General features: G+C 74.4%; 111 protein-coding genes, 1 tRNA gene, 2 pseudogenes and 1 riboswitch (2 of these 115 cut by a window edge). Of the genes and pseudogenes, 49 read left to right on the plus strand and 65 right to left on the minus strand.

Going from position 1 to position 111,974, the window contains the following annotated elements:
• From GA0070614_RS01040 to GA0070614_RS01050, 3 genes are all read left to right on the plus strand, one after another.
• Positions 1-906, plus strand: partial view of a M20/M25/M40 family metallo-hydrolase gene (locus GA0070614_RS01040; protein WP_088974217.1) — the 3' portion only. Its footprint begins 264 nt before the window's first position; 906 of the gene's 1,170 nt are visible here — the last part of the coding sequence; its start codon lies off the left edge, out of view; it ends in the stop codon at positions 904-906.
• Between the two features lie 90 nt (positions 907-996).
• A complete protein-coding gene (locus GA0070614_RS01045; RefSeq protein WP_088974218.1) occupies positions 997-2,124 on the plus strand; it encodes a carboxylate-amine ligase in 1,128 nt (375 codons plus the stop codon).
• A gap of 103 nt (positions 2,125-2,227) precedes the next feature.
• Entirely contained in the window at positions 2,228-2,842 is a 615-nt protein-coding gene (locus GA0070614_RS01050) for a nitroreductase family protein (protein ID WP_231933798.1), read from the plus strand.
• A gap of 9 nt (positions 2,843-2,851) precedes the next feature.
• Here the strand turns inward: GA0070614_RS01050 and GA0070614_RS01055 are convergent, their stop codons facing one another.
• Entirely contained in the window at positions 2,852-4,438 is a 1,587-nt protein-coding gene (locus GA0070614_RS01055; RefSeq protein ID WP_088974219.1) for an NAD(P)-binding domain-containing protein, read from the minus strand.
• Between the two features lie 121 nt (positions 4,439-4,559).
• Positions 4,560-5,339, minus strand: a complete 780-nt coding sequence (locus GA0070614_RS01060) for an endonuclease/exonuclease/phosphatase family protein (protein ID WP_088974220.1) — start codon at positions 5,337-5,339, stop codon at positions 4,560-4,562.
• A 201-nt stretch (positions 5,340-5,540) separates the two neighbouring features.
• Between GA0070614_RS01060 and GA0070614_RS01065 the strand changes: the two genes are divergently transcribed.
• On the plus strand, positions 5,541-6,311 hold the full coding sequence (locus tag GA0070614_RS01065) for a sulfite exporter TauE/SafE family protein (protein ID WP_408630792.1): 771 nt from the start codon (positions 5,541-5,543) through the stop codon (positions 6,309-6,311).
• Positions 6,312-6,357: 46 nt separating this feature from the next.
• Here GA0070614_RS01065 and GA0070614_RS01070 read toward each other — a convergent pair whose 3' ends face one another.
• Entirely contained in the window at positions 6,358-6,972 is a 615-nt protein-coding gene (locus GA0070614_RS01070; protein WP_088974221.1) for a malonic semialdehyde reductase, read from the minus strand.
• 102 nt (positions 6,973-7,074) lie between these two features.
• Between GA0070614_RS01070 and GA0070614_RS01075 the strand changes: the two genes are divergently transcribed.
• From GA0070614_RS01075 to GA0070614_RS01085, 3 genes are all read left to right on the plus strand, one after another.
• Complete coding sequence (locus GA0070614_RS01075) at positions 7,075-7,431, plus strand: winged helix-turn-helix transcriptional regulator (protein ID WP_088974222.1); 357 nt, start codon at positions 7,075-7,077, stop codon at positions 7,429-7,431.
• 5 nt (positions 7,432-7,436) lie between these two features.
• Entirely contained in the window at positions 7,437-8,216 is a 780-nt protein-coding gene (locus tag GA0070614_RS01080; RefSeq protein ID WP_088974223.1) for a GNAT family N-acetyltransferase, read from the plus strand.
• A 161-nt stretch (positions 8,217-8,377) separates the two neighbouring features.
• Positions 8,378-9,949, plus strand: coding sequence for a VWA domain-containing protein (locus tag GA0070614_RS01085; RefSeq protein ID WP_088974224.1), 1,572 nt, complete (start codon positions 8,378-8,380; stop codon positions 9,947-9,949).
• A gap of 49 nt (positions 9,950-9,998) precedes the next feature.
• Here the strand turns inward: GA0070614_RS01085 and def are convergent, their stop codons facing one another.
• Positions 9,999-10,508, minus strand: a complete 510-nt coding sequence (gene def / locus GA0070614_RS01090) for a peptide deformylase (RefSeq protein ID WP_088974225.1) — start codon at positions 10,506-10,508, stop codon at positions 9,999-10,001.
• A gap of 21 nt (positions 10,509-10,529) precedes the next feature.
• Positions 10,530-11,312, minus strand: coding sequence for a TetR/AcrR family transcriptional regulator (locus GA0070614_RS01095; RefSeq protein WP_088974226.1), 783 nt, complete (start codon positions 11,310-11,312; stop codon positions 10,530-10,532).
• A 72-nt stretch (positions 11,313-11,384) separates the two neighbouring features.
• On the opposite strand from GA0070614_RS01095, the gene GA0070614_RS01100 reads away from it, so the two are divergent.
• From GA0070614_RS01100 to GA0070614_RS01115, 4 genes are all read left to right on the plus strand, one after another.
• A complete protein-coding gene (locus tag GA0070614_RS01100; RefSeq protein WP_088974227.1) occupies positions 11,385-12,335 on the plus strand; it encodes an ATP-binding cassette domain-containing protein in 951 nt (316 codons plus the stop codon).
• On the plus strand, positions 12,332-13,138 hold the full coding sequence (locus tag GA0070614_RS01105; protein ID WP_088974228.1) for an ABC transporter permease: 807 nt from the start codon (positions 12,332-12,334) through the stop codon (positions 13,136-13,138). Before GA0070614_RS01100 ends, GA0070614_RS01105 begins: the two co-directional genes overlap by 4 nt.
• 92 nt (positions 13,139-13,230) lie before the next feature.
• Entirely contained in the window at positions 13,231-15,948 is a 2,718-nt protein-coding gene (locus GA0070614_RS01110) for a DEAD/DEAH box helicase (RefSeq protein WP_088974229.1), read from the plus strand.
• On the plus strand, positions 15,945-16,763 hold the full coding sequence (locus GA0070614_RS01115) for an SWIM zinc finger family protein (RefSeq protein WP_088974230.1): 819 nt from the start codon (positions 15,945-15,947) through the stop codon (positions 16,761-16,763). The genes GA0070614_RS01110 and GA0070614_RS01115 overlap by 4 nt, the downstream gene beginning before the upstream one ends.
• A gap of 129 nt (positions 16,764-16,892) precedes the next feature.
• On the opposite strand, the gene GA0070614_RS01120 is transcribed toward GA0070614_RS01115, so the two are convergent.
• Complete coding sequence (locus GA0070614_RS01120) at positions 16,893-18,092, minus strand: chorismate-binding protein (RefSeq protein WP_088974231.1); 1,200 nt, start codon at positions 18,090-18,092, stop codon at positions 16,893-16,895.
• A gap of 123 nt (positions 18,093-18,215) precedes the next feature.
• On the opposite strand from GA0070614_RS01120, the gene GA0070614_RS01125 reads away from it, so the two are divergent.
• Complete coding sequence (locus tag GA0070614_RS01125; protein WP_088974232.1) at positions 18,216-18,416, plus strand: DUF5999 family protein; 201 nt, start codon at positions 18,216-18,218, stop codon at positions 18,414-18,416.
• A gap of 128 nt (positions 18,417-18,544) precedes the next feature.
• Here the strand turns inward: GA0070614_RS01125 and gcvP are convergent, their stop codons facing one another.
• Together gcvP and GA0070614_RS01135 are read right to left on the minus strand one after the other, a co-directional pair.
• Positions 18,545-21,367, minus strand: a complete 2,823-nt coding sequence (gene gcvP / locus GA0070614_RS01130; RefSeq protein ID WP_088974233.1) for an aminomethyl-transferring glycine dehydrogenase — start codon at positions 21,365-21,367, stop codon at positions 18,545-18,547.
• A gap of 75 nt (positions 21,368-21,442) precedes the next feature.
• A riboswitch (glycine riboswitch) is annotated at positions 21,443-21,539 on the minus strand.
• A gap of 114 nt (positions 21,540-21,653) precedes the next feature.
• Positions 21,654-22,550 (minus strand): NAD-dependent protein deacetylase, encoded by an 897-nt coding sequence (locus GA0070614_RS01135; protein ID WP_088974234.1) that lies wholly within the window; start codon positions 22,548-22,550, stop codon positions 21,654-21,656.
• Between the two features lie 69 nt (positions 22,551-22,619).
• On the opposite strand from GA0070614_RS01135, the gene GA0070614_RS01140 reads away from it, so the two are divergent.
• Positions 22,620-23,291: an SDR family oxidoreductase gene (locus GA0070614_RS01140; protein WP_088974235.1), complete on the plus strand. Its 672-nt coding sequence runs from the start codon at positions 22,620-22,622 to the stop codon at positions 23,289-23,291.
• A gap of 27 nt (positions 23,292-23,318) precedes the next feature.
• Here GA0070614_RS01140 and GA0070614_RS01145 read toward each other — a convergent pair whose 3' ends face one another.
• The 15 genes from GA0070614_RS01145 to GA0070614_RS01215 all read right to left on the minus strand — a co-directional run bounded on the left by GA0070614_RS01145 (position 23,319) and on the right by GA0070614_RS01215 (position 35,752).
• Complete coding sequence (locus GA0070614_RS01145) at positions 23,319-23,978, minus strand: SPFH domain-containing protein (protein WP_088974236.1); 660 nt, start codon at positions 23,976-23,978, stop codon at positions 23,319-23,321.
• The gene (locus GA0070614_RS01150; RefSeq protein ID WP_088974237.1) at positions 23,975-25,192 is read right to left on the minus strand and encodes a globin domain-containing protein; all 1,218 of its coding nucleotides are present in this window, start codon (positions 25,190-25,192) and stop codon (positions 23,975-23,977) included. The genes GA0070614_RS01145 and GA0070614_RS01150 overlap by 4 nt, the downstream gene beginning before the upstream one ends.
• 3 nt (positions 25,193-25,195) lie before the next feature.
• Positions 25,196-26,383 (minus strand): nitric oxide synthase oxygenase, encoded by a 1,188-nt coding sequence (locus GA0070614_RS01155; RefSeq protein ID WP_088974238.1) that lies wholly within the window; start codon positions 26,381-26,383, stop codon positions 25,196-25,198.
• 357 nt (positions 26,384-26,740) lie between these two features.
• A complete protein-coding gene (locus GA0070614_RS01160; protein WP_088974239.1) occupies positions 26,741-27,322 on the minus strand; it encodes a MerR family transcriptional regulator in 582 nt (193 codons plus the stop codon).
• A gap of 200 nt (positions 27,323-27,522) precedes the next feature.
• A complete protein-coding gene (locus GA0070614_RS01165; RefSeq protein WP_088979125.1) occupies positions 27,523-27,987 on the minus strand; it encodes a bifunctional nuclease family protein in 465 nt (154 codons plus the stop codon).
• A gap of 181 nt (positions 27,988-28,168) precedes the next feature.
• Entirely contained in the window at positions 28,169-28,867 is a 699-nt protein-coding gene (ftsR, locus tag GA0070614_RS01170; protein WP_172892343.1) for a transcriptional regulator FtsR, read from the minus strand.
• 50 nt (positions 28,868-28,917) lie between these two features.
• Entirely contained in the window at positions 28,918-29,370 is a 453-nt protein-coding gene (gene odhI / locus GA0070614_RS01175; RefSeq protein ID WP_088962138.1) for an oxoglutarate dehydrogenase inhibitor Odhl, read from the minus strand.
• A 223-nt stretch (positions 29,371-29,593) separates the two neighbouring features.
• Complete coding sequence (gene gcvH, locus GA0070614_RS01180; RefSeq protein WP_088974241.1) at positions 29,594-29,974, minus strand: glycine cleavage system protein GcvH; 381 nt, start codon at positions 29,972-29,974, stop codon at positions 29,594-29,596.
• Positions 29,975-30,031: 57 nt separating this feature from the next.
• Positions 30,032-30,997: a DUF881 domain-containing protein gene (locus GA0070614_RS01185; protein ID WP_088979126.1), complete on the minus strand. Its 966-nt coding sequence runs from the start codon at positions 30,995-30,997 to the stop codon at positions 30,032-30,034.
• An 11-nt stretch (positions 30,998-31,008) separates the two neighbouring features.
• Positions 31,009-31,341, minus strand: a complete 333-nt coding sequence (locus tag GA0070614_RS01190) for a small basic family protein (protein ID WP_067311500.1) — start codon at positions 31,339-31,341, stop codon at positions 31,009-31,011.
• Positions 31,338-32,294 carry a DUF881 domain-containing protein gene (locus GA0070614_RS01195; RefSeq protein ID WP_088974242.1) on the minus strand — a complete coding sequence of 319 codons (957 nt, stop codon included), beginning with the start codon at positions 32,292-32,294 and terminating at the stop codon, positions 31,338-31,340. The genes GA0070614_RS01190 and GA0070614_RS01195 overlap by 4 nt, the downstream gene beginning before the upstream one ends.
• The gene (locus tag GA0070614_RS01200; protein ID WP_088974243.1) at positions 32,291-32,932 is read right to left on the minus strand and encodes a CDP-alcohol phosphatidyltransferase family protein; all 642 of its coding nucleotides are present in this window, start codon (positions 32,930-32,932) and stop codon (positions 32,291-32,293) included. Before GA0070614_RS01200 ends, GA0070614_RS01195 begins: the two co-directional genes overlap by 4 nt.
• Positions 32,933-33,247: 315 nt before the next feature.
• Positions 33,248-33,721, minus strand: coding sequence for a MarR family transcriptional regulator (locus GA0070614_RS01205; protein ID WP_088974244.1), 474 nt, complete (start codon positions 33,719-33,721; stop codon positions 33,248-33,250).
• Between the two features lie 42 nt (positions 33,722-33,763).
• Positions 33,764-34,942 (minus strand): PP2C family protein-serine/threonine phosphatase, encoded by a 1,179-nt coding sequence (locus tag GA0070614_RS01210; protein WP_088974245.1) that lies wholly within the window; start codon positions 34,940-34,942, stop codon positions 33,764-33,766.
• Between the two features lie 63 nt (positions 34,943-35,005).
• Entirely contained in the window at positions 35,006-35,752 is a 747-nt protein-coding gene (locus tag GA0070614_RS01215) for an SAM-dependent methyltransferase (protein WP_088974246.1), read from the minus strand.
• Between the two features lie 117 nt (positions 35,753-35,869).
• On the opposite strand from GA0070614_RS01215, the gene GA0070614_RS01220 reads away from it, so the two are divergent.
• The 3 genes from GA0070614_RS01220 (at position 35,870) to GA0070614_RS01230 (ending at position 37,506) form a co-directional block, all read left to right on the plus strand.
• Positions 35,870-36,751, plus strand: a complete 882-nt coding sequence (locus GA0070614_RS01220) for a universal stress protein (protein ID WP_088974247.1) — start codon at positions 35,870-35,872, stop codon at positions 36,749-36,751.
• Between the two features lie 72 nt (positions 36,752-36,823).
• Positions 36,824-37,033: a phosphatidylethanolamine-binding protein gene (locus GA0070614_RS01225; protein WP_088974248.1), complete on the plus strand. Its 210-nt coding sequence runs from the start codon at positions 36,824-36,826 to the stop codon at positions 37,031-37,033.
• Positions 37,030-37,506 carry a hypothetical protein gene (locus GA0070614_RS01230; protein ID WP_088974249.1) on the plus strand — a complete coding sequence of 159 codons (477 nt, stop codon included), beginning with the start codon at positions 37,030-37,032 and terminating at the stop codon, positions 37,504-37,506. The genes GA0070614_RS01225 and GA0070614_RS01230 overlap by 4 nt, the downstream gene beginning before the upstream one ends.
• On the opposite strand, the gene GA0070614_RS01235 is transcribed toward GA0070614_RS01230, so the two are convergent.
• The gene (locus GA0070614_RS01235; RefSeq protein ID WP_088974250.1) at positions 37,503-37,709 is read right to left on the minus strand and encodes a hypothetical protein; all 207 of its coding nucleotides are present in this window, start codon (positions 37,707-37,709) and stop codon (positions 37,503-37,505) included. The two genes, GA0070614_RS01230 and GA0070614_RS01235, sit on opposite strands and share 4 nt — an antisense overlap.
• Positions 37,710-37,841: 132 nt before the next feature.
• Here GA0070614_RS01235 and GA0070614_RS01240 point away from each other — a divergent pair, with 132 nt between their 5' ends.
• Positions 37,842-38,492: a hypothetical protein gene (locus GA0070614_RS01240; RefSeq protein WP_088974251.1), complete on the plus strand. Its 651-nt coding sequence runs from the start codon at positions 37,842-37,844 to the stop codon at positions 38,490-38,492.
• 3 nt (positions 38,493-38,495) lie between these two features.
• On the opposite strand, the gene GA0070614_RS01245 is transcribed toward GA0070614_RS01240, so the two are convergent.
• From GA0070614_RS01245 to GA0070614_RS01305, 12 genes are all read right to left on the minus strand, one after another.
• Complete coding sequence (locus tag GA0070614_RS01245) at positions 38,496-38,666, minus strand: hypothetical protein (RefSeq protein ID WP_172892344.1); 171 nt, start codon at positions 38,664-38,666, stop codon at positions 38,496-38,498.
• Positions 38,667-38,745: 79 nt separating this feature from the next.
• Entirely contained in the window at positions 38,746-38,886 is a 141-nt protein-coding gene (locus tag GA0070614_RS01250; RefSeq protein WP_231933466.1) for a hypothetical protein, read from the minus strand.
• Positions 38,868-39,056, minus strand: coding sequence for a hypothetical protein (locus GA0070614_RS01255; protein ID WP_088974252.1), 189 nt, complete (start codon positions 39,054-39,056; stop codon positions 38,868-38,870). The genes GA0070614_RS01250 and GA0070614_RS01255 overlap by 19 nt, the downstream gene beginning before the upstream one ends.
• A 43-nt stretch (positions 39,057-39,099) precedes the next feature.
• Entirely contained in the window at positions 39,100-39,297 is a 198-nt protein-coding gene (locus GA0070614_RS01260) for a hypothetical protein (protein ID WP_088974253.1), read from the minus strand.
• Positions 39,298-39,343: 46 nt separating this feature from the next.
• A complete protein-coding gene (locus GA0070614_RS01265) occupies positions 39,344-40,048 on the minus strand; it encodes a hypothetical protein (protein WP_157744851.1) in 705 nt (234 codons plus the stop codon).
• Between the two features lie 46 nt (positions 40,049-40,094).
• On the minus strand, positions 40,095-41,858 hold the full coding sequence (selB, locus tag GA0070614_RS01270) for a selenocysteine-specific translation elongation factor (RefSeq protein ID WP_088974255.1): 1,764 nt from the start codon (positions 41,856-41,858) through the stop codon (positions 40,095-40,097).
• Between the two features lies 1 nt (position 41,859).
• Positions 41,860-43,158 carry an L-seryl-tRNA(Sec) selenium transferase gene (gene selA, locus GA0070614_RS01275; RefSeq protein ID WP_088974256.1) on the minus strand — a complete coding sequence of 433 codons (1,299 nt, stop codon included), beginning with the start codon at positions 43,156-43,158 and terminating at the stop codon, positions 41,860-41,862.
• Between the two features lie 20 nt (positions 43,159-43,178).
• Positions 43,179-43,274: transfer RNA gene (locus GA0070614_RS01280), tRNA-Sec, on the minus strand.
• 44 nt (positions 43,275-43,318) lie between these two features.
• Entirely contained in the window at positions 43,319-44,479 is a 1,161-nt protein-coding gene (gene nrfD, locus GA0070614_RS01285) for an NrfD/PsrC family molybdoenzyme membrane anchor subunit (protein WP_231933467.1), read from the minus strand.
• On the minus strand, positions 44,476-45,576 hold the full coding sequence (locus tag GA0070614_RS01290) for a 4Fe-4S dicluster domain-containing protein (RefSeq protein ID WP_088974257.1): 1,101 nt from the start codon (positions 45,574-45,576) through the stop codon (positions 44,476-44,478). Before GA0070614_RS01290 ends, nrfD begins: the two co-directional genes overlap by 4 nt.
• Positions 45,569-48,862: a formate dehydrogenase gene (gene fdh, locus GA0070614_RS01295; RefSeq protein WP_172892345.1), complete on the minus strand. Its 3,294-nt coding sequence runs from the start codon at positions 48,860-48,862 to the stop codon at positions 45,569-45,571. Before fdh ends, GA0070614_RS01290 begins: the two co-directional genes overlap by 8 nt.
• A 729-nt stretch (positions 48,863-49,591) precedes the next feature.
• Positions 49,592-50,188, minus strand: a complete 597-nt coding sequence (locus tag GA0070614_RS01305; protein WP_088974259.1) for a hypothetical protein — start codon at positions 50,186-50,188, stop codon at positions 49,592-49,594.
• 865 nt (positions 50,189-51,053) lie between these two features.
• On the opposite strand from GA0070614_RS01305, the gene GA0070614_RS01310 reads away from it, so the two are divergent.
• Together GA0070614_RS01310 and GA0070614_RS01315 are read left to right on the plus strand one after the other, a co-directional pair.
• Entirely contained in the window at positions 51,054-51,383 is a 330-nt protein-coding gene (locus GA0070614_RS01310) for a hypothetical protein (protein ID WP_088974260.1), read from the plus strand.
• A complete protein-coding gene (locus tag GA0070614_RS01315) occupies positions 51,380-52,033 on the plus strand; it encodes a nucleotidyl transferase AbiEii/AbiGii toxin family protein (protein WP_088974261.1) in 654 nt (217 codons plus the stop codon). The genes GA0070614_RS01310 and GA0070614_RS01315 overlap by 4 nt, the downstream gene beginning before the upstream one ends.
• 55 nt (positions 52,034-52,088) lie before the next feature.
• On the opposite strand, the gene GA0070614_RS01320 is transcribed toward GA0070614_RS01315, so the two are convergent.
• Positions 52,089-52,991 (minus strand): SDR family oxidoreductase, encoded by a 903-nt coding sequence (locus GA0070614_RS01320; protein WP_088974262.1) that lies wholly within the window; start codon positions 52,989-52,991, stop codon positions 52,089-52,091.
• Between the two features lie 222 nt (positions 52,992-53,213).
• Here GA0070614_RS01320 and GA0070614_RS01325 point away from each other — a divergent pair, with 222 nt between their 5' ends.
• On the plus strand, positions 53,214-55,007 hold the full coding sequence (locus GA0070614_RS01325; RefSeq protein ID WP_088974263.1) for a bifunctional metallophosphatase/5'-nucleotidase: 1,794 nt from the start codon (positions 53,214-53,216) through the stop codon (positions 55,005-55,007).
• A gap of 61 nt (positions 55,008-55,068) precedes the next feature.
• Here GA0070614_RS01325 and GA0070614_RS01330 read toward each other — a convergent pair whose 3' ends face one another.
• A complete protein-coding gene (locus GA0070614_RS01330) occupies positions 55,069-55,266 on the minus strand; it encodes a hypothetical protein (RefSeq protein WP_088974264.1) in 198 nt (65 codons plus the stop codon).
• 92 nt (positions 55,267-55,358) lie between these two features.
• Between GA0070614_RS01330 and GA0070614_RS01335 the strand changes: the two genes are divergently transcribed.
• Entirely contained in the window at positions 55,359-56,393 is a 1,035-nt protein-coding gene (locus GA0070614_RS01335) for an NAD(P)-dependent alcohol dehydrogenase (RefSeq protein ID WP_088974265.1), read from the plus strand.
• A gap of 13 nt (positions 56,394-56,406) precedes the next feature.
• On the opposite strand, the gene GA0070614_RS01340 is transcribed toward GA0070614_RS01335, so the two are convergent.
• Positions 56,407-57,561 carry a geranylgeranyl reductase family protein gene (locus GA0070614_RS01340; RefSeq protein WP_088979130.1) on the minus strand — a complete coding sequence of 385 codons (1,155 nt, stop codon included), beginning with the start codon at positions 57,559-57,561 and terminating at the stop codon, positions 56,407-56,409.
• Between the two features lie 138 nt (positions 57,562-57,699).
• Between GA0070614_RS01340 and GA0070614_RS01345 the strand changes: the two genes are divergently transcribed.
• Together GA0070614_RS01345 and GA0070614_RS01350 are read left to right on the plus strand one after the other, a co-directional pair.
• Positions 57,700-57,936: a hypothetical protein gene (locus GA0070614_RS01345; RefSeq protein WP_088974266.1), complete on the plus strand. Its 237-nt coding sequence runs from the start codon at positions 57,700-57,702 to the stop codon at positions 57,934-57,936.
• A 109-nt stretch (positions 57,937-58,045) separates the two neighbouring features.
• Positions 58,046-59,383 (plus strand): annotated as a pseudogene (locus GA0070614_RS01350) (MFS transporter); the annotation flags it as partial.
• Positions 59,384-59,674: 291 nt separating this feature from the next.
• Here GA0070614_RS01350 and GA0070614_RS01355 read toward each other — a convergent pair.
• Positions 59,675-60,271 (minus strand): hypothetical protein, encoded by a 597-nt coding sequence (locus GA0070614_RS01355; RefSeq protein ID WP_088974267.1) that lies wholly within the window; start codon positions 60,269-60,271, stop codon positions 59,675-59,677.
• 857 nt (positions 60,272-61,128) lie between these two features.
• On the opposite strand from GA0070614_RS01355, the gene GA0070614_RS01360 reads away from it, so the two are divergent.
• A complete protein-coding gene (locus GA0070614_RS01360; RefSeq protein WP_088974268.1) occupies positions 61,129-62,757 on the plus strand; it encodes an alkaline phosphatase D family protein in 1,629 nt (542 codons plus the stop codon).
• A gap of 89 nt (positions 62,758-62,846) precedes the next feature.
• On the opposite strand, the gene GA0070614_RS01365 is transcribed toward GA0070614_RS01360, so the two are convergent.
• Together GA0070614_RS01365 and GA0070614_RS01370 are read right to left on the minus strand one after the other, a co-directional pair.
• Positions 62,847-63,539 carry a hypothetical protein gene (locus GA0070614_RS01365; RefSeq protein WP_088974269.1) on the minus strand — a complete coding sequence of 231 codons (693 nt, stop codon included), beginning with the start codon at positions 63,537-63,539 and terminating at the stop codon, positions 62,847-62,849.
• A gap of 294 nt (positions 63,540-63,833) precedes the next feature.
• Positions 63,834-64,937, minus strand: a complete 1,104-nt coding sequence (locus GA0070614_RS01370) for a DUF3626 domain-containing protein (protein WP_088974270.1) — start codon at positions 64,935-64,937, stop codon at positions 63,834-63,836.
• A gap of 210 nt (positions 64,938-65,147) precedes the next feature.
• On the opposite strand from GA0070614_RS01370, the gene GA0070614_RS01375 reads away from it, so the two are divergent.
• Genes GA0070614_RS01375 through tsaA form a run of 3 tightly spaced genes read left to right on the plus strand, consistent with a single transcriptional unit; the run spans position 65,148 to position 67,380 of the window.
• Complete coding sequence (locus GA0070614_RS01375; RefSeq protein WP_172892346.1) at positions 65,148-66,011, plus strand: MEDS domain-containing protein; 864 nt, start codon at positions 65,148-65,150, stop codon at positions 66,009-66,011.
• Positions 66,008-66,970 carry a sensor histidine kinase gene (locus GA0070614_RS01380; protein WP_088974272.1) on the plus strand — a complete coding sequence of 321 codons (963 nt, stop codon included), beginning with the start codon at positions 66,008-66,010 and terminating at the stop codon, positions 66,968-66,970. Before GA0070614_RS01375 ends, GA0070614_RS01380 begins: the two co-directional genes overlap by 4 nt.
• Positions 66,967-67,380, plus strand: coding sequence for a tRNA (N6-threonylcarbamoyladenosine(37)-N6)-methyltransferase TrmO (gene tsaA, locus GA0070614_RS01385; protein WP_197701391.1), 414 nt, complete (start codon positions 66,967-66,969; stop codon positions 67,378-67,380). The genes GA0070614_RS01380 and tsaA overlap by 4 nt, the downstream gene beginning before the upstream one ends.
• A 94-nt stretch (positions 67,381-67,474) precedes the next feature.
• Here tsaA and GA0070614_RS01390 read toward each other — a convergent pair whose 3' ends face one another.
• The 5 genes from GA0070614_RS01390 to GA0070614_RS01410 all read right to left on the minus strand — a co-directional run bounded on the left by GA0070614_RS01390 (position 67,475) and on the right by GA0070614_RS01410 (position 72,724).
• Positions 67,475-68,104 carry an MBL fold metallo-hydrolase gene (locus tag GA0070614_RS01390; protein WP_088974273.1) on the minus strand — a complete coding sequence of 210 codons (630 nt, stop codon included), beginning with the start codon at positions 68,102-68,104 and terminating at the stop codon, positions 67,475-67,477.
• Positions 68,101-69,189: an S-(hydroxymethyl)mycothiol dehydrogenase gene (locus GA0070614_RS01395; RefSeq protein WP_088979133.1), complete on the minus strand. Its 1,089-nt coding sequence runs from the start codon at positions 69,187-69,189 to the stop codon at positions 68,101-68,103. The genes GA0070614_RS01390 and GA0070614_RS01395 overlap by 4 nt, the downstream gene beginning before the upstream one ends.
• A gap of 380 nt (positions 69,190-69,569) precedes the next feature.
• The gene (locus GA0070614_RS01400; protein WP_088974274.1) at positions 69,570-70,874 is read right to left on the minus strand and encodes an MFS transporter; all 1,305 of its coding nucleotides are present in this window, start codon (positions 70,872-70,874) and stop codon (positions 69,570-69,572) included.
• The gene (locus GA0070614_RS01405) at positions 70,871-71,536 is read right to left on the minus strand and encodes a GntR family transcriptional regulator (protein WP_088974275.1); all 666 of its coding nucleotides are present in this window, start codon (positions 71,534-71,536) and stop codon (positions 70,871-70,873) included. Before GA0070614_RS01405 ends, GA0070614_RS01400 begins: the two co-directional genes overlap by 4 nt.
• 81 nt (positions 71,537-71,617) lie before the next feature.
• Positions 71,618-72,724 (minus strand): CapA family protein, encoded by a 1,107-nt coding sequence (locus tag GA0070614_RS01410; protein WP_088974276.1) that lies wholly within the window; start codon positions 72,722-72,724, stop codon positions 71,618-71,620.
• Between the two features lie 98 nt (positions 72,725-72,822).
• On the opposite strand from GA0070614_RS01410, the gene GA0070614_RS01415 reads away from it, so the two are divergent.
• Entirely contained in the window at positions 72,823-73,719 is an 897-nt protein-coding gene (locus GA0070614_RS01415; protein WP_088979134.1) for a glycosyltransferase family 2 protein, read from the plus strand.
• 109 nt (positions 73,720-73,828) lie between these two features.
• On the opposite strand, the gene GA0070614_RS01420 is transcribed toward GA0070614_RS01415, so the two are convergent.
• The 3 genes from GA0070614_RS01420 to GA0070614_RS01430 all read right to left on the minus strand — a co-directional run bounded on the left by GA0070614_RS01420 (position 73,829) and on the right by GA0070614_RS01430 (position 77,185).
• Positions 73,829-74,725 (minus strand): alpha/beta fold hydrolase, encoded by an 897-nt coding sequence (locus GA0070614_RS01420; protein WP_231933468.1) that lies wholly within the window; start codon positions 74,723-74,725, stop codon positions 73,829-73,831.
• Positions 74,722-75,618: an SDR family NAD(P)-dependent oxidoreductase gene (locus tag GA0070614_RS01425; RefSeq protein ID WP_088974277.1), complete on the minus strand. Its 897-nt coding sequence runs from the start codon at positions 75,616-75,618 to the stop codon at positions 74,722-74,724. The genes GA0070614_RS01420 and GA0070614_RS01425 overlap by 4 nt, the downstream gene beginning before the upstream one ends.
• Before the next feature lie 61 nt (positions 75,619-75,679).
• Positions 75,680-77,185, minus strand: coding sequence for a flavin-containing monooxygenase (locus GA0070614_RS01430; RefSeq protein ID WP_088974278.1), 1,506 nt, complete (start codon positions 77,183-77,185; stop codon positions 75,680-75,682).
• Between the two features lie 113 nt (positions 77,186-77,298).
• Here GA0070614_RS01430 and GA0070614_RS01435 point away from each other — a divergent pair, with 113 nt between their 5' ends.
• Positions 77,299-77,955: a TetR/AcrR family transcriptional regulator gene (locus GA0070614_RS01435; RefSeq protein WP_088974279.1), complete on the plus strand. Its 657-nt coding sequence runs from the start codon at positions 77,299-77,301 to the stop codon at positions 77,953-77,955.
• A gap of 10 nt (positions 77,956-77,965) precedes the next feature.
• Here the strand turns inward: GA0070614_RS01435 and pdxR are convergent, their stop codons facing one another.
• Positions 77,966-79,444, minus strand: coding sequence for a MocR-like pyridoxine biosynthesis transcription factor PdxR (gene pdxR / locus GA0070614_RS01440; protein ID WP_088974280.1), 1,479 nt, complete (start codon positions 79,442-79,444; stop codon positions 77,966-77,968).
• A gap of 29 nt (positions 79,445-79,473) precedes the next feature.
• On the opposite strand from pdxR, the gene GA0070614_RS01445 reads away from it, so the two are divergent.
• Together GA0070614_RS01445 and GA0070614_RS01450 are read left to right on the plus strand one after the other, a co-directional pair.
• Complete coding sequence (locus GA0070614_RS01445; protein WP_088974281.1) at positions 79,474-80,085, plus strand: LysE family translocator; 612 nt, start codon at positions 79,474-79,476, stop codon at positions 80,083-80,085.
• A 4-nt stretch (positions 80,086-80,089) separates the two neighbouring features.
• On the plus strand, positions 80,090-80,788 hold the full coding sequence (locus GA0070614_RS01450; protein ID WP_088974282.1) for a B3/B4 domain-containing protein: 699 nt from the start codon (positions 80,090-80,092) through the stop codon (positions 80,786-80,788).
• A gap of 117 nt (positions 80,789-80,905) precedes the next feature.
• On the opposite strand, the gene GA0070614_RS01455 is transcribed toward GA0070614_RS01450, so the two are convergent.
• Both GA0070614_RS01455 and GA0070614_RS01460 read right to left on the minus strand, forming a co-directional pair.
• Positions 80,906-81,508: an MBL fold metallo-hydrolase gene (locus GA0070614_RS01455; RefSeq protein WP_088974283.1), complete on the minus strand. Its 603-nt coding sequence runs from the start codon at positions 81,506-81,508 to the stop codon at positions 80,906-80,908.
• 138 nt (positions 81,509-81,646) lie between these two features.
• Positions 81,647-81,982, minus strand: coding sequence for a hypothetical protein (locus tag GA0070614_RS01460; RefSeq protein ID WP_088974284.1), 336 nt, complete (start codon positions 81,980-81,982; stop codon positions 81,647-81,649).
• A gap of 71 nt (positions 81,983-82,053) precedes the next feature.
• On the opposite strand from GA0070614_RS01460, the gene GA0070614_RS01465 reads away from it, so the two are divergent.
• The gene (locus GA0070614_RS01465) at positions 82,054-82,467 is read left to right on the plus strand and encodes an archease (RefSeq protein WP_088974285.1); all 414 of its coding nucleotides are present in this window, start codon (positions 82,054-82,056) and stop codon (positions 82,465-82,467) included.
• 20 nt (positions 82,468-82,487) lie between these two features.
• Here GA0070614_RS01465 and GA0070614_RS01470 read toward each other — a convergent pair whose 3' ends face one another.
• Positions 82,488-83,906 carry an RtcB family protein gene (locus tag GA0070614_RS01470; protein ID WP_088974286.1) on the minus strand — a complete coding sequence of 473 codons (1,419 nt, stop codon included), beginning with the start codon at positions 83,904-83,906 and terminating at the stop codon, positions 82,488-82,490.
• Between the two features lie 333 nt (positions 83,907-84,239).
• Here GA0070614_RS01470 and GA0070614_RS01475 point away from each other — a divergent pair, with 333 nt between their 5' ends.
• From GA0070614_RS01475 to GA0070614_RS01490, 4 genes are all read left to right on the plus strand, one after another.
• Positions 84,240-84,647, plus strand: coding sequence for an SSI family serine proteinase inhibitor (locus GA0070614_RS01475; RefSeq protein ID WP_088974287.1), 408 nt, complete (start codon positions 84,240-84,242; stop codon positions 84,645-84,647).
• A 142-nt stretch (positions 84,648-84,789) separates the two neighbouring features.
• Complete coding sequence (locus GA0070614_RS01480) at positions 84,790-85,665, plus strand: pentapeptide repeat-containing protein (RefSeq protein WP_157744852.1); 876 nt, start codon at positions 84,790-84,792, stop codon at positions 85,663-85,665.
• A gap of 111 nt (positions 85,666-85,776) precedes the next feature.
• On the plus strand, positions 85,777-86,031 hold the full coding sequence (locus tag GA0070614_RS01485) for a hypothetical protein (protein WP_088974289.1): 255 nt from the start codon (positions 85,777-85,779) through the stop codon (positions 86,029-86,031).
• Positions 86,032-86,131: 100 nt separating this feature from the next.
• Entirely contained in the window at positions 86,132-86,860 is a 729-nt protein-coding gene (locus GA0070614_RS01490) for a tyrosine-protein phosphatase (RefSeq protein WP_088979137.1), read from the plus strand.
• Here the strand turns inward: GA0070614_RS01490 and rnhA are convergent.
• A complete protein-coding gene (rnhA, locus tag GA0070614_RS01495; RefSeq protein WP_088979136.1) occupies positions 86,826-87,320 on the minus strand; it encodes a ribonuclease HI in 495 nt (164 codons plus the stop codon). The genes GA0070614_RS01490 and rnhA overlap by 35 nt on opposite strands.
• 41 nt (positions 87,321-87,361) lie before the next feature.
• Here rnhA and GA0070614_RS01500 point away from each other — a divergent pair.
• Positions 87,362-87,541, plus strand: a pseudogene (locus tag GA0070614_RS01500) (IS5/IS1182 family transposase); the annotation flags it as partial.
• Here the strand turns inward: GA0070614_RS01500 and GA0070614_RS01505 are convergent.
• Positions 87,525-88,070, minus strand: coding sequence for a DinB family protein (locus GA0070614_RS01505; RefSeq protein WP_088974290.1), 546 nt, complete (start codon positions 88,068-88,070; stop codon positions 87,525-87,527). The pseudogene GA0070614_RS01500 and the gene GA0070614_RS01505 sit on opposite strands and share 17 nt — an antisense overlap.
• A 56-nt stretch (positions 88,071-88,126) precedes the next feature.
• Positions 88,127-89,332 (minus strand): lycopene cyclase family protein, encoded by a 1,206-nt coding sequence (locus tag GA0070614_RS01510; RefSeq protein WP_088974291.1) that lies wholly within the window; start codon positions 89,330-89,332, stop codon positions 88,127-88,129.
• Between the two features lie 154 nt (positions 89,333-89,486).
• Here GA0070614_RS01510 and GA0070614_RS01515 point away from each other — a divergent pair, with 154 nt between their 5' ends.
• Positions 89,487-90,593 carry a serpin family protein gene (locus tag GA0070614_RS01515; RefSeq protein WP_088974292.1) on the plus strand — a complete coding sequence of 369 codons (1,107 nt, stop codon included), beginning with the start codon at positions 89,487-89,489 and terminating at the stop codon, positions 90,591-90,593.
• Between the two features lie 64 nt (positions 90,594-90,657).
• Positions 90,658-91,716: a Gfo/Idh/MocA family protein gene (locus GA0070614_RS01520; protein ID WP_088974293.1), complete on the plus strand. Its 1,059-nt coding sequence runs from the start codon at positions 90,658-90,660 to the stop codon at positions 91,714-91,716.
• On the opposite strand, the gene GA0070614_RS01525 is transcribed toward GA0070614_RS01520, so the two are convergent.
• The gene (locus GA0070614_RS01525; protein WP_088974294.1) at positions 91,706-92,956 is read right to left on the minus strand and encodes an MFS transporter; all 1,251 of its coding nucleotides are present in this window, start codon (positions 92,954-92,956) and stop codon (positions 91,706-91,708) included. The genes GA0070614_RS01520 and GA0070614_RS01525 overlap by 11 nt on opposite strands.
• A gap of 102 nt (positions 92,957-93,058) precedes the next feature.
• Here GA0070614_RS01525 and GA0070614_RS01530 point away from each other — a divergent pair, with 102 nt between their 5' ends.
• The 6 genes from GA0070614_RS01530 to GA0070614_RS01555 all read left to right on the plus strand — a co-directional run bounded on the left by GA0070614_RS01530 (position 93,059) and on the right by GA0070614_RS01555 (position 98,013).
• Complete coding sequence (locus GA0070614_RS01530; protein WP_088979138.1) at positions 93,059-93,883, plus strand: class I SAM-dependent methyltransferase; 825 nt, start codon at positions 93,059-93,061, stop codon at positions 93,881-93,883.
• Between the two features lie 42 nt (positions 93,884-93,925).
• Positions 93,926-94,657, plus strand: coding sequence for a class I SAM-dependent methyltransferase (locus GA0070614_RS01535; RefSeq protein ID WP_088974295.1), 732 nt, complete (start codon positions 93,926-93,928; stop codon positions 94,655-94,657).
• 30 nt (positions 94,658-94,687) lie between these two features.
• Positions 94,688-95,206, plus strand: a complete 519-nt coding sequence (locus tag GA0070614_RS01540) for a pyridoxamine 5'-phosphate oxidase family protein (protein WP_088974296.1) — start codon at positions 94,688-94,690, stop codon at positions 95,204-95,206.
• 418 nt (positions 95,207-95,624) lie between these two features.
• Positions 95,625-96,116 carry a hypothetical protein gene (locus tag GA0070614_RS01545; protein ID WP_088974297.1) on the plus strand — a complete coding sequence of 164 codons (492 nt, stop codon included), beginning with the start codon at positions 95,625-95,627 and terminating at the stop codon, positions 96,114-96,116.
• A 96-nt stretch (positions 96,117-96,212) separates the two neighbouring features.
• Positions 96,213-96,836, plus strand: coding sequence for a class F sortase (locus GA0070614_RS01550; RefSeq protein ID WP_088974298.1), 624 nt, complete (start codon positions 96,213-96,215; stop codon positions 96,834-96,836).
• A gap of 70 nt (positions 96,837-96,906) precedes the next feature.
• Entirely contained in the window at positions 96,907-98,013 is a 1,107-nt protein-coding gene (locus tag GA0070614_RS01555) for a magnesium and cobalt transport protein CorA (RefSeq protein WP_088974299.1), read from the plus strand.
• A gap of 7 nt (positions 98,014-98,020) precedes the next feature.
• Here GA0070614_RS01555 and GA0070614_RS01560 read toward each other — a convergent pair whose 3' ends face one another.
• On the minus strand, positions 98,021-99,025 hold the full coding sequence (locus GA0070614_RS01560) for a phosphotransferase family protein (RefSeq protein WP_088974300.1): 1,005 nt from the start codon (positions 99,023-99,025) through the stop codon (positions 98,021-98,023).
• A 104-nt stretch (positions 99,026-99,129) separates the two neighbouring features.
• Here GA0070614_RS01560 and GA0070614_RS01565 point away from each other — a divergent pair, with 104 nt between their 5' ends.
• Positions 99,130-99,897 carry an SGNH/GDSL hydrolase family protein gene (locus tag GA0070614_RS01565; RefSeq protein ID WP_088974301.1) on the plus strand — a complete coding sequence of 256 codons (768 nt, stop codon included), beginning with the start codon at positions 99,130-99,132 and terminating at the stop codon, positions 99,895-99,897.
• 100 nt (positions 99,898-99,997) lie between these two features.
• Positions 99,998-100,765, plus strand: a complete 768-nt coding sequence (locus tag GA0070614_RS01570; RefSeq protein WP_088974302.1) for a TIGR02452 family protein — start codon at positions 99,998-100,000, stop codon at positions 100,763-100,765.
• 5 nt (positions 100,766-100,770) lie between these two features.
• Here the strand turns inward: GA0070614_RS01570 and GA0070614_RS01575 are convergent, their stop codons facing one another.
• Complete coding sequence (locus GA0070614_RS01575; RefSeq protein WP_088974303.1) at positions 100,771-101,388, minus strand: mycothiol-dependent nitroreductase Rv2466c family protein; 618 nt, start codon at positions 101,386-101,388, stop codon at positions 100,771-100,773.
• 146 nt (positions 101,389-101,534) lie between these two features.
• On the minus strand, positions 101,535-106,340 hold the full coding sequence (locus tag GA0070614_RS01580; RefSeq protein ID WP_088974304.1) for a DUF7507 domain-containing protein: 4,806 nt from the start codon (positions 106,338-106,340) through the stop codon (positions 101,535-101,537).
• Positions 106,341-106,970: 630 nt separating this feature from the next.
• Between GA0070614_RS01580 and GA0070614_RS01585 the strand changes: the two genes are divergently transcribed.
• Together GA0070614_RS01585 and GA0070614_RS01590 are read left to right on the plus strand one after the other, a co-directional pair.
• Positions 106,971-107,609: a C39 family peptidase gene (locus GA0070614_RS01585; RefSeq protein WP_088974305.1), complete on the plus strand. Its 639-nt coding sequence runs from the start codon at positions 106,971-106,973 to the stop codon at positions 107,607-107,609.
• A 91-nt stretch (positions 107,610-107,700) separates the two neighbouring features.
• Complete coding sequence (locus tag GA0070614_RS01590) at positions 107,701-108,120, plus strand: YchJ family protein (RefSeq protein ID WP_088974306.1); 420 nt, start codon at positions 107,701-107,703, stop codon at positions 108,118-108,120.
• A gap of 40 nt (positions 108,121-108,160) precedes the next feature.
• Here GA0070614_RS01590 and GA0070614_RS01595 read toward each other — a convergent pair whose 3' ends face one another.
• The 4 genes from GA0070614_RS01595 to GA0070614_RS01610 all read right to left on the minus strand — a co-directional run.
• On the minus strand, positions 108,161-109,411 hold the full coding sequence (locus GA0070614_RS01595; RefSeq protein ID WP_088974307.1) for an MFS transporter: 1,251 nt from the start codon (positions 109,409-109,411) through the stop codon (positions 108,161-108,163).
• Between the two features lie 205 nt (positions 109,412-109,616).
• A complete protein-coding gene (locus tag GA0070614_RS01600) occupies positions 109,617-110,600 on the minus strand; it encodes a mechanosensitive ion channel family protein (protein WP_088974308.1) in 984 nt (327 codons plus the stop codon).
• A 69-nt stretch (positions 110,601-110,669) separates the two neighbouring features.
• Positions 110,670-111,770 (minus strand): DUF3060 domain-containing protein, encoded by a 1,101-nt coding sequence (locus tag GA0070614_RS30030; RefSeq protein ID WP_157744853.1) that lies wholly within the window; start codon positions 111,768-111,770, stop codon positions 110,670-110,672.
• Between the two features lie 43 nt (positions 111,771-111,813).
• Positions 111,814-111,974 carry the final stretch of a serine/threonine-protein kinase gene (locus GA0070614_RS01610; RefSeq protein WP_088974309.1) on the minus strand. 1,486 nt of this gene lie beyond the right edge of the window, so the window shows 161 of its 1,647 coding nt (coding positions 1,487-1,647); the start codon falls outside the window, past its right edge — the gene reads right to left on this strand; the stop codon is at positions 111,814-111,816.

The following is a 111,974-nucleotide window of genomic DNA, read 5'->3' on the forward strand; positions in this document are numbered from 1 at the left end:
GCGGGCACGATTCGGGAGTGGCCGTTCTCGGTGGACGGTGACGTGGCCACGGGGCCGGGTGTGTGTGACATGAAGGCCGGCATCGTGCAGATGTTGGCCGCGTTGGAGTTGCTGGCGGACGTCGATGAGGTGGGGTTGCTGCTCACCTGTGACGAGGAGAGTGGTTCTCCGGGGTCGCGGGCGTTGATCGAGGAGCAGGCGCGGCGCTCGGGTGTGGTGCTGGTGGGTGAGCCGGCGACGGAGGCCGGTGAGTTGAAGGTGGCGCGCAAGGGTGGCTCGGTGTACCGGGTGGAGGTGCAGGGTCGGGCGGCGCATGCGGGTGTGGAGCCGCACCGGGGGGTGAACGCCGGGGTGGAGTTGGCGTATCAGGTGTTGGCGGTGCAGGGGTTCGCGTCGGGGGCGACGAGTGTGACGCCGACGGTGTCGTCGGCGGGGACGATGACGAATGTGGTGCCGGAGTCGGCGGTGCTGGCGGTGGACGTGCGGGCGTGGACCCGGGAGGAGTTGCATCGGGTGGACGCGCGGATGCGGGCGTTGCGGCCGCGGTTGGCGCAGGCGCGGTTGCGGGTCAGTGGGGGGATCAACCGGTATCCGATGCCGGTGGAGGTGGCGGCGCCGTTGTTGCGGTTGGCGCAGCGGTCGGGGGTGGAGTTGGGGTTGTCGCCGGTGCGGGGGGTGCGGGCGCCGGGGGCGTCGGATGCGAACTTCACGGGTGCGTTGGGGGTGCCGACGTTGGACGGGCTCGGTGGTGTGGGTGGTCTGCCGCACGCGCGTGGCGAGTACGTGGAGGTGTCGCGGATGCCGGAGCGGGTGGCGTTGTTGGCGGCGGTGGTGTCCCGGGTGCTCGCCGGTGAGGGGCCGCAGGTGGATGCCGTGTCGGTGGGGGCGGGTCGGGGGCCGGCCTGACGGAGGGTGTTCCTGGCGTCACCGTCGCCGATACCCTGTCGGCGGGCCGCTGCGGGTCGGCCCGGCCGACTGGAGGGGCGGGAGCGCGGCATGGTGGGTGGGCAGGGTGGTCCCCGGTTCGGGGTGGAGGAGGAGTTCCTCGTCGTCGATCCGGTGAGCAGGTGTGTGACGCCGGCGGCGGCGGTGGTCGTGGAGGGGGCGGCGCGGCGGCTGGGTGGGCGGGTCGGGGGTGAGATCACCTCGTTGCACGTGGAGACGCGGACGTCGCCGGTGGGTTCGGGTGAGGAGTTGCTGGGTCAGCTCGTGGAGGCTCGTGAGGTGGTCGGCGAGGTCGCCCGGGAGCGGGGGGTGCGGGTGGTGGCGAGTGGCACGTCGGTGCTGGCGGGTGCCGCCGCTCCCCCGGTGACGCGGGGGGCGCGGCAGGAGCGGGGTACGCGGACGTTTCGTGGTCTGCACGACGAGTTGGCCATCTGCGCGTTGCACGTGCATGTGGAGTTCCCGGATCGGGAGCGGGCGTTGCTGGTGGGTAACCATCTGCGGGCGCATCTTCCGCTGTTGGTGGCGTTGTCGGCGAATTCGCCGTTCTGGGAGGGGCGCGATTCGGGGTACGCCAGTTGGCGGACGGTGGTGTGGGGGCGGTGGCCGGTGGCGGGTCCGCCGCCGCGGTTCACCTCGCTGGCGCATTACGAGCGGGTGGTGCGGATGTTGACGGCGGCGGGGGCCACGGTGGACGCGGGGACGTTGTTCTGGGACATCCGTCCGTCGGTGACGCATCCGACGCTGGAGGTGCGGGTGTCGGACGTGCCGGTGACGGCGCAGGAGTCGGCGTTGGTGGCGATGGTGGTGCGGGCGTTGGCGGTGGTGGCGTCGGAGGCGGTGGATCGGGGGGATCCGGGTCCGGAGATCGCGGGTGAGCTGTTGCGGGCGGCGTACTGGCGGGCGGCGCGTGACGGTCTGGAGGGTGAGCTGTTGGACGTGGGCAGTGGGGGGTTGCGTCCGGCGCGGGAGTTGGTGGCGGAGTTGGTGGCGTCGGTGGGGCCGGTGTTGGCGGATCTGGGGGACGCGGCGCTGGTGGATCGGTGTCTCGGGGAGCTGTTGGCGGTCGGTAGTGGTGCGGCGCGGCAGCGTGAGGCGGTGCGGCGGCGGGGGCGGTTGACCGACGCGGTGGATTTCCTGGTGGCGGGGACGGCCGGGTCGGTGAGTCGGGTATCGGCGTGAGGCAGGGCTTATCCGCGTAAGGGGTGCCCTGTCCGGTCGGGTGATGATGGGTCGGACGGGAGGAGTCGTCATGGGTCTGGTGGTGCGGGACGCGGCGTCGGTGATGACGGCGGGGCAGATGGTCGGGGCGGCGCGGGAGTTCGCCGACCGGATGGCGACGCGGCGTTCGATTCGCCATTTCTCGTCGGAGCCGGTGCCGATGGAGGTCATCGAGGAGGCGGTGCGGGCGGCGGGGACGGCGCCGAGTGGGGCGAACCTGCAGCCGTGGCGGTTCGTGGTGGTGACCGACGGGGAGCGTAAGCGGCGGCTGCGGGAGTTGGCGGAGGCCGAGGAGCGGGAGTTCTATGCGCGTCGGGCGTCGCCGCAGTGGTTGGAGGCGGTGGCGCCGATGCGTACGGACTGGCGTAAGCCGTTCCTGGAGGTGGCGCCGGTGGTCGTCGTCGTGTTCGAGGTGCATCAGGGTCCGCGTACGCCGAAGCCGTACTACGTGAAGGAGTCGGTGGGGATCGCGGTGGGGTTGTTGATCGCGGCGTTGCATCAGGCGGGCCTGGCGACGTTGACGCACACGCCCAGCCCGATGCGGTTCCTCAACGAGGTGTGTGAGCGGCCGGCGGAGGAGCGGCCGTACGTGGTGATGCCGGTGGGTTTCCCGGCGCCGGACGCGTGGGTGCCGGATCTGGAGCGTAAGCCGTTGTCGGAGGTGCTGGTGCGCCGGTGAGGGTGGTCCTCACCGGTCGGTGGTCAGTTCGCGGGCGAACCAGGTGCGCAGGGGTGTGACGTGCCGGTCGGGGCGTCGCCATTCGGCGAGCAGGTCTTCGAGCAGGTGCAGTTCGTCGACGAGGGTGTCGCCGTGCCAGCGGCGGACGACGGGGTGGATGAAGGCGCTCTCGCTGGCGCGGTCGGGTTGGGGGTGTCGGGCGATGGCGAAGACGTCGCCGTAGTCGTCGCGTCCCCAGCGGAGGCTGACGGTGTAGTAGTGGGTGCTGTCGCGGAAGCGGCGGCGGGCGTAGTCCTCGGGCAGGTCGGTGTAGTGGTGCAGTCGGCCGTCGTGCAGGACGAGGGCGTCGCAGAGGAATTCGAACTGGGTCCACAGGGCGGAGCTCCAGTTGACCCGGTCGAGCACCAGGGTGGTGAGGGTGTCGGGGTCGGCGGGGACGTCGGTGTGCGGTAGTGGGGTGTCGTCGTAGCGTTCGCGCAGCAGGGCGGTGAGGGTGCGCAGGTTGTACCGGAAGCCGTCGATGAAGGCGGACGAGGCGCGTTTGAAGTCGCGGTCCTGGGCGATGGTGCCGGCGAAGTAGAGCCCGTCGACGTTGACCGACTGCCAGTCGGGGTCGGTGGCGGGCATCCGGCCGTTGGGGGTCATCCGGGGTGCGCAGGTGGGGTCGAACATGGTGGTGTCCATGGCGAAGCCGGTGCAGCGCAGGACGGTGTCGTACTCCATGACGGCGGTTTCGCCGTCGGCGTGGGTGTAGGTGAGGTGGACCTGGTAGCGGTTGCCGGTGGGGCGGATGTCGTCGATGACGCAGTCGAGGACGGAGTGCAGGGTCTTGAACTGGTAGCTGTCGAGGACGGCGCCGTGGTGTCCGCGTACGTCGCCGGGGTGTTTGGTGTTCCAGGCCAGGCGTAGTGGTCGGGGGCTGGCCAGGTGGATCATGGCGGCGTGGCCGAGCATCGACGAGGCGGTCTCGAACGCGGAGTTGCCCTTGCCGAGGATCAGGACGCGTTGTCCGGCGTAGCTGGCGGGGTCGGTGTCCATCGCCTCGTAGCCGACGGCGTGTTCGATGCCGGGTACGTCGGGGATGTGGGGTCGGCCCCATCCGGTGGCGACGATGACGCATCGGGCGTGCAGTCGGCCCTGGCTGGTGTGGACGGCGAAGCTGCCGTCGTCGAGGCGTTCGATGCGGCGCACGTCGGTGTCGTAGCGCACGGCGAGTTGGTGGTAGCGCTGGAAGTCGGTGAGGTAGCGGACCATGTCGTCGGCGTGTGGGAAGTATTCGCTGCTGTACTTGGGGAACAGCAGGTCGGCGGGTTCGTGCAGCAGGCTGTTCCAGTCCCAGCGCAGCCGGATCTCGGGGTCGGTGCTGACGGCGTGGACCTTGTTGAGGGAGATCAGTCGCCGGTGGCGGGGGAAGCGGCGGAAGAACTCGGCGGGCGCGGGGGCGCGTTCGACGGTGACGTAGTCGCAGCCGGCCTGTTGCAGGTAGTAGCTGAGTTGGATGCCGGCGGGGCCGGCGCCGATGATGACGTACCGGTGGGCCTCGGTCCGGTCGGGGGTGTCGGCGGCCGGCGTCGGGTGCGCGGGAAGTGTGACCACGACAGTGACCTTCACCGATCGGTGGTGGTGTGTCAACGGTGGGTGAGCGGTGGGTCGGGTGGGTTCGCGGTGATGATCCGGCTTGTCGCCGCGAACGGACGGGGTGGCCTCGGCCGGACGGTCAGCCGAGGTCGACGACGAGGGGCCGGTGGTCGGAGATGGCCGAGCGGGGGGTGTGCACGGCGGTGACCGGGGGCAGCCGGTCCAGGCCCTGCCGGTCGGCGAGGACGTGGTCGAGTTGTACGCGGGGGTTGGCGGCCGGGTAGGTGGGGTGGCGGCCGAGGGGTTGCCAGCCGGTGAGCAGGCGGGCGGGGCCGGCGGGCAGGTTGAGGTCGCCGAGCAGGATGCGGGGTGCGGGCAGGGCGCGCAGGGCGCGTACGACCCGGCGGAGTTGGTGGGCGTTCCAGCCGGGGACGAAGGACAGGTGGGTGGCGGCGACGGTGAGGGGCCCGTGGGGGGTGTCCAGGACGGCGGCGAGCACGACGCGGGGTTCGTCACGCAGCAGGACGAGTCCGCCGCCGGGGCCGGGGATGTAGATCGGGGATCGTACGGGTGCGGGCTTGAGGCGGGTGACCTGCCAGGTGCGTACCGGGTGGCGGCTGATCAGGCCGACGCCGTAGCAGGGTTCGCCGTGGCCGTCGTCGTCGTGGCGCAGGGGGCGGAAGGTTTCGCCGGGGGTGCCGACGACGGCGGCGGCGAAGCGGTGTTCGGGGGCGCCGAGGGCGCGGGCGGCGATGGCGGTGAGGTCGAGGTTGCCGCTGCGGGACTGGTCGCGGTCGACCTCCTGCAGGGCGAGGATGTCGGCGTCGAGGGCCTTGACGGCGGTGGTGAGCCGGTCGGGGTCGACGAGGCCGTCGTGCAGGGAGCGGCCGTGCAGCAGGTTGAACGTCGCCAGGCGCACCCTTGCACCCTACGTCGGCGTGGCATGGTTGCCGGGTGGTCAAGGTGTTGCTGTGTTCGATGCTGGTGTTCGTCGCGGTGGCGGCGGCGGGGTTGTGGGTGCGTCGGCGGCGGGGTCGGTGAGGTGTCGGACCTGCGGTGAGGTGGCCCACAGGGTGGCGCGGCGGGTCGCGGTGGGTGGGCAGAATGGCCGGCCGTGGACCTGGACCCGTTGTCGTTGACCACCCTGCTCGCCGCGGCCGCGATGGCCGGGTGGGTCGACGCGGTGGTCGGTGGTGGTGGGTTGCTGTTGTTGCCGGCGTTGCTGGTGGCGGCGCCGGGGGTGCCGGTGGCCACGGCGTTGGGCACGAACAAGTTGGCGGCGATCGCGGGCACGTCGACGGCGGCGGTGACGTACGCGCGGCGCACGAAGCTGGACTGGGCGGTGGCGGGGCCGTCGGCGGCGGTGGCGGTGTGTTGTGCCGGGGTGGGGGCGGCGCTGGCCGGTGCGGTGCCGGCGCGGGCGTACCGGCCGGTGGTGCTGGTGGTGCTGGTGTCGGTGGCGTTGTTCGTGGTGTTGCGGCCCCGGTTGGGGGTGGTGGCGCAGCCGCAGCGGCGGACCCGGGTGCGGGTGGCCGCGGCGGTGGCGGTGGCCGGGGTGGGCATCGCGTTGTACGACGGGTTGATCGGGCCGGGTACGGGCACGTTCCTGGTGGTGGCGTTCACCGCGTTGGTGGGTGCGGACTTCGTGCAGGGTTCGGCGATGGCGAAGGTGGTCAACGCGGGCACGAACCTGGGGGCGTTGGTGGTGTTCGCGGCGACGGGGCACGTGTGGTGGCTGCTGGGCGCGGCGATGGCGGTGTGCAACGTGGCCGGGGCGATGCTGGGCGCGCGGATGGCGTTGCGCCGGGGTGCCGGGTTCGTGCGGGGGGTGCTGCTGGTGGTGGTGTTGGCGCTGGTGGTGAAGCTGGGCTGGGACCAGTGGGCGGGTTGAGCCGGGGCGCCGGCCACGGGTGAGCCGTGGCCGGCGGCGCGGGGGGTCAGGCGTGCCGGACGACGTCGTCGTGGTCCAGGCGGGGCAGGCGGTGCAGCCAGGCGTCGGGGCCGGGGTGGCCGATGTTGACCAGTAGCAGGGACTTCCAGCCGGTGCCGGCGAAGAACTCGGCGTCGACGCCGGCGGTGTCGAAGCCGGCCATCGGGCCGGCGGCCAGGCCGGCGGCGCGTACGCCGAGCAGGAAGTAGCCGATCTGCAGGGTGGCGTTGAACCGGGCGGTCCGCTCGCGGCCGGCGGGGTCGGCGGCGAAGTGTTCGCGCAGGCCGGGGCGGACGGGGAAGATCCGGTCGAGGTGTTCGTGGAAGTCGGTGTCGACGGCGAGGACGGCGACGACCGGGGCGGTGGCGGTCTTGGCGCGGTTGCCGTCGGCGACGTGGGGCAGCAGTCGTTCGCGGCCGGCGCCGGGGCGCAGGTAGAGGATCCGCAGCGGCTGGCTGTTCATCGCGGTCGGCGGGTACTTGGCCAGGTCGTAGACGGCTCGCAGCTGTTCGTCGGTGACGGGGGCGTCGGTGAAGGTGTTGGCGGTGCGGGCCTCGGTGAACAGTTGCGCCTGCGCGTCGGGGTGCAGGGTGATCAGGTGTTCGGGCAGGACGTCGGTCATCGATCTTCCTCTGTCGCTCGGCAGGGGGGGCACTGCTGCGAGGGTAGCAGCTAGCTTTTTAGTAGTGCCTCCGATGCGGTGAGGGCCACGTATGCTGGGCCCATGACGTCCACTCCTCCGGCCGACGGGGGCGCCCGCGCCTGCCCCGGGGGGCTCACCCGGGCGTTCGCGTTCCTGGGCAAGCGGTGGAACGGCATGATCCTGGGCACCCTCACCGAGGGGCCGGCCGGGTTCGCCGAGTTGGCCCGCGCGCTGCCGGGGATCAGCGAATCGGTGCTGTCGGACCGCCTCGGCGAGCTGGCCCGCGTCGGCCTGGTGCAGCGCACCGTCCGGGAGGGCCCACCGCTGGGGGTCAGCTACCAGCTCACCGACCGGGGCGCGGCCCTGCTGCCCGCCCTGCGGGCGTTGGCCCGCTGGGGCGACGAGAACCTGCCCGCCGAGGCGTCCGGGGGCCGCTGAGCCCGATGCCGGTCCGCGCCGAACACGACCGCGCCACCCTGGCGGCGCTGCTGCGCCGCGATCCGGTGCTGCACGCCTACCAGCTCGGCGACCTCGACGACTTCTTCTGGCCGTACACGTCGTGGTTCCGCCGCGACGACGAGGTGGCGCTGCTGTACCACGGGGTCGACGAGCCGGTGCTGATCGCCCTGGCCCCGCCGCAGCGACGCGACGCGCTCGCGGCGCTGCTCACCGACCTGGCGCCGGTCCTGCCGGCCCGCCTGTACGCGCACCTGTCCCCCGGCCTGGCGCAGGTGCTGCGCCGCTGGTACCGGATCCCGGACGGCGCCGCGCATCACCGGATGGCGTTGACCGACCCGGCGCGGCTGGCCGGTGTCGTCCCGGCCGGGGAGCCGCTCGGCGGCGCCGACCTGCCCGCGCTGCGCGCCCTGTACGCCGAGGCGTACCCGGGCAACTTCTTCGACGCGCGGATGCTCGACACCGGCCAGTACGTCGGGATCCGCCGCGACGGCACGCTGGTCGCCGTCGCCGGGGTGCACGTGTTCTCGCCCGCCTACCGGGTGGCGGCGCTGGGCAACGTCACCACCCACCCGGCCGTACGGGGCCAGGGGCTCGCCGCGGCGGCCGTCGCCGCGCTGTGCGCGCGGCTGCGCCCGCACGTCGGGCAGATCGTGCTCAACGTACGCGCCGACAACCAGCCCGCCGTGCGGCTGTACGAACGGCTGGGTTTCACCCGGGCCGCCGACTTCGGCGAGCACCGGTTGACCCGACTCGACCTGTCGTGACCCGCCTCGACCTGTCGTGACCGGCAGCATGTCCAGTCGACACGCACGGTCAGGTACCCGACGCCGGCCTGGACTCGTGTCGGACCGGCCGGCGTCCCACGGCCCCCTAGCGTCTCCCGGCAGAGGCCGCGTCATCACGCGGCGGAGCTGAAGGAGCACACATGGCAGTGACAACACGGGCGGGCAGACGGTGGGCGGTCCTCGCCGCCGCCGTGGCCGCCCTGGTGGGTGTCGCCGGCGCGCCGGCGTACGCGGCGCCGGGCGTGACCCCGGCGGTGGTGGCCACCTCCACCGATCCCGGCACCAGCATCGACGTCGACAAGGTCGTCTCCACCCCGCCGATCCCGCCGCGGCCCGACGTGGTGCTGCTGGTCGACACGACCGGCAGCATGGGCGGGGTCATCAGCGACGTGCAGGCCAACCTGCAGCAGGTGATCGACAACGTGCGCGCCGCGCAGCCGAGCGCGCAGTTCGCGGTCGCCTCGTACCGCGACGAGGGTGACGGCGCCGAGCTGTTCCGGGTGCGGCAGAACCTGACCGACGACGCCACCGCGCTGCAGACCGCGGTCAACGGGCTGGCCCCGGGCGGCGGCGGGGACGTCCCCGAGGCGTGGGTGAACGCGCTGTTCCAGGTCTCCGACGGGGCGATCGCCTACCGCGCCGGCAGCAGCCGGATCGTGGTGCTCGTCGGTGACGCCCCCAGCCACGACCCCAGCGCCGGGCACACCCTGGCGCAGGCCACCACCGCCCTGCAGGCCGACGAGGCCCGGGTGCTGGCGGTCAACGTCAGCGGTGGCGGCGGTGGCCTGGACGCCACCGGGCAGGCCAGCGCCGTCGTCGCCGCCACCGGCGGCCAGCTCGTCGGCAGCACCCCGGACACCGTCACCGAGGCCATCCTCGGCGGCCTGCGCGACCTCGACGTCACCGTCACCCCGACGGTGACCTCCTGCGACGCGGGGCTCGGCGTCACCTTCGACGCGCCCTCGCGGACCCAGCAGAGCGGCACCGACGTGCCGTTCGCCGAGACCATCACGGTCGCCGCCGGCGCGCCGCAGGGCGCCACCCTGCACTGCACGGTGGACTTCCTGCTCAACGGCCTGTCCGGTGGGGCGGCGTTCGTCCAGCGGATCAGCGTGACGGTCAACGACGTCACCCCGCCGGTCGTGGTCGTCGACGACCAGACCGTCGAGGCGACCAGCCCGGCCGGCGCGGTCATCGACTACCCGGCCACCGCCACCGACAACGTCGACGGTCCGCTCACCCCGACCTGCGTGCCCCCGCCGGGCAGCACGTTCGCCCTCGGCGACACCTCGGTGACCTGCACCGCCACCGACGCCGCCGGCAACGTCGGCAGCGACACCGCCACGATGCGGGTGGTGGACACCACCGCGCCGAGCACGCAGTGCGTGCCGACGAACAACCCCAGCGGGGACAACACCCCCGGCTCCTACAACCCGGACGGGTTCTACCAGCTCACCTCGACCGACATCGTCGACACGGCGGTGCAGGTCTTCATCGGTGACGCGGCCGACCCGAGCGTGAAGTTCGGTCCGTTCCCCGCCGGCACGAAGATCAAGCTGGTGCAGGCGCCGGGCGCGCAGTCCAAGGTCAAGGACGGCACCGGCGACATCGACTACAAGGTGACGCTGCGCGGCGACGCGATCATCACCGGTGTGGACGACTCCGGCAACACCTCCACCGCGACCTGCCTGGTGGCCCCGCCGCCGAAGTGATCCACGAGCGGCTGGGGGCGGCCGACCGGTCGCCCCCAGCCCGCGCCGGTCAGCGGCGACGGCTCGGCGAGTCGAAGCGGCCGGCGCGGATCTCGCGCAGCGCCCGGCGCCGGGTCTCCCCGCGCAGCGTGTCGACGTAGAGCCGCCCGTTCAGGTGGTCGGTCTCGTGCTGCAACGCCCGGGCCAGGAACCCGCTGCCGGAGATGGTCAGCGGCTCGCCGTGCCGGTCGACGCCACGCACCGTGGCGTGCATCGCCCGCCGGGTCGGGAAGTACAGCCCGGGGATCGACAGGCAGCCCTCGTCGTCGTCCTGCGACTCCTCCGACAGCTCGATGACCGGGTTGACCATGTGCCCGCGGTGCCCGTCGGCGTCGTAGACGAACACCTGAGCGCTCACCCCGATCTGCGGGGCGGCCACCCCGGCCCGCCCGGGCGCGCCGGTCAGGGTGTCCATCAGGTCGTCGACCAGGTGCTGCAACTCGGCGTCGAAGCTGGTCACCGGCTCGCAGGGGGTGCGCAGCACGGGATCGCCGATGATCCGGATCGGGCGTACGGTCATGGCGAAGAGGCTATCGGCCCGTCACGCCCCGGCAGGCCCCGCCCCGCCTCGGCGCTCACCGATCAGCACGGCCACTCCGTCGAGGATGCGGGCCAGCCCGAACTCGAAGGCCCGCCCCGGGTCGGAGGGACCCTGGTACTCCTGGCCGGCGGCGGTGCCGACCCGGGCGGCGGTGGGGAAACGCTGCGGGTCCATCACCTTCTCCAGGTAGGGCGCGTGCGCCCGCCACCACTGCTCATCGGTCATGCCGGTGCGCTGGGCGGCCTGGGCGGCCTCCACCGCGCCGCGTACGGCGCCGTGGACGTAGCCGTCGAGGAGGGTGATCACGGCGTCCATCTCCAGGTCGCTCAGGCCGACGCCCTCCACGGCGCGCAGTTCGTACTCGTACTTGGCGGTGACGTTGGGGCCCAGCGGCGGGCGGGTCGTGGCGACCTGCAACAGCCACGGGTGGCGCAGGTACAGCGCCCAGTTCTCCCGGGCGATCTGCTCCAGGCGACCGCGCCAGCCGCCGTCGACGTCCCGCGGGCGGGCGGTCTCGCCGTAGACGGTGTCGAGCATGACGTCGAGCAGCTCGCCCTTGCCGGGCACGTGGGTGTAGAGGGACATGGTGCCCACCCCGAGGCGCTCGGCGACGCGCCGCATGGACAGCGCGGCCAGCCCCTCGGCGTCGGCGACCTCGATGGCGGCGCGGACGATCCGCTCGACGCTCAGCTCGCCGCCCTTGCGGCTGGTCTTCTCCCGGGTCCGCCAGAGCAGCGCGAGGCTGCGCGCGGGGTCACCGGTGCCGCTGTACTCGACGCTCATGGCGCCACCCTACCGTCCCTCGTACCGTATGGTGTACGGTACAACGCACGGTCACGGGGAGAGGGGTCGTCCATGCCGGTCATCGAGGTGCACGGGCTACGCAAGCGCTACGGCGACACCGACGCCCTCACCGGCGTCGACCTGAGCGTGCAGGCCGGCACGCTCTGCGCGGTGCTCGGCCCCAACGGCGCCGGCAAGAGCACCCTGGTGCGCGTCCTCACCACCCTGCTGCGCGCCGACGCCGGCACCGCCCGGGTCGCCGGGCACGACGTGGCCCGCCATCCCGAACGGGTACGCGCCCACATCGGCCTGGTCGGTCAGCACACCGCCGTCGACGAGGTCCTCGGCGCCCGGCAGAACCTGGTGCTCTTCGGCCGGCTGCGTCACCTCTCCCCCGCCCGCGCCCGCAGCCGCGCCGAGGAGCTGCTGCAGCGCTTCCGGCTCACCCACGCCGCGCACCGGCCCGTCGGCACGTTCTCCGGCGGCATGCGCCGTCGCCTGGACCTGGCCGCCGCGCTGATCGGTGACCCGCCGGTGCTCTTCCTCGACGAGCCCACCACCGGGCTGGACCCCCGCTCCCGCGGCGAGCTGTCCGACGCCGTACGCGCGCTGGTCGCCGCCGGCAGCACCGTGCTGCTCACCACCCAGTACCTGCAGGAGGCCGACCAGCTCGCCGACACCGTGCGCATCGTCGACCACGGCCGCGTCGTCGCCGCCGGCAGCCCCGAGCAGCTCAAGGCCACCCTCGGCGGTGACCGCGTCGAGGTGCGGCTGCACCACGGCGACCACCTCGCCCCGGCCGCCGCGACGATCGGCGCGGCGATCGGCACGACGCCGCGCATCGAGGCCGACCGGCTGCGGGTCAGCGTCGAGGTCACCGACCGGGTCGCCGCCGTCGGCGCCGTGCTGCGCGCCCTCGAACACGCCGGGCTCACCGCCGCCGACGTGGCGCTGCGCCGCCCCACCCTCAACGAGGTCTTCCTGCGGCTGACCGCCGAGCGTCACCAGGAGGTGGTCGCGTGAGCGTCCTCGCCCCGCACCGGCTGCGCTGGGTCGCCGCCGACACCGCCACCCTCACCGGCCGCGCCCTGACCCACTGGGTGCGCCAACCCGTCCCGTTCGCCGTCGGGCTGCTCTTCCCCGTCCTGCTGGTGCTGATGTTCGCCTACCTGTTCGGCGGCGCGATGCGCGTGCCCGGCGGCGGCGACTACCGCGAGTTCCTGCTGCCCGGCATGTACGCCATGACGATGGCCTTCGGCGTCGAGACCACGTACACCGCCGTGGCCACCGACAGCGCCCGGGGCGTCACCGACCGGTTCCGGTCGCTGCCGATGGCGTCCTCGGCGGTGGTCACCGGCCGCGCCGTCGCCGACCTGCTGCACGCCACGGCCGCCCTGGCCGTGCTGCTGGCCTGCGGTGTCGCGCTCGGCTGGCGATGGCACCACGGCCCGCTGGCGGCGCTGGCCGCCGTCGGGCTGCTCCTGCTGCTGCGCTTCGCGCTGATCTGGGTCGGTGTCCACCTGGCCCTGCTGCTGCGCAGCCCCGAGGCGGTGGCGGCGCTGCAGATCGTCGTCTGGCCGGTCGGCTTCACCTCCAACGCCTTCGTCGCCCCCGAGACCATGCCCGGCTGGCTGGCCGCGCTCGCCGAGTGGAACCCGCTGTCGGCCACCGTCGCGGCCTGCCGGCAGCTGTTCGGCAACCCCGGCTGGGGTGGCGACTCCCTCGCCGCGCAGCACGCCGTCCTCCTCGCCGTGGCCTGGCCGCTGCTGCTGACCGCCGTGTTCCTGCCGCTGTCCGTGCGCCGCTGGCGGCGGCTGAGCCGGTGAGGAGGACCCGCGTGAGCACCCCCGTCCTGCCCCGGGCCGCCGCGACGGCCCCACCCGCACATGACCGGACCGGCGACCCCGCAGGAGCATCCGTGACGATCGGCCGTTACGCGGTCACCTTCAGCCCCGCCGACCCGCCCCGCGCCGGGACACTGCTGCTCTGGTCACCCGACGGTGACGCGCCACCGGCCGGGCCCGGCACGTCCGCGCAGGTGAGCCTGGCGACGCCGCCGTACGGCACGACGGCGGCCGTGCCGGCGCGTCGGGTCCCGCTGGCGCAGGGCGTGACGCTGCTGCTGGCCGTGGCCGACGCGGCCCACCCGTCGGCGGTGTTCTGGGCGGCGGCGGCCCGCGAGGCGCTGCACCTGGCCGCCCGGGGCCTGCTGCTGCCCGACGTCAGCCCCGCCGGGCACGACAGGTGGCGCATCGGTCCGCTCGACGACGCCGACACCGCCCGGCTGCGCGACCTGGCCGCCGCGATGCCCGCCACCGCCCGCGCCCGGCCGCTGCCCGGCCGATCGTCGGTCCGGCTGCCCGATGCGGCCCGGCTGCTGCGCGACTTCCTCGACGCGGTCGCCGACCTGCTGCCCCGCGACGACACGGGCGACGGCCCGTGGACGGCCAGCCGCGCCACACCCGTACCCCGGCTGCGCGACTGGGCCACCCGGGTCGCCGTGCACGCCGAGGCCGCCGTCCGGCTGTCCCTGCGGCTGGAACCGCTCGACGCGCCCGACGGGCCGTGGCGGGCGGTGGTGCAACTGCGCCGCCGTACCGCCGCCGGCCTGCTCACCGACGCCGCCGCGCTGTTCTCCGGCCCGGTGCCCGGGTTCCCGGCCGCCACCCGCGACACCACCCTGCTGGCGTTGCGCGACGCCGCCGCCTGCTGGCCGCCGCTGGCCGGGCTGCTCGCGCAGCCGGTCCCCGACGTGCTGGCGCTGGACGACGACGACCTGGCCGACCTGCTCGGCGCCGGCGGCCGACGACTGGCCGCCGCCGGCATCGAGGTGCACTGGCCCGCCGGGCTCAGCCGTGAGCTGACCGCCACCGCCCGGCTGCGCCCACCCGCCGGCGTCACCGGCCTGCTCGGTGACCTGGGCGGGCTGGCCCTGGACTGGCGGGTGGCGCTGCACGGCGTCACGCTGACCCCCGCCGAGCTGCGCGCCCTCACCGAGGCCCACCGGCCGGTGGTGCGGCTGCGGGAGCACTGGGTGCTCGTCGATGCGGACTTGGCCGCCCGCATCCGGCGGCCCGCGCCCACGCCGCTGGCGCCGGTCGCGGCGCTGCGGGCCGCGCTGACCGGCTCGCTCACCGTCGACGGTGCCGACGTCCCGCTCGCCGTCGAGGGTTGGGCCCGGCAGGTACGCGACCGGCTCGCCGCCCCGGCCGAGGTGCAGGCGCCGGCCGGCCTGGCCGCCACCCTGCGCGACTACCAGCGCCACGCGCTGCGCTGGCTGGCCGGGCTGACCGCGCTCGGCCTGGGCGGCTGCCTCGCCGACGACATGGGGCTGGGCAAGACGGTCACGCTGATCGCCCTGCACCTGCACCGGCAGGCCGACCCGGGCACCGCCGGCCCCACCCTGGTGGTGTGCCCGGCGTCCCTGCTCGGCAACTGGGAACGCGAGATCGCCCGGTTCGCCCCCGGCGTCGCGGTCCGCCGCCACCACGGCCCCGGCCGCACCCTCGACGGCCTCACCGGCGGGTTCGTCCTCACCACCTACGCCACCCTGGGCCGCGACGTCGACCTGCTCGCCGGGCGGCGCTGGCCGCTGCTGGTCGCCGACGAGGCCCAGCACGTCAAGAACCCGGCCGCCGCCGCGGCGCGGGCGTTGCGGGCCGTGCCCGCCGCCGCCCGGGTCGCGTTGACCGGCACCCCGGTGGAGAACAGCCTCACCGACCTGTGGGCGGTGCTCGACTGGAGCACCCCCGGCCTGCTCGGCACCCTGCCCGAGTTCCGCGCCCGGTGGGTCGGCCCCGCCGGCGCCCCGCCGCAGCGGCGCGCCGAACTGGCCCGGCTGGTCCGCCCGTTCCTGCTGCGCCGACGCAAGAGCGACCCCGGCATCGCCCCCGAGCTGCCCGCCAAGACCGAAACCGATCAGCCCGTCGCGTTGACCGCCGAACAGGCCGCCCTCTACCAGGGCGCCGTCACCGAACTGCTCGACACGATCGCCGGCACCGACGGGCCGCTGCGCCGCGCCCTGGTGGTCAAGCTGCTCACCGCCCTCAAGCAGATCTGCAACCATCCGGCGCAGTACCTGCGCGAGAGCGCGCCGCGGCTGGCCGGCCGCTCCGGCAAGCTGGACCTGCTCGACGACCTGCTCGAGACGATCCTGCCCGCCGGCTCGGCGGTGCTGGTCTTCACCCAGTACGTGGCGATGGCCCGGCTGCTGCACCGGCACCTGCACGAGCGGGGCGTCGAGTCGCTGCTGCTGCACGGCGGACTGCCGCCGACGCGCCGCGACGAGCTGGTGCGCCGCTTCGGCGACGGGCACGCGCCGGTGTTCCTGCTGTCGCTGCGCGCCGCCGGCACCGGGCTGAACCTGACCCGCGCCGACCACGTCGTGCACTTCGACCGGTGGTGGAACCCGGCCGTGGAGGACCAGGCCACCGACCGGGCGTACCGGATCGGGCAGACCAGGCCGGTGCAGGTGCACCGGCTCATCACCGAGGGCACCGTCGAGGACCGCATCGCCGCCCTGCTGGCCGGCAAACGGGAACTCGCCGAGGCGGTCCTCGACGCCGGGGCGGGCGGACTGGCCGACCTCGACGACGACGCCCTGGCCGAGCTGGTCACCCTGCGGGGGCCGGCGTGAACGCCCGGGGCTTCCCGGCGTTCCCGCCCGGGTCGGGGCGGCGCACCCGCTCCCGGTGGGCGGCCGGCTGGCTGGCGGCGCTGACCGCGTCCGCGCTGGACCCGCAGCCGCTGCGGCGGGGCCGCCGGCACGCCGTACGCGGACACGTCGGACCGATCACGATCAGCCCCGGCCGGGTCGCCGCCACGGTGCACGACGGCGACCCGGAGCAGCCGCACCACAGCGTGCTGCGCGTCGATGCGCTGCCGCAGGCCGACTGGGAGCGGCTGGCCGCCGCGCTCGCCGCCCGTTCCGGGCACCTGGCCGCCCTGCTGGCCGGGCACTTGCCCGCCGACCTGGTCGAGACCGCCGGGGTGCGGCTGTCGCCGGAGCCGGGGCAGCTGCTGTGCGAGTGCGACTGCCCCGACTGGGACCATCCGTGCCGGCACGCGGCGGCGGTGGGCCATCAGGTGGCGTGGCTGCTGGATGCCGAGCCGCTGTTGCTGCTGCTGATCCGTGGCCGTGACCCCCGGGCCCTGCTGGCCCCGCCGGCCACCGCGCCGACGATCCCGGACACGATCTCCACCACGACCGGGTCGACGCCGGACGGCACACCGGCGCGGGCCGAGGTGGCCGGCGACGGCATCCCGGCCGGGTCGGCCTACGCCACGACGCCCGGGCCGCTGCCCCGCCCGCCGGACGCGCCGGCGGCGGTCACGCTGCCGCCGTTGCCGCCCGGGCCGGAGGTGGACGTGGCGGTGCTGCGCGAGCGGATCCGGCTGGCCGCCGAGCGGGCCGCCGCACTGCTGGCCGACCCGCCGCTGCCTGCGGGTTGAGCGGACCCGCCGGCCGGCCGGCCGGGGCTCGGGCCGGTGCGGCCGGCGGCGAGCAGGGTCCGGCTGCGGCCGGCGGTGGGCAGGCTCGCACCGGATCGGCCGGGCTCGGGAGGGTGCGGACCCGGCGGGTCAGCCGGCGGCGAGCAGGGCCCGCACCGGGGCGACCTTGGCCGCCGCCTCGGCCACCTCGGCCGCCGGGTCGCTGTCGACGGTGATGCCCCCGCCCGCCCAGACGTGCAGCCGATCCGCGTCGGCGGCGGCGGTGCGGATGGTCAGCCCCAGGTCGACGTGGCCGGGCGCCACCCAGCCCAGGGCACCCATGCCGGCGCCCCGCCCGACCGGCTCCAGGGCCGCGATGTGCGCGAGGGCGGCCAGTTTCGGCGCGCCGGTGACCGATCCGCCGGGGCAGAGCGCGCGCAGCAGGCCGGCCAGGCCCAGCCCGTCGGCCGGCTGCGCGGACACGGTCGATTCGGCCTGCCACAGGTCGCACCAGCGACGGACGGCGAACAGCTCGTCGACGCGCACCGACCCGGTGCGGGCCACCCGGGCCAGGTCGTTGCGTTCCAGGTCGACGATCATGATGTGCTCGGCGCGTTCCTTGGCCGAGGCGAGCAGGTCGCGGCGGCCGGCGGCGGTGGCCGGGCGGGTGCCCTTGATCGGCCGGGTGAGCAGGCGCGCGTCGCGCAGCTCGATCAGGGTCTCCGGGGAGGCGCAGCCGACCGCCCAGCCGTCGCCGCGCAGGGTGCCGCCGTAGCGGGCGCCGGGCAGCGCGGCGAGGCGCGACAGCACCGGGCCGGCATCGCCGCGGTACGCGGCGGCGGCGTGCCCGACGACGTTGACCTGGTAGACGTCGCCGCGGCCGATGGCGGCGCGTACCGCCTGCACGGCGTCGGCGTGCTGGCGCGGCGTCCAGCTCTCCCGCCAGTCGCCGAGGCGCCAGGGCGCCGGCGGCGCCGGGGTGCGGGCGGCGGCGGCCAGGTGCGGGTCGTGCGCGTAGACGACCACGGCCACGTCGGGCAGCGCCGGCACCGGGGTGGGCGCGCCGATGGGGCCGCCGGCCATGACCGCGCCGGCGGCGGCGGAGACGAACACGGCGGCGCCGCACGCGCCGTACGGGTCGTGGCGGGCGGGTCGGGCCAGGTCGCGCAGGTCGATTCCGTGTCCGGCGAGGAACGTCTCGATCAGTTCCGCCGGGTCGCCACCGTCGGTGACCGTCCACTCGCACCGGTCCCGTTCGACCAGCACGTTGCGGCACGCAACCGGTACGCCGGGTATATCGACCGGCGGTCGTGGGAGCGCTTCCACGCCGTAAGGGCGGACTTGGCTCATCCGTTCAGCCGATTTCGAGTGAACAAGACGGATCGCTGCTCGATCCCGCGCGCTTGCGCTTGGTACTGTGCGTCACTGGTCATGTGAACCATGACACAGTGCCCCCACAGTCCGGAGAACCCGATGTGCCAGCACCAACCCACCTGCCCCTCCGCCGAAGCGACCGACCGGGAAGCCGCCCGGGTCATCGCCTGCTTCCCTGAGCAGGGCTGGAGCCTGCTCTGCAACGGTGTCATCGTCTTCGAGGACACCGGCGAACTGCTCCCCGACGGCAGCACCATCGCCCCGCACCGCGGCCCCGCCCGCCACGCACTCGTAGCCTGAGGCGACCACTCTCCGTACCGGAGCAGGTCACCTCGGCTCAGGCTAGTCCCCCGGTCAGGGACCGCCCTCCCCAGGTCGACCCAAGCCGGCCGGGGCGGCACGACGTCCGCCCCGGCGCAGCGCACGGCTCAGTCCTCGAACGCCTCCGGCGAGGGGCACGAGCAGACCAGGTTCCGGTCGCCGTACGCCCCGTCGATGCGCCGCACCGGCGGCCAGTACCGGCCCGCCGGCCGCACCCCCGCCGGGTACGCCCCCACCGACCGCGGATACGGGTGCGGCCACTCGTCGGCCGACACCATCGCCGCGGTGTGCGGCGCGTTGGACAGCGGATTGTCCCCGGCCGGCCACTCACCCGAGCCGACCTTGTCGATCTCCGCCCGGATGGCGATCATCGCGTCGCAGAACCGGTCCAGCTCGGCCAGGTCCTCGCTCTCGGTCGGCTCCACCATCAGCGTCCCCGCCACCGGGAACGACATCGTCGGCGCGTGGAAGCCGTAGTCGATCAGCCGCTTCGCCACGTCGTCCACGCTGACCCCGGTCGCCTTCGTCACCGGCCGCAGGTCCAGGATGCACTCGTGCGCCACCAGGCCCTTGTTGCCGGCGTACAGCACCGGGAAGTGCTCCCGCAGCCGCGCCGCCACGTAGTTCGCCGCCAGCACCGCCACCCCGGTCGCCCGGGTGAGCCCCGACGCGCCCATCATCCGCAGGTACGCCCACGGGATCGGCAGGATGCCCGCCGAGCCGTACTTCGCCGCCGAGATCGCCGGCCGGCCGTCGACGTGCGCCGCACCCGGGTCACCGGGCAGGAACGGCGCCAGGTGCGCCCGCACCGCCACCGGGCCCACCCCGGGCCCACCACCGCCGTGCGGGATGCAGAACGTCTTGTGCAGGTTCAGGTGCGACACGTCCGCGCCGAACCGGCCCGGCTTGGCGAACCCGACCAGCGCGTTGAGGTTCGCCCCGTCGACGTACACCTGCCCACCGGCGTCGTGGACCTTCGCGCACAGCGACGCGATACCGGTCTCGTACACGCCGTGCGTCGACGGGTACGTCACCATGATCGCCGCGAGGTCGTCCCGATGCTTGTCGATCTTCGCGTCCAGGTCGACGAGGTCGACGTTGCCGTCGGCGTCGCACCCGACCACCACCACCCGCATGCCGGCCATCACCGCCGACGCGGCGTTCGTGCCGTGCGCCGACGACGGGATCAGGCACACGTCCCGGTGCCCCGCCCCCCGCGAGGCGTGGTACGCCCGGATGGCCAGCAACCCGGCCAGCTCCCCCTGCGACCCGGCGTTGGGCTGCACGCTGACCGCGTCGTACCCGGTCACCTCCGCCAGCCACGCCTCCAGCTGCGCGATCATCTCCCGGTACCCGGCGGTCTGCGACTCGGGCGCGAACGGGTGGATGTGCGCGAACTCCGGCCAGGTCACCGGCTCCATCTCGGTGGTGGCGTTGAGCTTCATCGTGCACGACCCCAGCGGGATCATGCCCCGGTCCAGCGCGTAGTCGAAGTCGGCCAGCCGGCGCAGGTAGCGCAGCATCGCCGTCTCCGAGTGGTGGCTGCGGAACACCGGGTGGGTGAGGAAGTCCGACTCGCGGCGCAGCGCCGCCGGCAGCGCCACGTCGGCGTCACCGTCGAACACCGGCACCCCGAACGCCGCCCACACCGCCTGAAGGTGCGCGACGGTGGTCGTCTCGTCGCAGGAGATCCCGACCCGGTCGGCGTCCACCAGCCGCAGGTTGACGTTGCGCTGCGCCGCCGCCGCGACCACCTCGGCCGCCCGGCCCGGCACCGTCGCGGTGACGGTGTCGAAGAACGCCACGTCCGCGACGCTCACCCCACCGGCGCGCAGCCCGGCCGCGAGCCGCGCCGCCATCTCCCGGGTACGTCGCGCGATCGCCCGCAGCCCGTCCGGCCCGTGGTACACGGCGTACATGCCGGCCATCACCGCCAACAGCACCTGCGCGGTGCAGATGTTGCTGGTCGCCTTCTCCCGCCGGATGTGCTGCTCACGGGTCTGCAACGCCAGCCGGTACGCCGGATTGCCGTCGGCGTCGCGCGACACCCCCACCAGCCGGCCCGGCAGCATCCGCTCCAGCCCCGACCGCACCGCCAGGTACCCGGCGTGCGGGCCACCGAAGCCCATCGGCACCCCGAACCGCTGGGTGGTGCCGGCGGCGATGTCGACCCCGATCTCGCCGGGCGGACGCAGCAGCGTCAACGCCAGCAGATCCGCCGCCACGGTCACCAACGCGCCCACCGCGTGCGCCGCCTGTACCAGGCCACGGTGCTCGCGCACCGCCCCGGACGCCCCCGGGTACTGCAGGTGCAGGCCGAAGAACTCCGCCGGCAGCTCCTCGACGTCCAGGTCCAGCACCCGCACCTCGATGCCCAGCGGCTCCGCCCGGCTGCCGATCACCGCGATCGTCTGCGGCAGGGTGTCGGCGTCGACGACGTACACCGGGCTCTTGCTGCGCGACGCCCGCCGCGCCAGGGTCATCGCCTCCGCCGCCGCGGTGCCCTCGTCGAGCATCGACGCGTTCGCGGTGGCCAACCCGGTCAGGTCGGTCACCATCGTCTGGAAGTTCAGCAGCGCCTCCAGCCGGCCCTGGCTGATCTCCGGCTGGTACGGCGTGTACGCCGTGTACCAGGCCGGGTTCTCCAGCACGTTGCGACGGATCACCGCCGGGGTGTGCGTACCGTGGTAGCCCAGACCGATCATCGACACGGCGACGGTGTTGGCGCCGGCGAGGGCGCGCAGCTCGGCGAGGGCCTCCCGCTCACCGGCCGGCTCCGGCAGGTCCAGGGTGCCGTGCCAGCGGATCACCTCGGGGATGGCCGCGTCCATCAGCTCGTCGATCGAGTCGTAGCCGACGGCCTGCAGCATCCGGCGCTCGTCGTCCCGGTCGGGGCCGATGTGCCGGTCGGCGAACTGCTCTGCGGTCATGCGCTGCGCTCCTACGGGGGGCGAGGTCGACGGGTCGGCCTCCCCCTGAGTCGCACACGACGGCGCTCCACAGTGCCTGCCCACGCGGTCCTTTTGCCTGAGAGGTTCCGGGGAGGGATCTGCCCCTTCGGCGCCACCCCGGTCAAGGGGCGGTCTCTCCCGCGCGGGTGCTACGGCATGGTCAACGCTACCAGCGCCACGGTTTCCGGCAGAGGTCGTACCCCCGCCACCGGGTCAACGGGGCCGGCACAGGCGACGAACCGGCACGAACCTCCCCGGCAGCAGGCTAGCGGGCCGCCGGGGCCACCCCGACCGGCGCCACCCCCGCGCCGGTGTCCCCGCGCCACGGCGCGCCCACCGCCTCGGCCAGCGCGGGCAGCAGCCGCCCCAGCGGCGCGTCCACCCGCAGCGTCGCGTACCCGTCGCCCCGGGTCGGCCCCTGGTTGGCGATCAGGACCGGAACGCCCAGCTTCGCCGCCCGCAGCACGAACCGCCGCCCCGACATCACCGTCAACGACGAACCCAGCACCAGCAGCGCCCGGGCCGCGCCCACCATCGCGAAACAGCGCGACACCCGCTCCGTCGGAACCGTCTCACCGAAGAACACCACGTCCGGTTTCAGCACCCCCGTGCCGCAGAACGTGCAGTCCCCCGTCCGGAACCCGGCCACCTGCGCGTCGTCGAGCTCCACGTCCCCGTCCGGGTTCAGCACCCCCGCGGCGGCGTCGAACCCCGGGTTCGCCTCGCGCAACCGCCGGTCCAGTTCCTCCCGGGAGGTCCGGTTGCCGCAGTCCAGACACACCACCTCGTCGAGGCGGCCGTGCAGCTCCACCACCCCGGTGGCCCCCGCGGCGGTGTGCAACCCGTCGACGTTCTGCGTGACGATCCCGTCGACCAGGCCGGCGGCCTGCAACCCGGCCACCGCCCGGTGCCCGTCGTTCGGCACCGCCCGGGCGATCGTGCGCCACCCCAGGTGGCTGCGCGCCCAGTACCGCCGCCGCGCCACCGGATCGCCGGTGAACGTCTGATAGGTCATCGGGGTGTGCCGCCGCGCCGCGCCACTGGGCCCCCGGTAGTCCGGGATGCCCGACTCGGTGGACAACCCCGCCCCGCTGAGCACCACGACACCACCGGCGGCCACCAGCGCGGCAAGCTCGTCGAACGTCTCGGTCACCCCACCCATGCTGCCTCAGCGCAGCCGCACGGGCGGAGTGAGCGTCGTCGCCCGGCCCGCACCGCTAGGTTGGCCGGTATGCGCGTCGTCATCGCCGGAGGCCACGGCAAGATCGCCCAACTGCTCGAACGGGAACTCACCGGACGCGGCGACACCGCCGTCGGCCTGATCCGCAACCCCGACCACGCCGTCCCGCTGCGCGCCCTCGGCGCCCAACCGGTCGTCTGCGACCTGGAAACCGCCGCTGTCGACGAGGTCACCGCCCACCTCGACGGCGCCGACGCGGTCGTCTTCGCCGCCGGCGCCGGCCCCGGCAGCGGCGCCGCCCGCAAGGACACCGTCGACCGGGCCGCCGCCGTGCTGCTCGCCGACGCCGCCCAGGCCGCCGGAGTACGCCGCTACCTGCTCGTCTCCTCGATGGGCGTGGAGGACCCACCCGCGCCCGGCACCGACGAGGTGTGGGCGGCGTACCTGCGGGCCAAACGGGCCGCCGAGGACGACCTGACCGGCCGGGACCTGGACTGGACGGTGCTGCGTCCCGGCCGGCTCACCGACGACCCGCCCACCGGACGCATCCACCTCGACCGGCACGCCCCGCGCGGCGCGGTCACCCGCACCGACGTCGCCCGGGTCCTCGTGGCGCTGCTGCACCACCCGGGCACCATCGGCGCGACCCTCGAACTCGTCGGCGGGGACCTGCCGATCGCCGACGCGGTCGCCGCCGTCGAAACCACCGACCCGACCACCTGACCCCGCGCCCGCCCCTCGGCGCGTGGGTCAGCCGCCGAGCACCGCCCGCAGCTGCGCGCTGGCGCCCGCCGCCGCCTGCGCGTCGGCGCGCAACTGCTCCGACTGCGCCGACAGGTACGCCTGCCACCGGTTCAGCTGCTGCTGCGCCGCCGCCACCGCCGCCAACGCCGCCGCGTGCCGCTCCTCCAACTCCTGCAACCGGCGCTGCGTCTCCGGCGACGCACCCGCCGACCCGACCGGGGCGCCCGGCGCCGCCGCGCCCAACGCGCCCGCCCGGCGGTGCGCCTCGGCGAGGATCTCGTCGGCCTGCCGCCGCGCGTCGGCCAGGATCTCCGCACCCTCCGCGCTCGCCTCACCGATCGTGCGGTTCGCCTCGTCCTGCGCCCGCATCGCCAGCTCCACCGCCATCGGATCCGGCCCCTGCGGCGCCGTCGACGGCAACGTGCCGTGCCGCAGCATCTCCACCTGACTCAGCAGACCCTGGTTCTCCCGCCGGTGCCGGTCCAACTCGTTGACCAGCACCGCGATCCGGTCGTCGCCGGCGCGCACCAGATCGGCCACCTCGTCGGCGGACAGCCAGTGACTGCCCCGGAACCGCCGCGCCTCCAACATGGACAACTGACGGCCCAGCTCACCCTGCTCGGCCAGGCCCGGCACGGTGACACGATCGGTGTGGTCGATGCTCATCGGACACCCGTCCAGCTGAAGTCACGCGGGGCGGGCACGCCGGCCTCCGCGAGGGGCGGATAGAAGGAGTGATCGTAACTCTCGGTCAGGATCCGCTCCGGACGCACACCCGCCCGCGTCAGAACCGTGATCGTCTCCCGCGTCATCTGCGCACTCCCACAGACCAGGACCTCGGTCTCCTCCCACGGGCCCAGCCGCACCGCCGTCTGCACCGCCGTGCCCACCGCCCCCGGCCAACCCCAACCCACCTCCACCGTCGGCACGTACCGCAACCACGCCGCACCACCACCCGGCGCCGGCATCGACGACAACTGCGCCAACGCCTTGTCGTCGTACAGGTCGTCCGGGGTACGCCCACCCACCACCAGGGTGGTCCGCCGCCCCGAACCCTGCTGCACCGCCTCCACCACCGCCCGCAACGGCGCCAGCCCGGTGCCCCCCGCGATCAGCAGCAACGGCAACTGCGGCGCCCGGTCGTACGACGACAACGCCGTACCCGTCGGATGCCCCAACAGCAGCCGGTCACCGGTACGCAGCTTGCGCACCACGTGCGTGGAGAACCGGCCCGTCGCCCGGACATGGAACTCGATCGTGCCGTCCGCGCGCGGCGCGTTCGCCGGCGACAGGTACCGCCACAACCGCAACTGCGGCACCTGCACCGGCAACGACTGCCCCGGCAGGTAGTTGCACAGATAGTTCGGCCGCACCGTGAACACCGCGATGTCCGAGCGGCGCCGCTCCGCGCCCAGCACCTCCGCCTCCCAGTACGGCGGCGTCGTCCGCTCCGACTCCGCCGCGCCGGTGAGCATCAGCTTCGCCACCGCCTCGTACGCCGCCGCCCACTGCGCCTTCAACGCCGGCGTCCAGTACGGGCCCAGGAACCGCTCCAACGTCGCCAGCAGCGCCTGCCCCACCCAGATGTAGTGCCGCTCCCCCAGCACCACCGCGTTGCCCCGCTGGTCCTGGCCGTGGAACCGACGATGGTCGGCGCCCAGCCGATGCGCGAACGCCGTCAACGCCGTCGGATCGTCCAGGTTGATGATGATGTGCCCCAACGCCGCCAGGAGCTTGTCCTCCTGGTACTGCATGTTCGTCGGGAACATCGACCGGGCCTCCGGCGCCACCATGAACAGCGTCGCGTAGAAGTACTTCGCCGCCTCCGGACCCGCCGCCGAGAACTGCGTCCAACTCTGCCGCAGCGCCGCGTTGTCCATGCCTCAGCCCTCCTGCGCCCGGGCCGTCGCGTGCCGCTCCCGCAGCGTCGACTTCACCACACCCTCGGGGTCGTACACCCGCTCCGTCGGCCAGATGTTCGGATTCGGCACCCCCGGGTCGTAGTAGCGGTGATGCACCGCGTGCAACGCCGCCCACCCCACACTGCCGTTGAGCCACGACCAGTCACCGTGCACCGGCCGCCCCGCCCGCTCCTCCTGCGCGCAGAACTTCATGAACAGCTCCGACTCGGTGTGCGGATCCGACACCCGCACCCCGGCCAGCTTGAACGAATGCAACACCGCCTGGTTGATCACCAGCACCGCGTGCTCACGCCACAGGTTGTCCTCCCGCGAGGTGTCCAACCCCAACGCCTCGGCCACCACCCGCAGCTGGTCGTACCGCTCCCGGTCGCCCATGTTGCGGGTGCCGATCTCGTCACCCAGGTAGTGGCCGTTGAACGGGGCGCAGCTGTAGTCCACCCCACCCACCCGCAACCGCATGTTGCTGATCACGGGCAGCGCGTGCCAGCGCAACATCAGATCCGCGAACCACGGATGGTCCGGATGCGTCAACGCCACCTCCCGCACCAACTCCCGCGGCACGTCCACCACCGTCGGCTCCTCCTGCGCCGTCTCGATCACCCACGGCAGCAGGTCGAACCGCCCCGGCACCGGCGGCGTACGCCACCCCAACCGCCGCGCCGCCTCCGTCATCGGCACCTGCGCCGGATCACCCAGCACCGACCCGTCGTCCCGCCGGTGCCCGCAGTAGCGGATCAACTGGTCGTTCCAGATCCGCGCCCGCGGACCCACCCCCGGCCGGTCCGGCGCGAACACCGTCACCACCGACTGGATCCGCCCACCGTTGTCCCCGGCCGCCAGATGCGCCGCCAACTCCCGCGCGATCCCCGCCACCGTCGTCACGTGCCGCCGGTCGCGCACCTTCAACCCGGCCCACCGGATCCGTCCCACACACCGCACCGACTGCCGCCACGCGACCTTCGCCCCGTAGCCCAACTCGTCACGGGTGTGCCGGTACGACCCGGTCACCGCGATCTCGTCACGCACCTGCGCCAGCCGCTCCGCCAGCCCCGGCAACCGCCGCTCCCGGTGGTACAGCTCCAGGAACTCCACCGCCTCCTCGACGAGGTCACCCGGCGACGCCTCCCGCTGCGCCGACACCCCCGTCACCGGGCAGCCCGACTCCGAACGATCGACGACAGCGCCGCCGGCCCGTACACCGCGGAGGCCGACATGGTGGTCAGTGTGCACTTCGGCTTGTCTTCCCGTCCTCCGGCAGGCCCCGACGCACTCGCACGCCGCACCCACGCATCAGCTCGGCACCAACCCACCGACCATCACTCACAGTGACGATCTAGTGCCCTTGGTGATCACCCTGGACAGGGTGCCTGGGATGACCACAACTGTCAACAAGACGACTCCACCCGGGAGTGTGCACATCGGACACCACCGCGCCCGCACCACCGCCACCCGCGCACACGAAAACGCCGCGACCGGCGAACCCGGCCGCGGCGCCCCGACGAAAAATCAGCCGGCCCGACGACGCGCCCGACGCGCCGCCAACTCGTCGCCCACCACCTCCGACGCCGTCTCGGCGGACTCCCCGCCCCCCGGCGTCGCCGGCTCCGCCGGCAGATGCGACAACGAACCCTGGATCTCCTTGAACGCCCCACCGATCGCGATGCCGAACACACCCTGGCCACCCTGCAACAGGTCGACCACCTCCTCCGGCGACCGGCACTCGTACACCGTCGTGCCGTCCGAGATCAGCGTGATCCCCGCCAGATCCTCCACCCCACGCGACCGCAACGCCTCGATCGCCTTACGGATGTTCTGCAGGGACACCCCCGCGTCCAGCAACCGCTTCACGACCTTCAACACCACCAGGTCGCGGAACGAGTACAACCGCTGCGTACCCGACCCCGACGCGTCCCGCACACTCGGCACCACCAGCGACGTACGCGCCCAGTAGTCCAACTGGCGATAACTGATCCCCACCGCGTGGCAGGCCGTCACACCCCGGTAACCCACCGAACCGTCACCGTCAGTCGCCACCACACCCGGCTCGCCCCGCTCCGCAACCGGCTCAGGATCCCGCGGCTCGTGCATCCCGACCAACCTCCCCGTCAGTGCGGTGACACGTCGTTTCCGGGACGTGCACCCCTCGACACGGCAACCCTACAGACGCACCCCGGGGTTACCACGCAGGAACGGTCGCGACACGCCGCGCAGCGACACGACACACCCACCCACACCACGACACGTCACCCACCGTGACCGCCGTGACGGGAAACTCGCCGACGACACACTCAGCCGGCGAAATCCTCCGGACGCACCTGGTCCAGGAACTCGCGGAACTTCTCCACCTCGTCCTCCTGCTCGTCCGGGATCACGATCCCCGCCTCGCTGAGGACCTGCTCCGCACAACGAATCGGAGCACCCACCCGCAACGCCAACGCGATGGAGTCACTCGGCCGGGCCGACACCCGCACCCCGTCACCCAGCAGCAGATCCGCGTAGAAGACGTTCTCCTTCAACTCGGTGATCTCCACCGCCCGCAACGGCGCCTTCAACGCCGCCAGCACGTCCCGCAACAGATCATGCGTCAACGGCCGCGCCGGCTTGACCCCCTGCTGCTCGTAGGCGATCGCCGTAGCCTCCACCGCGCCGATCCAGATCGGCAGATAGCGGTCGCCCTCGACCTCCCTGAGCAGGACGATCGGCTGGTTGCTCGGCAGCTCCACCCGAACTCCGACCACGCTCAGCTCGCGCACCGCCGCCTCCGTGTCGTTGTCATCCAAGCCCGCACCGCGCCCTTCCCTGCACGGTACACGGACCGCGACACGGTCGTCCCATGCGCACCAGCCCACGCCCCGCGCCGGAAAAGGGTTACCCCGGCAAGCCTACGACACGCTTCCCGGGGCAGATCTTTCCGCACACACCACCACAGCCGGCTCACCGGCCCAACGTCGACCGCAACCCCACCCGCACCAACGCCGCGTGCAACTGCTGCGACAACGCCACCAACTCCCGCGCCGTCTCCGCCGCCCGCGCCCGCGCCGCCGGATCACTCTGCCGCGCCAACGGCGCCACCAACTGCGCGAACAAGCCGACCTCACGATCCGCCGCCGACCGGTACCCCCGCAGATGCCGCGGCTCCAACCCGTACGCCGCCAGACCCGCCACCGCCCGCGCGATGATCAACGCATCCGCGTCGTACCAACCCGGCGGATCCGACACCAGCACACCGAGGCGCTCCAACTCGCCCAACGTCGACTCGTCGATGCCGCTGCGCGCCACCAGATCGGCCCGCCCGAGCCGCACCTGCGACGACTCGGGCTCCTCCACCGCACGGCCCGGCACCTCGCCACCCGGACCGACCGCCACCAACGTCGGCCGCTGCCGACCCGGCGCCTCACCACCGGCATCCCACTCGGCCAACTGGTCACGAATCACCCGCAACGGCAGATACTGATCCCGCTGCGCGGTCAACACGAACCGCAGCCGGGCCACGTCGTCCCAGCTGTACTTCCGGTAACCCGCCGCCGTCCGCTGCGGCTCCACCAGCCCCTCGGCCTCCAGGAACCGCAACTTCGAGATCGTGACGTCCGGGAACTCCCCCCGCAACTGCCCCAGCACCTCACCGATACTCATCAGCGGATGCGACCGGGCCGCCCCGGGCGGCGAGGAAGCCGCAGGCTCGTTCACCCCCGGCCGGCCTCCTCCTCCGGGCGAGGACCGGCGATGAACACCACACGGAACTTACCGATCTGCACCTCGTCACCGTTGCTCAACGTCGCAGCCTCGACCCGCTCCCGGTTCACGTACGTACCGTTCAGGCTGCCCACGTCCCGCACCGTGAACGTCCCACCGTCACGGTGGAACTCCGCGTGCCGCCGCGACACCGTCACGTCGTCGAGGAAGATGTCACTGTCCGGGTGCCGGCCACTCGTCGTCACGTCATGGTCCAACAGGAACCGCGCACCGGCATTCGGCCCACGCCGAACCACCAGCAGCGCCATCCCGGGCGGCAACGAGCCGGACATGCGGCTCGGCACCACATCGGTGTCCGGCCCCTCCAGCACTTCGTCCAACGAACCGAGATTGAGCGTCGAAGTGACGTCGAGCGGGGGGAACTCGTCGCCTGGGCGCGTCATGGGACCACCTCACGGATCTGTTCGGTCAGCGTCGGGGTAATGGCGGGTCTGGCCGCCGGGCAGTCGCACACCCGGCGGCTGGCTCCCCGTGCCCGGGAAGGCAATTACACAACGCTCAACTATTGGGTTCTCGGTCGACTGGGCGAGCCTAGCCAGCGCCGAAATGCAGGGCAACCGGACGCGCGGGAACATCATCGTCCCCCACGCCCGGCACGGGCAACACTCAGCTCGCGGTGAGCTCGCGATACGCCGCAGCCGTCAACAGCCCGTCCACCGCCGACGGATCATCCGGAGTGATCTCCAACAACCAACCCGCACCGTACGGATCCGTGTTGATCACCTCAGGAGTGTCACCCAGCGCCTCGTTCCGCGCCGACACCGTACCGCTCACCGGCGAGTAGATCTCCGACACGCTCTTGGTCGACTCGATCTCACCCAACGGCTCACCGGCGGCCACCACCGCACCCTCGTCCGGCAACTGGACGAACACGATGTCGCCCAGCGCATCCTGCGCGAAGTGAGTGATGCCGACACGCAGCACGCCGCCGTCGGCGCCGACCACCCACTCGTGCTCAGCGGTGTAACGCAGATCCTCAGGAATCACCAGACGCGTCCTTCATCCATCGGTGCACCGGGGAAAGACCCGGCGCGGCCGCGCCGGTCAGGAGACCGGACGGGCGTGTTCCAGCTTCATCGGCCCGTGCAGCGCCGAAACCTCGGCAACCTCACGCTCCTCGACGATCACGTTACCGCCGTCACCGGCGACGGTCGCGGCCACCCCGCCGGGAATCTTCAACGCCGTCGACATCGTCGTCGGATCACCGATCACCGTGATCGTGTACGGACCCGACAACGACCGGCCGTCCACCACCAACGACCCGTTCTGCCCGTCCAGGAAGTACGTCGACGCGATGATCCGCACCGGCGACCCGCCCACACCGGAAATCTGCATCGCCTCGGCCCCCGCGCCCCGCAACTCCTGCACCGCGTCCAGGATCCGCTCCGCCGCGATCGGCTTCCCACCCGGCACGAACCGCACGGACAACCCCGGCCCCCGCGCCGGCAACGTCCCCGCGAGGATCCCCAACTGGTCCGCCCGCCGCCGCGCCTCCTCCAACGCCGCCTGCCGGCCCTGCTCACCCGACCGCAACTGCCGCTGACTCTCCTCGAGAGCCTCGATGTCCTGCTGCAGCCGCTTCTCCCGCGAATCCAGATCCGAGAAGATCCGGACCAGGTCCTCCTGCCGCGTCGCCGCCAACGTCGGATCCGTCGACGTCGTCTTCAACTGCACCACCAGGGTGAAACCCAGCAACGCCAACAGCACCGCGATCATCACGCCCGCCGAGCTCACCCGCCCGCCCCACGCGCCCCGACCACCCGCACCCGCCGGCGTCGGTTCCGGCTCCGGCTCCGGTGGGGCCACCGCCGCCTCCGCCAGGTCCACCGTCGCGTGGGCATCGTCCTCGACGCCCCCGACCCGCGGCTCCTCCGGCACGACCAACGGACTGATCTCGTCCGGATCCGGCGCGTCCGGCCGCGGATCCGGCTCACCCGCCGGCCCCGACGGACGATTCGGCCCCGTCGGCTCCGGCCACCCCGTCCCGGTGTCCCGCTGCTCGTCGCTCATCGCCACGAACCCTACGCCCGGAACAGGTGACGACGGATCGCCGCCACGTTGCCGAAGATCCGCACCCCGAGCACGACCACCACACCGGTGGAGAGCTGACCGCCCACCCCCAACTGGTCACCCAGGTACACGATCAGACCCGCCACCAGCACGTTAGAGATGAACGACACCACGAACTGCTTGTCGTCGAAGATCCGGTCCAGCTTCGCCCGTACCCCACCGAACACCGCGTCGAGCGCGGCCACCACCGCGATCGGCAGGTACGGCTGCAACGCGGCGGGAACGGTCGGATCCAGGTAGATCCCGAGCACCACACCGGCGAGCAACGCCAGCACCGCGATCATCGGACACCTCCGGAGGGGCGGGGAGACGTACCCGGACCGGTCGGCCCGGGACTGGTCGAACCAACGGCGCCGCCCGAACCCGACGGCGACGGGACCGGACTGACCGAAGGCTGCGCGTAGCGTAGCCGCGGCTCCGGCGCGGCCGGCAGGGTGAGGTCGTCGGCCTCGCGCACCTGGAACGACAGGCCGGTCTGCTTGGCCACCCGGCGCATCAGGTACGCCGACCGGCTCTCCTCGAACCTGTCCCGCATCGAGCCCGGCCCGATCGCCGTCACCTCGTACGGACTCGTCACCGGCCGGAAGTCCACCAGGATCGCCGCACCCGCCGAACGGATCGTCGACGTCGCCGTCAACCGCTGACCGTTGATCGCCACCGCCTCCGCCCCGGCGGCCCACAGATCGTTGGCCACCTTCTGCAGGTCGGAGTAGATCACCCGGCTCGGACCGGCCTCCGAGTCACCGGTCACCGCGTCGTCCTCCTTCGGCGCCGCGTCGACCATGCGCACCACCACGCCGTCGCCACGCACCCGACCCAGACCGGTGCCCGCCTCCAGGTTGCGCAACCGGGCCGCCTGCGAACCGCTCAACGCGGCGTCGCGCTGACGACCCACCTCCTCGCGCAACCGGTCCGCCCGGGCGGTCATCTGGTCGGTCTCCGCCTCCCGCTGCTTGATCTGCGCGATCAGCCCGGCCCGCGCCTGGCTGCGGCTCGGCTCCTCGGCCATGGTCTCCCGGTACGCCACCGCGAACAGGAACCCGACCACCACGAGCACCAGGACGCTGACCGTCCGCGCCGACGCGCCCCGCCACCCCGACGCCGACGACGGCGACTCCCGCCGCCGGGCCGCCGCGTCGGCGTACCCCGGGTCGAGCGGGTTGCGGAACAGTTCGGTGAGGAAGTCCGGGGTGAACACGCGCGCCGGGCGCCCACCGGAGTCCGGGCCGGTGCTCATGCCGCCGCTCCCCCGGACCGGGCCCGCACCGCGCGGACCAACCGGCCGGCCTGGACCACGTACATCGCGCCGGCCGCCCAGTAGAGCACCAGCCCCCACCAGGCCAGGCCCCAGCCGATCGCCGAGGCCGCGGTCGCCACCGCGCCCGCGGTCTGCGCCAGCAGCAGGATCGGGAAGGCCGCCAGCAGCAGGAAGGTGGCCGTCTTGCCCACGTAGTGCACCGGCGGCGGGCCGTAGCCGTGACGGCGCAGCACCGCCAGCGAGCCGAGCAGCAGCGCCTCGCGGGCCAGCAGCGCGGCGGTGAACTGCCACGGCACCACCTCGCGGGCGGTGAAGGCGAGCAGGGTGGCCAGGATGTAGAGCCGGTCGGCGAGCGGGTCCAGCAGCTCGCCGAGGCGGCTGACCTGGCCGAGCCGGCGGGCGATCCAGCCGTCGACCCAGTCGGTGGTGCCACCGAGGGCCAGCACCACGATCGCCGCCACGTCGGCCTCGGCCACGAGGAACAGGTAGAGGAACAACGGCACGCCCAGCAGCCGGACGGCGCTGATCAGGTTCGGCAGGGTCAGCACCTGGTCACCGGCGACGGTGACCCCGCCCGAGCCGTGCGGTTGCTCTGCCCGAGCCGGCCGACGCGACACCGAACCTCCCTCCGCAGCACGCACCGGGTGCCCGGGTGGGACACCTCGGTGGGACGTGCGCGCTGACGGGCCGGCAGCGCCGGCGCCTCGGCGATCCCGGGCTGGGACCTCCCCCTGGTGCCGGCTCCGGTGTCGTGACCGTGGGCCGGCGAGTTGCGCAGCCACTATATCGGGCTCACGTCTGCACCTCCTCGGCCCGCGTTCGCGTCGTCGATCGGTGCTTGTTGTGTGGTGCGTCACCACCCGTAAGGCATCCTAGGACACTAGTCGTCCAGCGGAGTTCACGATCCTCGTGCCGAGGTGGGATGCGGCGGTTCAGGCGGTGAGGGCGGTGGCGTCGGTGCTGTCCGCCGGAGTGGCCGCCGCCTCGGCCGCCTGGGCGAAGGCGAGCAGCGCGAGCAGCAGCTCGTGCTGCTCGCGCGCCGGCATCCGGTCGAGCACCGCCTGCACCGCGCGGTGCCGGCGCTCCTTCAGCTCCCGCAACAGCGTCTCCGCCGCCGCTGTGGGCACCAGCCGGACCTCACGCCGGTCGCGGGGATCCGCCACCCGCCGCAGCAGGCCGGTGGCCTCCAGCCGGTCGCAGAGCCGGCTGGCCGAGGACGGCACGACGTCCAGCAGCTCGGCCAGCCGGTTCACGTTGGTCTCCGGCCGCTCGGTGATCAGGGAGAGCACCCGCAGCTGGGTCGGCGGGACGGCCACCTGGTGCCGGGACGAGGCCGAATCGAGCACACCGATCAGCGCCTCGGCCGCGGCGTCGATCGCCGCGGCGAGATTCGGAGGTCGGTCCACCCGCTGTCCCCTGCGATCGTCCCGCTCGTACCTGCCGGCCGGTCACCGTCCGCCCGGACCGCTGGCTCCGAGCCAGTCCAGGCAGACGACGACGGCATCGTCACGCAGGTCGGTCTCGGCGTGGTAGGCGAACAGCTCGCGCATCACCGTACCAACCGCCTCCGTGGCCGGCTGCAACCGCGTGGACCGCATGGACCGCGCCATCGCCCGCTCGCCGTAGGCCTCCTGGCCGCCGGGCTGCGCGGCGTACACGCCGTCACTGACCACGAAGAGGCGGTCCCCCGGCGCCAGGTCGAACTCCTGCACCGCGTACCGGGTCTCGGCGAACATGCCCAGCGGGAGCTGGCGCTCCAGTTCGATCGGGGTGACCGTGCCCCCGCGCAGCCGCAGCAGGTGGGGCGAGCCGGCGTCCACGGCGCGGACCCGGCCGGTCGTGGTGTCCACCGCCAGCAGCAGCGTGGCCACGTGTCGCTGCCCCCGGTGCTGGTAGAAGATGGTGTCCGAGGCCAGTTCGGCCTGCTCCACCAACCCGCCGCCGGAGCGGCGGGCGTTGCGCATCGCGTTCACGGTCAGGGCGGTCAGCAGCGACGCCGCGATCCCGGTGCCGGTGCCGTTGAGCACGGTGAGGGTCAGCCGCCCGGAGTCCACCGCCCAGTCGAAGTGGTCGCCGCCGACCGTGTACGCCGGTTCGAGCTGCCCCGCCAGCAGGAACGCCTCGTGCCGGACGCTGCGCCCGGGCAGCAGGTCCCACTGCATCTCCGCGGCCATGCTGAGCCGCTCGCGGCGCCGGGCCCGCCGGTAGCGGTCGGTCTCCCGGTCGGCCGCGCGCAGGGCGGTGGCCAGTTCCCCGGCGACCTCCCCCACCCCGGCGACCGTGTCGGCGTCCGGCGCGGTGGTCAGCTCGACCAGGAGCACCCCCAGCCGCTCCCCCCAGGCCGTCACCGGCACCCAGATCCGGCAGTGCCCCTCCTCGTGCGCGTCCAACACCGGTTGCTGGCTGCTGAAGCAGCGCTGCGCGACGCCTGCGCAGGCGAGGAAGCCGGCCTCCGGCAGGTGCGTGCCGAGCACCGGCCAGAGCCCGCTGATCCGGTAGTCGGCGAGGAAGACCTCCACCCGCGACGCGCCGAGCAGCGACCGGAGGGTGCGGTCCGTGGTCTCCACCAGGTGATCCGGTGGGGCCGCGCGCAGCGCACGGGACACCGCGGCGGGCACGTCCGGCATGTTCGTCCTTCCGAGTTTTCTTGCTACAGGGCAAGCATCATACGGAGGGCCGGCCCCGCCGGGTCACCCGGTCGGCTTGACCGCCAGACCACCGTGGAAGGCGTCCGGCACGGCCGCCGGCTCCCCGTCCACCCGCCACCGCGACACCGCGACGATGCCGTCCCCCGTCGGCGCCCACCGGCCCAGCAGCGGACCGAACGACGCCGGATCACGCATCCGGAACTGCGGCCCCATCATGGCCAACGCCTGCGGATACCCGGCCAGCTCCTCGCTGTCGAAGTCGAACGCCAGGAAGCTGCCCGGCGCCACCGCCTCGTAGATCTCCTCCAGGGTACGGGCCAGCGTCGCGTCGTCGAGGAACGCCGCCAACCCGAGGAAGACCACCCCGACCGGCCGCCTCCCCCAGCCCGGCACGAACCGGTGCAACTGGGCCCGGTCGACCGTGCCGATGTCGGTGGCGTCGCCGTAGCCGTAGCCGGCACGGTCGCTGTCGGCGAGGATCTGCTGCCCGAGCCGGACGGTCACCGGGTCGACGTCGGTGTAGAGCACGTTCGCCGCGGTGGCGACCTCGTGCACGTTGCCCCGGGTCGGCAGCCCCGCCCCGAGCACCAGGAAGCCGTCCACACCGGCGTCGGCGATCGCCGTCACCGCCCGGCCGAGGAAGGCCCGCAGGTCACGGAAGATGGCCGCGCAGGGGCCGTACGCCTCCTCGAACGCGCGGGCGGCGGCCACGTCCACCGGGTAGTGGTGCTCACCGCCCAACCAGAAGTCGATCATGCGGGCGGTGCTCGGCTGCTCCGGTTCGGCCATCGACGAGGCTCCCTTCCAGCGGGTGGCCGACAGCGTATCGACGCCGGCCGTCGTGGCGGTATCGGCCCGGCGACAGCACCCGGCCCGCGATACTGACCGGACAGGAGGTGGACGGACGTGAACTCGGCGGACGGCGCGGCGGTCGTGGTGGGTGTGGACGGCTCCGAGCCGGCGCTGCGCGCGGTACGGCTCGCCGCCGCGGAGGCGGCCCGGCGCAACCGGCCGCTGCGGGTGGTGCACGGGTTCATCTGGCCGCTGCTGCGGGTCCCCGTCGACCAGGCCGTCGCCGGCCCGCCCGGCGCCGGGCTGCGCCACCAGGCCGAACGGCTGGTGGCCGACGCGGTCGCCGAGGCCGAGGCGACCGCCCCGGGGCTCCGGGTGACCGGCGAGATCATCGACGGAGAGGCGTCGGCCGTCCTGCTCGGCGAAACCCCCACCGCCGTGCTGGTGGTGCTCGGCGACCGGGGCCTGGGCGGGTTCGCGTCCCTGGTCGTCGGCTCGGTCGCCGTCCAGGTCGCCACGTACGCCGACTGCCCGGTGCTGGTCGCCCGCGGCGAGGAGCACCCCGGCGGACCGGTGGTGGTCGGCGTCGACGGCTCCCCCACCTCCCGCCGCGCCGTCGCGTTCGCCGCCGAACAGGCCAGCCTGCGCGGCACCGGCCTGCACGCGGTGCACGCGTACAAGCACCCGGCCTCCCTCGGGCCGGGCGACATGCAGCCGCTGGTCTACGACGAGTCGGAGTTGCGCGAGGAGGAGCAGCGGGTGCTCGCCGAGTCCCTCGCCGGCGTCCACGACCGGCACCCGGACCTCGCGGTCACCCACGAGGTGGTCCGGGCCCGGCCGGTCGCCGCGCTCACCGCCGCGTCGAAACGGGCGCTGCTGACGGTGGTCGGCGGCCGGGGACGCGGCGAGCTGAGCGGCCTGCTGCTCGGCTCGGTGAGCCAGGGGGTGCTGCACCACAGCGCCAGCCCGGTCGCCGTGGTGCGGGCCCCCGACTGAGCGGTTGGCGCGGCCGCAGACGGGTAGACGGCCCGGGTACGGCACGCGGTGACAGCGACCGAGGAGGCGGCGATGCCAGGACCACGGCCGGGAAGCAACGCGTACGACAAGGAGCGCGCACGGCTGCGCGACATGGTCGAGCAGTCCGGGCGGGCGGCCGACCAGGAGGCGAACCAGGTCGCCAACCGGATCCTGCAGGAGGATCGCGGCCAGCGGGGCGTGGTCCGGGGCGAACGGACCTTCGGCCCCAAGGGAGAACGCGAACCCGGCGACCCGAAGTGAGGGCGTCCGGCCTGGTCGACGGAGCGATCGCCGGCGCGGTCGGCAGCGCGGCGCTGAACGTGGTCAGCTACCTCGACATGGTGCTGCGGGCTCGGCCGGCGAGCAGCACCCCGGACGAGACGGCCCGCCGGCTGGCCGAGACGGCGCACGTGGACCTCGGGCCCGAGGACCGGGCGGTCAACCGCCGCTCGGGCCTCGGGCCGGTCCTCGGCTACGGGATGGGCATCGCCGTCGGCGCGCTCCTCGGGGCGCTCGCCGGCGACCGCCGGGTGTCCCTGTCGGTCGGCCCGGTGCTGGCCGGCGGCACGGTCATGGCCATCTCCGACACGTCGATGACGATCCTCGGGGTCACCGACCCGCGCACCTGGCGGCGGACCGACTGGGTCGCCGACATCGTGCCGCACCTGGCGTACGGAATGGCGGCCGCAGCCACCTGGAACCGGCTGCGGCCGCCCTCCGGGCGGGGGTCTTAGCCCCGTGCGTCGCTCTCGTCGTCGGCGACCGGCTCACCGGCCGGGCCGTACGGCGACACCTGCCCCTTGGGCACGGGCCTGCCCCGGTCACCGGTCGAGTGGCTCTTGTTGAGCGGATGACCGGTCGGCCGGGGTCCCTTGCTGTCCTGGCTGGTGGCGCCCTTGTCGTTGCGCCGGAACTCCTCCTGCTGCGGTTGCACCACGACGGATCTCCTTCCCGATGGGAAGCGCGCGACGCCTCGGCCGCGCACCTGATCGGCTTACCCACCGCCGTGGCGCGCATTCGGATCGCCGTCGCCCGGGCTGATCCACGCCCGGACGGGTACAGCACGGTGATGGGGGACGAACACCGGGTGGCCCGGGTCCTGCTGGACCGGCAGGGACGCACGTACGCCGAGGAGGCCGGGATCCGGCTGACCGACCGGCCGGGGCCGCTCTACCAGTTGCTGGTGCTGGCCACGCTGCTGAGCACCCGGATCCGTGCCCAGGTGGCGGTGGCCGCCGCGCGGGAGCTGTTCGCCGCCGGCTGGCGCACCCCGCAGGCGATGGAGGCGGCGAGCTGGCAGGACCGGGTCGACGCGCTGGGTCGTGGCCACTACCGCCGCTACGACGAGCGGACCGCGACGATGCTCGGCACCGGCGCCCGGCTCTGCCTGGACCGCTGGCACGGTGACCTGCGGCGGCTGCACCGCGAGGCGGACGGCCAGCCGAGCACGCTGCGCCGGCTGCTGACCGAGTTCCCCGGCATCGGCCCGACCGGCGCGGACATCTTCCTGCGCGAGGCGCAGACGGTCTGGCCGGACGTGCGCCCGTACGCCGACCGGCGCGCCCTCGCCGGGGCCCGGCGGCTGGGGCTGCCGGCGAACCCGCGCGGGCTGGCCGGCCTGGTCGGCGAGGCGGACTTCGGCCGGCTCGCCTCGGCGCTGGTGCGCGTCGCCCTCGGCGAGGAGTCCGCCGGGGAGGTCAACCGCACCGCGGCCCGGTGAGCCTCACTTGGCCGGCTGCCCCGGCTTGGTGAGGTGCCACACCAGCAGGGAGGCGAGCAGGGCCAGCAGCAGCACTCCCCCGGAGACCCCGCTCCCCTCCTCGGCGCCGCTGCGTCCGGTCACCCCGAAGTAGATCACCGCGAGCCCGGCGAGCACCGCCAGGAACGTCCGCATGCCTCGGTCCTTCACGCCCGCACCGTACGTCCGCCCGCCGGCCGGGACGACGCGGTTCACGTCCTGTCACCCGTGCGGGTCAACACTGCGTCGCGGAGCCACCCAGCCGGACCCGGCGTACCGCCCGGTCGGCCACCTCGACGGTGAGCCCGGGCAGCCGCACGGTGTCGCCCGGGCCGCTCGGCAGCCGGCCCAACCCGGTCAGCACCAGCCCCGCCACGGTGGTGTGGTCGCGCGACAGCGGGACCGGGCCAGCGGCGCGCCGGCTCGCCCGGTCCGGGCGAGCCGGCGCAGCTGCCCCTCGCGCAGGGTCACCAACGCCATCCCGCTGCCGGAGAGGGCGGCGTTGACCAGCACCAGCACGGCCACCAGCGCGAGCTGACCGCCCACCGCACCCCCGGTCCGCGCTCGTCGACCGGTTCTCCGGCGCCCGTCAGTCGGTCTCCAGGTCGTCGAGGGAGATGGCGTGGGTCATCAACCAGCGGGCCAGCGCCGACATCCCGAACAACCACAGCGGCGCGGACTCGGTCGTGCCGTTGGTGGCGAAGATCGCAAATCGCAGGTCCGGCGCCCGGTACGCCTCGATCCGCCAGCGGTGGTTCTTGTCCCGCCAGACCGCCGAAGGGTCCATGGCGTCACCGTAGGCGACGCCGGGGCACCGGCGGAGCGGCTTGCGCTCACCCGCCCGGTACGACGTTCCCGCCGAGCGCCGCGCGCAGACCGATCGTCACGACCGACAGCACCAGGCCCACCGCGAACCCCCAGGCCAGTCCGAGCAGACCGGAGTGCCGGTCGATCCGCCCGGTGGGGGGACGCCAGCACTCGGCGTACAGCCAGGCCAGCACGCCGAGGCCGAAGGGGGGCAGCAGCCCCAGCCAGAACCAGAACCAGCGGGTGCCGTGCCGCGGCGGCGGCCCGGTGACCAACGCCACCAGCCAGACCAGCCCGACCGCCATCGCGAGCACGGACACCGCCACCGCCAGCACCGGGGCGGGGCCGCCGGGGTCGACGCCCGGAGGACGGACCGCGGTGAGTCGGGTGGTGTAGCCGTCCAGTCGGGATCCGGGACCCGTGCCGTCGGCCCCGAGGTCCACGGCACGGGTCTGCCCGCCGGGCGTCGTCCAGACGATGGTGGCGCCGTGCCGGTCCGTCCGGGCCTGCGCGATCCCCCCGAGGAACACCCCGTCGTCGATCCAGCCCTGCGCCCGGTCCCAGCCGCTCACCCGTCCGGCGGCGAGGTCGCGGTCCAGCCACGCGACGTCCACCTGGCGTGGACTGGCCCACCAGGCCGACACCGCCCAGAGCAGCCAGCCGACGAGCAGCACCACGCTGAGCACCGGGCGACGCGCCGGCGGCCCGGGTGACAGGAGAGGCTCGGACACGCCGCCACGGTGTCATCCTCGGGCAACCCCGCCGCGCCGGGCAGGGTCAGGCCGGCGGGGCGACCACCTCGCGGGCGTCGTCGGGCAGCCGACGGGTGGCGCCACGGCGGTCCAGCAGCTCCAGCAGCGGCACCGCCACCCGGCGGGTGGTGTCCAGCGCCTGCCGGGCCGCGCTGAGCGTGAACGGCTGCGGCAGGGCGGCCAGCACCCGCACCGCGTCGTCGGCCGCGCCGGGCAGCAGCACCACGGTGTCGGCGAGACGCAGCAACGCGCCGGCGCGGACCGCCGCACCGATCTCCCGGGGACCCAGGCCGAGGGCGGCGAGCCGGTCGGCCTCCGGGGCGCGGAACGGGTGGTCGGCGTACTCGGCGCGCACCCGCCGTACGGCCCGGGCCACCGGTTCGGGCAGCGTGTCGGCGGGGGCGCTGGTCACCCGGCCGGCGTGCAGCGTCAGCGGCGGCCGGACCAGGGCCGCCACGAGGGCCCGGTCGGGCAGGTCGAGACGGTGCCGCAGCACCTCGACCGGCGCTCCCGGTTCCAGTGGGTGCTCGCGGGCGTACCGGGTGACCTCCTCGACCAGCCGGATGCCCAGCCGCCGCCAGTGCCCGGGGTCGGCGAGCCAGTCCCCGGCCACCGGTCCGGCGGTGACGCCGACCCCCATCCGGGTCAGCTCGCCGACCCGGGCCAGCGACCGGCGGCGCAGCTCACCGGCGAGGTCGGGCCGTCCGTCGAGGTCGGCGAGGACAGTGGCCCGGGCCGCGGCGGCGCCCCGGCGGGTCAGCGGCGGCGGGTCCACGTCCAGCACCGTCACCCCACCGGCGACGTGGTGGCGGCCGGGGTCGCGCAGCAGCGCCCGGTCGCCGATGAGCAGCGGCAGCGGCCGGGCCAGCCGCAGCCGGACGGTGTCGACGCCGAGCGGTCGGACCCGGGCCGGCACGGCCGCCGCGCCGACGTGCAGGGTGAGCGTGGCCGGCAGGTCGGCCGCCCGGTCGCCGGCCACGCGCACGTCGACCAGGTCGGTGCGGTGGAACCGGCCGGGGGTCAGCAGGGCGTCGCCACGGGCCAGCCGGTCCCTCGGCACGCCGCGCAGGTTCACCGCCACCCGGGCGACCGCCTCCACCTGTTCCCGGGCCGCGCCCAGGCGGTGCAGGCCGCGCACCCGGACCAGCTCACCGGTGTCGGCGAGGGCGAGTTGGTCGCCGACGCGCAGCCGGCCGCCGCCGAGGGTGCCGGTGACCACCGTGCCGCTGCCCCGCACGGTGAACGAGCGGTCCACCCAGAGCCGCACCGGGGCGTCCAGCACCGGGGCGGGCAGCCGGGCGACCAGCCGGTCCAGGGCGGCGCGCAACGCCGGCAGGCCGTCGCCGGTGCGGGCGCTGACCGCGACCGCCTCGACCTCGCCGAGGGAGGTGGCGGCGATCTCCGCCCCGGCCGTCGCGATCGCCGCCGCCGGGTCGGCCAGGTCCGCGCGGGTCACCACGAGCAGCCCGTACGACACCCCGAGCGCGTCCAGCGCGGCCAGGTGCTCGGCGGACTGCGGCATCCAGCCCTCGTCGGCGGCGACCACGACCAGCGCGGCGGGCACCGGGCCGATGCCGGCGAGCATGTTCGGCACGAACCGCTCGTGGCCGGGCACGTCGACGAACGCGACGGTGTCGCCGGAGGGCAGCGTGGTCCAGGCGAAGCCGAGGTCGATGGTCATGCCCCGGCGACGTTCCTCGGCCCACCGGTCCGGTTCCATCCCGGTCAGCGCCCGGACCAGGGTGGACTTGCCGTGGTCGACGTGTCCGGCGGTGGCGACGACGTGCATGTCAGCCGGCCGCCCGCAGCACCGCCGCGCGCAGCGTGTCGTCGGCGGCGGCGGGCACGCAGCGCAGGTCCAGCAGGAGCCGGCCCCGCAGGATCCGGCCGAGCACCGGTGGGCTGCCCAGGCGCAGCGGCCCGGCGTACGACCCGGGCAGGCGCACCGCCCAGGAGTCCAGTTCGACGCCGGGGGCGCCGCCGCCACCGACCACGGCGACACTGGGCACCACCTCGGCCGGGCAGCCGTGCGCGCCGAGGGCGTCGCGCAGCCGTTCGGCGCGTTCCCGCAGCGCCGCCGGGTCGGCGTGCAGGGCGGCCCGGGTGGGCGTGCCGGGGCGGTGCAGGGTCGCCGCCAGCGCCGCCAGGGTCAGCTTGTCCACCCGCAGCGCCCGGGTCAGGGGGTGCCGGCGCAGCCGCTCGACCAGGTCGGCGTCGCCGAGCAGCAGCCCGGCCTGCGGGCCGCCGAGCAGCTTGTCGCCGCTGGCGGTGACCAGGGTGGCCCCGGCGCGCAGGGCGCCGGCGGCGTCCGGCTCGTCGGGCAGCAGCGGGTCCGGCGCGAGCAGGCCGGAGCCGATGTCGACCACCACCGGCACGCCGAGGGTGGCCAGCTCGCGTACCGGCACGGCGGAGGTGAAGCCGGTGACGACGAAGTTCGACGGGTGCACCTTGAGCACGAAGCCGGTGTCCGGGCCGACGGCCCGGGCGTAGTCGGCAAGCGTGGTGCGGTTGGTGGTGCCGACCTCGCGCAGCCGCGCCCCGGTGCTCTCCAGCAGGTCGGGCAGGCGGAAGCCGTCCCCGATCTCGACCAGTTCGCCCCGGCTGACCACGATCTCCCGGCCGGCGGCGAGGGCGGTGGCGGCCAGCACCAGCGCGGCGGCCCCGTTGTTCACCACGTGCACGGCGGCGGCGTCGGGCACGGCGGCGGCGAGCGCGTCGAGGGCGTCCCGGCCGCGCCGGGCCCGCCGGCCGGTGCGCAGGTCCAGTTCCACGTCGGTGTGCCCGGCGGCGGCGACGACCGCCTCGACGGCGGCGTCCGACAGGGCCGCCCGGCCGAGGTTGGTGTGCAGCACGACGCCGGTGGCGTTGAGCACGGCCCGTGGCGTCGGCGCGGGCAGGGCGGCGAGCGCGGTGTCGCGTACCTCGTCGGGGGTGATCTCACCGCGCCGGGCGCGGCCCTGGGCGGCGACGACGGCGGCCTTGACCCGGTCCCGGCCGAGGGTGGCGACGGCCGCGACCAGCCCCGGGTCGGCGAGCAGGGTGTCGGTGCGCGGCACCCGCCGCCGCGGGTCGGCCACCGCCTCGCCCATGCGTCATCTCCCGTGCTGCTTGGCGGAGACGGACGGGAATCGAACCCGCCTGGCCCGGGTACCGGACCACACCGGTTTTGAAGACCGGGAGGGGCACCAGCCGCCTGAACGCCTCCGCCCAGGAGTCAACCACAGCGCCCGCCGGGGCGTGTGGCGAGGCTCAGACCTCGCCGGCCTCCCGGCGGCGGATCCGCTCCCGCTGCGGCAGCACCGTGTACTTCGGATCCCGGGCCGAGGCGACGCCGCCGTGGAAGATGCCGAACCGGGTGGCGACGGAGGCGGCCAGCAGCGCCGCGCCGGAGATCGCGGAGACCGCCCGGCTGCGCCGGCCGACCAGCGCGCCGGCCACCCCGGCGGCCGTCAGCGCCCGCCCGGCGCGCAGCAGCCGCCCGGCGGTGCCGGTCCGGTAGGGCTCGCTGAGCAGCCCGAGGCGGGTCTCCACCGAGTGCGCGCCCCACAGTTCCAGGGCCGCGCCGGCGACCGCGAGGCGTCGCGCCGGGCCGGCCTGCGCGCAGGGCGCGGCGATCAGGCCGACACCGGCGCCGCTGGCCAGGGCGCTGCCCGCGAAGATGGTGGGCAGTTCCGGGTACGCCTCGTGCCAGGACGGCACCGCCGTCCCGGCCAGCAGCACCCCGGTGTACGTGGCCAGGGCGGGCGCGGTGGCGGCGGCGGCCAGCCCGGCGACCTGCCCGGCCGGCGGCAGCAGCCGACGGGCCAACCCGGGCACACCCCGCCTCGGCAGCCGGGACGCCACCTCGGCGATCGCCGCGACCCCGGCGGCGGGGCCGTAGGCGCTGAGGATCCAGGTGCCCACCGACATCGGCGAGGTCGGCTTCGCCACCCGCAGCATGTGGTGGAACCGCGACGGCCGGCCGAGGTCGTTGATGAGGAAGTACGCGCTGGCGGTGACCGCGCCGAGCGCGGTGACCCGGCCGGCGCGGCGCAGCGCCGGCCGTCCGGTGAGCTGCCCACCCGCGGCCAGCAGCGACGACCCGGCGGCGAGGCCGCCGGTGAACAGGTACGCGGCGATGTCCCAGCGCCACACCGGCGGCTTGAGGATCGGCCGGCCGTAGTACGAGGTGAACTCGGCCGCGGGGACGCGCAGCTCCTCACCGCCGCGACGGGTACGCCTGCGCCGGTCGAGCGGCGCGACGTCGCGGGGCGGGCGGGGTTCGGGGCTCGCTCCGGCGGGGCCCGCGCCGACCTTGCCGCCGTGGCCCAACTGGACCGACGGGCGTCCCGGGTGGACCGGGCCGCCGTGCGTCAGGCGCTGCCGGAACCGGCGGAACAGCTCGCCCACCTCGGGCCGTTGCGGACTCACGACCGACCTCCGACGAACGCGGCGACGGTCGCCGCCGCCATGGCCAGCGCCGCCAGGCCGGCGCGCTTCCACATCCTCGGCAGGTCACGGGTGGTCACCACCGGGTCCGGTGGCAGGCCGTAGACCTCCGGCTCGTCCAGCAGCAGGAAGAACGCGCCGTCGCCGCCCACCCCGTCGGTCGGGTCGTGGCCGTAGAGGCGGGCCTCCGGCACGCCCCGCTCGTGCAGCTGCCCGACCCGCCGGGCGGCCCGCTCGCGCAGCTCGTCCAACGGGCCGTACTGGATCGACTCGGTGGGGCAGGCCTGCGCGCAGGCCGGGGTCATGCCCGCGCCCAGCCGGTCGTAGCAGAGCGTGCACTTCCACGCCCGGCCGTCGCCCTTGCGCTGGTCGATGACCCCGTACGGGCAGGCGGAGATGCAGTAGCCGCAGCCGTTGCAGATGTCCTCCTGCACCACCACGGTGCCGAACTCGGTGCGGAACAGCGCGCCCGTGGGGCAGACGTCCAGGCAGGCCGCGTGGGTGCAGTGCTTGCACACGTCCGACATCATCAGCCAGCGGAAGTCGGTGCGCTCCTGCGCGCCGGTGCCCCGGCCCGGTGGCTGGGAGCCGGGCATCCCGAGGAACGCGGTCCCGTTCGACGCCGGCCCGCTCACCCCGGCCTCGGCGGACGCGTCGCCGGTGCGCGCGGTGGCGGCCATCCGGGCGGCGGCGTCGGCCGTGCCCGGCGGCACGCCCGGGTCGGTGCCCGAGCCGCCGGCGCTGCCCGCCGCCACCGCCGCCGACGCCGCGCTCGCCGAGCCGCCCGTCGGGGTGCCGGCGAACGGCGGCGTACGGTGCCCGGCCGGGCGGGGCTGCTCGATGAAGGCCACGTGCCGCCAGGAGTTCGCGGTCAGCGCGCCGGTGTTGTCGTACGACATGCCGAGCAGGTCGAAACCGGAGTCCGGGACGCCGTTCCACTCCTTGCAGGCCACCTCGCACGCCTTGCAGCCGATGCAGACGCTGGTGTCGGTGAAGAAGCCCATCCGGGGGCCCGCGTCGACCCAGCCGGCGTCCGGCGCCGGGTCGAGCGGGCCGTAGAGGCTGTTAGCGTCAGGCATCGGCGTGCTCCCCCGGCCCCTCGTCGGTCGGCGCGGCCGGACGGTCGACGGTCACCATCGGCGGCGTCCGGCCGGGGACCAGGTCGGCCCGCCGCTGGTAGTCGGCGACCAGCTCACGCAGGGCCGGGCCGGTCGGCCGGCGTCCGGGGCGTACGTCACAGGTGCCGATCTTGCTCTCCTGGATCAGGACGTTCGGATCCAGGGTGATGCCGAACAGGTCGTTGGCCGAGTCGCCGGTCACGATGCCCTCGAACCCGAAGTGGTACGGCAACCAGAGCTGGTGGATCACCCGGCCGTCCACCCGCAACGGGGTGAGCCGGTCGGTGACCAGCACCTTCGCCTCGATCACCGCCCGGCCGCTGATCAGGTGCGCCCAGCCCAGGTGGGTCAGCCCCGCCTCGGCGGCCAGCTCCGGCGACACCTCCACGAACATCTCCGGCTGGAGTTCGGCCAGCGGCCGCACCGTCCGGCTCATCGCGCCGGCGGTGTGGTGCTCGGTGAGCCGGCTGACCGTGAACACGTACGGGAAGACCTGGCTGTGCTCCTGCGGCGGGCTCGGGTTCACCGAGTTCACCGGGTGCGCGTACACCTTGCGGGTCGGGTTGGCCTGCTGCCCGTACAGCGGGTTGCGCATCGGCGACTCGGCCGGCTCGAAGTGCGTCGGCAGCGGCCCGTCGAGCACCCCGCTCGGCGCGTACAGCCAGCCCTTGCCGTCGCCCTGCATGACGAACGGGTCGTCACCGGCGATGCCCTCCGGCCCGGCGGCGCCCTTCGGCGGCCGGTACGTCGGCGGCTTGGTCCGCTCGAAGTCCGGCACGTCGTACCCGGTCCACTCGGCCTTCTCCGGGTCCCACCACACGTACCTCTTCCGCTCGCTCCACGGCCGGCCCTGCGGGTCGGCGGAGGCCCGGTTGTACAGGGTGCGCCGGTTCGCCGGCCAGGCCCAGCCCCACTCGGCGGCCACCCAGTCCTGCTCGTGCCGGGACTTGCGCCGGGCGGCCTGGTTGACGCCGTCGGCGTAGATGCCCGAGTAGATCCAGCAGCCGATGGCGGTGGAGCCGTCGTCCCTCGCCTCGGCGAACGACGACAGCGGGCGGCCGGTCGCCAAATCGTACCCGTTGATCTCGCGCAGCACCGCCTCGGCGACCGGCTCGGCGTGCGGACCGTGCGTGGGATAGTCCCAGGCCAGGTCGAGCAGCGCCCGGTCGCGCGGCCGGTCCGAGCCGGCCAGCTTCTCCCGCAGCCGGCGGCCCAGGTGGTAGAAGAACCACAGCTCGGAGCGGGCGTCGCCGGGCGGGTCGACGGCCTTCTCCCGCCACTGCACCAGCCGCTGCGTCTGGGTGAAGGTGCCTTCCTTCTCCACGTGCGAGGCGGCGGGCAGGAAGAACACCTCGGTGCGGCACTGCTCCGGCACGATCTCGCCGGTGGCGACCTCCGGGCCGTTCTTCCAGAACGTGGCGCTCTCGATCATGAACAGGTCGCGGACCACCAGCCAGTCGAGGTTGGCCATGCCGAGGCGCTGGGCACGGCCGTGCGCCGAGCCGACCGCCGGGTTCTGGCCGAGCAGGAAGTACCCCTTGACCTTGCCGTCGATCATGTTGAGCACCTGCTGGTAGGTGCCGTGGTCGCCGGTCATCCGGGGCAGGTAGCCGTAGCAGAAGTCGTTCTCCGGGGTCGCCGCGTCACCCCAGTACGCCTTGAGCAGGCTGGCGCCGAAGGCCCGCGCGTTGCCCCAGAAGCCCTTCCGGCCCGGGTGCCGGATGCTGTCCACCCACTCGTCGAAGCTCGGGTGGTCGGCGTGGTGCGGCATCGGCAGGTAGCCCGGCAGCAGGTTGAACAGGGTGGGGATGTCCGTCGAGCCCTGGATGCTGGCGTGTCCGCGCAGCGCCAGGATCCCGCCGCCCGGGCGGCCCATGTTGCCCAGCAGCAGCTGGATGATCGCGCCGGTGCGGATGTACTGCACCCCGACGCTGTGCTGGGTCCAGCCCACCGAGTAGATCAGGCACCCGGTGCGCTCCCGGCCGGAGTTCTCCGTCCAGGCGCGGGCCAGCTCCAGGAACTTCTCCCGGGGGATCCCGCAGACCCGCTCCACCATCTCCGGGGTGTAGCGGGCGAAGTGCCGCTTCAGGATCTGGTAGACGCAGCGCGGGTGCTGCAACGTCTCGTCGCGCAGGGTCTGCCCGTGCACCTCCGCGCCGTGCGACTCGTGCCGCAGGCCGGCTGCGGTGTCGCGCTCCTTGGCGGTGTGGCCGCTGCCGGAGTCGGACTCGTGCCCCGCGTACTGCCAGCTGTCCTGCACGTAACTGTTGGTCTCCGGGTCGAAGCCGGAGAAGAGGCCGTCGCCGTCCTCGGCGTCGACGAACCGCTCGCTGACGATCGTCGCGGCGTTCGTGTACGCCAGCACGTACTCGCGGAAGTCCAGCTCGTTGGTCAGGATGTGGTTGACGACGCCGCCGAGCAGCGCGATGTCGGTGCCCGCGCGGATCGGCAGGTACGTGTCGGCCACCGCGCTGGTCCGGGTGAACCGGGGATCGACGTGGAAGACCTTCGCGCCCCGGCGCTTGGCCTCCATGACCCACTGGAAGCCCACCGGATGGGCCTCGGCCATGTTCGAGCCCTGGATGACGATGACGTCAGCGTTGGCGACGTCCTGCTGGAAGTCCGTCGCGCCACCGCGACCGAAGCTGGCCCCCAGACCGGGGACGGTGGCGGAGTGTCAAATCCGGGCCTGGTTCTCGATCTGCAGCGCCCCCATCGCGGTGAACAGCTTCTTGATGAGGTAGTTCTCCTCGTTGTCCAGCGTCGCCCCGCCGAGGCTGGAGATGCCCAGCGTCCGGTTCAGCGGCCGGCCCTCGCTGTCGACGTCCTCCCAGGTCTCCTCGCGGGCGGCGAGGATCCGGTTGGCGATCATGTCGAGCGCGACGTCGAGCTCCAGGTCCTCCCACTCGGTGGCGTACGGCCGGCGGTAGCGGACCGTGGTCTGCCGCAGCGGGCTGGTGACCAGGCTCCTGCTGGCCGAGCCCTTCGGGCAGAGCCGGCCCCGGGAGATCGGGCTGTCCGGGTCGCCCTCGATCTGGGTGACCCGGCCGTCGGTGACGAAGACCCGCTGCCCGCAGCCCACCGCGCAGTACGGGCAGACCGAGCGGGCCACCGTGTCGGCGTCCTCGGTGCGGGCCGTCAGCCGCGCCGAGCGGGCGGACTGCGCCGCCGCGCCCCGGCCGAGCGGGTCGGTGCCGGTGAGCTGCCGGTAGACCGGCCAGCCCTCGATGAAGGTACGGATCCCCACCGTGCGCACCTCCTCCCGCGCGAGCCGACGTCCCCTGAACATAGGCCAGCCCCTCGGGGTCCGCGAGCCGAGTGGTCGATCTTTTTCGGCGTACGACACAGCGCCGCCCCCGACCGGGTGGGTCGGGGGCGGCGCTGAAGGGTGCCGGTGTGCAGGTCGCCTCTCGGCGCGTGGCGCGACGCGGCTCCAGCCGAACGGAATTCCGCGACGGCATTTCAGGTGAGGCCCGGGGACACTGGACACACCGACACCCGACTCAACACGCTACCCGCCCTCACCCTTCCCCCACCCCCAGTGACCCCCACCACCGCCCCGCACCGCGATCAGAGGCTCGCCTCCCGACCACCGCACGGCGACCCGGACCGGGACCCGCCCCCTGGGGCAGCCACACCGGCCTGCGCAAGGCGCGGACAGGAGGAGATCTTGGCGAGTTGTCGTTCGCGGTGAACGACAACTCGCCAAGATCTCAGCCCGCCTCGCGGGCACCCCCCGGCCGGACCGACGAACGATGCCTCAACCGCCAGGGGGCTGTGGACGTGTGGACGTGCCGCCGCTACTGACCACGCCACCCGCCCCCATCCCTCCTCGGGGTTGACAGTCGCGGAGATCCACACCGCCACCACCCTCATGATCGATGCGGCGGGCGGCCTGACCGCCGGGCGGCTCGGCTGGATACGCCGCTGGCCGGCACCCCGTGTTCGGGGTGCCGGCCAGCGTTGCGTGGGTGGGTCAGCTGTTCCAGTGTTCGGCGACGAGGTCGGCGGCCTGCTGCTCCCACTGGGCGTAGTGGTCCGGGTAGGCCGAGACCTGCACGGTCTGGGCGGCCTCGGTCAGCGGCATGTCCTGCCAGCCGTCGACCTGCTTCAGACCCTTCAGGAACGCCAGGGTGGAGTACTCGGGGTCGGTGATCTGCTCGACCGTGCCCCAACCCGAGCTCGGGCGCTGCTGGAACAGGCCCTGCGAGTCGTGGTCGTTACGCTCACCCAGGTGGCCGAGGTTCTCCAGCTTCGACTCCTGCAGCGCCGTGGCGATCGACACCACCGCAGCCCGCTCGTCCATGCCCGCCTTCTTGGTGGCGGCGATGATCGCCTTGACGTTGCCGACCTGCTCGTCCGACAGGTCGATACGCGACTGCGCACCCTGCACACCGTGCGGAATCAGCTTGCCCTTGTCCACGGCCGGCTTGTCAGCGGCCATGACAGCGACGGTCTTCACATCGGCAGCCGGGGCGGCGTGCGCCTCGGTCACCGGACCGGCGAACACACCACCGGCGAAAGCCAGACCAGCAATACCCAGAACGCTCTTACGAATGATCATGGTGTTCATAGCAAAGCTCCATCCGGGGGTCGACACACACGCGTCGCCGGGGGACGACACCGCATGCGGGGCACCTCGACAGGCGCTCACACAACAAAGGGGGAAAGTCGATGTCCGGCTCCTCGCGAACCCGAGGGGTTCGCGGTCACGCCAAGCACGGGGGGCTTGCGGCGCCGGGACCATGTGTAACGACCGGCGGGCCACCAACATTCCGGGCCCCACACCCCCGGGCCAGGCCCCGGGATCAGGGCCGTGCAGCCGGGTGTGCTGCTGCGATCGTCCAGAGAGTGTAACGACCCCCAGCCGGCCGCCATTCCGCCACCCGAGTGCCCCCGGTCACAGGACCCCGCACACCAACCAGGCACCAACCGGACCTGCGGGCCACCACAGCAGCCACCCGAACCGGACACCCACCCCAGACTGACCGACCCGCACACCACCTCCGGGTGCAGTCGATGTCGCCAGAGCAGCAACAACCGCACCCGAAACCGGCCAACCAACCCCGTGACCCGAGGCGAACACCCCGGCCCGCGTACCCGAAACGGACACCACGGACCTCGCACGCCCGGACGGCGACCGACCACCGACGCGCGGTGAAGGCCGGCCGCCTGGACCCGGGGCGAGAACCCTCAGGCCCGGACGGCCGCCGCACGCCCGCACGGACGGCGGCCGACCACAACGGTGGGGTGCCCCGACCGTGACCGGCGCAGCGATCAAGCCCACTGCGAGGGCCGGGCACGGTCGGGCCACACCCCGCCCCCACGACGCAGCCGGCACCTACGTGCCGTAGGCCGCGCGGTTCGGAGAGGGCGGAGGACAATCTGGTCGACACCGGGTCGGCCGGATCGGCCCGCAGCGGGGTTACCCTGATGCCATGCAGACCACGGCGACCCCCGCGTGCCTGGCCCGTCCGGGCCGGCCCGCCGTGGTGGCGCGCACCCTGGCCGAGCTGGCCGGCCCCACCCGGGGTGTGGTGGAGCTGCCGGTACGGCTGATGTGGAACGGCGAGCGGACGTTCGACCTGGCCGATCCGGACGACCTGCTGTGGATGTACGAGAACGTGCTGCGGGAGAGCACCCGGGCCGACGACCTGCGGCAGCTGATCGACGGCCGCACGCTGCGCCGGGTGTGGCGTCGACTGAACCTGCCCCGGGGTGTGCGGCAGGCGTGGGAGAGCCGGCACCGGGGTCTGCGTACCGCGTGACGCACCTGCACGACTTCTACCGGGAGGTCGCCCGGGTGGCCCTGACGGCGGCCGGGCCGCACCGGTTCGTGCTCGGCGGCGGGGTGGCCTGGGCCGCGCACGGCCTGGTCACCCGCCCGACGGAGGACGTCGACCTGTTCGCCGACGTGGAGGGCGCGGCCGCGGCGGCGGCGACGGAGGTGCGCGCGGCCCTGGAGCGCGCCGGGTACACGGTCGTCGACGCGGACCCGGACAGCGATCTGGCGGGGCTCTTCGACGGCTTCGACCGGGACATGAAGGACTTCGTCGTGACCCGTGGGGCGCGGCAGATCCGGCTGAGCCTGGCCCGGCTCGACCGGTACCGCTCGCCGGTGGTGATGGACTTCGGCCCGGTGATGGACGTGCGCGACCTGGTGGCGAACAAGGTCGCCGCGCTGGTGAACCGCCGCGAGGTGCGCGACTACATCGACGTGGCGGCGGCGCTGGAGCACTACCCGGTGGCCGAGCTGCTGGAGTTGGCCCGGCAGGTCGACCCGGCGCTCGACGACTCCGACGTGCGGGAGGCCGGCCGGTACCTGGACCGGGTCGCGGACCGCCGGTTCACCCGCTACGGACTGGACGCCACGCAGGTGGCGCGGCTGCGGCGGCGGCTGGCCGACTGGCCACGCTGACCGTCGAGGACGCGCACGCCCGGGTGGCGGGGCCGCCACCCGGGCGGGACGGGGCTCACTTGGTCGGACGCCCGCCGGTCACGCCGAGGATCTCCCCGGTGACGTAGCTGGACTCCTGGGAGGCGAAGAAGACGTACGCCGGGGCGAGCTCGGCGGGCTGGCCGGGACGACCCATCGGGGTGTCGGTGCCGAACTGCTTCACCTTCTCCTCCGGCATGGTCGCCGGGATCAGCGGGGTCCAGACCGGGCCGGGGGCGACCGCGTTGACCCGGATGCCCTGTTCGGCGAGCTGGGCGGCGAGCGCCTTGGTGAAGTTGGCGATGCCGGCCTTGGTGGTGGCGTAGTCGAGCAGCTGCGGCGACGGGTCGAAGGCCTGGATCGACGTGGTGTTGATGATCGTGGCGCCTTCCTTCAGGTGCGGGATCGCCTCCTGGCAGAGCCAGAACATGGCGTACAGGTTGGTCTTCATGACCCGGTCGAACTGGGCGGTGCTGATGCCGGCGATCCCGTCGTCCTGCGACATCTGGTAGGCGGCGTTGTTCACCAGGATGTCGAGGCCGCCGAGGTCGGACAGGGCACGCGCGACGAGTTCCCGGCAGTGCCCCTCGTCGGTGAGGTCGGTGCGTACCGCGACACCCTTGCGGCCGGCCTGCTCGACGAGCCGGACCGTCTCCCGGGCATCGGCGTCCTCCTCCTCGCCGAGGTAGGAGATGAGCACGTCGGCGCCCTCGCGGGCGAAGGCGATCGCGACGGCCCGGCCGATGCCCGAGTCACCGCCGGTGATCAGGGCACGCTTGCCCTCCAGCCGGCCGCTGCCCCGGTACGACTCCTCACCGTGGTCGGGCTTCGGTCCCATCTCACGGGTCGAGCCGGGCGCCGACTGCTGCTGCGGCGGCTGCCCCTCCTGCTGGCCGTACTGCTCGGTGGGGTCCTGCGGGGTGAACTGGTCGTTGCTCACGGGTGTCTCCTTCGTCCGTCCCGGTCCCTGTGTGCCCTACCCCTCGGCGGGGTGCGGAAACGGGCGCGGCAGCGCGGCGGACCGCCCCGGTGTTACGCGGAGACGGTCCGTGGCGCTGGTGGGGTGAAACACCTCGGGCCCCTGTGGCGGGAGTGACAGCGGCTCGTTATGGTGCGCATCGGTGCCCACGAGGCGCCTCACCCCCATCGGAAAGGCACCGCATTGACCTCCTCCTCCGGCGCCTCGCGCCGTCAGGTGCTGGCCGTGGCCGCCGCCGCGGCGACCGCTCCCCTGCTCGCCGGCGCCCCCGTCCGGGCCGCCGAGGCGAAGGGCCCGAAGACCTGGGACCTGACCGTCCTGGGCACCTCGGACACCCACGGCAACGTCTACAACTGGGACTACTACAAGGACGCCGAGTACGACGACAGCCGGCACAACGACGTCGGCGTGGCGAAGCTGGCCACCCTGGTCAACCAGATCCGCGCGGAGCGGGCGGGCAGGGCCACCCTCGTGCTCGACGCCGGCGACACCATCCAGGGCACCCCGCTGGCCACCTACTACGCCAAGCAGGAGCCGATCACCGTCACCGGTGAGACGCACCCGATGGCCAACGCCATGAACGTGCTCCGGTACGACGCGGTGACGCTGGGCAACCACGAGTTCAACTACGGCCTGCCGCTGCTGGCGAAGTGGATCGAGCAGCTCGGCTTCCCGGCGCTGGCCGCGAACGCGCTCAACGAGAAGACCGGCAAGCCGGCCTACCTGCCGTACGTGATCAAGAAGGTGCGCCTCGGCGGGGTGGACTCCCCCACCATCAACGTCGGCATCCTCGGCCTGACCAACCCGGGTTCGGCGATCTGGGACAAGGCCAACGTCGAGGGCCGGCTGATCTTCGCCGACATGATCGCCACGGCCGCGAAGTGGGTGCCGATCATGCGGGAGCGCGGCGCCGACCTGGTGATCATCTCGGCGCACGGCGGCGACAGCGGCACCTCAAGCTACGGCCCGGAGCTGCCGATCGAGAACCCGGTGGCGCTGATCGCCGAGCAGGTGCCGGGCATCGACGCGATTCTCTTCGGCCACGCCCACGCCGAGGTGGTGGAGAAGTTCGTCACCAACGCCGTCACCGGCGAGCAGGTGCTCACCGCCGAGCCGTCCAAGTGGGGCCAGCGGCTGACCCGGATGGACTTCACCGTCCAGAAGGTGCGCGGCCGGTGGAAGGTCCTCGCCAAGGGCGCGACCATGCTCAACACCAACACGGTGGTCGAGGACCCGGCCGTGCTCGCCGCCGTGCGCGGCCAGCACACCAAGACGGTGAACTACGTCAACACCGTGGTCGCCCAGTCCTCGCAGGAGCTGTCGGCCGCCGAGTCCCGGTACAGGGACACCCCGATCCTGGACTTCATCAACCACGTCCAGACCGAGGTCGTCGCCACCGCGCTCGCGGGCACGGCGTACGCGGCCCTGCCGGTGCTGTCCATCGCGGCGCCGTTCAGCCGTACCGCGATCTTCTCGCAGGGTGACGTGCGCATCCGTGACGTCGCGGGCCTGTACGTCTTCGACAACACCCTCGAGGCCGTGGTGCTCACCGGTGCGGAGGTGCGGGCCTACCTGGAGTACTCGGCGAAGTACTTCCGGACGCTGGCCGTGGGCGCCGCCGTCGACCCGGCCACCATCAGCGACCCGGCCGTCCCGGACTACAACTACGACGTGATCTCCGGGCTCGACTACGACATCGACATCTCCAAGCCGGTCGGGCAGCGGATCACCCGCCTCGTCCTGCCCGGCACCGAGACCCCGATCGCCGACGACGCCCAGTTCGTCGTCGCGGTGAACAACTACCGGCGCAGCGGCGGCGGCAACTTCCCCGGCATCGTGAAGACCCAGGTCTACAACCAGCAGCAGGAGATCCGCCAGCTGCTGATCGACTGGGCGCAGGCCAAGGGCGTCATCGACCCGGCCGACTTCTTCGTGCCGAACTGGAAGCTGGTGCGCGAGGGCGTGCCGGTCTTCTGACCCGTGTCACCGTCGACGGGCCGTGGGTGTCCCTGCACCCGCGGCCCGTCCGCGTACCCGGTCAGCCCACCCCCGGCAGCAGGCCGAGCGCCCGCTGGTCGGGGTCGTCCACCGGTTCGGGATAGTCCCGCCGGGCGTCGGTCTCCCGCAGCTCGACCCGCTCGTCCGGACGCACCGGCGCGGGCAGCTCGCCGAAACGGACGTGCCGCAGGAAGGCGTACTCCTCGTCGGTGAACGACGCGGGAACCGGCTCACTCATACCGACAGTCTCCTCCTGCCGCGCGCCGGCATCAACGACGCCGCCGGGGGTAACCGGACCCCGACCGGTCGGCGACGAGGTGGAGGACGAGCATGCGCGCGGTACGGATGACCAGTCCCGGGGTGCTCGAGCAGGTCGAGGTCCCGACCCCGACGCCCGCGGCGGGTGAGGTGCTGCTCGCCGTCGGCGCGGTCGGCGCCTGCCACTCCGACCTGCACATCCTGGACGCCCCGCCGGGGCTCTTCCCCACCCCGATCACGCTGGGCCACGAGACCGCCGGCACGGTCGAGGCGGTCGGCGCCGGGGTCACCGGGTGGACGCCCGGCGACCGGGCGGCGGTCTACGGAATCGTCGGCTGCGGCACCTGCCGGGGCTGCCTGCGGGGCGCCGAGAACCAGTGCCGCCGGATGCCGCCGGGCGGCATCGGGCTCAGCCGCGACGGGGGCCTCGCCGACTACGTCGCCGTGCCCGCCCGCAACCTGCTGCACGTCGGGGACCTGGACCTCACCCAGGCCGCGCCGCTGACCGACGCGGGGCTGACTCCGTACCACGCGGTGGAGCTGGCCCGGCCGGCGTTGCGTCCGGGCACGTTCTGCGTGGTGATCGGGATCGGCGGGCTCGGCCACATGGCGGTGCAGATCCTGACCGCCACCACCGCGGTGCGGATCATCGCGGTCGACACCAGCGTCGCCGCCCTGGACCTGGCCACTCGGATGGGCGCGCACCACGTGGTGCAGGCCGGCCCGGAGGCGGTCGAGCGGATCCGGGAGATCGTCGGACCGGCCCCCGACGGCGCCGACGTGGTGATCGACTGTGTGGGCGTGGACGCCACGCTGACCACCGCCCGCACCGTGGTGGCCACCGGCGGCAAGCTGCTCCTGGTCGGGCTGGGCGGTGGCACGCTGCCGGTCCACCCGGTCGCCGACGCGCCGCCCACCCTGCCGCTGGAGACCAGCGTCGAGATCCCGTTCTGGGGCACCCGCGCCGAACTGCAGGAGGTGATCGCGCTGGGCCGCGCCGGTCTGATCAGTGCCGACGTGCAGACCTTCCCGCTGGAGCGGGCTCCCGAGGCGTACGACCTGCTGCGCCGGGGAGACATCCACGGCCGGGCGGTCGTGACGCCCTGAGTGGCCCGCCCGGTCAGTGCGGCTGGGCGACCATCGGAGGCCGGACCGGCGGGAGGCGGTCCAGCAGCGCCAGCCCGGCCCGTACCGGCGCGTGGGCCAGCGTCCGGTCGAAACTCGCCCGGCCCTGGCAGAACCGCACGAACATCGACCAGCCCGCCGGCGTGGCCAGCAGGGCGTGGAAGACGTCCGGCCGGCGTTCGAAGACCTCCAGCAGGCGGTGCCCGGCCCGCATCGACGGCACCAGCCGCTCGCGGACGTCCCGCTCGTAGCGGTCGAGGTCACCGGCGGCGACCGCCTCACCGGCGAGGGCGCCGGAGCGCAGCGCGTAGCTGATCCCCTCCCGGCTCCACGGTTCCAGCAGGCCCGCCGCGTCCCCGGCGACCAGCACCCGGCCCCGGCGCAGCGGGGAGTCGTCGGCCCGGCAGCGGGTCAGGTGCCCCGAGTCGTGCTCCGGTTCCACCTCGGACAGGCCCAGCCGGTCGACGAACCGGCGCAGGTACGCGCGGGTGCCGTCGCCCTCGCCCCGGCCGGCGATCACGCCGACCGTCAACGACGCCCCCTTCGGGAACACCCAGGCGTACGAGCCGGGGATGGCGCCCCAGTCGAGCAGCAGCCGGCCCTGCCAGCGCCGCTGCACGTCCGCCGGGACCGGCAGCTCCCGCTCCAGCCCCAGGTCCACCTGTCGGAACCGGACACCCACGTGCCGGGAGGTCACCCCGGACGAGCCGTCCGCCCCGATCACCGTCCGCGCCCGCACGGTGTCGCCGTCGGCCAGGCGTACGCGTACCCCGTCGGGATCCTGGTCGACGCCCCGCACGGCGACGCCCTCGCGCAGCTCGGCCCCGGCGGTGACGGCGGCCGCGCGCAGCCGGTCGTCGAACTCGTCGCGGCGCACCATCGCCACCAGCGGGGTGCGGTGCCGGCGGGTGAAGGCGCGTCGCCCGTCCCGGGTGAACGTCACCCGGTCCACCCGGTCGTGCGCGGGCACCTCGATCCGGCCGGCCACCGCCGACAGCGAGGTGCCGATCAGGCCGCCGCCGCAGGTCTTGTACCGGGGATGGGTGGCCCGGTCCAGCACCAGCGTGCGGACGCCCGCCGCGGCGGCGACCCGCGCGGCGCAGAGCCCGGCGGGGCCGGCGCCGACGACGACGAGATCCCAGATGATCACGGCGTCCACCCTAGGGCACACCCGCCCGGTCGGCCGCGCGCGACCGACCGAACGGATGGGCATTGTCGGTCACCCACGGGGTAAGCCGCGGTACCCAGACCGCCCGGCGGACGGGCGGGTCACGGCAAGGAGGTCACCATGCAGCAGGTACGTCTGTCGGAGGCCGAGGAACGGGTGTACGACGCCGTCGCGGCGCTGGAGTCGCGCGGGCAGGTGCCGTACCCGGACCTGATCGCCCAGGAGGCGGGCATGGCGGTGGAGGACGTGCACCAGCCGCTGCACCTGCTCACCGAGAAGGACCTGCTGCACCGGGAGGACTCGCCGATGGCCGGGCTGGACTTCGGCCCCCGGTGGTGCGCCCGCCAGATGGCGTGACCCGTCCGGGCCCCGGCGGCACGCGACCGTGCGTGCCCGGCCGGTGAGTGCCACCGGCGACGACCGGCGCCGGTGGCACGCTCTCGGGGTCGGTCTCGTCGCGGCGTTCATGACCCTGCTGGACGTCAGCATCGTCAACGTCGCCGTGCCGTCGATGCAGCGGTCCCTGGGGGCCGGCCCCAGCGACGTGCAGTGGGTGCTCTCCGGGTACGCGCTGACGTTCGGGCTGGTCCTGGTGCCCGCCGGCCGGTTCGGCGACGCCCACGGGCGACGCGCCGCCTTCGTGGTGGGCGTCGCCCTGTTCACCCTGACCAGCGCCGCCGCCGGCCTGGCCACCTCCCCCGGCTGGCTGGTCGCCGCGAGGCTGCTGCAGGGCGCCGCCGCCGGGGTGGTCAACCCGCAGGTGACCGGCCTGATCCAGCAGCTGTTCCAGGGCTCCGAGCGGGGCCGCGCGTTCGGTCTGCTCGGTGCGACCATCGGCGTCTCCACCGCGATCGGCCCGCTCCTCGGCGGCCTGCTCATCCAGCTCGGCGGCGCCGACCACGGCTGGCGCTGGGTGTTCTTCGTCAACGTGCCGGTGGGTGTCGTCGCGGTGCTGCTCGGCTGGCGGCTGCTGCCGGCCCGGCCGACGGGGCAGCCCGACCGGCACCGACTGGATCCGCTCGGTGTGCTGCTGCTCGGCGTCGGGGTGCTGCTCCTGCTCCTGCCGCTGGTGCAACGCGAGCAGTGGCAGAGCCCGTGGAAGTGGGCGCTGATCCCGGTCGGCGTCGCGGTGCTGCTCGGCTTCGCCCTGTGGGAGCGCCGGTACGCCCGCCACGCCACGCCCCTGTTCGACCTGCGGCTGTTCGGGCTGCGCTCGTACAGCCTGGGCACCCTGATCGCGCTGGTCTACTTCGGCGGCTTCACCGCGATCTTCTTCATCTTCACCCTCTACCTGCAGAGCGGCCTCGGCTACAGCGCGCTGGTGGCCGGTCTGGCGATCACGCCGTTCGCCCTCGGCTCCGCGCTGGCGTCCGCCCTCGGCGGCCGGATCGTCGACCGGCTCGGCCGGCCACTGGTCGGCATCGGACTCGTCGTCGTGGTGGCCGGGCTCGGCGCGGTGGTGGTCGTCCTGCGCGGCGCCCCGACCGTCCCGGTCCCGCTGCTCACCGCCGTACCGTTGCTGCTCGCCGGGCTGGGCAGCGGCCTGGTCATCACGCCCAACCAGACGCTCACCCTGTCGCAGGTGCCGGTGCCGCAGGCCGGCAGCGCCGCCGGGATGCTGCAGACCGGCCAGCGGATCGGCTCCGCCGCCGGCATCGCAGCGGTCGGGGCACTGTTCTTCTCGTCGCTGGCGAACAGTCGCGGGGACTGGTCGACGGCGTTCCGGCACTCGCTGCTGCTGGCGGCGGGGATCATCGCGCTGGCGCTGGTCGCCGCACTCGTCGACGTCACCCTGAACCGCCGCCGCACCAACCGCACGGGCCGGGCCGACCGTACGGGGCGGGCCGACCGTACGGGCCGGGCCGACCGTACGGGGCGGGTCGGCCGCTCCTGAACGCGCCGGCAGTGCTCTCGCCCTTCCACTCTCCCGTCACCGCAGGATCGGGGTGGTGGTGACGTTGGCGGAGTGGCGGAGAGGCGCACCGCCGCCAGGCTCATGATCAACCCTCGGGAAGATCGGCCTGGGCGGCGGGTGCGCAGACGCCGCTGGCCGGCACCCCGTGTTCGGGGTGCCGGCCAGCGTTGCGTGGGTGGGTCAGCTGTTCCAGTGCTCGGCGACGAGGTCGGCGGCCTGCTGCTCCCACTGGGCGTAGTGGTCGGGGTAGGCCGAGACCTGCACGGTCTGGGCGGCCTTGGTCAGCGGCATGTCCTGCCAGCCGTCGACCTGCTTCAGACCCTTCAGGAAGGCGAGGGTGGAGTACTCGGGGTCGGTGATCTGCTCGACCGTGCCCCAACCGCTGGAGGGGCGCTGCTGGAACAGGCCCTGCGAGTCGTGGTCGTTACGCTCACCCAGGTGGCCGAGGTTCTCCAGCTTCGACTCCTGCAGCGCCGTGGCGATCGACACCACCGCAGCCCGCTCGTCCATACCGGCCTTCTTGGTGGCGGCGATGATCGCCTTGACGTTGCCGACCTGCTCGTCCGACAGGTCGATACGCGACTGCTCACCCTGCACACCGTGCGGAATCAGCTTGCCCTTGTCCACGGCCGGCTTGTCAGCGGCCATGACAGCGACGGTCTTCACATCGGCAGCCGGGGCGGCGTGCGCCTCGGTCACCGGACCGGCGAACACACCACCGGCGAAAGCCAGACCAGCAATACCCAGAACGCTCTTACGCAGCATCGTGGTGTTCATAGCAAAGCTCCATTCGGGGGTCGACACACACGCTCGATGAGGGGTCGAGCACATGCGGGCACCTCGACAGGCGCTCACACAACAGGGGGAAAGTCGATGTCCGGCTCCTCGCGAACCTGAGGGGTTCGCGGTCACGCCAAGCCCGGGGGCTTGCGGCGCCGGGACCATGTGTAACGACCGGCGGGCCACCAACATTCCGGGCCCCACACTCCCGGGTCAGGCCCGAATACCAGGGCCGGTGCAGCCGGGTGTGCTGCTGCGATCGTCCAGAGAATGTAACGACCCCGCCCCCGCCACCATTCCGCCACCCGAGTGCCCCCGACCACAGGACCCCGCACACCAACCAGACACCAACCAGACACGCGGGCCACCACAACAGCCACCCGAACCGGACACCCACCCCAGACTGACCGACCCGCACACCACCCTCAGGTGCAGTCGATGGCGCCAGGACAGCAACAACCACACCCGAAACCGGCCAACCAACCCCGTGACCCGAAGCGAACAGCCCGGCCCGCGTACCCGAAACGGACACCACGGACCTCGCACGCACGGACGGCGACCGACCACCGACGCGCGGCAGAGGGCCGGCCGCCTGGAGACGGGGCGAGAACCCCCAGGCCCGGACGGCCGCCGCACGCCTGCACGGCGGCCGACCACGACGGCGGGGTGGCCCGACCGCGACCGGCGCAGCGATCAAGCCCCAACGCTAGGAGCCGGGCACGGTCGGGCCACCCCGCCCCCACGACGCAGCCGGCACAAGGACACGGCCCAGACGGAACCACAGTAGAAGGACAGGCGAACACTCGCCGCACGGGGCAGCGCGCACACCCCTCGCCCCGGTAGACACATAGACCATGACGAACACCCTCGACCGTCGTACCCTCCTGCGCCTGGCCGGCGCATCCGCCGGCACCGCGGTGCTCGCCGGCGCCACCCTCGCCGGCACCGCTCCCGCCCACGCCGACAGCGCGGCCTTCCTGCACGGTGTCGCCTCGGGCGATCCGCTGCCGGACGGGGTGCTGCTGTGGACCCGGCTCACCCCCACCCCCGACGCGACACCCGGCTCCGGCGTCGGGCCGGACGTCCAGGTGAGCTGGCAGGTCGCCACCGACCCGGACTTCGCCACGGTCGTCGCGCAGGGCAGCGTGCCGACCGGCGCGGCGCGCGACCACACGGTGAAGGTCGCGGTGAGCGGGCTGGCGCCGGCGACCACGTACTGGTACCGGTTCGGCCACGGCGACGGCTGGTCACCGACCGGTCGGACGATGACCGCCCCGCCGGTCGACGCGCCGGTCGACCGGCTGCGGATGGGGGTGGTGTCCTGCGCCAACTGGGAGGCCGGCTACTTCTCGGCGTACCGGCGGCTGGCCGACCGGGGGGACCTGAACCTGGTCGTGCACCTCGGCGACTACCTGTACGAGTACGGCACCGGCGAGTTCGACGCGGGCGGTACGGTGGTACGCCCGGTGCAGCCGGCCCACGAGACGCTCACCCTGGCCGACTACCGGGTGCGGCACGGGCTCTACAAGTCCGACCCGGACCTGCGGGCGCTGCACGCGGCGCTGCCCTGGGTGATCACCTGGGACGACCACGAGACCGCCAACGACGCCTGGTCCGGTGGCGCGGAGAACCACACTCCGGCCACGGAGGGCGCCTGGGCCGACCGGGTGGCCGCGGCGCGGCAGGCGTACCAGGAGTGGATGCCGGTGCGCGTCGGCGAGGACGGCGCGATCTACCGGCGGTTCCGGTTCGGGCAGCTCGCCGAGCTGTCCATGCTGGACCTGCGGTCGTACCGGTCGCAGCAGGCGTCGGGGACGGCGGTGGACGACCCGCGGCGCACCATCACCGGCGACGCGCAGATGGCCTGGCTCAAGCAGGGGCTGGCGTCGTCGACGGCGCGCTGGAAGCTGGTGGGCAACCCGGTGATGATGGCCCGGGTGGACGTCGGGGCGCTGCCGGCGTGGCTGCTCGGCCCGCTGGGCACGCTGCTGGGGGTGCCGCAGAACGGCGCGGTGCTCAACGCCGACCAGTGGGACGGCTACAACGCCGACCGCAACGAGCTGGTCGACCACCTGCGGGCCACCGGCACCCGCGACGTCGTCTTCCTCACCGGTGACATCCACACCTCCTGGGCCAACGAGGTGACGACGAAGTCGACCGGTCTGTTCGCCCCGGCGGCGGCGGAGTTCGTGGTGCCGTCGGTGACCAGCGACAACGTCAACGACTTCCTGAAGCTGCCGGCCGGCAACGGGCTCAGCGTGCTGGGCGCCTCGCTGATCCGGTCGACCAACCCGCACGTGAAGTGGACGGAGCTGGACGGGCACGGGTACGGGGTACTGGAGGTGACCCCGCAGCGCTGCCGGATGGACTGGTACCACCTCGCCGACCGGACCCGCCGTGACAGCGCCAGCCGCTGGGTGTCGGGCTTCTCGGTGGGCGCGGGCTCGGCGAAACTGCGGCGGGAGAGCGCGCCGTCGGTGTGAGGGGCCGCCGGGCGGGCGCGACCTGCCCCGCCCGGCGGTGAGACGCCAACCGGCCGGCCCCCGTGGTGCGGGGACCGGCCGGTGGTGGGTCACCAGTGCTGCTGGACGATGTCCGCGGCCTGCTCCTCCCACTGCGCGTACGCGAAGGGGAAGGCCGAGACCTGGACGGTCTGGGCGGCCGTGGTCAGCGGCAGCTCCTGCCAGCCGTGCACGTTCTTCAACGCCTCGAAGAACGCCCGGGAGGCGTACTCGGGGTCGGTGATCTGGTCGGGGGTGCCCCAGCCCGACGACGGGCGCTGCTGGAACAGGCCCTGCGAGTCGTGGTCGTTGTACGCGCCCAGGTGGCCCAGGTTGTACAGCTTGGACTCCTGCAGCGAGGTGGCGATGCCGATCACCGCGCCACGCTCCCCCACACCGGTCTCCTTGGCCTCGGCGATGATGGCCTTGGCGTTGGCGAGCTGGGCGTCGTCCAGCGGGATGCGGGACTGCGCGCCCTCGACGCCGTGCGGGATGAGCTCGTCCCGGGTCGGCTTGCCGGCCGGCACCTCGGTGGTCCGGCTGCCGGTGGTCAGTGCCGACTCGACGGTGGCGCCCTGGCGGCTCTTGCCGGTGGCCAGGTCGATGGCGGCGACGGCGCCCGCGTGCGGGGCGCTGGTGACGGGGGCGGCCACGGCGGCGGGGCCGAGCGCCAGTCCGCCCAGGGCGGCGACGCCCGCGATGCTCAGTACGGTCCGGCGGTTCTTCGCGATGGCCGGGAGCCATCGAGTGAAGTCCTGCTTCACGATGGTTGCCCTTTCGATCGTGTCGACGCGCTCCGGGGTGAGCGCCCTGCGGGGGTGCTGCCTCGCCGACCGGGGTTTGCCGGCCGGTGCTACGGGGGACACAACCAGCTCGGCACTGTCCGTCATTCCGGCAATGCCGCCTGCGCCGTCGGGTGCGGCACGGGTCACCCCGCGATCCGGACGGTCGGGCACGAGCCACCCGGCGCGGAACCGGGCGATACCGGACGACGGGCCCCCGCCGCGACGCCTACCGGCAGGTGGTGCCGAACCGGACGGGCGGGCCCGCCGGTGACGTCAGGGGCGGGCGGCGCCGAACCGGACGAGGACGTGCCAGAGCATCTTGAGGTGCTGCACAGTGTCCGCGGTCGGTCCCCGGTCGACCCAGCGTTCGGGCTCGCGGACCACCGAGGCGGCGGCGCGGCCGATCACGGCGGCGTCGATCAGCTCCCCGGGGCGGGCGAACTCGGCGTGCACCCGGGCGGCGAGGGGCGGGACGTCCGGGCCCCGGAACTGCGGGTCGACGGCCTGCACCGGCAGGGCGAACCCGGTGTGGAAGAGCAGCGCGACGCCGTACCGGTCCGCGATGCCGGCCAGCACCGCGCCGGTGTCGGTGTCCCGGAACGACGGGTCGACGACCAGGGCCTCCACGTCCCGGGCCAGCTCGATGCCGCCGTGGATCTGCGCCTCGACGTAGTCGTCCAGCGCCCGGCCGGCGGCGCCCGGCCGCCACGCCTGCTGCTCCCGCCGGGCGAGCAGGGTGGCCGCCAGCCGGCCGGTGTCCATCCCGGCGACGCCGAGGCTGATCCCCGTCCCGGCGGTCGCCTCCAGCAGGGCGGCCAGGATCGGCTCGCACACGTCGACGGTGCCCAGGTGTTTCGGGCCGAGGTGGCTGTCGCCGAAGCAGAACGTGCTGCGGGCCAGCACCTCCGGGCGTAGCCGCAGGTGGCAGGAGCCGAACCGGGGGCAGGCGCCGTCGGGGTGGTCGAGCAGGTTCAACCCGCCGTACGTGGGCCGCTCCCGCGCGCGTACGCCCGGCCGCTGGTACGCCCCGCCGAACAGCCGCTCCTCCCACCGGTCCCGATCCCCACCCGGGTACGCGGTCAGCCCGCCGTTGGAGATGCCGGTGACGAACTGGCTGCGGTAGACCCCCTCGTCGGCCAACGCCTCGGCCACGGTGCGACCGTCGGCGAGCAGCCGGTCCGGGTGGAAGTTGACGGTCAACCGCCCGTACCCGGTGACCGCCGCGACGAGTTCCTCGGGCCGGTGGTCGGCACCGGATCCGGCCAGTCGGCGGGCGATGGCCGCCAGTGCCACCGGACGGTCCCGCAGGGCGGTCTCCCGCACGTGACGCAACGCGGCGGACTGCGCCGGGGTCAGGGCGACGGGGCGGGTCGACATGATCAGCAGTATCGGCGCCGACCCGGGCGGAGTCGAACGGATTGGGCCGAATCCGGGTGCCGCGGCCGGGGTCGGACCGACCGAGCGGTGCCGACGCCGTCCATGGTGGCCCGTTCGTCCAGGTCGCGCAGGTCCTGGCCGAGGGTGAGCCGAGGGGGTGGCCCCGACGAGCGGTTACAGTGAGGGCGCGCCGACCGGAAGGCGATGACGGTGACGACAGCAAGCGCGGTGGCCGACCAGGTCCGCCTCGGTGACCACGTCTGTTGGGTCCACGACGACGAGGGCGATGGTCTGCGGGCCGCCGGACGGTTCGTCGCCGGCGGGCTCCGGCTCGGCCACAAGGTGCTCTGGTTCACCGACGCCCTGCCACCGTCCGTCGCCCGGGCCCACCTCGACGGGCAGGGCCCGACCACCGAGGCCGCGCTGGCCTGCGGTCAGCTGCGGATCGTGCCCGCCGCCGAGGCGTACCTGTCCGGCGGACGGTTCGTGCCCGAGGCGATGCTCGACGCCCTCGCCGCCGAGATCGAGCGGGCCCGGCGGGCCGGTCATCCGGGGCTGCGCGTGGTCGGCGACATGGGGTGGGCGCTGCGCCACGGCGCGTCCGTGACGGACCTGTGCCGCTACGAGGCCGAGGCGAACCGGCTCTTCATCGACGGCCACGCCGCCGGCATGTGCCTCTACGACCGCCGCCTCTACCCCACCGAGTACCTCCGTCCGGCCTCCACCGCGCACCCGGCCACCGTCGCGCCCGGCGCCGGGCACGCGTGGGCGCCGCTGCTGCGTGCGTACCGCACCCGGGATCCGCACGGGCTGCGGCTGGTCGGCGAGGTCGACCGGAGCAACCGGGGCGCGTTCGCCGCCATGCTGGACCACGTGACCGGGCGGGGCACCAACGAGCGGGCCACCGTGCTGGACGTCTCCGAGTTGAGCTTCGCCGACGTGGGCGCCGCGAGCGCCCTGGTCCGGGCGCGCCGCAACGCGCCCTCGCCCGTCCGTCTCGTCGGCTGCCAGCCGGCGTTGACCCGCCTGCTCGACCTGGTCGACGCCGCCGGCCCGGCGGAGGGCACGGCATGACGATCGTCGGCACGACGGGACCGCGCCCGGGCGGCCTGGTGCACGAGGGACTGTTCTACCGGGACCGGACGGAGCTGCTGGCCGCCACGGTGCCGTTCGTCCGCGACGCGCTGGGCCGGGACGAGCCGGTGCTGGTGGCCGCGCCGGCCGACCGGCTCGCGCTGATCCGGGCCGCGGTGGGCGCCGACGACGGCCGGGTCCGCTACACCGACATGACCGAGGCCGGACGCAATCCGGGGCGGATCATCCCGTGGGTGCTGCAGGCGTTCCTCGACCGGCACGCCGACCGCCGGGTCCGCGTCATCGGCGAGCCGGTGTGGCCGGGGCGCACCGAGGCGGAGCAGCCGGCCTGCGCCCAGCACGAGGCGCTGATCAACTCGGCGTTCGCGGACCGGGACGTGCACATCCTCTGCCCGTACGACGCCGCCGGTCTCGCCGCCGGGGTGCTCGCGGACGCCTGCCGCACCCACCCGGTGCTGGTGGACGCCGAGGGACGCCGGCTCAGCCCCGCCTTCGCCCCGGCGCAGGTGGTGGCCGGCCACAACAAGCCGTTGCCGGTGCCCGACGAGCCGGTGTCCGTGCTGCGGTACGGCCTCGGCTCGCTGCCGGAGGTGCGCCGGTTCGTCACCGGGCACGCCGTCGACGCCGCGCTGGACCCGGACCGGGTCGCCGACCTGCAGATCGCGGTGACGGAACTGGCCACCAACAGCATCGCGCACGCCGGTGGCGGCGGGGTGCTGCAGGTGTGGCGCACCGGTGAACACCTGGTGTGCGAGGTCCAGGACGACGGTTGGCTGGACGATCCGCTGGCCGGGCGGCTCGCGCCCCGGCACGACGGCATCGGCGGGCGCGGCCTGGTGATCGTGCACGCGCTCTGCGACCTGGTGCTGGTGCACAGCACGGCGGTCGGCACCACGGTCCGGGTGCACATGCGCCGCGACGGCGGGGCCGGCCGGTGAGCGGGGCGTACGAGCTGCGGCCGATCGGCCGGGTCGAGTCGCCGCTGACCGATCCGGCGGACGCGCCCCGGCAGGGCGACGAGGGCGCACCGCCGTCCTGGCTGGTCTTCTCCCCGACCGTCGCGGCCGGGCTGGGCGACCTGCGTCCCGGTGCCGAGGTGCTGGTGTTGACGTGGTTGGACCGGGCCCGCCGGGACGTCCTCACGGTGCATCCGCGCGGGGACCGCAGCCGGCCGGAGGCCGGGGTGTTCAGCACCCGCTCCCCGCACCGGCCCAACCCGATCGGGCTGCACCGGGTGCGGGTGCTGGCGGTGGACGGCCTGCGGCTGCGGGTCGCCGACCTGGAGGCGGTGGACGGCACGCCGGTGCTGGACGTCAAGCCGGTGCTCGGCCCGCCCGACGAGCGCTGACGCAGCGGCCGGGGCGCGTCGGGGCCCGTCGGGCCTGCGGGGTCGGCTCGTCGGGCAGGGCGGGTTCGCCTCCGGGCGCGCCGGGGGCGGACGGTCAGTGTCCCCGGGCGATCCACTCGTCGAGGTGCGGGGCCTCCGCGCCGATGGTGGTGCTGTCGCCGTGTCCGGTGTGCACGACGGTCTGCGGCGGCAGGGTCAGCAGCCGGGTGCGGATGGACTCCACGATGGTGCCGAAGTCGCTGTACGAGCGGCCGGTGGCGCCGGGGCCGCCGGCGAAGAGGGTGTCGCCGGTGAAGACCGCGCCGAGGTCCGGCGCGTGGAAGCTGCACGCGCCGGGGCTGTGCCCGGGGGTGTGCAGCACCCGCAGGGTGGTGCCGGCGACCTCGACCACCTGGCCGTCGGCCAGGTCGCCGTCGGGCGCGCGGTCGGGGTGGACCACGTCCCAGAGCACCCGGTCGGCGGGGTGCAGCAGCACGGGCGCGCCGGTGGCCCCGGCCAGTTCGGGCGCGACCCGGACGTGGTCGTCGTGGGCGTGGCTGGCCAGGATCGCCCGTACCCGCCGGCCGCCGACGGCGCGCACGATCGCGTCGACGTCGTGCGGCGCGTCGATGACGACGCACTCGTCGTCGTCGCCGAGCACCCAGACGTTGTTGTCGACGTCGAAGCTCTGCCCGTCGAGGGAGAAGGTGCCGGAGGTGACCGTGTGGTCGACGCGGACGCTCACGGGAAGACCACCACCGAGCGCAGCACGTCGCCGTGGTGCATCCGGGTGAACGCCTCCTCGACCTGCTCCAGCGCGATCTCCTCGGTGACGAAGGCGTCCAGGTCGAGCCGGCCCTGCCGGTACAGCTCGGTGAGCAGCGGGAAGTCGCGGCTGGGCAGGCAGTCGCCGTACCAGCTGGACTTGAGCGCCCCGCCCCGGCCGAAGACGTCCAGCAGCGGCAGGTCGACGGTCATCTCCGGGGTAGGCACGCCGACCAGCACCACGGTGCCGGCCAGGTCACGGGCGTAGAAGGCCTGCTTCCAGGTCTCCGGACGGCCCACCGCGTCGATGACCACGTCGGCGCCGAAGCCGCCGGTGGCGGCCCGGATCGCCTCGACCGGGTCCTCGGCGGAGGCGTTCACGGTGTGAGTGGCGCCGAACCTGCGGGCCCAGTCGAGCTTGCGGGCGTCGGTGTCGACCGCGACGATCGTCGTCGCGCCGGCCAGGGCCGCGCCGGCCACCGCGGCGTCGCCGACCCCGCCACAGCCGATCACGGCGACGGAGTCGCCCCGGGTGACCTGCCCGGTGTTCATCGCCGCGCCGAGGCCGGCCATCACGCCGCAGCCGAGCAGGCCCACGGCGGCGGGCCGGGCGGACGGGTCGACCTTGGTGCACTGCCCGGCGTGGACGAGGGTCTTCTCGGCGAACGCCCCGATGCCCAGGGCCGGGCTCAGTTCGGTGCCGTCGGTGAGGGTCATCCGCTGGGCCGCGTTGTGGGTGTCGAAGCAGTACCAGGGGCGACCGCGCCGGCAGGCCCGGCACTGGCCGCAGACGGCCCGCCAGTTGAGCACCACGAAGTCGCCGGGCGCGACCTCGGTGACGCCCGCGCCGACGGTCTCGACGATGCCGGCGGCCTCGTGGCCGAGCAGGAACGGGTAGTCGTCGGTGATGCCGCCCTCGCGGTAGTGCAGGTCGGTGTGGCAGACCCCGCAGGACTGCACCTTCACCACCGCCTCGCCGGGCCCCGGGTCGGGCACCACGATGGTGGTGACCTCGACCGGCGCGCCCTTGCGCCGTGAAATGACTCCCCGGACCTCCTGGCTCACGCTCTCCTCCTGCTTCCCGGCCGGTGACGGCCGCGCGTCGGTCACGCCTCTCCACCGAACCTAGCGCGATCAGCCCCCGCGCCCCGCCGGCCCGCCGGACACGCCGCCCGCGCGCCGGTCGCGCGCCGCGACCGCGCCGGCTCCCTCTCGGATACGCGGACAGCCCGGCCGGTGATGGCCGGGCGCTGCCGGTCCACCGTCCGGGTGTCCCACCGTCGATCGCTCTCGGTGACCTCGAGACGATCGACAGACGGTCGTGTCGGCGCGGCAGCCGTCGGGTGTCCGACGGCCGACCGACGGACACGGCAGTACGGCCGGCGCCCGATCAGGGGCCTTCCGACCGCCTGCACGCCGAGCCCTCGGATCAGGGGCGGAGCGACTCAGCCGCGGTCGCCCACCGGTTGCGCCGACCGGGCGGCGGCCAGCTCGGTGGCGTGCCGGCGGCGGGCGGCGTTGCGGTGGCGCAGCACCTGGACCGCGCCGAGCACCCAGAGCAGGTACTGCACGGCGAACGCCCAGCGGTACGCGGCCAGGTCGGGGGTGGCGCCGGCCGGGGTGGCCAGGTCGAGGACCAGACCGACGGCGAGGATCAGCAGGATCGAGGCGACGAAGCCGCCCACGTTGACGATGCCGGTGGCACTGCCGATGCGGTGCACCGGGTTGGCGGTGCGCGCGTAGTCGAACCCGATCACCGAGCCGGGGCCGTTGACCGCCAGCACCAGCACCAGCGTCACCAGCAGCCAGTGCGGCGCCCGTCCGGGCCAGGCCAGCACGGCGGCCCAGACCGCCGCGGTGGCGGCGGTGATCGCGAAGACCAGCACCGAGCGGTGGAACGGGTGCCGGGCGCAGAGCTGGGCGACGACCGGGCCGCAGAGCAACGTCGCGACGGTCATCAGGGTCAGCAGCGAGGCCGCGGCGGTCGGTGACAGACCCTGCCCCTGGACGAGGAACGGGTAGCCCCAGAGCAGCGCGAAGACCGCGCCGGAGAACTGGGTGACGAAATGGGTCCACAGTCCCAGCCGGGTGCCCGGGTGCTCCCACGACTCGGCGAGCCGCCGGCGTACGGTCGCCAGGTCGGGGGCGACGGCGGTGGCGTGCTCCCGGTGCGGGGTGTCCCGGACGGCGGCGGCGACCATGAGCAGCACGGTCACGCCCACGGCGGCGGCGGTGAGGAAGGCCGGGGTCCAGCCGGCGTGGTGCAGCAGCGCCACCAGCGGCACCGCGCCGAGGATCGCGCCGAGCTGGCCCAGGGTGCCGGTGAGCTGCACCATCAGCGGGTTGCGCCGCCCGGGGAACCAGAACGCGACGATCCGCAGCACGCTGATGAAGGTCATCGCGTCACCGAGGCCGACCAGCACCCGGGCGGCCACGGCCAGCCGGACGTCGGTGGCGACGGCGAAGCAGAGCTGGCCGGCGACCATCAACGCGCCACCGGCGAGCAGCAACCGGCGGGATCCGTACCGGTCGAGCAGCACCCCGACCGGGACCTGCATGACCGCGTACACGGCGAGTTGCGCCACCGAGAAGGTGGCCAGCGCGGAGGCGTTGATGTCGAAGCGGTGCGCGGCGTCGACCCCGGTCACGCCGAGCGAGCTGCGGTGGAACACCGCGGCCACGTACGCGCTCAGCGCCACCGCCCAGACGGTGCCGGCGCGGCGGCGCGACCCGGTCGGGTCGTCGGTCACCGCAGCGTCCGCAGCACGGTGGCGGCGTTGTCGATGTGCGCGCCCACCGTGTCGAGCCAGCGCTGCGGGTCGTCGCCGTCGAGGGCGGCGAGCTGGCCGGCGTGCTCGGTGAGGGCCACCTCGGCCCAGCCGGGCGAGAGCCGGAAGCTGGCCTCGCCCATCCGCAGTTGCCGGTCGCGCAGCCGGTGGTACAGCTCGGCGAGGATCTCGTTGCCGGCCGCCTCGACGACGCCGGCGTGGAAGGCCCGGTCGGCCTCCATCAGCGCGCGCAGGTCACCGGCGGCGTGCGCCGCGCGCATCCGGTCCAGCCAGCCGGCCAGCACCGGTCGCAGGGTGTGCCGCCGCGGCCAGACCCGTTCGGCGGCGTGCAGCTCGACCAGGCGGCGGGCCTCGATCACGTCGGTGATCTCCCGGGCGCTGACCGGTCGGATGAGCGCTCCGCGCTTGGGGTAGAGCGCGACCAGGCCCTCGGCCTCCAGGCGGAGCAGCGCCTCGCGCACCGGGGTGCGCGACACCTGCGCGGCCTCGGCGATCTCGCCCTCGCTGACCAGCAGCCCGCCCGGGTAGACCTGCTCCAGGATGCCGCGTTTGAGGTGGCGGTAGGCGCGCTCCGCGGCCGAGGGGACGGTGGCGCGCTGCTGCGAAACCCGGGGATGCGTCATGTATCTATGATGTGTCCCGCACTGCCGGCCGGGGCTCGGCGGGTCGGGCGGGGTGCGACAGGCCACACCCGGGCGGTCGGATCAGCCCGGCCGCAGGCCGATCAGGCCGTCGCCGTCCAGGGCGAAGCCGGTCCGGAACGGGCCGCCGAGCCGGTCCAGCAGGTTGGTCAGCCAGCGTGCCTCGGCCGGCGACGCCCGCTGCAGTCGCATCCGGCGCATCCGCACCGGGGCCAGACGCAGCCGGGCCAGTCCGTCGGCGTCGAACGTGGGCAGGTGCAGCAGCCGCAGCTCCGGGCGGTACGACTCCTGCCCGCCGATGCCCTCGTAGTCGTCGACCAGGTCGCCGGCGCCGTAGAGGATCAGCGCGCCCCGGTGCACCTCGATCGGGCGGGGGTGGTGCGAGGAGTGGCCGTGCACCAGGCGTACCCCCGCCTCGACCAGCCGGTGCGCGAACCGCACCTGCTCGGGCGGCACGTCGTACCCCCAGTTGGATCCCCAGTGCACGGAGACCGCCACCAGGTCGTCCGGGCCGGCCTCGCGGTCGATCCGCGCGACGAGCGCGGCGGCGCACGCCTCGCTCGCCTCCGGCAGGTACGCCACCCCGGCCCGCCGGTCGGTGGCCGCCCAGTGCGGCGGCACACCGCTGGACGGGGTGCCCACCGACCAGAGCAGCAGCCGGCGACCGCCGCGCAGCGCGACCCGGGCCGGACGCCACGCCTCGTCCTCGTCCCGGCCGGCCCCGACCGGCGTGATGCCGGCCCGGCGCAGCGCGTCCAGGGTGTCGGCGAGCCCGTCCGGGCCGAAGTCGAGCACGTGGTTGTTGGCCAGCGCGCAGACGTCGAGCCGGGCGGCGGTGAGGCAGGCCAGGTTGTCCGGGTGCATCCGGTAGTGGATCCCCTTGCCGGCGGCGAAGTCGCCCCGGCCGGTCACCGAGGTCTCCAGGTTGACGATCCGCGCGTCGGGCCGCAGCTCGTCGAGGAGTTCCCGCGCGTCGCCCCACGGCCAGTCCGGCGGGGCCGGGCGAGGGATCGGCCCGGACACCGTCTCGGCCAGCTCCACGTACCGGCGGGCGTCGGTGACGGCCTGCTCGCGCAGCTCCGGTGGGCCGGGCCGGGGCAGGATCTGGTCCACGCCCCGACCGGTCATCACGTCCCCGCTGAGGAAGAGGGTCACCTCGTCGTCCGGCACACCGTCGCATTCCCGCCGGGAGCCGCTTCGCACCCTCCCGGGCCAGGGGAATCGCCGGACGGGGCGTGAGCGGCGACGGCGCGGGTACCAGGGCGGCCATGACGGTGGACGTGACGGTGGTGGTGGCCACCCGCAACCGGCGGGAGCAGCTGCTCGACGTGCTCGCCCGGCATCCCGGGCCGGTGGTCGTGGTGGACAACGGGTCGGACGACGGGACCCCGGAGGCGGTGGCGGCGGCCCACCCCGAGGTCCGGCTGGTCCGGCTCGGGGCGAACCTCGGCGCGGGCACCGCCCGCAACGTCGGGGTGGCGCTGGCGCGCACCCCGTACGTCGCGTTCGCCGACGACGACTCGTACTGGGCGCCGGGCGCCCTGGACCGGGCGGCGGAGATCCTGCGGGCGTACCCGCGCACCGGGCTGGTCACCGCACGGGTGCTGGTCGGGCCGCAGGCCCGGCTCGACCCGATCTGCGCCGAGATGGCCGCCGCGCCGCTGGGCGCCCCGGCGGACGCGCCCGGCCCGTCGGTGCTGGGCTTCCTGGCCTGCGCGGTGGTGCTGCGCCGCGCCGCGTTCACCGACGTCGGCGGGTTCGCCGACCGGCTCGGGACGTACGGCGAGGAGGCGCTGCTGGCGATGGACCTGGCCGCCGCCGGCTGGCGGCTGGCGTACGTGCCGGAGCTGGTGGTGCACCACCTGCCGTCGCCGTCGGGGCGTGATCCACGGGCCCGGCGGCGGCAGGAGGCGCGCAACCGGGTGCTGACCACGGCGCTGCGCCGGCCGGTGGGGGTGCTGGGTGCGGTGGTGGCCGAGACCTGGCGGGACCCCGAGCGCCGCGCCGGGCTGCGTGACGCGGCCCGGCAGCTCGGCTGGGTGCTGCGCCGGCGGCGCCGGCTGCCGGCGGCGGTCGAGGCGGACCTGGCCGTGCTGGAGGGCCGGGCGCCGGCCCGGCCGCCGGTCACGGCGAGCGCCGCGGCGGCCGGGGCGGGCGTCGACTGACCGACGACATCCGCAGCTGCCGTGCGGATGGCACGACTACCCGGGTCGGGCGGCCCGACGCAGCGGCGGGCGGGCCGGGACTCGTTCCCCGGCCCGCCCGCCGCTGCGGTCAGTCGGTCGCCGCGACCGTGGCCGACCGGCCGCCGGTGGCCGGCCGGGCCTCGGTTGCCCAGAAGTCCACCAGCATCCGGTGGAACTCCTCGGCCCGCTCGACCTGCGGCAGGTGGCCGCAGTCGGTGAACAGGTGGGTGCGGGCCTTCGGCAGCCGGGCGCGGGCCGCGTCGAGGTGCGTGGCCGGGAGGATGAGGTCCCGGTCGCCCCAGACGATCAGCGTGGGGACGTCCCGCTCGGCCACCCGGGCCAGCAGCTCGTCGCGCCACTGCGGCCGTACGCCCCGGAAGGTGCCCAGGTGACGGCAGGTCTCCAGCATCACCCGCGCCGTGTACGGCTGCCCGGCCAGCTCCAGCGCGTACGCGATCCGCTCGTCGGTGACAAAGGACGGGTCGTGGAAGAGGGTCCGCTCCACCCGGCGGGCCGCGGCCCGGCTCGGGCGCAGCAGCAGCCGGCCCAGCGGACGCAGCGTCAGCAGCCGCAGCGCGAGGGTCACCTCCTGCCCGAAGCCGGCGCTGTTGACCAGCGCCAGGCTGGCCACCCGGTCCGGCTCGGCGGCGGCGACCTGCATGGCGACCGCCCCGCCGAGGGAGTTGCCGACCAGGTGCGCCGGCTGGTCCACGCCGACGGTGTCGAGGTACCGCCCGACGAAGCGGCCCAGCGCCGGCAGGGTGCACGGCTCGGCCATCGGCAGCGAACCGCCGTAGCCGGGCAGGTCGACGCTGTGCACCCGGAACCGCGACGCCAGCAACTCGTGCTGTTCGGTGAAGTCGCGCAGCGACCGCCCGATGCCGTGCAGCAGCACCACCGGCGGTCCGTCGCCGTCGACGCGGTGGCGTACCCGCCGGCCCTCGACGGTCACGTGCCGGGGACGCAGCCCGGCCGCGGCGCTCACGCCTGCTCCCCGGTGGACAGCTGGGACGTGGCGGCCGGGCGGGTGGCCCGGCGGGCCGGGTCGGCGGCGGCGCGGGCGAGCCCGACCGCGAGGACCCGCCCGTACGAGGCGGGTGCGACCCGGGCCAGCAGGTCGGGCAGCTTCGCCGACCAGCCGATCAGCACCCGGCCCCGGCGCCGCCGGACGCCGCGCAGGATCACCTCTGCCGCGGTGGCCGGTGGGATGGACAGCAGCTTCTCGAACTGGCGCAGGCCGGTCTCGTACTCCTCGGGGGCCACGCCGCTGCCCACCCGGGCGTTGCGGGCGATCGCGGTGGCGATGCCGCCGGGGTGCACCGAGGTCACCCCGACACCGTCGTCGACAAGTTCGTGGCGCAGCGCCTCGGTGAAGCCGCGCACGGCGAACTTGCTGGCCGAGTAGGCCGCCTGCCCGGCCGGGGCGATCAGTCCGAAGAGGCTGGAGACGTTGACCAGGTGGGAGCCGGGCTCGGCCTTGAGCGCCGGCAGCAGCGCGTGGGTCAGCCGGACCACCGCCCGGAAGTTGATGTCGAGCACCCAGTCGAACTCGTCGAGGGTGACCTGGTCGAAGCGTCCACCGAGGGCGACCCCGGCGTTGTTGGCCAGCAGCCGCAGTCGGGGGTGGCGGGCGCGGATCTCCGCGGCGACCCGGTCGGTGGCGGCCGGGTCGGCCAGGTCGACCACGTGGGTGTCGACCTGGCGGTCGGGGTGGGCGGCGCGGATCGCCGCCGCCACCGCGTCGAGCCGGTCGGCGTCCCGGTCGAGCAGGACCAGGTGGCTGCCGCGGCGGGCGAGCCCGTGGGCGAGGGCCTCCCCGATCCCGCTCGCGGCGCCGGTGACCACAGCGGTCCCGGCGGTGAAGACGAATGGTCGCACGCGGCCTCCTTGCGGCGCGGATGGTGCCTGGTGGTGGTGTGGTGCTGGTGGGACCCGGTCGTCAGGCGACCGGCGCCCCGGCGGTGCGGGTGTCGGCCGACGCCGCCGACCCGGTGGCCCGGGAGAAGCGGACCCCCTCGTCGACGAGCCGGCCGTGCTTCATCAGGATGACGTCGCGGGCGTAGTTCTGGTGGAGCCGCCACGGGGCCCGGGTGCCCTGCTTGGGCAGCACGTCGAGGCTGCGCAGCACGTACCCGGACTTCAGGTCGATCAGCGGGATCCGCGCGGCGTCGGTCGGGGCGAGCGGGGTGACGATCTGCTGGCCGGTGTCGTCGAGGTGGCGCAGCAGCCGGTTGACGTACGTGGCGACCAGGTCCGCCTTCAGCGTCCACGAGGCGTTGGTGTAGCCGATCGTCATGGCGAAGTTCGGCACGCCGGAGAGCATCATCCCCTTGTACGCCACGGTCCGTGCCAGGTCGACGTCGACGCCGTCGACGACGAGGCGCATGCCGCCGAGGGCGAGCAGTTGGAGCCCGGTGGCGGTGACCACGACGTCGGCGGGCAGCTCCTGCCCGGAGCCGAGCCGGATGCCGTCGGGGGTGAAGGTGTCGATGGTGTCGGTGACCACCGCGGCGCGTCCCGCCGCCACCGCGTGGAACAGGTCGCCGTCGGGCACCACGCAGAGCCGCTGGTCCCACGGGTCGTAGCGGGGTGAGAAGTGCCGGTCCACGTCGTACCCGGCGGGGAGCCGGCCCTTCGCGGCGCGGCGCAGGAACGCCTTCACCAGCTTCGGCGCGCGCCGGCTGAGCTGGAAGTTGGCGGTGCCGAGCAGCACGTTCTTCCAGCGCACCGCCGGGTAGACGGCCTTCTCCGGCAGCCAGCGCCGCAGCGTGTCGGCGACGACGTCGCGCGACGGCAGCGAGATCACGTACGTGGGCGAGCGCTGGAGCATGGTGACGTGCGCGGCCCGCTCGGCCAGCGCCGGGACCAGGGTCACCGCGGTCGCGCCGCTGCCGATCACCACCACCCGCCGGCCGGTGACGTCGAGCTGCTCCGGCCAGTGCTGGGGGTGCACCAGCCGGCCGGTGTACGTCTCGACGCCGGGGAAGTCGGGGGTGTAGCCGGCGTCGTAGCGGTAGTACCCGGAGCAGGTGTGCAGGAACGAGCAGGTGAGCACGACGGCCTCGTCGGTGTCGTCGCGGTGGGCGTGCACGGTCCAGCGGGCGGTGGCGCTGTCCCACTCGGCGCGCACGACCCGGTGGTGGAAGCGGATGTGCGCGTCCACGCCGTACTCGCGGGCGGTCTCGCGCACGTACTCGCGGATGGCGTCGCCGTCGGCGATGGCCTTCGGGTTCGTCCACGGCTTGAACGCGTAGCCGAGGGTGAACATGTCCGAGTCGGAGCGGATGCCGGGGTAGCGGAACAGGTCCCAGGTGCCGCCGATCGCGCCGCGCGCCTCCAGCACGGCGAAGGTCGTGTCGGGACGGTCGCGGCGGAGGTGGCAGGCGGCGCCGACGCCGGACAGGCCGGCTCCGACGATGAGCACGTCGACGTGGTCGGAGGCCATGGCATCTCCCGAGGCGAGGCAGTGGACCGGACACTATCCACCGCCGTCGACATGCGTCAACACCCTGTCGAGGAGGATCGACATCGTGTCGAGCGCGGGTATCATCGACGCCCATGACGACCGCGCGCACCCCCGCGCCGACTCGGACCGGACGCGGACGCCGCTCCGGGCGCTCGGCGGGCGACGACCGGGAGTCGGCCATCCTCGCCACCGCCGAGCGGCTGCTGGGGCAGCGGGCCTTCGGGGAGATCTCCATCGACGACCTGGCCCGTGGCGCGGGCATCTCCCGGCCGACGTTCTACTTCTACTTCCCGTCCAAGGACGCGGTGCTGCTGACCCTGCTGGACCGGGTCACCGAGGAGGCCGACCGGGCCGCCGGTGACGTGCTGGTGCACCTCGCCGACGACCCGCGCGCCCGCTGGCGGGAGCTGATCAGCCGGTTCCACGCCACCTTCGGCGCGCACCGCGACGTGGTGCTCGCCTGCGCCGAGGTGCGCGGCACGAACGCCGAGGTGCGCCGGCTCTGGGCGACGGTCCTGGAGCGCTGGGTGCAGGCCGTCGAGGCGGCCATCGAGGCGGAACGCCGCCGGGGCGCGGCCCCGCCCGGCCTGCCCGCGCGGGACCTGGCGATCGCGCTGAACTCGATGAACGAGCGGGTCTGGTACGCCACCTTCGCCGGGGACGGGCCGGCGGTGGCCGAGCGGGACGTGGTCGACGTGCTGCTCGACGTCTGGTTGACCGGCATCTACCGCACCAGCACCCCGGCCTGAGCTTGCCGGGTCACCGGCCGCGCAGCACCGCGCCGAGGACGGCCACGCCCTCCTCGATCTCCCCCGGCGCGATGGCCGCGTAGCCGAGGACCAGCCCGGCCGGGTACGGGCGCTGGGCGTGCCAGGACAGCGGTTGCGTCTTGACGCCCCGGCGCAGCGCCTCGGCCGCGAGCACGACGTCGGGCGGGCCGGCGGGGTAGGTGACGGTCAGGTGCAGTCCGGCCGCCGCGCCGTGCACGGTGGCCCCGGGCAGGTGCCGGGCCACCGCCCGGATCATCGCGTCCCGGCGGCGCACGTGTCGGCGGCGCAGCAGGCGCAGGTGCCGGTCCAGGTCGCCGGAGCACATCAGCTCGGCCAGCACCAGCTGCGGCAGGACGGCGTTGCCCAGGTCGGCCATCCGCTTGGCGGCCACCAGCGCGTCGCGCTGCCGGGGCGGCGCCAGCACCCAGCCCACCCGCAGCGCGGGGGCGAGCAGCTTGGAGACGCTGCCGGTGTACCAGACCCGCTCGGGCAGGGCGGCCCGCAGGGCCGGCACGGGCGGGCGGTCGTACCGGTGCTCGGCGTCGTAGTCGTCCTCCAGCACCAGCCCGCCGTCGCTCGCCCAGTCCCGCAGCCGGCGCCGGCGGTCGCCGTGCAGCACCACGCCGGTCGGGAACTGGTGCGCCGGGGTGAGCAGCACGGCCGGGTGCCCGGCGGCGGCCAGCGCGTCGACGCGCAGCCCGTGCCCGTCCACCGGCACCGGCGGGGTGTCCAGCCGCCAGTTGCGCAGGTGCTGGCGCACGCCGAGCGAGCCCGGGTCCTCCACGGCGACGGTGTGCACGCCCTCGTCGTGCAGGACCTGGGCGAGCAGGCCGAGGGCCTGGGAGACCCCGGCGACGACCACCACCTCGTCCGCCTCGACGCGGATCCCCCGGGTGCGGGCCAGCCGCTGGGCCACCGCGAGGCGCAGGGCGGGGGCGCCGCGCGGATCGCCGTAGCCGAGGGCGGCGGCGTCGAGGTGGCGCAGCACGACGCGTTCGGAGCGCAGCCAGGCCGCGCGGGGGAAGGCCGCCAGATCGGGGACGCCGGGCGACAGGTCGATGCGGGCCGGCGCGGTGCGCAGCGCGTCGAAGATCTCGACGCCGGGCGACGGCACGAACAGCGCCTCCGGCGGTGGCGGGGTGGGCGTGACCGGCGCGAGCGGCGCGGCGGCCGGCGCGGCGACGACGACGGTGCCGGCCCGGCCCCGGCCGGCGACGTGCCCCTCCTCGGTCAGCCGTTGGTACGCCTCGACGACCACGCCCCGGGACACCCCGAGTTCGTCGGCGAGCACCCGGCTCGCCGGCAGCCGGGCGCCGAGCGGGACCCGTCCGTCGGCGATCGCGGCGCGCAGCCGGCCGGCGAGCCAGTCGGCCCGGCCACCGGCCGGCGCGGCCCCCACGTCGAGGTGCAGGAAGTCGGAGCCGGCCGTTATGGACCTGTCGGTCGGATCGGGTTTGGCCCTGGGCACCGGACCATTGTGGCAGCAGGGTGGACCCCGTGAGTATCGCGTTCCTGCTGGCCACGCTGGTCGTGGTCGCCACCCCGGGCACCGGGGTCGTCTACACCCTCTCCGCCGCGCTGTCGCGGGGGCGACGCACGGGGGTCGTCGCCGCGTTCGGCTGCACCCTGGCGGTGATCCCGCACCTGGTGGCGGCGGGCACCGGCCTGGCCGCGCTGCTGCACGCCAGCCCGACCGCCTTCGAGGTGCTGCGGTACGCCGGCGTCGGGTACCTGCTGTACCTGGCCCGGGTGACCGCCCGGGACCGCGCCGGGTTCACGCCCGCCGACTCGCCGGCCGAGCGCCCCGCGTACCGGGTGATCGGGTCGGCGGTGCTGGTCAACCTGCTCAACCCGAAGCCGACGCTGTTCTTCGTCGCGTTCCTGCCGCAGTTCGTCCCGGCCGGCGCCCCGGACGGCACCGCCCGGATGCTGCTGCACGGTGTGGTGTTCATGCTGGTCACCTTCGTGGTGTTCGCCGCGTACGGCCTGTCCGCCGCCGCCGTGCGCGACCGGGTGCTCGCCCGGCCCCGGCTGACCGACTGGCTGCGCCGCGTCTTCGCCGGCTCGTTCGTCGTGCTCGGCGTCTCCCTGCTGTTCGCCGAGAGGTAGGACCATGCGTTTCCAGCACTCCGCCCCCGTCCGGTCGGCGCACCCGACGCTGGTGGCCGCCGCGCTCACCGCCGACGGGCTGACCCCGCACGTCGACGTGCGCGAGCCGGTGGCGCACCTGCTCGCCACCGCCCGGGACCGGCTGGCCGGCGGCCCGGAGGGCGGCCTGCCCGAGATCCGGGCCTGGCGGCGGGCCTTCGCCGCGACCGGGCTGGCGCCGACCCGCTACCGGTGCGCGGCCGAGTCGCTGCTGCGCCGGCTGCGCCGCGACGGCGACCTGCCCCGGCTGCACCCGCTGGTGGACCTGTGCAACGCGCTGTCGGCCGCGTACGCCATCCCCGTGGCCGCGCTGGACCTGGACCGCGTCGCCGGTGACCTGGTGGTGCGCCCCGCCACCGGCGACGAGGAGTACGTCACCTTCACCGGCGACGTCGAGCGTCCCGAGCCGGGCGAGGTGGTCTTCGCCGACACGGCGGGGCGGGCGCACTCACGGCGCTGGACGCACCGGCAGAGCGGCTGGTCGGCGGTGCGCGACTCGACCAGCCGGGTGCTGGTGGTGGCCGAGGCGCTGCACCCGCGCGCCGACACGGACGTGCCGGCGCTGCACGACGCCCTCACCGGCACGCTGGCCGAGGTGTGGCAGGTCGACGCGCGCGGGGCGGTCCTGACGGCCGACGCGCCGGTGTTCACCGTGTCCGGCTGAGCGGGGCCACCCACGCCGCGCGACCTGATCCGTTCCGGTCGGCCGGGGTCGTGACGGCAATGGCGCGAGCGGCCCGGGGTCCGCCGGGCACCGTCTCGTCGGCGACCGGGGCGGCGCTCAGGCCGTCTCGCCCGGGGCGAGAGGGCGGTAGCCGGGGACCGTCTCGCCGAACCAGCCGTGCACGCTGGCCATGCCCCGCTCGTTGAGCTGGGCGTCGTGGATCGGATGTGCCCGCGCGGCGCCGACCGCCCGGGCGAAGCCGATCGCCTCGGTCAGCTTCAGCCAGGAACCCTGCGCGGGCAGCAGCAGCGTGCGCACCGGCTGCTCCGGCAGGTTCAGGGCGTCACCCGGGTGGTACACCTCGCCGTCGATGACGTACCCGAGGTTGGCGCAGTCGGGCTGGCCGTCGTGGATGACGGCGTGCCGGCCGCCCACGGCGGTGACCGTGAAGCCGGCCGCGTCGAAGCGCTGCCCGGCCCGGACCCGGGTCACCGGCAGCGGGGCCAGGGTGGGCAGGTCGGCGTCCTCGGGGGCGAACACCGGCACGCCGAGGCCGCGCAGGCGCAGCACGTCGGCGTGGTCGGTGTGCTCGTGGGTGACCAGGACGGCGTCCGCGCCGGCGAGGGCCGCCGGCTCGCTCCAGGTGCCCGGATCGACGACCAGCACCCGCCCCTCGCGTTCGATCCGGACGCAGGCGTGGGTGTACTTGGTGATCCGCATCGGCCGACGCTACCGCCGTGCGCGCCGCTCCCGTCGCCCCGTCCACGCCCGACTGCGCGCCGTCGTCGACCCGTGAGCGCGTCGGCGGGGCGCGCCGTGGCCCCGGCCGGGCTCCACCGGCGCCCCGCCCCGGGACGGTCAGGCCGAGACGGCGCCGCCGTCGTCGTCGCGCATGATCTGCTCGAACTCCCTCGGGGTGATCTCCTGCCGGCGCAGCCGGCGGGCGTTGGCGGCGAACCGGGCGATCGCCGCGCCCCGGGCCGAGTCGTCCTCGTCCTCGGCGGGCTCCGGCTCGCCGTGCAGCCGGCGCAGCGCGGCGGCCAGCTCGGCGTCGGCAGCCGGGCCGGCGCCCCAGCGGCGGGCCAGCTCGACGGTGCGGCCCAGGGTGTCCTCGCCCGGGCGCTCGGCGGCCAGGGCGGCGCGCATCATCAGGTGGAAGGTGACGGCGAGGGCGTCCGCGTCATCGGCGATCATGGCGACGACGGTAGCGCCACAGTGCGACAGTTCCGCCGGAGCGGGCCGGGCGGGACCGGCATGATCGGGGCATGGACCGAGGGCACCGCGCCGTCCCGCACACCGCCGACGTCCGCGTCGAGGCCTGGGCGCCGGACCGCGAGGGCTGCCTCGCCGAAGCGGTCGCCGCGCTGGTGGAGACCTTCGTCGACACCGCCGGCGCGCAGCCGCGCGGCGAGACGACGCTGGAGCTGCCGGCCGGCGACGACACCGACCTGCTGGTGGGGCTCCTCGACGAGGTGATCTTCCGGTTGGAGACCGAGGGGACGCTGCCCCTGGCGACCGAGGCGCGGGCCGTCGACGGCGGGCTGCGGGTGCGGTGGCGCACCGTGGACGCCGACGCGGTGGAACTGGTCGGCGCGGTGCCGAAGGCGGTCTCGCTGCACGGGCTGCGCTTCACCGGAGACGGCGCGGGCTGGTCCTGTGCGGTGACCGTCGACGTGTGACCCGCGCCCCCGACGGGCGCTCAGCCCTTGACCACGCCGATCGGGACCAGTCGCGCCACCCGCCGGCACAGCCCGGCGCCCTCGGCCGCCTCGACCACCGCCGCCACGTCCTTGTAGGCCGCCGGCATCTCCTCGGCCAGGCCGCGCCGCGACGCCCCGCGTACGGCGATGTCCCGGGCCTCGATCTCCCGGCGCGGGTCGTGCCCACGGACCGCCTTGGTGGCCTGCCGACGGCTCTGCACCCGGCCCGCGCCGTGGCAGGTGGAGGCGAAGGCCGGCGCGCCGGGCACCCCGGTCAGCACGTACGAGCCAGTGCCCATCGAGCCCGGGATCAGCACCGGCTGGCCGACCGGACGCAGGTCGTCGGGGAGGTCGGGATGCCCGGGCGGCAGGGCGCGGGTGGCGCCCTTGCGGTGCACGCAGAGCCGACGGCTCTCGCCGTCCACCCGGTGCTGCTCGATCTTCGCCAGGTTGTGCGACACGTCGTAGACCAGGTCCAGCGCGCGTCCGGTGCGGGTGGCGAAGACCCGGCGGGCCGCCTCGGCCAGCACCTGCCGGTTGGCCCGGGCGTAGTTGGCGGCGGCGGCCATCGCGCCCAGGTAGGCGCGCCCCTCGGGGGACGACACGGGCGCGCAGGCGAGCTGCCGGTCGGGCACCTCGATGCCGTACCGGGGCATCACCTGCTCCATGGCGCGGACGTGGTCGGTGCAGATCTGGTGCCCGAGGCCACGCGACCCGCAGTGGATCATGACGCAGACCTGACCGGGGCGCAGCCCGAACGCCGCCGCCACCGGCGCGTCGTAGACCTCCTCGACCGCCTGCACCTCCAGGAAGTGGTTGCCGGAGCCGAGGCTGCCCACCTGCTGCTGCCCCCGCTGCACGGCCCGCTCGCTGACCTGGGCCGGGTCGGCGTCGTCGACCGCGCCGTAGTCCTCGCAGCGTGCCAGGTCGCGGGCGTTGCCGTGGCCGCGTTCGACCGCGTACCGGGAGCCGCCGCGCAGCACCGCGTCGAGTTCGGCACGGTCGGCGAGCTGCCACACCGCGCCCCGGCCCATCCCCCGGGGCGTGGCGACGCTCAGGGCGTCCATCACCGCGTCGAGGACGCCGGCCAGCTCGGCCCGGTCCAGGTCGGCGGCGAGCAGCCGCACCCCGCAGGAGATGTCGAAGCCCACCCCGCCGGGCGAGACGACGCCGTCGGTGGCCAGGTCGGTGGCGGCCACCCCGCCGATCGGGAAGCCGTAGCCCCAGTGCACGTCGGGCATGGCGTACGAGGCGCCGACGATGCCGGGCAGGGTGGCGACGTTGGCGACCTGCTCCAGCGACCGGTCCCCCGCCGCGTCGGGCAGCAGGGACCGCGACGCGAACACCACCCCGGGCACCCGCATCGGATCGTGCCGGTCGATGCGGAACCGGTACGGCGCCTCCTCGACCAGGTCCATGCCCCGCGGCTACCCGCCGCGCCGGCCGTCACACCTGCCGCGATCGGGGCGGGCGGGCCCGGACAGGGCTGAGCACCGGGCCGGACGGGCGCTGCCGGTAACACCGGCGCAACGGATGGGTCGGGCCGGCGACCTTTGCGACAGCCTGCCCGGCGCACGGACGGCCAACCGGGCAGCGTGTCACACCTGACGTCCTCGCGGGGACAGGTGGTGTAACAACTCGTGACCCTTCGCGTTCACACCGTCCTCCTAGGGTTTGCCCCGGCCCGGCCACACGACGGCCGGCCGTCCACCGGCCCCCACCAGGGGCCCCGCAACCGGAAGGACGTCACCATGTCCCTCGCCCGACGCGCCGCCGCCGTCGCCACGGCCGCCCTCCTCGCCGTCACCGCGGCGATGCTGCTCCCCCGGCCGGCCGAGGCCGCCCCCCGGGTCGGCCCGCACACCCCGTCGGTGCTGGTGCTGCAGACCGAACGGCAGGACGGGCAGCGCACCGCCCTGCTGCTGTGCGGCCCGACCGGCGGCACCCACCCCGACGCGGCGACCGCCTGCCGCACCGTGGCCCGCGTCGACGGCGACCTCGCCGCCCTGGAGTTCGACGAGGGGCCCTGCACCTACGAATACGCGCCGGTCACGGTCCACGCCTGGGGGTACTGGCAGGACCGGCCGGTGAACTGGTCGGAGACGTACGGCAACCGGTGCCTGATGCTGCGCGGCACCGGCGCGCTGTTCGACTTCTGACCGGCAGCGGCGCGGCGCCCGCCCCTGGGGAGCGGGCGCCGCGTCCGGCCCTCCCCGCCGCCGGGCGCTACGCCGGCGGGCGGACAATGGGGTCGGGGCCCGACCGGCCCGGAACGCCGCGAACCGTGGGAGACCGCTCACCGTGTCCGGAACACCCCTCGACGGGGAGCTGCGCGCCGACTGCGCCCGCTGCGTCGGGTTGTGCTGCGTCGCCCCGGCGTTCGCCGCCTCCGCCGACTTCGCCCTGGACAAGCCCGCCGGGCAGCCCTGCCCGAACCTGCGCCCCGACTCGCGCTGCGGCATCCACGACCAACTGCGCGAACGGGGCTTCCCCGGCTGCACCGTCTTCGACTGCTTCGGGGCCGGGCAACGGGTCACCGCCGCCTTCGCCGGCGGCGACTGGCGCGACGACCCGGCGACCGCGGCGGCGATGTTCGCCACGTTCACCGCCCAACGGCCGCTGCACGAGCTGCTCTGGTACCTCACCGAGGCGGTGGCGCTCACCCCGGACGGCCCGCTGCGCGACGAGCTGCGCGACGCCGTACGACGGACCCGCCGGCTCACCGCCGGCAGCCCGGACGAGCTGCGGACGGTCGACCCCGACGCGTACCGGGGGCAGGTCAACCCGCTGCTCGCCCGGGCCGGCGAGCAGGCCCGGGCCGGCCACGACGGCGTCGACCACCGGGGGGCGATGCTGCTCGGCGCCGACCTGCGCCGGGCGTACCTGATCGGGGCGAACCTGCGCGGGGCCTGCCTGGTCGGCGCGGACCTGCGCGGCGCGGACCTGCGGGCCGCCGACGTCACCGGCGCGGACCTGCGCGGGGCCGACCTGCGCGGCGCGGACCTGCGCGGCACCCTCTTCCTGCACCAGTCCCAGCTCGACGCGGCCCGCGGCGACCGGAGCACCCGGCTGCCGGCGGCGCTGCGCCACCCCGGGCACTGGTCACCGCTGACGCTCACCCCCGTGCGCCGGCCCCGCCCGCCGGGACGCGACGGGGCTCGCCGGCGCGGACGGTGAGGCGCCGGCCGGCCCACCGCAGGGACAGCGGCGGTGGGCGCCTGCCGCCCACCCCGACCGGCAGGGGCGGCGCGGTGTTTGCCGGCCCACCAGACGGGCAGGTAGGTCGGCATGACTGACGAACAGCGCACCGACCGGGCCAGCACCGACGAGCCGGACGGCACCCCGGCGTACGAGGCGTCGCTGCGCCCGCCGGGCGACTCCCTGCACACCACGCAGGACACCGGCGACGACTTCGCGGACCTGCCTGCCGAGGAGCACCTGTCGGCGCGCGAGACCAGCCGCGCCGGATACGACGTGGACGCGGTCTCCGGGGCGGTCGACCCGTCCCAGGAGGAGGCGGTCAACCCCGCCAGCGAGGTGTAGCCGGCCCGAGAACGTGGGCCCGGAGGGTGTCGCCGCCCGGCCGGGCCCGGCGTGTGCCACGGGACCGCGCCGGCGGCGTCGGGTCGGTAGGGTGCGGCGGGTGGACAGGCAGATCCCGTTCGACCGGCTGCACAACTTCCGCGACCTCGGCGGCTGGCGCGCCGCTGACGGCCGCACCGTGCGGTGGAGGCTGCTGTACCGGTCCGACTCGCTGCACAAGCTGACCGGGGCCGACCTCGACCGGTTCCGGGCGCTCGGCGTCCGCACCGTGATCGACCTGCGCTACCCGTCGGAGATCGCCGCGCGCGGCCGGGCGCCCGAGCTGCCCGACCTGAGCTGGCACAACCTCAGCGTCGAGCACCGCGGCTACGACCAGGCCGAGATCGACCCGGAGGTGGACCCGTGGCGCTACCTCGCCGACCGGTACGCCGAGGTCGCCGCCGACGGGGTCGAGGAACTGCGCCGGGCGCTGGAGACGATCGCCGCCGCCGACGGGCCGCTGGTCTTCCACTGCGCCTCCGGCAAGGACCGCACCGGCCTGCTCGCCGCCCTGCTGCTGGCCCTGCTCGACGTCGACGAGGACCAGATCGCCGAGGACTTCGCGCTCACCGAGGCGGCCACCGACCGGCTGGTCGCCGACTGGCGGACCGCCCACCCGGGGCGCACCCTGCGCTGGCCCTCGTACGGCCGCGCGCCGGCCGAGGTCATCCGGCTGTTCCTGGCCGACCTGACCGCCGCGCACGGCTCGGTGCGCGGCTACGCCCGCGACCGGCTCGGAGTGGACGACGCCCTGGTCACCGTCCTGCGCGAACGGCTGCTGCACCGCTGACGGCGGCCCGCGCCTCGGTCATCCCCCGGTTGGCCAGCGCGTCGGCCCGCTCGTTCTCCGGGTGGCCGTTGTGCCCCTTCACCCACAGCCAGGTCACGTCGTGCCGGGCGCAGGCCGCCTCCAGCCGCTGCCACAGGTCGGCGTTCTTCACCGGCTGCTTCGCCGCCGTCCGCCACCCGTTGCGCTTCCACGAGGCCAGCCAGCTGGTGATGCCGTTGCGCACGTACGTGCTGTCGGTGTGCAGCCGGACGGTGACCGGCCGGGTCAGCGTCTCCAACGCCTCGATCGCGGCGGTCAGCTCCATCCGGTTGTTCGTCGTCGGGGCCGCCTCGCCACCGCACAACTCCCGCTCGTGGCCGCCGTAGCGCAGCACCGCGCCCCAGCCGCCCGGGCCGGGGTTGCCGCTGCACGCCCCGTCGGTCCAGATCTCCACCACCCGCTCGGACACCGCCTGCGCCATGCCGCAGAACCTACCGGTGCCCGCCGCCGCCACCGCGCGCCGGTGGCGGCGGCGGACGGCCACCGGCCTTCGACGAGGCGACCTACAAGAGGCGCAACGTCGTGGAGTGTTGCTCCAACCGCCTCGAGCAGTGGCGCGAACTGGCCACCCGCTACGCCAAACCCGCATCCCTCTACCGGACCAGCCTGCTCCTCGTCGCCACCGCTATCTGGCTTCGATGATCGGCAGGGATGCGGCTCGGTCCCCGGTCGAGCCGTCGATCTGCTCCCGGAGGATGTCGGCGTGGCCGCAGTGCCGCGCCAACTCACGAATCATGTGCACGTAGATGTAGCGCAGTGACACCCTGCCCAGGCGGGGATGAGGCACAGTGTCGTCGAGGGCGAAGCCGGCCGCGATCTGCCTCGATCGATCACAGGCCGTGGCGTACTCCGTGATGACGTCGGCGACCGTCTCGTCCGAGCCGACCTGCCAACTGGCGTCGTCACCGAGCGAGTCACCGGTGATCTGTTCACGTGGCTGCTGTGCCAGACAGTGCTGGAACCAGTTCCGCTCGACAGCGGCGACGTGTTTGACGAGGCCGACCAGCGTGGTGCGCGAGGGCACCAGGCTCCGACGGGCGTCATCCTCCGGCAACCCCCGGAGCTTGCCGACGATCACATCGCGGTACGCGTCGATGAAGGCTTCCAGAACCTCTCGCTCCGGTGCCGTGCTCGCGAGTTCCTCGCTGTCCAGCGGCCGGGCAGTCGTCACAGCGGAACCCTAGCCGTCTGAGGTTCCGTTTCGCCACGCCAAGAACGGCAGTACACCTAGGCGTCCGCCCGGCTGCGGTTGCGGGACCCCGACGCCGCCGTCAACCGGGCGCGCAGCCGGCCGGCCGCGTCACCGGCCACCGCCGAGGTCATCGGCAGCAGCGGGCTGGACCGCATCACCGCCAGGTCCTCGGCCACACTCGTGGCGCCGTCGAGGAACCGCAGCACCCGCTCCGGCGGGTTGCGGTCGAACAGCCGGTCGAAGAACTCCGGGCCGCCGACCGTCCCACGGTCCCACGCCCGCAGCGCGACCGCGTCCATCCACAGGTGACGACCCGGGTACGCCGACCGGGGCACCGGGGCCCGGCCGGCCGCCACCGCCCGGGCCACCTGCTCGGCCTGCCGACGCATCGCGGAGAAGGTGAACCCGGTCGACGGGCGGGTGGCCCCGCCGGCGGTGCCCAGGCGCACCACCCGGGCCGACGGTCGGCGCGCGAACGGCGCGTCGGTCATCGGGATCACCCCGTCCTCCACCTCCCGTACCGTCAGCGCGGCCAGGTCGAGCCCGAGCAGCGCCGCGTAGCCGCGCAGCGCCGCGTCGTACGCCGCGTCGTCGATGCGCGCCGGGGAGAACTCGGTGTACTCGACCAGGGCGTACCGGTCGCTGACCGGCAGCACGTAGCCGAAGGAGACCCCCCGGGCCGGCTGCGGGGTGCGGAAGTCCATCAGCACCGCCCGGTCCGGGTCGAACACCGGTGCGGCGGACTCCAGCCACCACCCGCGGAAGTGCTGCAACCAACTCGTCCGCCCGGGCCGGCGCGGAGGCCGGGGCCGGGAGTCGAGGACCCAGCGGGCCCGCAGCAGCGCCGCGCCGTCGCCGTCGCGGACGGTCACCCCGGCGCCGTCGTCGTCGAGCGCGTCGACCGCCGCGTCGATCCGGGTGGCGCCCAGCCGCCGCTCCGCCTCGGCGGCACGGGCGTAGAGCGGACCGGAGCGCAGCATCGCGTACCGCAACGGGGCGAGGTCGAGCACCCGCCGCCGGGCCGGCGTGCTCACCTCCACCCGCCGCCAACTGGCGCTGAGCAGCGGCTCCAGGTCCGCGTCCGGGGTGCCCCAGAACGCCCAGGTACGGTCCTGGCCACGCTTGCGCACCGGGTCGACCACGGCCACCCGCAGCCCGCGCAGGTCGTACCGGTCCAGGGCGGCGAGCACCAGCGAACCGGCGCCACCGCCACCGACGACGGCCAGGTCGACGTTCTCCACCCGCCCACGCTGTCACACCTGCGGCCCGCACCGGGCACGGCCCCCGCCACCCCGCACCGCCGGCCGGCTGCCGGTTCGGCGGCGAGCGGGTCCGGGGCCACAGCGCCGCGCGACGCCCCCACGACGACCGCCCCGGCCGGTACGGTGCGGCGGCATGAGCGTCCGACACGCCAACGCCCTCACCGCCCGCTGGGCGTCGCATCTGGACGACCGGCAGAGCGTCCTCTCCGGCGCGGGCGCGTACCCGCTGCTCGCCCTGCTCGCCCGGCACGCGGCCGGCCCCGCCCGCGACGAGCTGCGCGCTGTCGCCCCCGACCTCGACGACCTCGGCCTGGACGCCTCCCCCACCACCCGGCTCGCCGTCGGCTTCTGGTCCCGGCGCGGACTGCCGCTGGGCGAGGCGTGGCGGCGCGACGTGCCCGCCCCGATGCGCGGCGAGCTGACCGGCGACCCGGCGGTCGACCAACCCGTCCTCGACCACTGGGCGGCCACCCGCACCGACGGGCTCATCGACCGGATGCCGGTGCGCGTCGACCGCGGCACCGCGCTGGTGCTGGCCACCGCCCTGTCGGTGCGCACCGGCTGGGCCACCCCGTTCGACCCGGGCTGGTCCCAGCCCCGGCAGGGCCCCTGGCAGGGCCGCCGGCTGGCCGCCCTGCGCCGCCGCGACGACGACCTGACCGCGCTGCGGGTGGCGGACACCGCGGCGGGCGCGGTCAGTCTGCTCACCGTGACCGGCGACGCCGACGTCGACGTGGTGCTGGCCCTCGGCGAGCCCGACCGCCCCGCCCCGGCCGTGCTGCCGGCCGCGATCGGCGCCCTGGGCGGCGGCCCGACCCGGCCGCGGCACGCCGGACCGGGCGTCACCGAGGAGACCGTCGAGGCGTTCGACGACCACCCCGAACTGCGCGTCGCCACCGTCGCCTTCGCCGTCGACGCCGACCACGACCTGCTGCGCCGGCCCGAGCTGTTCGGGCTGGCCGCCGCCACCGGGGACGGCGACCACTTCCCGGGCATCTCCCCCCGCCTCAACGTCGACCAGGCCCGCCAGGCGGTGCGGGCGGAGTTCTCCGCCACCGGGTTCCGCGCCGCCGCGGTCACCGCCGTCGCCATGCGGGCCGGCTCCGCGCCGCCCCGGCACACCGTGCCCAAACGGGTGCTCCGCCTCGACGTCGACCGGCCGTTCGGGTTCCTCGCCGTGCACCGCGACACCGGCCTGGTGCTCGTCGCCGGTTGGGTGACCGACCCGACTCCCGCCTGACCGCGCCGGCCCGCGCCCCGCCCGGGGCGTAGGTTCGAGAAGTCGGACCGGCGAAGGGGGCAGGATGGTCGACGCGCTGCGGGTGGGGCTGCTGGGGTACGGGATCGCCGGGCGGGTGTTCCACGCCCCGCTGATCGCCGCCACCCCCGGACTGCGGCTGCACGCCGTGGTCACCGCCAACCCGGACCGGCGCGAGCAGGTCCGCCGGGAGCACCCCGACGCCCGCCTGGTCGACGACGCCGACCTGCTCTGGCGTACCCCGCAGGCGCTGGACCTGGTCGTGGTGGCCACGCCGAACCGGCAGCACCTGCCGATGGCCCGGGCCGCCGTCGCGGCCGGGCTGCCGGTCGTGGTCGACAAGCCGCTCGCCGCCACCGCCGCCGAGGGCCGGGCGCTGGTCGACGAGGCGCACCGGCGCGGCGTCCCGCTGACCGTCTTCCAGAACCGCCGCTGGGACGGCGACTTCCGCACCGCCCGCCGCCTCGTCGCCGGCGGCGAACTGGGCCGCGTCACCCGCTTCGAGTCCCGATTCGAACGCTGGCGCCCGGCGATCAAACCGGGCTGGCGGGAGAGCGCCGCCCCCGGCGAGGCCGGCGGCGCCCTGTACGACCTCGGCGCCCACCTCGTCGACCAGGCGGTGCAGCTGTTCGGGCCGGTGCGCACCGTGTACGCCGAGGTGGACCGGCGCCGACCCGGCGCGCTGGTCGACGACGACGCGTTCGTGGCGCTCACCCACACCGGCGGGGTCCGCTCCCACCTGTGGATGAGCGCGGTCGCCGCCCAGCTCGGCCCCCGGATGCGCATCCTCGGCGACCGCGCCGCGTACACCACGTACGGGCTGGACGTGCAGGAGGAGGCGCTGCGTGCCGGGGGTCGGCCGGACACGCCCGGCTGGGGCGAGGTCCCACCCGAGCGCCACGGCCTGCTCGGCGTCGACGGCGACCTGCGCCCGGTGCCCACCAAACCCGGCCGCTACCAGGACTTCTACGCCCAGCTCGCGACGGCGCTGCGCGGCGGCGGCCCACTGCCGGTCGACCCGGCCGACGCCGTCGCCACGGTCGAGCTGATCGAACTGGCGCACCGCTCCGCCGCCGAGGGCGTGGTGCTGCCGGTCAGCTCATGACCGGCTGACGGGCCGGCGGGTCGGCGTACGCGGCGGCGACGGTGGCCCGGTCGAACACCCGCCAGGTCGTCGCGGACACCGCCACCGCCACCACGAACCCGACCCAGTACGGCGCGGTCAGCCCGAACGCGCCGGCCACCACCCCGCCGAGCAACGCCCCCGCGCAGTTGCCACCGGCCGCGACGAACAACGTCGTCGCCCCCACCCGACCCTGCAACGCCGACGGGGTCAACCGCTGCCGCAGCGAACTGAACACGATGCCCCACAACGCCCCGTGCACCCCGAAGGCGAACAACGCGAACCCGATCAGCCAGGCGCTGGTCGAGGCGGCCAACGCCAGGTGCAGACCGGCCTCGACGAGCAGACCGACCCGCACCGTCCAGGTCGCGCTCACCCGGGCGACGAGGCGGTCGCCGACCGTCGCGCCGAGCAGCCCACCGACCGACATGCAGGTGAACAGCAGGCCGTAACCGACCGAGTCCAGGCCCAGCCGGTCGGTGGCCAGCAGCACCAGCACCGCCATCGCCGCGGTGAGGGTGAGGTTGAGCAGACCGATCAGCACCGCCATGGTGCGCAGCAGCCGCTGTCCCGCCAGGAACCGGAACCCCTCCACGATCTCCGCCCGCATCGACCGGGCCGCCGGGCGGTCGCCGTCCCCGACACCCCGGTACGACCCGGCGACCAGCGCGACGAGGACGGCGCTCAGCGCGTACGTGCCTGCGTTGACCGCGAACGGGATGCTCTCGGCGACCACGAAGAGGAACCCGCCGAGCGGGCCGGCCAGCATCCCGTTGGCCAGCGTGGTGCCGCCGCCGAGCCAGCCGTTGGCCCGCTCCAGCCGGGCCCGGGGCACCACCGCCGGCAGCATCGCCTGGCTCGCCGCGCGGAACACGATCTCGCCACTGTTGACCAGGAACAGCACCACGTAGAGCAGCGGCACCCCGGCCCGGCCGGTGAGCATCGCGCCGGCCAGCACGACGAGCGCGAGCACCCGCACCACGTCGATGACCACCATCAACCGGCGGCGGTCCACCCGGTCGGCGAGCACGCCCCCGGGCAACGCGAAGAGCAGCCAGGGCAGCCAGGCCACCCCGGCGGCCACCGACACCACCAGCGGGTCGTCGGTGCGCGCCGCCACGTACAGCGGCGCGGCGACCGTGGCCATGCCACTGCCCAACGCCGACAGGGTGCTCGCCGCCCACAGCCGGGCGAACCGCCCGTCCAGTCTCTCCCCCGTCACGGCCAGGCAACCTACCAGCGCCGACCCGTTCCGCCCGAGGCGTTTATCCGGACAGCCGAATCGCCGTTGAGCAGCCACCGCACGCTGTGGCACGGTCTGCCGGTGACCGACTACCGCGACCTCAACCGGGCCAACTGGGACGAGCGCGCCCCCGCCCACGCCGCCTCCCCCGACTACGCGGTGCGGCGCTTCGCCACCGACCCGTCCTACCTGAGCGAGGTGGTCCGCTTCGACCTGCCGCGCCTCGGCGACGTCGCCGGGCTGCGCGGCGTGCACCTGCAGTGCCACATCGGCACCGACACCGTCTCGCTGCACCGGCTCGGGGCGCGGATGACCGGGCTGGACTTCTCCGGCGCGTCGCTGGCCGAGGCCCGGGCCCTGGCCGAGCGGGCCGGCGCCGCCGTCGACTTCGTCCAGGCCGACGTGTACGACGCCACCGAGGTGCTCGCCCCGGGCGGTTTCGACCTGGTCTACACCGGCGTCGGGGCACTGTGCTGGCTGCCTGACATCCGCCGCTGGGCGCGGGTCGTCGCCGCGCTGCTGCGCCCCGGCGGGCGGCTCTTCCTGCGCGAGGGGCACCCGATGCTGTGGGCGCTGGACGACGCCCGCCCGGACGGGCTGCTGGTGGTCGACCACCCGTACTTCGAGCGTCCGGAGCCGATGGTGTGGAACGAGCCCGGCACCTACGTCGACACCGACGCGACGTTCCACCACCACACCACCCACGAGTGGAACCACGGCCTCGGCGAGGTGGTGACCGCGCTGCTCGACGCCGGGCTGGAGCTGACCATGCTCGTCGAGCACGACAGCGCGCCCTGGGACGCGCTGCCCGGCCGGCAGGTGAAGGACACCCACGGCGAGTGGCGGCTGGCCGACCGGCCGTGGCGGCTGGCGCAGACGTACACCCTGCAGGCCCGGCGGCGGTAAACCGGTGGCCCGCTCAGCCTCGTCGATGCTTGGCTGCACGGCATGACCGGACTGAACGACCCTGCCTTCTTCGACCGGTACGCCCACGAGTACGACGTGCGGGACAACCCGGATCCCACCGCCGCCGTCGAGTTCCTGGCCGCGCTCGTCCCCGACGGCGGACGGGTGCTGGAGTTGGCGATCGGCACCGGCCGGGTCGCCGTGCCGCTCGCCCGGCGCGGGGTGGCTGTCGAAGGGATCGAGGGCTCTCCGGCCATGCTGGAACGGCTGCGCGCCAAGCCCGGGGGCGCGGACCTCCCGGTCGTCCTCGGCGACATGGCCGACGTGGCGGTCGACGGCCCGTACGACCTGGCGTACCTGGTCTTCAACACCCTGTTCAACCTGCCGGACCAGGACCGGCAGGTGGACCTGTTCCAGGGCGTGGGCCGGGTCCTCGCCCCCGGCGGGCTGTTCGTCGTCGAGGCGTTCGTCCAGGACCTGCGCGACTTCGACCGCGACCAGCGGGTCGCCACCCGCCGGATCACCGAGGACTCGGTGCAGATGGAGTTCCTCCAGCACGACCCGGTCGCCCAGGCGGTCACCTATCAGCGGGTCAGCATCGACGCGGGCGGCACCACGCTGCGGCCGCTGCGGCTGCGCTACTGCTGGCCGGCGGAACTGGACCTGATGGCCCGGCTCGGCGGGCTGCGCCTGCGGCACCGGTGGAACGGCTGGGACCGCGCCCCGTTCACCGCCGACAGCCGCCAGCACGTCTCGGTGTACGAGCGGGTCTGACGGCCCGGGGCGGCGGTGGGAGAATCCCGCATGCCCGTCACCAACCCCTGGCTCGCCGGCCCCGCCCCCACCGCCCGCCTGGACCGGGACCGTCTGGAAGAGCGCATCCTGAACCTGCTGTCGTCGCAGAACATGTGCGTGCTCGCCACCACCGGTCCGGACGGCCCGCTCGCCACCCCGGTGCGCTACTTCCACCTCGACTTCACGGTCGTGTTCACCACCGCCGCCGGCTCGCCGAAGATGCGCAACATCGCCGCCGACCCGCGCGTCTCGGTGGGGATCTTCGCCCCGCTCGTCGGGCAGGCCAGCAGCCGGGGCGCGCAACTGTTCGGCCGGGCCCGGACGCTGCACCCGGACGACGCCGGGTTCGACCACCACTGGCCCGCCGTGCGCTGGCAGTCCGACCACGTGGAACGGTCCCGGTCGCTGGACGAGCCGCCGAGCGGCCCGCTGGTCGTCGTCGAGGCGGAACGGATCGTCTACACCGAACACTGGCTGCGCCGCGACGGGTACGCCCCACGCCAGTTCTGGCGCCGCGTCCCGGGCTAGCGCTCCCCTCCCCGCTGCTCGTTCCGGTCGTGGCGTGCCGAGCGGGGGGAGGTCACCACCCCTACGGCATCCTAGGAGGCTAGCCCCGTCGAGATCATCGAACCGCCGGGCAACCGGGGGAACTCCCGGCGGGGCGGGGCGGACCTCGCGAGCGGGGACGAACGCTCCCGACCCGGCCGGCAGCGGACGAGCGGGGACGCCCCGACGCCGCCCCGACGGGCGGTGTGTGCGTTCCTGGCCGGGCATTTCCGCAGCTCCCGGCCAGACAGAAAACACGTGACGGCAACGAGGATTTCTCATTTAGCCCGACCTCGGGGCCCAACCCTCCTAGTGTTGGCCACACCGGTGCTAGTTACGGAGTTGGCCACCCGAACGACGTCCCACGCAGACAGCGGACGAAAAGTGAGGGAAGACGCGTATGAAGGCACAGAGAGTTCTCGTATCGACAGCGCTCGGCGTGGGACTCGGCATGCTCGCCCTGCCCGCCGCCGCGCTCGCGCAGACCACGGTGTCACCGTCCACCACGCCGGTAGGCGGCACGGTCGTGCTCACCGCGACGGGCTGCAACCCGAAGGCCGGCGACGCGATCTTCCGCGTCACCGGGCCGAACCGGGACCAGAACGTCCGCTCCACCACCGCCGCCGCCGGCGGCGGGCTGAGCGCCGAACTCTTCACCGCCGGCTTCACCCTCGGCACCTACACGGTGACCGCCACCTGCGGTGACGGCAGCTCGGCCGGCTCCGCCACGTTCACCGTCACCCCGATCGGCGGGGCGCCCGCCGGTGGCGGTGGCGGCGGTGACGGCGCCCCCACCGGCCTGCTCGCCGCGGGGGGCGCGCTGGCCGGAGCCGCCGCGATCGGGGCGACCGTCCTGGTGCGCCGTCGACGTCGGGCGGCCACCGCCGCCTGACCTCCGACACCACACGACACCATCCCTTTCGGACGGGTGCCCGCGCCGGAGACGGCGTGGGCACCCGGACCACATCGCCATCGGGGAGGTGCGGCGATGACCCCCTTCACCCGTACCCGGGCGGCGGTGGCCGCGACGACCGTGGCCGCCACGGCCGGGATCACCCTGATCGCCGTGGGGCTGACCGGGACCCCGGCGGGCCCGCCGCAGCCCGGCGCGGACGCCCGGGGTACGGAGCGCAGCAACTCCCCCGGGCCGGTGCTGCCCCGCTCGGAGCCGCGGCGCATCGAGATCCCCGCGATCGGCGTGCGCGCCGACCTCGTCCCGGTCGCCGGCGACCCGACCGGCACCCTGGAGGTGCCGCCGCTGGACCAGCCCGCCGTGGCCGGCTGGTACCTGCCGGGCGCGAGCCCCGGCGAGGCCGGCAACGCCGTCATCGTCGGGCACGTCGACACCCGCGACGGGCCGGCGGTCTTCTTCGAGCTGGGCCGGCTGCGCCCCGGGGACACCGTGCTGGTCACCCGCGGCGACGGCCGGGTGGTCACCTTCGTGGTGGACGGCGTCGGGGCGTACCCGAAGCGGAGCTTCCCCACCGCGATGGTCTACGGCCCCGGCGGGCCCGGCGCCGCGCTGCGCCTGGTGACCTGCGGCGGACGCTTCGACGAACGCTCCCGCGACTACTCCGACAACATCGTGGTCCGCGCCACCGCCGTGTCCTGACACCGCACCGCCGACTGCGGCGCCGCCGTACTACGGTGGGCCCTCGGCGGGGCGAGGCGGAGGTGGACGGGTGCGACGGCGAGCGGTGGCGGCACTGGCCCCCCGGCTGGGATCACTGGTCGGGCGGCTGCTGCGGCTCGACGAGGGGGTGGACGCCCCGGCGACCCGACGGTCCAATCCGGACGCGGTGGTCGACTGCGCGGTCTACGTGCACGGCCGCCGGGAACCGGGGCGCCCGCACTACGCCGACGCCTACGACCGCTCCCGACGGGGTCGCGGCGCCTTCGTCTGGCTCGGCCTGCACGATCCGGACCCGGCGGTGATGGCCCAGGTCGGGCAGGTCTTCGGCCTCGACGAACTGCTCGTGGCCCAGGCCCTCACCGACGGTCACCGCCCCACCGTGCAACGGCACGGCGACGTGACGCTGCTGGTGGCGCGCACCGCCGGGTACGTCGAGCACAGCGAGCTGACCGCCACCTCGGAGGTGGTCGACACCGGCGACGTGATGGTCTTCCTCGGCGACCGGTTCGTGGTGACCGTCCGGCACGGCGCCTCCGGTGCGCTGGCCACGGTGCGCGAGGAGATCCAGCGCCGCCCCGCGGTGCTGGCCGAGGGGCCGTGGGCGGTCGCGTACGCGGTGACCGACCGGATGGTGGACCTGTACCTGGAGGTCGCCGCCCACCTGGAGCACGACCTGGAGCGGGTGGAGGAGAGCGTCTTCGCCCCGGACCGCTCCGCCGACATCCAGCACATCTACCAACTCAAGCGCGAGCTGGTGGAGTTCAAGCGGGCGGTGCTGCCCCTGGCCGAGCCGGTCCGCGCCCTGGTCACCGTCCGCGACGGCGGGCCGCCGCCCGGACTGCGCCGCTGGTTCGTCGACGTCGAGGGGCGGCTGGCCCGGGCGGTCGACCGGGTCGCCGCGTACGACGAACTGCTCAACTCGGTGCTGCAGTCCCGCCTCACCCAGCTCGCCGTCGCGCAGAACAACGACATGCGCAAGATCGCGGCCTGGGCGGCGATCGCCGCCACCCAGACGGCCGTGGCCGGCGTGTACGGGATGAACTTCGCGCACATGCCCGAGCTGAAGTGGACGTACGGCTACCCGGCCGCGTTGCTGCTGATGACGACCGTCGCGGTCGTCCTGCACCGGCTGTTCCGCCGCTCGGGTTGGCTGTAGCGCGCCGTCACGGTCGGCCGAGGTCGGCCAGCTCGCGGTCCAGCCGACCGGCGAGCCGGCGGACCCGGCCCGGATCGGAGCCGGCGGTGATGCCCCGGCTGGGCATCTCGACGGTCATCAGCAGGTAGAGGTGCAGCCGGTAGAGGCCGCTGCGGCGGCGCACCCCGTCGTCGTCCGGTCCGACGCCGTGGGCGGCCGCCCGGTAGCCGCGCAGGAACGCGTCGCCCGGCTCGTCCTCGGCCCGGCGGCCGAGCAGCGGCGAGACCAGGTCCATCACCGGGTCGCCCCAGAGGTGGCGCTCACCGTCGACGAGGCCGGTGAGCCGGTACGCGCCGTCCTCGCCGACGTCGGCGAGGACGTTGCCCGCCCAGCCGTCGAAGTGCAGCAGCGCCGGACGGCGTACCGCGTCGAGCACGGCGGCGTGCCGGTCGACCAGCTCCCGCAGCCGGGACGCGGGCACGGGCAGCGGCACCGCCCAGTCGGCCGCGTCGGCGAGCAGCTCGTCCAGCATCGCGGTGAACGCCGCCCGCCAGGTCGGCCCGCCCGCCCGGCCACCGTCGTAGCCGAACCGGTCGCCGGTCACCCGGTGCAACGCGGCCAGCGCCGCGCCGAGTTGCTGCCGGACCGGCTCGACGGGCACCCCGTCGGCGGCGAGATCGGCCAGGGTACGGCCGGGCAGGTGACCGACGAGCAGCCAGTCGCCGAGGTCGGCGTCGCTGCCGTGGTGCAGCAGCGGCGGCACCGGCACAGCCGGCGCCCGCGCGGCGACGAGCCGCAGGTACCGCGCCTCGGCGGCGACGAGCCCCCGCTCGTAGCGCAGCAGCGGCACCTGCGGCGGTGGCCCGACCTTGAGCACCACGGTGCGGCCGTCGTCCAGGCCCACCCACCAGACCGCGGCGAACCCGCCCCCGGTCAACGGTCCGCACCCGGTCACCCGGACGGTCGGGCCGAGCGACGCCGCGACGTAGCGGCGCACCTGGTCGGGATCGAGCAGGCGTCGGGTGGGGCTCATCCGGCGTACGGTATCCCGCCGGCCGCGCTCGCACCGTCCTGCGGCCGCCCACCGGGCCGGGCCGGGCCGGGACCTCGGCGCCACGCCGTAGGCTGGCGGCCGTGATGTGGCAGCGGTACGTGGCGATCGGGGACAGCACCACGGAGGGACTGGACGACCCGGACGGCGCGGGCGGTTACCGGGGCTGGGCCGACCGGTTCGCCGAGTCCGTCGCCCGCGCCCAGGGCGGCCTGGAGTACGCGAACCTGGCCATCCGGGGCCGCACCACGGCCCGGATCCTGGCCGAGCAGTTGCCGGTGGCCCTCGACCTCGCCCCGGACCTGTGCACGGTGGTCGCCGGCATGAACGACGTCCTGCGGCCCTCCTTCGACGCCGCGCGCACCGCCGCCGACGTCGGGACCATGCAGCGGGCCCTGGTCGGGCAGGGGGCCACGGTGCTGACCTTCACGCTGCCCGACCCCGTGCCGGTGATGCCGCTGGCGCGTCCGTTGCGCGGCCGGATCGTCGCCCTCAACGCGGCGCTGCGCCGGGTCACCGCCGACACCGGCGCCACGCTGGTGGACTTCGCCGCGCACCCGGTCGCCTCCGACCCCCGGCTGTGGAGCGACGACCGGCTGCACGCCAACAGCGCCGGTCACGAGCGGATCGCCGCGGCGCTGGCGTACACCGCCGGGCTACCCGGGCACGACGACTCGTGGACCCGCCCGCTGGCGGCCCCGCCCCGGCGGCGCGGCCACGAGGTGCTCCGCGCCGAGCTGGCCTGGGCCCGCCGGCACCTGCTGCCCTGGCTGGGACGGCACCTGCGGGGGCGGTCCTCCGGCGACGACCGGGTGGCAAAGCGTCCGGTGCCGCTGCCGGTCGAGCCGACCTGAGCCGCCGCCGACAGACCGGCGAGACCGACGACGGGCCGGCCGAGACCGGCGGGGCGGAAAGCCGGCGGACAGGAGCGTCCCGGGTCGGCATGATGGCCCGGTGAACCGCACCGAGCGCGCGGCGCTGGCCGCCGAGACCGACCGCCTGGTCGCCGAGGGCCGGTACGGCCCGGTGCCCGCCGCCACCCTGCACCTGCCCGACGAGCCGCTGCCCGAGCCCGGCCCGGTCGGCACGTCCGTGGTGGAGGTGACCGACGAGACCACCCTCGCCGCCGCCCGGCGGCTCACCGCCACCGGCGACGACCCGGTCGCCTGCCTGAACTTCGCCTCGGCGAAGAACCCCGGCGGCGGGTACGCCACCGGCGCGCAGGCCCAGGAGGAGAGCCTCGCCCGCTCGTCCGCGCTGGTCGCGAGCCTGCGCACGGCCCCGGAGTTCCACGAGCACCACCGGGCGCGACGCGACCCGCGCTACACCGACCGGGTGGTGCACTCCCCCGACGTGCCGGTGTTCCGCGACGACACCGGACGGCTGGTCGAGCCGTACCGGGTGGCCTTCCTGACCGCGGCGGCGCCCAACGCCGGGGCGTTGCGTCAGCCGGCCGACCTGGCCGGGGTGCTGCGCCGCCGGGCGGCGCGGGTGCTCGGCGTGGCGCTGGCGCACGGGCACCGGCGGCTGGTCCTCGGCGCGTGGGGGTGCGGCGTGTTCCGCAACGACCCGGCGCAGGTGGCGGCCGCCTTCGCCGACCTGCTGGGCCCGGGCGGCCGGTACGCGGGCGCGTTCGACCTGGTGGTCTTCGCGGTGCCGGACGCGACGAACCGCCGGCCGTTCGCCGCCGCGTTCGGCGTCGGCGACCGGTCGGCGGGCTGAGCGGCTCAGCGTTCGATCGGCGGGCGGGTGCGGGCGCGCTTGAGTTCGAAGAACCCGTCGGTGCCGGAGACCAGCACCACCCCGTCCCAGAGCCGGCCGGCGTCCTCGCCGCGCGGGATCGGGGCCACCACCGGCCCGAAGAAGGCGGTACGCCGCCCGCCGGGGTCGGTGACGTGGATGGTCGGGGTGCCGAGGTCCTCGCCGACCGGTTCCAGCCCGGAGTGGTGGCTGGCGAGCAGCGCCTCGTCGTACCCGGTCTGCTCGGCCGCGTCGGCCAGGTCGACGGGGAGTCCCACCTCGCGCAGCGCCGCCTCGTAGAGGTCCCGCCCGATCGGGGCGCGGTCGTGGTGGATCCGGGTGCCCAGGGCGGTGTACAGGTCGCGCAGCACCTCGTTGCCGGCCTTCTGCTCCGCCGCGACGGCGACCCGGACCGGACCCATGCCGGGCTTCAGCCACTCCCGGTACCACTCGTCGAGGTCGTCGCGGCCGTCGTTGAGCACGCTGAGGCTCATCACGTGGAAGCGGACCCGCACCGGGCGGATCCGCTCCACCTCCAGCAGCCAGCGGGAGGCGTTCCACGCCCACGGGCAGCGCGGGTCGAACCACATGTCGGCCGTCGTCATCGTCGGTCCTTCCAGGATCGGTGTGCGTACCGTCGATCCTGGCGCGCGGATCGGCCCAGCAGGAGTGCCGATCCGCGTCGCTCTGACTGGGCCAATCCGGTCCGGGCCGGGCCGGCGTCGCCGCCGGCCCGGCCCGGACCGCCCGGTCAGGCCGGGCCGGCGGTGCGACGACGGCGAGCGAGGAGGACCAGCGCCACCCCGAGCAGCAGGGCCGCGACCGCCGCGCCGGCGAGCACCGGTACGGGGAACGCGTCGCCGGTCACCGGCAGCTTGCCGCCCTTGACCGGGATGGTCAGCCGCGACTCGGGCGAGACCGGGGCCGGCCCGGACGGCGGCGTGCCGGTCGCCGTGGCGGTGTTGGTGATCGACCCGTGGCGCACGTCGGCCCTGCCGACGGTGTAGACCGCCACGCAGGTCACCGACGCGCCGGCGGCCAGGGTCACCGACCCGTTCGGGGCCCGGTCGGGTCCACAGGTGATCGGGCCGAGGTTGGCCGGGTCGGCAGGCGCGACCAGGGTGTCGGTGACGGTGACCCCGGTCAGCGTGACGGACCCGACGTTGGTCACCAGGAACCGGTAGGGCACCCGTTCGCCCGCCCGGTGCGCCTTGTCGACCGGCGAGGACTTCACCACCGTGATCGCGGCGTCCCGGGTGGCGGTGACCGTGGCCGAGGCCGGGTCGGAGCGGGCCGGGTCCAGCGGCGGCGCGCCCGGCACGTCCGGCGGGGCGCCGGTGGCGACGGCGGTGTTGGTGATCGTGCCGGTCGCCACGTCCGCCTCGGTCACGGTGTAGGTGGCGGTGCAGGTGACGCTCGCCCCCGGGTCGAGGGTGAGCGCACCGTTCGGCACGTCGCCGCAGCCGATCGCGGGTGCCGGCCCGGTGCCCGAGAAGTCGGTCTCGGTGACCGTCACGGAGGTCAGCGTGGTGTTGCCGGTGTTGGTGACGACGTACCGGTAGGTGACGGTGTCACCGGGGCGGGAGACCACCTGCGGGCTGACCGACTTGGCCAGGCCGATCGACGGCTTGAGCACCGGCAGGTCCAGCGGCGAGGGCGGGGACACCGGCTTCGGGCCGAACGGCGGGGTGCCGGTGGCGGTGGCCACGTCGAGCAGGGACGCCTGCGCGTAGTCGGCCGGCGAGACCGTGTACGTGGCCCGGCACTCGATCGACTCACCGGGGGCGAGGGTGACCTGCCCGTTCGGGGTGTCGTCGGGGCCGCACACGATCGGCGACAGGAAGGCCCGGTCCGCCGGGAAGAGCAGGGTGTCGTTCACCGTCACCCCGGTCAGGGTGAGCCCGCCGGTGTTGACCACCAGGTAGCGGTAGCGGACCTGCTGCCCCACCTCGGTGATGCCGGTGGTCGGTGACGCCTTGACCACCTGGACGGCCGCCTCGATGTCCGCGTCGGGGATGGTCAGCGACGACGGCGGGGACTCGACCGGTGTGGTGGCGCCCGGCGGGGTGCCCCGGGCGACCGCGGTGTCGGTGACTCCGCCGTTGTCCAGGTCGGCCTGGGTCACCGTGTAGGTCGCCGTGCAGCTGGTCGAGGCGCCGGGGGCCAGGGTCGTGGCCGCGCAGCTGACCGGGCCCAGGTCCGCGTTCGACGAGGGCGGGGTCTGGGTGTCGACGACGGTCACGTCGGTCAGGGTGCGTCCGCCGGTGTTGACGACGTGGAAGTCGTACCGCACCTGCTGCCCGACCGTGCTGATGGTGACGGTGGTGGACGCCTTGGTGACGGTGATCGACGCGGTCACCTCGGTGGCGGGGATGGTCAGTGAGGACGGCGGGGACTCGACGGGTGTGGTGGCGCCCGGCGGGGTGCCCCGGGCGACGGCCGTGTCGGTGACGGCGCCGTTGTCGAGGTCGGCCTGGCTGACCGTGTACGTGGCGGTGCAGGTGGTGGACTCCCCGGGCGTCAGGGTCGTCACCGGGCAGCTGATCGGCCCCAGGTTCGCGTTCGACGACGGCGGGGTCTGGGTGTCGACGACGGTGACGTCCGTCAGGGTGCGCCCGCCGGTGTTGGTGACCAGGAACTCGTACGGCACCTGCTGGCCCACGGACTCGATGGTGGTGGTCGTGGAGTGCTTGACCACGGCGATGCCGGCGACGACGTCCTCGGCCGGGATGGTCAGTGACGACGGGGCGGACTCGACCGGTGTGGTGGTGCGGGGCGGCGTGCCCCGGGCGACGGCCGTGTCGCTGACGCCGTCGTTGTCGAGGTCGGCCTGGCTGACCGTGTACGTGGCGGTGCAGGTGGTGGACTCCCCGGGCGTCAGGGTCGTCACCGGGCAGGTGACCGGTCCCAGGTTCGCGTTCGACGACGGCGGGGTCTGGGTGTCGACGACGGTCACGTCGTTCAGCGTCTGGTTGCCGGTGTTGGTGACCAGGAACTCGTACGGCACCTGCTGACCCACCGCGTTGATGGTGGTGGTCGGCGAGTGCTTGACCACGGTGATGGCGGGCGTCGGCTCGCCGGTGATGGTCAGGGACGACGGCGGGGAGACCACCGGGTCGCCGCCGCCGGGCGGGGTGCCCCGGGCGGTGGCCGTGTCGCTGACCCCGCCGATGTCCAGGTCGGCCTGGGTGACGGTGTAGGTGGCGGTGCAGGTGGTGTCCTCACCCGGAGCGAGCGTCGTCACCGGGCAGCTGATCGGCCCCAGGTTGGCGTTCGACGACGGCGGCGTCTGCACGTCGGTCACCGCCACCTGCGTCAACGTCAACCCACCCGTGTTCACCACCAGGAACCGGTACGGCACCTGCTGCCCCACCGCGCTGATCGCCGTCGTGGTCGACGACTTGGTCACCGCGATCGAGGCGGTCACCCCGGCCTGCGGGATGGTCAGCGTCGACGGCGGCGAGGTCACGGGGGTGGTGCTGCCCGGCGGCGTGCCCCGCGCGGTCGCGGTGTCGGTCACGCCGTCGTTGTCCAGGTCGGCCTGGGTGACGGTGTAGGTGGCGGTGCAGGTGGTGTCCTCGCCCGGAGCGAGCGTCGTCACCGGGCAGCTGATCGGCCCCAGGTTGGCGTTCGACGACGGCGGCGTCTGCACGTCGGTCACCGCCACCTGCGTCAACGTCAACCCACCCGTGTTCACCACCAGGAACCGGTACGGCACCTGCTGCCCCACCGCGCTGATCGCCGTCGTGGTCGACGACTTGGTCACCGCGATGGACGCCTCGATCCCCGAGGCGGGGATGGTGAGGGTGGACGGTGGCGAGGTGACCGGGGTGGTGGCGCCCGGCGGGGTGCCCCGGGCGGTGGCCGTGTCGGTGACCCTGCCGTTGTCCAGGTCGGCCTGGGTGACCGTGTAGGTGGCGGTGCAGGTGGTCGCTGCTCCGGGTGCGAGCGTGGTCACCGGGCAGCTGATCGGCCCCAGGTTCGCGTTCGACGACGGCGGCGTCTGCACGTCGGTCACCGCCACCTGCGTCAACGTCAACCCACCCGTGTTCACCACCAGGAACCGGTACGGCACCTGCTGCCCCACCGCGCTGATCGCCGTCGTGGTCGACGACTTGGTCACCGCGATGGACGCCTCGATCCCGGCGACGGGGATGGTCAGCGAGCTGGGGTCGGAGAGGACCGGGGTGGTGCTGCCCGACGGGGTGCCCCGCGCGGTGGCCGTGTCGCTGACCGCGCCGTTGTCCAGGTCGGCCTGGGTGACGGTGTAGGTGGCCGTGCAGGAGGTGGACGCGCCGGGATCCAGGGTGGTGACGGGGCAGCTGACCGGGCCGAGGTCACCGCCGGAGGACGGCGGGGTGCGCACGTCGGTGACGGCGACGTCGGTGAGCCGCACCGTGCCGGTGTTGACCACCCGGTACGTGTACGGCACCTGCTGGCCGACGGTGTCGACGGTGACCGTGGTCGAGGACTTCACCACTTCGATGCTGGCCTGGGTGGCGCCGTCGCAGGCGAGGGTGGTGCTGAACGGGAAGTAGTGGATCTCGCCGCCCCGGTGGTCGAGGGTCCGGGTGATGATGCTGCCCTCGGTGTTGCTGGCCGACAGGTCGACCAGGTCGGCATTCGGCGCGTAGATGCTGCCCTCGATGGTGCGGGCGGCGGCGGTGAGGGTGATCCGGGTGGCGGTCGGGAAGTTGATCAGGATGTAGCGGGCCTCCTCGCCGCCGATGCCGGAGAAGTTCGGCGCGGTCCAGGAGAAGTCGTTGCCGACACTCGTGGTGTCCACGTTGATCAGCAGCGGGGTGCTCGCGGTGGGTCGGCTGGCGAAGGTCAGCGTCTCGATGTTGGCGAGGTCGGTGGCGCTGATGTTCAGCACGTTCGTCACGCCCGGGGCGAGGGTCACCACGGCGTTGCTGCCCGGCGGGATCGGCCGGGGCAGGACGTCCCCGTTGGGGGTACGTAGCACCACGGTGTTGTCGCAGGTGGCCAGGCCGGTGGAGGTGCTGCGGAAGTCGGCGAAGGCGGCCTCGAAGTTGATCGGGGAGGCGGGGCCGACGCTGCTCGGCGCCTGCCGGGTGGTCAACTCGACCCGGGGCGTGGCGTCGTAGTTGTTCGTCGGCAGGATACGGGTGTTGACCTGCGCGCCGTTGTTGTCGGTGTCCCGGACGACGGTGCCGGTCAGGTCACCGACCTTGGCGTACCCGCCGGAGAGGACCTGGAGCCGGGAGCCCGGCACGCTGCCGGCGAAGTCGACCCGTCCGCCCACGACCAGGGCGGTGGGTCGGGTGTCCCCGGGCGCGACGAAGGAGCCGACACTGTTGTTGGCGAGTTGGTACGTGCCGAAGGTGAGGTTTCCACCGACGGCCATGGTGCCCTCGTTCTCCGCGCTGATCGCGTTCGCGTCGCCCTCGGTCATCACCCCGAAGCTGAGCGCCGGCGCGACCGGGTTGACCGGTCCCACGCCGGCGACGGCGACCAGCCGGTCGTCCGGTCGGTGCGACGGTGGCGCCACCGAGGCGCTGACGAACACCATCCCGATCGCCGCGACGGCGGCCACGGTCCGCCGTCGACTTCTGGTCCAGAGCGAGCTTTGCATTTTGCCCCCGTTTGTCCGACTCGATGCGCAGCGTATCGGTGGGGCGGTTGTGACGAGGGGTGTTCCGAGATCCGGAGGTGGCGCGCGGTCAGGGCGGCGGCACCGGCGCGCGCCTCCCGGGGGCGGGCTGCCGGAGGGCTGTCACCTGATGTCCGGTCTGACCTGCGGGATCCCGTGGCCGGGCCACCCCCGTGGCGGAATCGGCGGCGGGGTCGCGGCGTTGTACATGGCATAACCACCGGCGCTCCCCGCCCGGGACGCCATCCGCAACGGCCCCCGCCACCCGGCCTGCGGAATGCGGGCCCCGCCGGACGGGTTACATCCCCCCGGACACCGAGGCCCCGCCCCGGAATGCCGGCCCGGCCGGCTTGGTTACATCCCCCGGGACACCGAGACACCGGCCTGCGGAATGCGGGACCGACCGGATCGGTTACATCCCCCTGGACACCCGAGCAGGCACCGCCGCCAGGCGTCCCCCCCGGACCCCGCGCAGGCACCGCCGCCGGACCGTCCCCCTCGAACTTCCCCCCTTCGCGGCACACCCCCCAACGCGCGCTGCCGCACATCCCCCGACGCAGAAGGAGCATCCCCATGCGTACCGACATCCTGCGCAAGACCGCCCTGACCGCCCTCACCATCACCGCCACCACCGGCGGCATCGCCGCCCCCGCCCTGGCCGCCCACGCCGCCGACAAGCCCCAGGCCGAGCGCAAGCCCGCCACCGAGCGACAGCTCAAGGTCGACTACGAAGCCCAGCCCAACTTCTACTACTGCGGCCCCGCCGCCGCCCGCAACGCCCTCAGCGTCCAGGGCAAGGACATCGACGTCGACGCCATGGCCAAGATCATGGGCACCACCGAGAACGGCACCAACAGCATCAACGACATCACCCCCGTCCTGAACAAGGAAACCGGCAAGACCGACGCCTACCGCAGCGTCGAGATCAAGACTCCGAAGGCCGACACCAAGCAGACCGACACGATGCGCGCCGACATCGTCGCCGCCATCAACGACGGCCACGCCATCGTCGCCAACATCGCCGGCACCGCCACCGACACCAACGGCGACACCCACTCCTTCGAAGGCGGGCACTACATCAGCGTCACCGGCTACCGCGACAACGGCCACACCGTCACCATCACCGACTCCGCCAACCCGAACACCGCCAGCTACGAGATGGACATCGACACCCTCGCCGACTGGACCGCCACCCGCGGCTACGCCCACTGACCCACCACGACAAGGGCCGACCCCCACCCAGGGGTCGGCCTTTCGTCGTACCCGGGCGGGGCGGCGGCGGTGGGTGCGGCAGGATGGGGCCGTGGCGAGACGTACCACCCGTCGGGGTGTGCCCGGCGATCCGGGCCGGTCGTGTCCGTGCGGCTCCGGCCTGCCGTACGCCGACTGCTGCGGCCCGGTGCACCGCGGCGAGGGCACCGCCGGCACGGCGGAGGCGTTGATGCGGTCCCGGTACAGCGCGTTCGCCGTGGGCGACGTCGACTACCTGCTGCGCAGTTGGCACTCCTCGACCCGGCCGGCGCGGCTGCGCCTCGACCCGGGGCAGCAGTGGACCCGCCTGGAGATCGTGGACACCGAGCGGGGCAGCCTCTTCGACAGCACCGGCACGGTCACGTTCCGGGCCCACTACCGGGAGGCGGGCCGGCCGGGGACGCTCGACGAGCGCAGCCGTTTCGTCCGCGAGGACGGCCGCTGGGTCTACCTCGACGCCGAGCCCGGCTGACCGGCCCGCCCCGGTCCCCCGCCGGGACGGCCGGCCACCGTCACCCGGCCGCCCCGGCTCTGCCCGCCACGGCCGGCGCCGGCTGCCGCGCGTCCCGGGAGGTCAGCAGCCAGACCACGACCGCGAGGTACGGCACGGCCGCCACGACGAAGGCGGTGGCGTTGCCGGAGACGCCGGCGAGCAGCCCGTACCCGCCGTAGACGGCGATGATGGCGAGGTCGGTGGCCATCCCGGCGGCGGAGGTGACGGTGGCGCGGCTCGGGCCGGTGATCCGGGCCTGGAGCCGGGCGTCGGCCAGTACGGTGGCGATCTGGAAGGCGCCGAAGGCGACGCCGAGCAGCACGAATCCCGCCGGATGCCGCAGTCCCGCCCCGACCGCGAGCGTCACCGCGGCGACGAGCAGCAGGGCGGCGTAGCCGCGGGTGCCCAGCCGCTCGGCCGGCGCGGTCAGCAGCCCGCCCAGGGTCACCCCCAGCCAGGTGAGCAGGAGCAGCAGCGGCACGGTCGACTCGGCGACGCCGGTGTCCCGGGCCAGCAGCGGCGTGTACTCGTCGAGGGCGCCCCAGACGGTGGCGACCGCCGGCACCAGCAGCAGCGCGGCGCGTACCCGCCGGTCGGCGCGGGCCTCGGCCAGGCCGGCGCGCAGGCTCGCCAGCCAGCCCAGGTCGTCGCCGTCGTCGCCGTCCACGTCGGGCGAGGCGGTGGCGCGGTGCTCGGGCAGCCGGGTCGCGACGGCGGCGGCGAGCAGGCAGGCCAGCACGCTGGCCGCCCCGACGGCCGGGTAACCGCCGAGGGCGAGGACCGGACCGGCCAGGCCGATCGAGGTGAGCGCCCCGAGCACCCCGGCGGTCTTCGCCCGGCCCATGGTGCGGGCGTAGCGGCCGGCGGCGTCGAGGCGGTCGAGTTCGGTGAAGACCAGCGCCTCGAGCGCGCCGGAGCCGAGCGCGCCACCGGCTCCCCAGAGGACGAAGCCGACGGCGAACGCCGGGTACGACGGGAGCAGCACCCACAGCGCGTAGCCGGCGCCGGCCAGCAGCGGCGCGAGGCAGAGCAGCAGGCGGCGGGAGACCGCGTCGGCCCAGGCGCCGGAGGGCACCTCCAGCAGGATGCTGGTCGCCGACCAGACGACGAAGAGCGACGAGATCTGCCCGACGGACAGGCCGGTGTCGCTGAACAGCAGCGCGTAGAGCGGATAGAGCAGGATGAAGTCGGACAGGAACGCGTACGCGTAGAGCGTGCCGGCCAGGCGACGGACGCGGGGATCGGGCACGCGTGCGGAGACGGTGGTCATGGGGGCCTTTCCACGGGACCGGACGGACGCGGGACGTACCCGTCGCCCGGTGGTCCGCGGCAGCGGCCCTCAGGGGCGGATCAACATCGCCAGGTCATGAGCCGATGCTAGCCCGCGCCGGAGCCGGCCGGGGCCCCTGGACACGCGAAGACGCCGGCGGGACGGGACCCGGGTCGGGTCCCGTCCCGCCGGCGTCGGCGGACGGTCAGCGGCGGAACTTCTCCGCGTCCGCCGCCGGGATGACCACGGTCGCCTCGACGTCGTCGCGAGCCGGCTCGTCGTGCCCGGCCGTCGCCTGCGGGGGCACGACCGGGCTCGCCGGGCGGGTGGTGTCGGCGTACGGGGTGACCGGCGGGGTCGGGCCGGACCCGTCGGGGCGCGGCACCACCTGAGTGGCGTCGGCGTCGTCGGCACGCGGCACCACCTGGGTCGCGTCGGCGTCGTCGCCCCGGGTGGCCGGGTACGCGCCGAGGTGGGCCTGCACGTCCCGCTTGCCGGCCTGGTACGCCCGCGCGTGGGTGGCGATGACCTGCGACTCCTGCTCGGCGCGGGTCAGCCAGGACTCCCAGCGGTTCTGCATCGGGCGGACCAGTCCGCCGCCGACCCCGACGACGAGGATGCCGCCGACGGTGGCGAGCACCGCGATCAGCACCGGGGTGGTGACCGCGGTGGCGACGCCGATCTGGTTGAGCGCGGCGATGACGCCCAGCCCGAGGATGAACACCGAGGCGATGTTGGCCAGCACCCGGCCGTACGAGAGGCCACCGAGGGCGCTGGAGATGATGTCCTTGACGGCGGTGGCGATGGCCGCGGCGACCACCACGATGACGATCGCGACGAAGGCGCGCGGCAGCCAGGCGATGACCCCGGCGATCAGGTCGGAGATCGGGTTGGGCCCCCAGATGCCGAAGGCGAGCTGGAGGGTGACCAGCAGGACCCCGTAGTAGGCGAGCTTGGCGACGATGTCGCTGGCGTCGTACCGGGAGCGGGCCAGGGCGGTCTTGATGCCGCCCCGTTCGACCGCCTTGTCGAAGTGGATCCGCTCCAGCACCTTGTCCACGAGCTTCAGCACGGCCTTGGCGATCAGCCAGCCCACCACGAGGATCGCCACGAAGGCGAGCGCCTTGGGCAGGAAGAGCATCACGGCGCGGAGGGCGTCACCCACCGCGTCGCCGACGTTGTCTCTCATACGGACCCTCCACACGGTCGAATCGGTCGGCTGCGGACCTACCCGAACCCGTCCGTGCGGAAACGCTCGTCAGGATCCCCGGCAGGCGTAGGTCACCTCGGTGCGGGCCTGGTGGGGTGAGGGGTCGACGATGTTGACGGTGGCGGTCTCCCGGGTGGTGCCGACGCCGCTGAACGCCCACTTCAGGGTGAGGGTGACGGTCTTCTGTCCCCAGCCGACCCGCTCGCTGAGCAGCGCGCCGGGCGGGGAGCCGGAGCGCAGCCACTGGTACTCGATCACTCCGGCCCGGCCGTTGGTGCGCACGGTGGCGACGACGTCGACGGTCACGTCGCACCGGTCCCCGGCGGGGCTGGGCACGGCCACGGCCACCTCGGTGATCTCCAACGGGTCGAGCCGCTGCCACAGCCAGAGGCCGACGACGAGCACCAGCGCGACGGTGAGCAGGGCGGAGAGCACGGAGACCACCCGCCGCCACAGCGGTCGACGGCGCGTCGGGGGCGCCGCCGTCGGCCAGGCCGGCGCGGGTGGCGGCGTCGTGGGCACGCCGGGGCCGAACCGCACCTCGCCACCCGCCCCGCCCGGGGGCACGCCCCGGCCGGTCGCCGTCACGCCGCCGGCCCGTCCGCCGGGTGCCGTCGGCACGGTCAGGGCGGCGGTGGCCTCGGGGTACGCGGCGCCGGTGCGCGCGGTGGTTCCCGCGGCCGTCCACGTCCCGCCGCCCGGTGCCGGCGTGGCCGGGCCGGGCAGGTGGACCGTCCGGTCCGTGCCGCCCAGGTGGACCGTCTCGTCCGTGCCGTGCAGGTGCACGGTCTCGTCCGTGCCGCCCAGGTGGACCGTCCGGTCCGTGCCGTGCAGGTGCACGGTCTCGTCCGTGCCGCCCAGGTGGACCGTCCGGTCCGTGCCGTGCAGGTGCACGGTCTCGTCCGTGCCGCCCAGGTGGACCGTCTCGTCGGTGGGGTGGGGGGCGGCCAGGTGCACGGTCCGGTCGACGTCGGGGAACGCCGTCGTGGCGTCCGGGTCCACCGCTGGACCGCCGGTGCCGAGGGAGACCGTCCGGTCGGCCGGGCCCAGGTGGACGGTGCCGTCGTCGGGCCCCGCTCCCAGGTACGCCGTCGGCTCACCCGCCGACAGGTGGGCGGTGGGCTCACCCCGCTCGTCGGGTCTGGTCATCCGCGCCCACCTCCGGTCGGGAACTGTCGCATCCTCGGGGCTCCTAGCCGGGCGTGCAGTACGAGGTGAGCGACACGTACTCCGGCCCCGCCGGCGCGGAGGCGTTGCCGGCGACGTCGACGGCGACGACCTCGACCGGGATGCGGGTGCTCGACTTCGGGGTCGGCAGCTCGCCCAGCGTGCCCCGGTAGACGCCGCCGCCGA

The organism is Micromonospora coxensis (assembly GCF_900090295.1).
GTDB lineage: Bacteria > Actinomycetota > Actinomycetes > Mycobacteriales > Micromonosporaceae > Micromonospora > Micromonospora coxensis.

Bases quoted from the DNA above. Each gene is read 5' to 3' on its own strand.
- GA0070614_RS01045 (WP_088974218.1), top strand. From the start codon at position 997: ATGGTGGGTGGGCAGGGTGGTCCCCGGTTCGGGGTGGAGGAGGAGTTC.
- GA0070614_RS01050 (WP_231933798.1), top strand. From the start codon at position 2,228: ATGACGGCGGGGCAGATGGTCGGGGCGGCGCGGGAGTTCGCCGACCGG.
- GA0070614_RS01070 (WP_088974221.1), bottom strand. From the start codon at position 6,972: ATGACCGACGTCCTGCCCGAACACCTGATCACCCTGCACCCCGACGCG.
- GA0070614_RS01075 (WP_088974222.1), top strand. From the start codon at position 7,075: ATGACGTCCACTCCTCCGGCCGACGGGGGCGCCCGCGCCTGCCCCGGG.
- GA0070614_RS01080 (WP_088974223.1), top strand. From the start codon at position 7,437: ATGCCGGTCCGCGCCGAACACGACCGCGCCACCCTGGCGGCGCTGCTG.
- GA0070614_RS01085 (WP_088974224.1), top strand. From the start codon at position 8,378: ATGGCAGTGACAACACGGGCGGGCAGACGGTGGGCGGTCCTCGCCGCC.
- def (WP_088974225.1), bottom strand. From the start codon at position 10,508: ATGACCGTACGCCCGATCCGGATCATCGGCGATCCCGTGCTGCGCACC.
- GA0070614_RS01095 (WP_088974226.1), bottom strand. From the start codon at position 11,312: ATGAGCGTCGAGTACAGCGGCACCGGTGACCCCGCGCGCAGCCTCGCG.
- GA0070614_RS01100 (WP_088974227.1), top strand. From the start codon at position 11,385: ATGCCGGTCATCGAGGTGCACGGGCTACGCAAGCGCTACGGCGACACC.
- GA0070614_RS01120 (WP_088974231.1), bottom strand. From the start codon at position 18,092: ATGAGCCAAGTCCGCCCTTACGGCGTGGAAGCGCTCCCACGACCGCCG.
- GA0070614_RS01125 (WP_088974232.1), top strand. From the start codon at position 18,216: ATGTGCCAGCACCAACCCACCTGCCCCTCCGCCGAAGCGACCGACCGG.
- gcvP (WP_088974233.1), bottom strand. From the start codon at position 21,367: ATGACCGCAGAGCAGTTCGCCGACCGGCACATCGGCCCCGACCGGGAC.
- GA0070614_RS01135 (WP_088974234.1), bottom strand. From the start codon at position 22,550: ATGGGTGGGGTGACCGAGACGTTCGACGAGCTTGCCGCGCTGGTGGCC.
- GA0070614_RS01140 (WP_088974235.1), top strand. From the start codon at position 22,620: ATGCGCGTCGTCATCGCCGGAGGCCACGGCAAGATCGCCCAACTGCTC.
- GA0070614_RS01145 (WP_088974236.1), bottom strand. From the start codon at position 23,978: ATGAGCATCGACCACACCGATCGTGTCACCGTGCCGGGCCTGGCCGAG.
- GA0070614_RS01150 (WP_088974237.1), bottom strand. From the start codon at position 25,192: ATGGACAACGCGGCGCTGCGGCAGAGTTGGACGCAGTTCTCGGCGGCG.
- GA0070614_RS01160 (WP_088974239.1), bottom strand. From the start codon at position 27,322: ATGCACGAGCCGCGGGATCCTGAGCCGGTTGCGGAGCGGGGCGAGCCG.
- ftsR (WP_172892343.1), bottom strand. From the start codon at position 28,867: ATGAGTATCGGTGAGGTGCTGGGGCAGTTGCGGGGGGAGTTCCCGGAC.
- odhI (WP_088962138.1), bottom strand. From the start codon at position 29,370: ATGACGCGCCCAGGCGACGAGTTCCCCCCGCTCGACGTCACTTCGACG.
- GA0070614_RS01185 (WP_088979126.1), bottom strand. From the start codon at position 30,997: ATGAGCGACGAGCAGCGGGACACCGGGACGGGGTGGCCGGAGCCGACG.
- GA0070614_RS01190 (WP_067311500.1), bottom strand. From the start codon at position 31,341: ATGATCGCGGTGCTGGCGTTGCTCGCCGGTGTGGTGCTCGGGATCTAC.
- GA0070614_RS01195 (WP_088974242.1), bottom strand. From the start codon at position 32,294: ATGAGCACCGGCCCGGACTCCGGTGGGCGCCCGGCGCGCGTGTTCACC.
- GA0070614_RS01210 (WP_088974245.1), bottom strand. From the start codon at position 34,942: ATGCCGGACGTGCCCGCCGCGGTGTCCCGTGCGCTGCGCGCGGCCCCA.
- GA0070614_RS01215 (WP_088974246.1), bottom strand. From the start codon at position 35,752: ATGGCCGAACCGGAGCAGCCGAGCACCGCCCGCATGATCGACTTCTGG.
- GA0070614_RS01225 (WP_088974248.1), top strand. From the start codon at position 36,824: ATGCCAGGACCACGGCCGGGAAGCAACGCGTACGACAAGGAGCGCGCA.
- GA0070614_RS01240 (WP_088974251.1), top strand. From the start codon at position 37,842: ATGGGGGACGAACACCGGGTGGCCCGGGTCCTGCTGGACCGGCAGGGA.
- GA0070614_RS01245 (WP_172892344.1), bottom strand. From the start codon at position 38,666: ATGCGGACGTTCCTGGCGGTGCTCGCCGGGCTCGCGGTGATCTACTTC.
- GA0070614_RS01260 (WP_088974253.1), bottom strand. From the start codon at position 39,297: ATGGACCCTTCGGCGGTCTGGCGGGACAAGAACCACCGCTGGCGGATC.
- selB (WP_088974255.1), bottom strand. From the start codon at position 41,858: ATGCACGTCGTCGCCACCGCCGGACACGTCGACCACGGCAAGTCCACC.
- selA (WP_088974256.1), bottom strand. From the start codon at position 43,158: ATGGGCGAGGCGGTGGCCGACCCGCGGCGGCGGGTGCCGCGCACCGAC.
- GA0070614_RS01290 (WP_088974257.1), bottom strand. From the start codon at position 45,576: ATGCCTGACGCTAACAGCCTCTACGGCCCGCTCGACCCGGCGCCGGAC.
- GA0070614_RS01305 (WP_088974259.1), bottom strand. From the start codon at position 50,188: ATGAACACCATGATCATTCGTAAGAGCGTTCTGGGTATTGCTGGTCTG.
- GA0070614_RS01310 (WP_088974260.1), top strand. From the start codon at position 51,054: ATGCAGACCACGGCGACCCCCGCGTGCCTGGCCCGTCCGGGCCGGCCC.
- GA0070614_RS01330 (WP_088974264.1), bottom strand. From the start codon at position 55,266: ATGAGTGAGCCGGTTCCCGCGTCGTTCACCGACGAGGAGTACGCCTTC.
- GA0070614_RS01335 (WP_088974265.1), top strand. From the start codon at position 55,359: ATGCGCGCGGTACGGATGACCAGTCCCGGGGTGCTCGAGCAGGTCGAG.
- GA0070614_RS01345 (WP_088974266.1), top strand. From the start codon at position 57,700: ATGCAGCAGGTACGTCTGTCGGAGGCCGAGGAACGGGTGTACGACGCC.
- GA0070614_RS01355 (WP_088974267.1), bottom strand. From the start codon at position 60,271: ATGAACACCACGATGCTGCGTAAGAGCGTTCTGGGTATTGCTGGTCTG.
- GA0070614_RS01360 (WP_088974268.1), top strand. From the start codon at position 61,129: ATGACGAACACCCTCGACCGTCGTACCCTCCTGCGCCTGGCCGGCGCA.
- GA0070614_RS01370 (WP_088974270.1), bottom strand. From the start codon at position 64,937: ATGTCGACCCGCCCCGTCGCCCTGACCCCGGCGCAGTCCGCCGCGTTG.
- GA0070614_RS01380 (WP_088974272.1), top strand. From the start codon at position 66,008: ATGACGATCGTCGGCACGACGGGACCGCGCCCGGGCGGCCTGGTGCAC.
- GA0070614_RS01405 (WP_088974275.1), bottom strand. From the start codon at position 71,536: ATGACGCATCCCCGGGTTTCGCAGCAGCGCGCCACCGTCCCCTCGGCC.
- GA0070614_RS01415 (WP_088979134.1), top strand. From the start codon at position 72,823: ATGACGGTGGACGTGACGGTGGTGGTGGCCACCCGCAACCGGCGGGAG.
- GA0070614_RS01430 (WP_088974278.1), bottom strand. From the start codon at position 77,185: ATGGCCTCCGACCACGTCGACGTGCTCATCGTCGGAGCCGGCCTGTCC.
- GA0070614_RS01435 (WP_088974279.1), top strand. From the start codon at position 77,299: ATGACGACCGCGCGCACCCCCGCGCCGACTCGGACCGGACGCGGACGC.
- GA0070614_RS01450 (WP_088974282.1), top strand. From the start codon at position 80,090: ATGCGTTTCCAGCACTCCGCCCCCGTCCGGTCGGCGCACCCGACGCTG.
- GA0070614_RS01455 (WP_088974283.1), bottom strand. From the start codon at position 81,508: ATGCGGATCACCAAGTACACCCACGCCTGCGTCCGGATCGAACGCGAG.
- GA0070614_RS01460 (WP_088974284.1), bottom strand. From the start codon at position 81,982: ATGATCGCCGATGACGCGGACGCCCTCGCCGTCACCTTCCACCTGATG.
- GA0070614_RS01465 (WP_088974285.1), top strand. From the start codon at position 82,054: ATGGACCGAGGGCACCGCGCCGTCCCGCACACCGCCGACGTCCGCGTC.
- GA0070614_RS01470 (WP_088974286.1), bottom strand. From the start codon at position 83,906: ATGGACCTGGTCGAGGAGGCGCCGTACCGGTTCCGCATCGACCGGCAC.
- GA0070614_RS01475 (WP_088974287.1), top strand. From the start codon at position 84,240: ATGTCCCTCGCCCGACGCGCCGCCGCCGTCGCCACGGCCGCCCTCCTC.
- GA0070614_RS01485 (WP_088974289.1), top strand. From the start codon at position 85,777: ATGACTGACGAACAGCGCACCGACCGGGCCAGCACCGACGAGCCGGAC.
- rnhA (WP_088979136.1), bottom strand. From the start codon at position 87,320: ATGGCGCAGGCGGTGTCCGAGCGGGTGGTGGAGATCTGGACCGACGGG.
- GA0070614_RS01515 (WP_088974292.1), top strand. From the start codon at position 89,487: ATGAGCGTCCGACACGCCAACGCCCTCACCGCCCGCTGGGCGTCGCAT.
- GA0070614_RS01520 (WP_088974293.1), top strand. From the start codon at position 90,658: ATGGTCGACGCGCTGCGGGTGGGGCTGCTGGGGTACGGGATCGCCGGG.
- GA0070614_RS01535 (WP_088974295.1), top strand. From the start codon at position 93,926: ATGACCGGACTGAACGACCCTGCCTTCTTCGACCGGTACGCCCACGAG.
- GA0070614_RS01540 (WP_088974296.1), top strand. From the start codon at position 94,688: ATGCCCGTCACCAACCCCTGGCTCGCCGGCCCCGCCCCCACCGCCCGC.
- GA0070614_RS01545 (WP_088974297.1), top strand. From the start codon at position 95,625: ATGAAGGCACAGAGAGTTCTCGTATCGACAGCGCTCGGCGTGGGACTC.
- GA0070614_RS01550 (WP_088974298.1), top strand. From the start codon at position 96,213: ATGACCCCCTTCACCCGTACCCGGGCGGCGGTGGCCGCGACGACCGTG.
- GA0070614_RS01560 (WP_088974300.1), bottom strand. From the start codon at position 99,025: ATGAGCCCCACCCGACGCCTGCTCGATCCCGACCAGGTGCGCCGCTAC.
- GA0070614_RS01565 (WP_088974301.1), top strand. From the start codon at position 99,130: ATGTGGCAGCGGTACGTGGCGATCGGGGACAGCACCACGGAGGGACTG.
- GA0070614_RS01575 (WP_088974303.1), bottom strand. From the start codon at position 101,388: ATGACGACGGCCGACATGTGGTTCGACCCGCGCTGCCCGTGGGCGTGG.
- GA0070614_RS01585 (WP_088974305.1), top strand. From the start codon at position 106,971: ATGCGTACCGACATCCTGCGCAAGACCGCCCTGACCGCCCTCACCATC.
- GA0070614_RS01595 (WP_088974307.1), bottom strand. From the start codon at position 109,411: ATGACCACCGTCTCCGCACGCGTGCCCGATCCCCGCGTCCGTCGCCTG.
- GA0070614_RS01600 (WP_088974308.1), bottom strand. From the start codon at position 110,600: ATGAGAGACAACGTCGGCGACGCGGTGGGTGACGCCCTCCGCGCCGTG.
- GA0070614_RS30030 (WP_157744853.1), bottom strand. From the start codon at position 111,770: ATGACCAGACCCGACGAGCGGGGTGAGCCCACCGCCCACCTGTCGGCG.